The organism is Pseudomonas germanica, from assembly GCF_019614655.1.
GTDB classification, from domain to species: domain Bacteria; phylum Pseudomonadota; class Gammaproteobacteria; order Pseudomonadales; family Pseudomonadaceae; genus Aquipseudomonas; species Aquipseudomonas neuropathica.
The window spans coordinates 2,667,384-2,781,925 of the sequence record NZ_CP071586.1 but is presented as its reverse complement, the minus strand read 5'-3'; the positions used below and the strand labels follow the sequence as shown (position 1 = coordinate 2,781,925).

At 59.9% G+C, this 114,542-nt stretch carries 104 protein-coding genes (2 of these 104 cut by a window edge); 56 read left to right on the top strand and 48 right to left on the bottom strand.

Annotated elements, in window-relative coordinates:
- Positions 1 to 547, bottom strand: the 5' portion of a protein-coding gene (locus J0G10_RS12410) for a class I SAM-dependent methyltransferase (protein ID WP_220558572.1). The gene continues 266 nt to the left of window position 1, outside the view; 547 of the gene's 813 nt are visible here — the first part of the coding sequence; the start codon lies at positions 545 to 547; its stop codon lies off the left edge, out of view.
- A gap of 33 nt (positions 548 to 580) precedes the next feature.
- Positions 581 to 853, bottom strand: a complete 273-nt coding sequence (locus tag J0G10_RS12405) for a DUF4242 domain-containing protein (protein WP_095047497.1) — start codon at positions 851 to 853, stop codon at positions 581 to 583.
- Positions 854 to 1,078: 225 nt separating this feature from the next.
- Here J0G10_RS12405 and J0G10_RS12400 point away from each other — a divergent pair, with 225 nt between their 5' ends.
- Positions 1,079 to 1,540 carry a GNAT family N-acetyltransferase gene (locus J0G10_RS12400; protein ID WP_220558571.1) on the top strand — a complete coding sequence of 154 codons (462 nt, stop codon included), beginning with the start codon at positions 1,079 to 1,081 and terminating at the stop codon, positions 1,538 to 1,540.
- 16 nt (positions 1,541 to 1,556) lie between these two features.
- Here J0G10_RS12400 and J0G10_RS12395 read toward each other — a convergent pair whose 3' ends face one another.
- From J0G10_RS12395 to J0G10_RS12385, 3 genes are read right to left on the bottom strand one after another with little or no spacing between them, the layout of a single operon-like run.
- Positions 1,557 to 2,768, bottom strand: a complete 1,212-nt coding sequence (locus J0G10_RS12395; RefSeq protein WP_220558570.1) for a cytochrome c biogenesis protein DipZ — start codon at positions 2,766 to 2,768, stop codon at positions 1,557 to 1,559.
- Between the two features lie 37 nt (positions 2,769 to 2,805).
- Positions 2,806 to 3,060 carry a hypothetical protein gene (locus tag J0G10_RS12390; RefSeq protein ID WP_095047500.1) on the bottom strand — a complete coding sequence of 85 codons (255 nt, stop codon included), beginning with the start codon at positions 3,058 to 3,060 and terminating at the stop codon, positions 2,806 to 2,808.
- Positions 3,061 to 3,106: 46 nt separating this feature from the next.
- Positions 3,107 to 3,370, bottom strand: coding sequence for a DUF2790 domain-containing protein (locus J0G10_RS12385; protein ID WP_095047501.1), 264 nt, complete (start codon positions 3,368 to 3,370; stop codon positions 3,107 to 3,109).
- Positions 3,371 to 3,666: 296 nt separating this feature from the next.
- Between J0G10_RS12385 and J0G10_RS12380 the strand changes: the two genes are divergently transcribed.
- The 4 genes from J0G10_RS12380 to J0G10_RS12365 all read left to right on the top strand — a co-directional run bounded on the left by J0G10_RS12380 (position 3,667) and on the right by J0G10_RS12365 (position 9,148).
- A complete protein-coding gene (locus tag J0G10_RS12380) occupies positions 3,667 to 4,407 on the top strand; it encodes a response regulator (RefSeq protein ID WP_007919579.1) in 741 nt (246 codons plus the stop codon).
- Positions 4,404 to 5,711 carry a sensor histidine kinase gene (locus J0G10_RS12375; RefSeq protein ID WP_095047502.1) on the top strand — a complete coding sequence of 436 codons (1,308 nt, stop codon included), beginning with the start codon at positions 4,404 to 4,406 and terminating at the stop codon, positions 5,709 to 5,711. The genes J0G10_RS12380 and J0G10_RS12375 overlap by 4 nt, the downstream gene beginning before the upstream one ends.
- Before the next feature lie 241 nt (positions 5,712 to 5,952).
- Positions 5,953 to 8,133, top strand: coding sequence for a hypothetical protein (locus J0G10_RS12370; protein WP_220558569.1), 2,181 nt, complete (start codon positions 5,953 to 5,955; stop codon positions 8,131 to 8,133).
- A complete protein-coding gene (locus tag J0G10_RS12365) occupies positions 8,120 to 9,148 on the top strand; it encodes an NAD(P)/FAD-dependent oxidoreductase (RefSeq protein WP_220558568.1) in 1,029 nt (342 codons plus the stop codon). The genes J0G10_RS12370 and J0G10_RS12365 overlap by 14 nt, the downstream gene beginning before the upstream one ends.
- Position 9,149: 1 nt before the next feature.
- Here the strand turns inward: J0G10_RS12365 and J0G10_RS12360 are convergent, their stop codons facing one another.
- Both J0G10_RS12360 and J0G10_RS12355 read right to left on the bottom strand, forming a co-directional pair.
- Positions 9,150 to 9,902, bottom strand: coding sequence for an HvfC family RiPP maturation protein (locus J0G10_RS12360; protein WP_220558567.1), 753 nt, complete (start codon positions 9,900 to 9,902; stop codon positions 9,150 to 9,152).
- Positions 9,895 to 10,734 (bottom strand): HvfB family MNIO-type RiPP peptide maturase, encoded by an 840-nt coding sequence (locus J0G10_RS12355; protein WP_095047506.1) that lies wholly within the window; start codon positions 10,732 to 10,734, stop codon positions 9,895 to 9,897. The genes J0G10_RS12360 and J0G10_RS12355 overlap by 8 nt, the downstream gene beginning before the upstream one ends.
- A 413-nt stretch (positions 10,735 to 11,147) precedes the next feature.
- On the opposite strand from J0G10_RS12355, the gene J0G10_RS12350 reads away from it, so the two are divergent.
- Both J0G10_RS12350 and J0G10_RS12345 read left to right on the top strand, forming a co-directional pair.
- Positions 11,148 to 12,194 (top strand): class I SAM-dependent methyltransferase, encoded by a 1,047-nt coding sequence (locus J0G10_RS12350; RefSeq protein ID WP_220558850.1) that lies wholly within the window; start codon positions 11,148 to 11,150, stop codon positions 12,192 to 12,194.
- A gap of 91 nt (positions 12,195 to 12,285) precedes the next feature.
- Positions 12,286 to 13,128, top strand: a complete 843-nt coding sequence (locus J0G10_RS12345; RefSeq protein ID WP_095124725.1) for an NAD-dependent protein deacetylase — start codon at positions 12,286 to 12,288, stop codon at positions 13,126 to 13,128.
- Between the two features lie 201 nt (positions 13,129 to 13,329).
- On the opposite strand, the gene J0G10_RS12340 is transcribed toward J0G10_RS12345, so the two are convergent.
- Complete coding sequence (locus tag J0G10_RS12340) at positions 13,330 to 14,217, bottom strand: LysR family transcriptional regulator (protein WP_095124726.1); 888 nt, start codon at positions 14,215 to 14,217, stop codon at positions 13,330 to 13,332.
- A 292-nt stretch (positions 14,218 to 14,509) separates the two neighbouring features.
- Between J0G10_RS12340 and J0G10_RS12335 the strand changes: the two genes are divergently transcribed.
- Genes J0G10_RS12335 through J0G10_RS12325 form a run of 3 tightly spaced genes read left to right on the top strand, consistent with a single transcriptional unit; the run spans position 14,510 to position 17,091 of the window.
- Positions 14,510 to 15,208 (top strand): CoA transferase subunit A, encoded by a 699-nt coding sequence (locus J0G10_RS12335; protein WP_016983257.1) that lies wholly within the window; start codon positions 14,510 to 14,512, stop codon positions 15,206 to 15,208.
- A gap of 24 nt (positions 15,209 to 15,232) precedes the next feature.
- Positions 15,233 to 15,898: a CoA transferase subunit B gene (locus tag J0G10_RS12330; RefSeq protein ID WP_093439005.1), complete on the top strand. Its 666-nt coding sequence runs from the start codon at positions 15,233 to 15,235 to the stop codon at positions 15,896 to 15,898.
- An 11-nt stretch (positions 15,899 to 15,909) separates the two neighbouring features.
- Entirely contained in the window at positions 15,910 to 17,091 is a 1,182-nt protein-coding gene (locus J0G10_RS12325) for an acetyl-CoA C-acetyltransferase (protein ID WP_095047509.1), read from the top strand.
- Between the two features lie 232 nt (positions 17,092 to 17,323).
- Here J0G10_RS12325 and cobF read toward each other — a convergent pair whose 3' ends face one another.
- Complete coding sequence (cobF, locus tag J0G10_RS12320) at positions 17,324 to 18,079, bottom strand: precorrin-6A synthase (deacetylating) (RefSeq protein ID WP_220558566.1); 756 nt, start codon at positions 18,077 to 18,079, stop codon at positions 17,324 to 17,326.
- Entirely contained in the window at positions 18,079 to 18,633 is a 555-nt protein-coding gene (locus J0G10_RS12315; RefSeq protein WP_220558565.1) for a histidine phosphatase family protein, read from the bottom strand. The genes cobF and J0G10_RS12315 overlap by 1 nt, the downstream gene beginning before the upstream one ends.
- Positions 18,634 to 18,962: 329 nt before the next feature.
- On the opposite strand from J0G10_RS12315, the gene J0G10_RS12310 reads away from it, so the two are divergent.
- The 8 genes from J0G10_RS12310 (at position 18,963) to J0G10_RS12275 (ending at position 27,227) form a co-directional block, all read left to right on the top strand.
- Positions 18,963 to 19,817 (top strand): MurR/RpiR family transcriptional regulator, encoded by an 855-nt coding sequence (locus tag J0G10_RS12310; RefSeq protein WP_093439023.1) that lies wholly within the window; start codon positions 18,963 to 18,965, stop codon positions 19,815 to 19,817.
- Positions 19,818 to 19,819: 2 nt separating this feature from the next.
- Positions 19,820 to 20,464, top strand: a complete 645-nt coding sequence (locus J0G10_RS12305) for a cysteine hydrolase family protein (protein ID WP_095047512.1) — start codon at positions 19,820 to 19,822, stop codon at positions 20,462 to 20,464.
- A complete protein-coding gene (locus J0G10_RS12300) occupies positions 20,461 to 21,792 on the top strand; it encodes a type I glutamate--ammonia ligase (protein ID WP_220558564.1) in 1,332 nt (443 codons plus the stop codon). Before J0G10_RS12305 ends, J0G10_RS12300 begins: the two co-directional genes overlap by 4 nt.
- Positions 21,776 to 22,528 (top strand): N-formylglutamate amidohydrolase, encoded by a 753-nt coding sequence (locus tag J0G10_RS12295; protein ID WP_220558563.1) that lies wholly within the window; start codon positions 21,776 to 21,778, stop codon positions 22,526 to 22,528. The genes J0G10_RS12300 and J0G10_RS12295 overlap by 17 nt, the downstream gene beginning before the upstream one ends.
- Before the next feature lie 81 nt (positions 22,529 to 22,609).
- Complete coding sequence (locus J0G10_RS12290; RefSeq protein WP_194934639.1) at positions 22,610 to 23,959, top strand: APC family permease; 1,350 nt, start codon at positions 22,610 to 22,612, stop codon at positions 23,957 to 23,959.
- 118 nt (positions 23,960 to 24,077) lie between these two features.
- Positions 24,078 to 25,094: an arginine N-succinyltransferase gene (locus J0G10_RS12285; protein WP_095047515.1), complete on the top strand. Its 1,017-nt coding sequence runs from the start codon at positions 24,078 to 24,080 to the stop codon at positions 25,092 to 25,094.
- Between the two features lie 61 nt (positions 25,095 to 25,155).
- On the top strand, positions 25,156 to 26,190 hold the full coding sequence (gene astA / locus J0G10_RS12280) for an arginine N-succinyltransferase (protein ID WP_095047516.1): 1,035 nt from the start codon (positions 25,156 to 25,158) through the stop codon (positions 26,188 to 26,190).
- 167 nt (positions 26,191 to 26,357) lie between these two features.
- Positions 26,358 to 27,227, top strand: coding sequence for an isocitrate lyase/PEP mutase family protein (locus J0G10_RS12275; protein ID WP_007919546.1), 870 nt, complete (start codon positions 26,358 to 26,360; stop codon positions 27,225 to 27,227).
- A 132-nt stretch (positions 27,228 to 27,359) separates the two neighbouring features.
- Here the strand turns inward: J0G10_RS12275 and J0G10_RS12270 are convergent, their stop codons facing one another.
- The 3 genes from J0G10_RS12270 to J0G10_RS12260 all read right to left on the bottom strand — a co-directional run bounded on the left by J0G10_RS12270 (position 27,360) and on the right by J0G10_RS12260 (position 30,749).
- Positions 27,360 to 27,662, bottom strand: coding sequence for a hypothetical protein (locus tag J0G10_RS12270; RefSeq protein WP_220558562.1), 303 nt, complete (start codon positions 27,660 to 27,662; stop codon positions 27,360 to 27,362).
- Between the two features lie 562 nt (positions 27,663 to 28,224).
- Positions 28,225 to 29,463 carry a M20/M25/M40 family metallo-hydrolase gene (locus J0G10_RS12265; protein ID WP_220558561.1) on the bottom strand — a complete coding sequence of 413 codons (1,239 nt, stop codon included), beginning with the start codon at positions 29,461 to 29,463 and terminating at the stop codon, positions 28,225 to 28,227.
- Positions 29,464 to 29,675: 212 nt separating this feature from the next.
- Positions 29,676 to 30,749, bottom strand: coding sequence for a diguanylate cyclase (locus tag J0G10_RS12260; RefSeq protein WP_095047520.1), 1,074 nt, complete (start codon positions 30,747 to 30,749; stop codon positions 29,676 to 29,678).
- Between the two features lie 177 nt (positions 30,750 to 30,926).
- Here J0G10_RS12260 and J0G10_RS12255 point away from each other — a divergent pair, with 177 nt between their 5' ends.
- The 14 genes from J0G10_RS12255 to J0G10_RS12195 all read left to right on the top strand — a co-directional run bounded on the left by J0G10_RS12255 (position 30,927) and on the right by J0G10_RS12195 (position 48,716).
- Complete coding sequence (locus J0G10_RS12255) at positions 30,927 to 32,381, top strand: flavin-containing monooxygenase (RefSeq protein ID WP_220558560.1); 1,455 nt, start codon at positions 30,927 to 30,929, stop codon at positions 32,379 to 32,381.
- Between the two features lie 21 nt (positions 32,382 to 32,402).
- The gene (locus tag J0G10_RS12250) at positions 32,403 to 33,329 is read left to right on the top strand and encodes an alpha/beta fold hydrolase (RefSeq protein WP_095047522.1); all 927 of its coding nucleotides are present in this window, start codon (positions 32,403 to 32,405) and stop codon (positions 33,327 to 33,329) included.
- Positions 33,330 to 33,465: 136 nt separating this feature from the next.
- A complete protein-coding gene (glcD, locus tag J0G10_RS12245) occupies positions 33,466 to 34,965 on the top strand; it encodes a glycolate oxidase subunit GlcD (protein WP_220558559.1) in 1,500 nt (499 codons plus the stop codon).
- On the top strand, positions 34,965 to 36,014 hold the full coding sequence (gene glcE / locus J0G10_RS12240; RefSeq protein WP_220558558.1) for a glycolate oxidase subunit GlcE: 1,050 nt from the start codon (positions 34,965 to 34,967) through the stop codon (positions 36,012 to 36,014). The genes glcD and glcE overlap by 1 nt, the downstream gene beginning before the upstream one ends.
- A gap of 2 nt (positions 36,015 to 36,016) precedes the next feature.
- Positions 36,017 to 37,237 (top strand): glycolate oxidase subunit GlcF, encoded by a 1,221-nt coding sequence (gene glcF / locus J0G10_RS12235; protein WP_220558557.1) that lies wholly within the window; start codon positions 36,017 to 36,019, stop codon positions 37,235 to 37,237.
- 88 nt (positions 37,238 to 37,325) lie between these two features.
- A complete protein-coding gene (hglS, locus tag J0G10_RS12230) occupies positions 37,326 to 38,705 on the top strand; it encodes a 2-oxoadipate dioxygenase/decarboxylase HglS (protein WP_220558556.1) in 1,380 nt (459 codons plus the stop codon).
- Positions 38,706 to 39,135: 430 nt separating this feature from the next.
- Positions 39,136 to 39,651 carry an Hcp family type VI secretion system effector gene (locus J0G10_RS12225; RefSeq protein WP_007919523.1) on the top strand — a complete coding sequence of 172 codons (516 nt, stop codon included), beginning with the start codon at positions 39,136 to 39,138 and terminating at the stop codon, positions 39,649 to 39,651.
- Positions 39,652 to 39,781: 130 nt separating this feature from the next.
- A complete protein-coding gene (locus J0G10_RS12220; RefSeq protein ID WP_342593398.1) occupies positions 39,782 to 41,860 on the top strand; it encodes a type VI secretion system Vgr family protein in 2,079 nt (692 codons plus the stop codon).
- On the top strand, positions 41,845 to 42,678 hold the full coding sequence (locus tag J0G10_RS12215) for a DUF4123 domain-containing protein (RefSeq protein ID WP_220558555.1): 834 nt from the start codon (positions 41,845 to 41,847) through the stop codon (positions 42,676 to 42,678). The genes J0G10_RS12220 and J0G10_RS12215 overlap by 16 nt, the downstream gene beginning before the upstream one ends.
- Position 42,679: 1 nt before the next feature.
- Entirely contained in the window at positions 42,680 to 45,688 is a 3,009-nt protein-coding gene (locus J0G10_RS12210) for a hypothetical protein (RefSeq protein ID WP_220558554.1), read from the top strand.
- Positions 45,681 to 46,649 carry a tetratricopeptide repeat protein gene (locus J0G10_RS12205; RefSeq protein WP_220558553.1) on the top strand — a complete coding sequence of 323 codons (969 nt, stop codon included), beginning with the start codon at positions 45,681 to 45,683 and terminating at the stop codon, positions 46,647 to 46,649. The genes J0G10_RS12210 and J0G10_RS12205 overlap by 8 nt, the downstream gene beginning before the upstream one ends.
- A gap of 9 nt (positions 46,650 to 46,658) precedes the next feature.
- A complete protein-coding gene (locus tag J0G10_RS30185) occupies positions 46,659 to 46,946 on the top strand; it encodes a hypothetical protein (RefSeq protein ID WP_342593397.1) in 288 nt (95 codons plus the stop codon).
- A 3-nt stretch (positions 46,947 to 46,949) separates the two neighbouring features.
- Entirely contained in the window at positions 46,950 to 47,636 is a 687-nt protein-coding gene (locus tag J0G10_RS12200; protein WP_342593396.1) for a tetratricopeptide repeat protein, read from the top strand.
- Between the two features lie 111 nt (positions 47,637 to 47,747).
- Entirely contained in the window at positions 47,748 to 48,716 is a 969-nt protein-coding gene (locus J0G10_RS12195) for a tetratricopeptide repeat protein (RefSeq protein WP_220558552.1), read from the top strand.
- 217 nt (positions 48,717 to 48,933) lie between these two features.
- Here the strand turns inward: J0G10_RS12195 and J0G10_RS12190 are convergent, their stop codons facing one another.
- Both J0G10_RS12190 and J0G10_RS12185 read right to left on the bottom strand, forming a co-directional pair.
- On the bottom strand, positions 48,934 to 49,926 hold the full coding sequence (locus J0G10_RS12190; RefSeq protein ID WP_038369560.1) for a formylglycine-generating enzyme family protein: 993 nt from the start codon (positions 49,924 to 49,926) through the stop codon (positions 48,934 to 48,936).
- 115 nt (positions 49,927 to 50,041) lie between these two features.
- The gene (locus J0G10_RS12185) at positions 50,042 to 50,854 is read right to left on the bottom strand and encodes a VanW family protein (RefSeq protein WP_220558551.1); all 813 of its coding nucleotides are present in this window, start codon (positions 50,852 to 50,854) and stop codon (positions 50,042 to 50,044) included.
- 224 nt (positions 50,855 to 51,078) lie between these two features.
- Here J0G10_RS12185 and J0G10_RS12180 point away from each other — a divergent pair, with 224 nt between their 5' ends.
- Positions 51,079 to 51,888, top strand: coding sequence for a glycosyltransferase family 2 protein (locus J0G10_RS12180; RefSeq protein ID WP_220558550.1), 810 nt, complete (start codon positions 51,079 to 51,081; stop codon positions 51,886 to 51,888).
- A gap of 339 nt (positions 51,889 to 52,227) precedes the next feature.
- On the opposite strand, the gene J0G10_RS12175 is transcribed toward J0G10_RS12180, so the two are convergent.
- The 7 genes from J0G10_RS12175 to J0G10_RS12145 form a co-directional block, all read right to left on the bottom strand.
- Positions 52,228 to 52,812, bottom strand: a complete 585-nt coding sequence (locus J0G10_RS12175; protein WP_095047534.1) for a hypothetical protein — start codon at positions 52,810 to 52,812, stop codon at positions 52,228 to 52,230.
- An 85-nt stretch (positions 52,813 to 52,897) separates the two neighbouring features.
- Positions 52,898 to 53,080: a hypothetical protein gene (locus J0G10_RS12170; RefSeq protein ID WP_180700107.1), complete on the bottom strand. Its 183-nt coding sequence runs from the start codon at positions 53,078 to 53,080 to the stop codon at positions 52,898 to 52,900.
- A 10-nt stretch (positions 53,081 to 53,090) separates the two neighbouring features.
- On the bottom strand, positions 53,091 to 53,333 hold the full coding sequence (locus tag J0G10_RS12165; RefSeq protein WP_095047535.1) for a hypothetical protein: 243 nt from the start codon (positions 53,331 to 53,333) through the stop codon (positions 53,091 to 53,093).
- Between the two features lie 167 nt (positions 53,334 to 53,500).
- Entirely contained in the window at positions 53,501 to 54,568 is a 1,068-nt protein-coding gene (locus tag J0G10_RS12160; protein WP_220558549.1) for a lipocalin-like domain-containing protein, read from the bottom strand.
- Positions 54,558 to 57,029, bottom strand: coding sequence for an ABC transporter permease (locus tag J0G10_RS12155; RefSeq protein ID WP_095047537.1), 2,472 nt, complete (start codon positions 57,027 to 57,029; stop codon positions 54,558 to 54,560). Before J0G10_RS12155 ends, J0G10_RS12160 begins: the two co-directional genes overlap by 11 nt.
- Positions 57,026 to 57,679, bottom strand: a complete 654-nt coding sequence (locus tag J0G10_RS12150; protein ID WP_095047538.1) for an ABC transporter ATP-binding protein — start codon at positions 57,677 to 57,679, stop codon at positions 57,026 to 57,028. The genes J0G10_RS12155 and J0G10_RS12150 overlap by 4 nt, the downstream gene beginning before the upstream one ends.
- 199 nt (positions 57,680 to 57,878) lie before the next feature.
- Positions 57,879 to 59,576, bottom strand: a complete 1,698-nt coding sequence (locus J0G10_RS12145) for a sulfatase-like hydrolase/transferase (RefSeq protein WP_095124746.1) — start codon at positions 59,574 to 59,576, stop codon at positions 57,879 to 57,881.
- A gap of 387 nt (positions 59,577 to 59,963) precedes the next feature.
- Between J0G10_RS12145 and J0G10_RS12140 the strand changes: the two genes are divergently transcribed.
- The 16 genes from J0G10_RS12140 to J0G10_RS12065 all read left to right on the top strand — a co-directional run bounded on the left by J0G10_RS12140 (position 59,964) and on the right by J0G10_RS12065 (position 77,835).
- On the top strand, positions 59,964 to 61,316 hold the full coding sequence (locus tag J0G10_RS12140) for a UDP-glucose dehydrogenase family protein (RefSeq protein ID WP_095124747.1): 1,353 nt from the start codon (positions 59,964 to 59,966) through the stop codon (positions 61,314 to 61,316).
- Positions 61,313 to 62,350, top strand: a complete 1,038-nt coding sequence (locus J0G10_RS12135; RefSeq protein WP_095047541.1) for an NAD-dependent epimerase — start codon at positions 61,313 to 61,315, stop codon at positions 62,348 to 62,350. The genes J0G10_RS12140 and J0G10_RS12135 overlap by 4 nt, the downstream gene beginning before the upstream one ends.
- A gap of 18 nt (positions 62,351 to 62,368) precedes the next feature.
- Positions 62,369 to 63,115, top strand: coding sequence for a sugar transferase (locus J0G10_RS12130; RefSeq protein ID WP_095124748.1), 747 nt, complete (start codon positions 62,369 to 62,371; stop codon positions 63,113 to 63,115).
- Complete coding sequence (locus J0G10_RS12125) at positions 63,115 to 63,762, top strand: CpsD/CapB family tyrosine-protein kinase (RefSeq protein ID WP_220558548.1); 648 nt, start codon at positions 63,115 to 63,117, stop codon at positions 63,760 to 63,762. Before J0G10_RS12130 ends, J0G10_RS12125 begins: the two co-directional genes overlap by 1 nt.
- A gap of 21 nt (positions 63,763 to 63,783) precedes the next feature.
- Positions 63,784 to 64,806: a polysaccharide biosynthesis/export family protein gene (locus J0G10_RS12120; RefSeq protein WP_220558547.1), complete on the top strand. Its 1,023-nt coding sequence runs from the start codon at positions 63,784 to 63,786 to the stop codon at positions 64,804 to 64,806.
- A gap of 16 nt (positions 64,807 to 64,822) precedes the next feature.
- Positions 64,823 to 66,412: a GumC family protein gene (locus tag J0G10_RS12115; protein WP_095047543.1), complete on the top strand. Its 1,590-nt coding sequence runs from the start codon at positions 64,823 to 64,825 to the stop codon at positions 66,410 to 66,412.
- Positions 66,409 to 67,500 carry a glycosyltransferase family 4 protein gene (locus J0G10_RS12110; RefSeq protein WP_220558546.1) on the top strand — a complete coding sequence of 364 codons (1,092 nt, stop codon included), beginning with the start codon at positions 66,409 to 66,411 and terminating at the stop codon, positions 67,498 to 67,500. The genes J0G10_RS12115 and J0G10_RS12110 overlap by 4 nt, the downstream gene beginning before the upstream one ends.
- On the top strand, positions 67,497 to 68,864 hold the full coding sequence (locus tag J0G10_RS12105) for an O-antigen ligase family protein (protein WP_095047545.1): 1,368 nt from the start codon (positions 67,497 to 67,499) through the stop codon (positions 68,862 to 68,864). Before J0G10_RS12110 ends, J0G10_RS12105 begins: the two co-directional genes overlap by 4 nt.
- On the top strand, positions 68,861 to 69,829 hold the full coding sequence (locus tag J0G10_RS12100) for a glycosyltransferase (RefSeq protein WP_095047546.1): 969 nt from the start codon (positions 68,861 to 68,863) through the stop codon (positions 69,827 to 69,829). Before J0G10_RS12105 ends, J0G10_RS12100 begins: the two co-directional genes overlap by 4 nt.
- Positions 69,822 to 70,958 carry a glycosyltransferase gene (locus tag J0G10_RS12095; protein ID WP_095047547.1) on the top strand — a complete coding sequence of 379 codons (1,137 nt, stop codon included), beginning with the start codon at positions 69,822 to 69,824 and terminating at the stop codon, positions 70,956 to 70,958. Before J0G10_RS12100 ends, J0G10_RS12095 begins: the two co-directional genes overlap by 8 nt.
- A gap of 13 nt (positions 70,959 to 70,971) precedes the next feature.
- A complete protein-coding gene (locus tag J0G10_RS12090; RefSeq protein WP_095047548.1) occupies positions 70,972 to 71,973 on the top strand; it encodes a polysaccharide deacetylase family protein in 1,002 nt (333 codons plus the stop codon).
- Positions 71,970 to 73,277 carry a lipopolysaccharide biosynthesis protein gene (locus J0G10_RS12085; RefSeq protein WP_095047549.1) on the top strand — a complete coding sequence of 436 codons (1,308 nt, stop codon included), beginning with the start codon at positions 71,970 to 71,972 and terminating at the stop codon, positions 73,275 to 73,277. Before J0G10_RS12090 ends, J0G10_RS12085 begins: the two co-directional genes overlap by 4 nt.
- A complete protein-coding gene (locus J0G10_RS12080; RefSeq protein WP_220558545.1) occupies positions 73,274 to 75,193 on the top strand; it encodes a hypothetical protein in 1,920 nt (639 codons plus the stop codon). Before J0G10_RS12085 ends, J0G10_RS12080 begins: the two co-directional genes overlap by 4 nt.
- Before the next feature lie 68 nt (positions 75,194 to 75,261).
- Positions 75,262 to 75,951: a GNAT family N-acetyltransferase gene (locus tag J0G10_RS12075; protein WP_095124755.1), complete on the top strand. Its 690-nt coding sequence runs from the start codon at positions 75,262 to 75,264 to the stop codon at positions 75,949 to 75,951.
- A gap of 4 nt (positions 75,952 to 75,955) precedes the next feature.
- A complete protein-coding gene (locus J0G10_RS12070) occupies positions 75,956 to 77,146 on the top strand; it encodes a GNAT family N-acetyltransferase (RefSeq protein WP_220558544.1) in 1,191 nt (396 codons plus the stop codon).
- Complete coding sequence (locus J0G10_RS12065; protein ID WP_220558543.1) at positions 77,143 to 77,835, top strand: GNAT family N-acetyltransferase; 693 nt, start codon at positions 77,143 to 77,145, stop codon at positions 77,833 to 77,835. Before J0G10_RS12070 ends, J0G10_RS12065 begins: the two co-directional genes overlap by 4 nt.
- 125 nt (positions 77,836 to 77,960) lie before the next feature.
- On the opposite strand, the gene J0G10_RS12060 is transcribed toward J0G10_RS12065, so the two are convergent.
- Positions 77,961 to 78,758: a class I SAM-dependent methyltransferase gene (locus J0G10_RS12060; RefSeq protein ID WP_095124758.1), complete on the bottom strand. Its 798-nt coding sequence runs from the start codon at positions 78,756 to 78,758 to the stop codon at positions 77,961 to 77,963.
- Positions 78,759 to 78,933: 175 nt separating this feature from the next.
- Here J0G10_RS12060 and J0G10_RS12055 point away from each other — a divergent pair, with 175 nt between their 5' ends.
- The gene (locus tag J0G10_RS12055; protein WP_220558542.1) at positions 78,934 to 79,281 is read left to right on the top strand and encodes a hypothetical protein; all 348 of its coding nucleotides are present in this window, start codon (positions 78,934 to 78,936) and stop codon (positions 79,279 to 79,281) included.
- Between the two features lie 145 nt (positions 79,282 to 79,426).
- Here J0G10_RS12055 and J0G10_RS12050 read toward each other — a convergent pair whose 3' ends face one another.
- The 5 genes from J0G10_RS12050 to J0G10_RS12030 form a co-directional block, all read right to left on the bottom strand.
- Entirely contained in the window at positions 79,427 to 80,869 is a 1,443-nt protein-coding gene (locus J0G10_RS12050; protein ID WP_220558541.1) for a sigma-54-dependent transcriptional regulator, read from the bottom strand.
- Positions 80,838 to 82,328: a sensor histidine kinase gene (locus J0G10_RS12045; protein ID WP_220558540.1), complete on the bottom strand. Its 1,491-nt coding sequence runs from the start codon at positions 82,326 to 82,328 to the stop codon at positions 80,838 to 80,840. The genes J0G10_RS12050 and J0G10_RS12045 overlap by 32 nt, the downstream gene beginning before the upstream one ends.
- A gap of 94 nt (positions 82,329 to 82,422) precedes the next feature.
- Entirely contained in the window at positions 82,423 to 83,526 is a 1,104-nt protein-coding gene (locus tag J0G10_RS12040) for an SCO family protein (RefSeq protein WP_220558539.1), read from the bottom strand.
- Positions 83,523 to 86,330 carry a multicopper oxidase domain-containing protein gene (locus J0G10_RS12035; RefSeq protein WP_220558538.1) on the bottom strand — a complete coding sequence of 936 codons (2,808 nt, stop codon included), beginning with the start codon at positions 86,328 to 86,330 and terminating at the stop codon, positions 83,523 to 83,525. The genes J0G10_RS12040 and J0G10_RS12035 overlap by 4 nt, the downstream gene beginning before the upstream one ends.
- A gap of 166 nt (positions 86,331 to 86,496) precedes the next feature.
- A complete protein-coding gene (locus J0G10_RS12030; RefSeq protein ID WP_220558537.1) occupies positions 86,497 to 87,945 on the bottom strand; it encodes a sensor histidine kinase in 1,449 nt (482 codons plus the stop codon).
- A gap of 549 nt (positions 87,946 to 88,494) precedes the next feature.
- Between J0G10_RS12030 and J0G10_RS12025 the strand changes: the two genes are divergently transcribed.
- From J0G10_RS12025 to J0G10_RS12000, 6 genes are all read left to right on the top strand, one after another.
- On the top strand, positions 88,495 to 89,841 hold the full coding sequence (locus J0G10_RS12025) for a hypothetical protein (RefSeq protein ID WP_095124765.1): 1,347 nt from the start codon (positions 88,495 to 88,497) through the stop codon (positions 89,839 to 89,841).
- Between the two features lie 35 nt (positions 89,842 to 89,876).
- Positions 89,877 to 92,105 (top strand): Ig-like domain-containing protein, encoded by a 2,229-nt coding sequence (locus tag J0G10_RS12020; RefSeq protein WP_220558536.1) that lies wholly within the window; start codon positions 89,877 to 89,879, stop codon positions 92,103 to 92,105.
- A gap of 72 nt (positions 92,106 to 92,177) precedes the next feature.
- Complete coding sequence (locus J0G10_RS12015) at positions 92,178 to 92,642, top strand: curlin (RefSeq protein WP_110721043.1); 465 nt, start codon at positions 92,178 to 92,180, stop codon at positions 92,640 to 92,642.
- Between the two features lie 27 nt (positions 92,643 to 92,669).
- Complete coding sequence (locus tag J0G10_RS12010; RefSeq protein ID WP_220558535.1) at positions 92,670 to 94,121, top strand: curlin; 1,452 nt, start codon at positions 92,670 to 92,672, stop codon at positions 94,119 to 94,121.
- Positions 94,122 to 94,396: 275 nt separating this feature from the next.
- The gene (gene relB / locus J0G10_RS12005) at positions 94,397 to 94,603 is read left to right on the top strand and encodes a type II toxin-antitoxin system RelB family antitoxin (protein ID WP_034152589.1); all 207 of its coding nucleotides are present in this window, start codon (positions 94,397 to 94,399) and stop codon (positions 94,601 to 94,603) included.
- Positions 94,593 to 94,877, top strand: coding sequence for a type II toxin-antitoxin system RelE/ParE family toxin (locus J0G10_RS12000; protein ID WP_016983362.1), 285 nt, complete (start codon positions 94,593 to 94,595; stop codon positions 94,875 to 94,877). The genes relB and J0G10_RS12000 overlap by 11 nt, the downstream gene beginning before the upstream one ends.
- 173 nt (positions 94,878 to 95,050) lie before the next feature.
- On the opposite strand, the gene J0G10_RS11995 is transcribed toward J0G10_RS12000, so the two are convergent.
- The 20 genes from J0G10_RS11995 to mnxG all read right to left on the bottom strand — a co-directional run.
- Positions 95,051 to 95,422: a DUF6124 family protein gene (locus J0G10_RS11995; protein ID WP_150707381.1), complete on the bottom strand. Its 372-nt coding sequence runs from the start codon at positions 95,420 to 95,422 to the stop codon at positions 95,051 to 95,053.
- A 1,064-nt stretch (positions 95,423 to 96,486) separates the two neighbouring features.
- Complete coding sequence (locus J0G10_RS11990) at positions 96,487 to 97,347, bottom strand: CsgG/HfaB family protein (RefSeq protein WP_220558534.1); 861 nt, start codon at positions 97,345 to 97,347, stop codon at positions 96,487 to 96,489.
- A gap of 29 nt (positions 97,348 to 97,376) precedes the next feature.
- On the bottom strand, positions 97,377 to 97,808 hold the full coding sequence (locus J0G10_RS11985; protein ID WP_095124771.1) for a curli assembly protein CsgF: 432 nt from the start codon (positions 97,806 to 97,808) through the stop codon (positions 97,377 to 97,379).
- Positions 97,805 to 98,197, bottom strand: coding sequence for a curli production assembly/transport protein CsgE (gene csgE, locus J0G10_RS11980; RefSeq protein ID WP_095124772.1), 393 nt, complete (start codon positions 98,195 to 98,197; stop codon positions 97,805 to 97,807). The genes J0G10_RS11985 and csgE overlap by 4 nt, the downstream gene beginning before the upstream one ends.
- Positions 98,194 to 98,733 carry a type II secretion system protein gene (locus J0G10_RS11975; protein ID WP_095124773.1) on the bottom strand — a complete coding sequence of 180 codons (540 nt, stop codon included), beginning with the start codon at positions 98,731 to 98,733 and terminating at the stop codon, positions 98,194 to 98,196. Before J0G10_RS11975 ends, csgE begins: the two co-directional genes overlap by 4 nt.
- Positions 98,708 to 99,082, bottom strand: a complete 375-nt coding sequence (locus tag J0G10_RS11970) for a type II secretion system protein (protein WP_095124774.1) — start codon at positions 99,080 to 99,082, stop codon at positions 98,708 to 98,710. The genes J0G10_RS11975 and J0G10_RS11970 overlap by 26 nt, the downstream gene beginning before the upstream one ends.
- Positions 99,083 to 99,087: 5 nt before the next feature.
- Positions 99,088 to 99,561: a type II secretion system protein gene (locus J0G10_RS11965; RefSeq protein WP_102902833.1), complete on the bottom strand. Its 474-nt coding sequence runs from the start codon at positions 99,559 to 99,561 to the stop codon at positions 99,088 to 99,090.
- Between the two features lie 2 nt (positions 99,562 to 99,563).
- Positions 99,564 to 101,411, bottom strand: a complete 1,848-nt coding sequence (locus J0G10_RS11960; protein ID WP_220558533.1) for a secretin N-terminal domain-containing protein — start codon at positions 101,409 to 101,411, stop codon at positions 99,564 to 99,566.
- Positions 101,408 to 101,920, bottom strand: a complete 513-nt coding sequence (locus J0G10_RS11955; RefSeq protein WP_186613481.1) for a hypothetical protein — start codon at positions 101,918 to 101,920, stop codon at positions 101,408 to 101,410. Before J0G10_RS11955 ends, J0G10_RS11960 begins: the two co-directional genes overlap by 4 nt.
- Positions 101,920 to 102,468, bottom strand: coding sequence for a GspMb/PilO family protein (locus tag J0G10_RS11950; RefSeq protein ID WP_220558532.1), 549 nt, complete (start codon positions 102,466 to 102,468; stop codon positions 101,920 to 101,922). The genes J0G10_RS11955 and J0G10_RS11950 overlap by 1 nt, the downstream gene beginning before the upstream one ends.
- Entirely contained in the window at positions 102,455 to 103,000 is a 546-nt protein-coding gene (locus tag J0G10_RS11945) for a PilN domain-containing protein (protein WP_038364874.1), read from the bottom strand. The genes J0G10_RS11950 and J0G10_RS11945 overlap by 14 nt, the downstream gene beginning before the upstream one ends.
- Position 103,001: 1 nt before the next feature.
- Positions 103,002 to 103,805, bottom strand: coding sequence for a hypothetical protein (locus J0G10_RS11940; protein ID WP_220558531.1), 804 nt, complete (start codon positions 103,803 to 103,805; stop codon positions 103,002 to 103,004).
- Positions 103,786 to 105,492, bottom strand: a complete 1,707-nt coding sequence (locus J0G10_RS11935) for a GspE/PulE family protein (RefSeq protein ID WP_220558530.1) — start codon at positions 105,490 to 105,492, stop codon at positions 103,786 to 103,788. The genes J0G10_RS11940 and J0G10_RS11935 overlap by 20 nt, the downstream gene beginning before the upstream one ends.
- Before the next feature lie 81 nt (positions 105,493 to 105,573).
- Positions 105,574 to 106,104: a response regulator gene (locus J0G10_RS11930; protein ID WP_220558529.1), complete on the bottom strand. Its 531-nt coding sequence runs from the start codon at positions 106,102 to 106,104 to the stop codon at positions 105,574 to 105,576.
- Between the two features lie 219 nt (positions 106,105 to 106,323).
- Complete coding sequence (locus J0G10_RS11925) at positions 106,324 to 107,085, bottom strand: peptidylprolyl isomerase (protein ID WP_220558528.1); 762 nt, start codon at positions 107,083 to 107,085, stop codon at positions 106,324 to 106,326.
- Between the two features lie 15 nt (positions 107,086 to 107,100).
- Positions 107,101 to 108,651, bottom strand: a complete 1,551-nt coding sequence (locus J0G10_RS11920) for an ABC transporter substrate-binding protein (protein WP_220558527.1) — start codon at positions 108,649 to 108,651, stop codon at positions 107,101 to 107,103.
- Positions 108,652 to 108,660: 9 nt separating this feature from the next.
- Positions 108,661 to 109,281 (bottom strand): SCO family protein, encoded by a 621-nt coding sequence (locus tag J0G10_RS11915; protein ID WP_095120161.1) that lies wholly within the window; start codon positions 109,279 to 109,281, stop codon positions 108,661 to 108,663.
- Positions 109,278 to 109,928, bottom strand: a complete 651-nt coding sequence (locus J0G10_RS11910; RefSeq protein WP_095124784.1) for an SCO family protein — start codon at positions 109,926 to 109,928, stop codon at positions 109,278 to 109,280. Before J0G10_RS11910 ends, J0G10_RS11915 begins: the two co-directional genes overlap by 4 nt.
- 14 nt (positions 109,929 to 109,942) lie before the next feature.
- Complete coding sequence (locus J0G10_RS11905) at positions 109,943 to 111,865, bottom strand: YncE family protein (protein WP_220558526.1); 1,923 nt, start codon at positions 111,863 to 111,865, stop codon at positions 109,943 to 109,945.
- 640 nt (positions 111,866 to 112,505) lie between these two features.
- A protein-coding gene (gene mnxG / locus J0G10_RS11900) for a manganese-oxidizing multicopper oxidase MnxG (protein ID WP_220558525.1) crosses the window boundary here: on the bottom strand, positions 112,506 to 114,542 show its 3' end. It continues 3,798 nt past the right edge of the window; only the last 2,037 of its 5,835 coding nucleotides appear in the window; the start codon falls outside the window, past its right edge; the stop codon is at positions 112,506 to 112,508.

Here is a 114,542-nt window from a genome sequence, read left to right as displayed (position 1 = left end):
GCCAGGCATCGGAGCCCCAATTCGAGGGCGGCTGGGCGCCGGCAGGCGGCGGCAGATGACGGCTGAGCGTCTTGAACATCTGCCCAACAAAACCTTCCGGCGTCCAGTTGGCCAGACCTATCCGCCCACCACGGCGACAAACCCGCCCCAGCTCGGCCGCAGCCGTGTCCTGATCCGGCGCGAACATCACACCAAAGGTCGACAGCACCGCGTCGTAACTCTCATCGGCGAACGGCAGTGCCTCAGCATCGGCAACCTGAAACGTCACGTCCAGATGCTCTGCTCGGGCCCGATCCTGGCCGCGCTCCAACAAAGCCGCAACGTAGTCGGTCGAGGTGACCTGGCAGCCACGGCGCGCCGCCGCCAGCGTCGCATTACCGTTGCCGGCAGCGACATCCAGCACCTCTTCATCGCAACGCAGGTCAGAGGCTTCGGCAAGGTTTTCGCCGACGATTTGTAACGTCGTACCAATCACGGCGTAGTCGCCACTGGCCCAGGCGACTTTCTGGCGTTCTTTCAAGGCAGTCAGATCAATCGGGGTACTCATAAGAGTGAACTCCGCTGCGGGTGGGGTCGGTGATCATTCGGCCGTCGTCGGATCGATGACCGTCATCACTCGCGCCACACTGTTGGCAGGAAATCCTCCAAGCCTGGCGTGTTCGCGTACCTGCTCTTCGTCAGGCGCGATGTACACGCAATAGATCTTGTCAGCGGTGACATAACTCTGCAGCCACTGCACTTGCGGACCGAGTTCGCGCAAGACATCACAGGACGTTTTCGACACAGCTTTGAGTTCTGCTTCCGACAGCTTCCCGGCCCCTGGAATCTCGCGTTCAATCACGAATTTCGGCATGGCAACCTCGCGCTCTTGTTATGGGGCAAGGCCGGCAGTGACCCTGCTCAAGCACTATCGCGCCGAGACCGCTCGGCGTCCCTGCCAATCGTCTGGCAACCCCGTAAAACCGGGGGTTTGCCGATGAGCGGTGGAAATCTGTAAAGCGTCTGGAACACCTTGAAGATTGCCAACGTTCGAGGATTGGTTTCTGATGCCCGCTCGCTTCTGGAACGGACTCTACCGATGTCACTGAAACTCGATTGGCTCGTGAATCACATGCACCACAGCGACCGTTATGCTCAATGGATCCACCAGCAATTCCCCTACGAATACATCGACCAACCGTTGGCTAAATGGCAGCGTGAATTTGCCGAGGGCCAAGGCAATGGCGACTGGTCTTGCCTGATCGCCATGGACGGTGAACATCTGGTCGGCGGCGCGGCGCTAGCACGCGATGACCTCGCCTTGCGCCCCAATCTCGGACCTTGGCTGGCCTGCGTGTTCGTCAGTCCTGAAGCGCGCGGGCAAGGGCTGGCGGAGCGCTTGGTTGAAGGGATTTGTCAGGAAGCGAAAGAGTGCGGGTTTGCGCGTTTGTATCTGCATACGCAGACCAAGCAGGACTACTACGCCAAACGCGGCTGGCAAGTCCTGGAGCGTTTTCGCGCCTGGGGCAATGAACAATGGCTCATGGTCCGCGACCTCTGAGCCAGTGGTTTGCTGATCACGCCGCAGGCGCCTTAGCCTCCTCCAGCAAATGCTGGATCATCTGCTCCTGCGCCTCGTAGCGACCTTCGCCGAAGTGGCTGTAACGCACCTGCCCCTTGGCGTCGATCAGGTAATGCGCCGGCCAGTACTGGTTGTCGAAGTTGCGCCAGATCGCGTAGTTGTTGTCGATGGCCACCGGGTAGGTGATGCCGAGCTTTTTCACCTGATCCTTGACGTTCTCGATGATCCGCTCGTAGCCGTATTCCGGGGTGTGCACGCCGATCACCACGAGGCCGTCCTTCTCGTACTTCTTCGCCCAGTCCTTGACGTACGGCAGGGTGTGCTGGCAGTTGATGCAGTCGTAGGTCCAAAAGTCCACAAGCACCACTTTGCCGCGCAGGGCGTCTGCGTTCAGTTCTGGTGAATTCAACCATTGCACGGCGCCAGCGAGTGACGGCATCGCGCCTTTGCCCTCCTCCATCGGCGAGTCCGCGCGGACTTTGCTGACAAAGTAGTCGACCACTTTCGGCACGTTTTCCAACACGCGTTTTTCGACACTGGCGACGCCTTCGGAGGAGGTGTTGGCCAACAAGGTTTTATCGAAGCCGGTGGCAATCACCGCTGTCGTCGCCAGTACCGCAACCCCGGCACCACGACGCAACCAACCGGTGAACGGGATCGACGGTTTCAAACGGTTGACCAACCCGCGCCCGGTGAAGATCAACGTGCCCAGCGACAATGCACTGCCGGCGCCGTAGGCCAGCAGCAACAGGCTGGTCTGCGCGTTGGCGCCTTGCAGCATGGCACCGGTGAGAATCACCCCGAGAATCGGTCCCGCGCACGGTGCCCAAAGCAGTCCAGTGGCCACGCCGAGCATGACCGAACCCATCGGCCCGGCCTTTTTCCGGGTGTCCGGGTCCAGACGATTGCCGAGCATCACGAAGGGGCGTGTCAGCCAGCCGCCGATGCGCGCCGAGATCAGCGACAGGGCGAACACGCTCATCACGATCAGCGCGACGTAACGGCCACTGTTGCTGGCCTGGATCACCCATTCGCTGCTGACCACGGCGAGGCTGGAGATCAGCGCGAAAGTCAGGGCCATGCCGCCGAGGGTCAACAGTATCGAAGCGCGACTGCGTTGGGCGCCGGCAAACAGAAACGGCACCACCGGCAGGATGCAGGGGCTGAGCACGGTCAGCAGACCACCGAGAAATGCGATGAGGTACATAGTGAGTCACCCTTGATCAATGATTGTGGCGAGCCGTTCAGACGCTCTGGCTTTCCAGCCATTGGCTCTGCGGCGTACGGCTGGCGCCGTTCTCGGCGAACATCTGCCCTTGTGGCGTGCGGCTGGAGCCGTCCGCTGCAATCAGGCCGTCGCTGCCCTGCTGGGCCCCCGGCGTCAGTTGGAAGCAGGTGCTGCTGTGGCAGCTATGCTGTTCAACCGCAGCGTTGGCATGGGCGGCGACGCCGGCCAGGGAGAAAGCGATGGCGGTGAAAAAGCGCGCGACGTTGTTCATGGTGTTGTTCCTTCTATAAAGAGTTGGCTTGGTTGCCGTTGATGACTCAGTTGTCGTTGTTGCAGCCGTCGGCAAATTTGCTGTAATCGAGTACGCGGGTTTTGCCTGCAGAATCGAGGTAGGTCATGCGCGCCTCGACGATGCCGCAGGACACCGAGTTGTCCTGTTTCAGCGAGATCACTTTCTGGATATCCAGGTGGGTGCCGTAGGTGTAGGTTTGCGCGGTAACAGCGGCTTCGGCCCGGGCCGAGAGCGTGCAGATGTTCAGCGCGGCAAACAGGCAGGCGGCGATTACGGAGTTGTTGTTCATGGCGTTTCCTCAAGGCTTCAATGGGGTTTGAGCCGAGGCGATCTGTGTGGGCCTCGATGGAGCCTATTTGAGGCTCGCGAGGTATCGCCTCTGTGTCAGGAACTGGCGCGTTTCAATCGCTGTGTATCCTTGCCATCGGGGGATACACAGCGATACAAACCCCTGAAAAAATCGCGTTTTTGCGTCCCCGTGTATCCGTAGTCACGGCAGATACACTGCAATACAAAGGCAGGCAGGCGGGCCACCGCAGGCTCGATACACTGCACGGCAGTCCCTTTTGATAGAGGTTTGCACCGATGGATCATGTCGATCACATTCTCATCGTCGACGACGACCGCGAGATCCGTGAACTGGTGGGCAACTACCTGAAGAAAAACGGCCTGCGCACCACGGTGGTCGCCGATGGCCGGCAGATGCGCAGCTTTCTCGAGGCCAACACCGTCGACCTGATCGTGCTCGACATCATGATGCCCGGCGACGATGGCCTGCAGCTGTGCCGCGAATTGCGGGTGGGCAAACACAAGGCCACGCCAGTATTGATGCTGACCGCGCGCAACGATGAAACCGACCGCATCATCGGCCTCGAAATGGGCGCCGACGACTACCTGACCAAACCATTCGCCGCCCGCGAATTGCTCGCGCGGATCAACGCCGTGCTGCGCCGCACGCGCATGCTGCCGCCGAATCTGGTGGTCACCGAGGCCGGTCGGTTGCTGGCCTTCGGTCGTTGGCAACTGGACACCTCGGCCCGTCACCTGCTCGACAAGGACGGCACCATGGTCGCCCTCAGCGGCGCCGAATATCGATTGCTGCGGGTGTTTCTCGATCACCCACAACGGGTGCTCAGCCGCGACCAACTGCTCAATCTGACCCAGGGTCGTGATGCCGATCTGTTTGACCGCTCGATCGACTTGCTGGTTAGCCGTTTGCGTCAGCGCCTGCTGGATGATGCGCGCGAGCCGGCCTACATAAAGACCGTGCGCAGCGAAGGTTACGTGTTCTCACTGCCGGTCGAGATTCTCGGGGCCCCGGCATGAGCGTCAATCTGCACTGGCCGCGCACCCTCGCCTCGCGCCTGTCGCTGATTTTCCTGATCGGCCTGTTGCTCGCTCAGGCGCTGTCGTTCGGTGCGCAGTATTACGAGCGTTACCAAAGCGCCAAGAACACCATGCTCGGCAATCTGGAAACCGACGTCTCGACCTCGATTGCGATCCTTGATCGCTTGCCTGCCGAAGAGCGCCCTGCCTGGCTCGAGCGTCTGGCGCGAAAAAATTATGGCTACCTGTTGAGCGAAGGCGAACCGGGCACACCGATCGAGGCCAGTGATGTGCCGGTGGCGGTCACCTCGATCACCGAAGCCATTGGTGAACGCTATCCGCTGACCTTCACCGATATTCCCGGGCCGAAGAAACACTTTCAGGGTCATCTGCGCCTGAGCGACGGCAGCCCGGTGACCATCGACGTGCGCCCCGCCATGGTCCCGTTGTCACCCTGGTTGCCGGTAGTACTGCTCGGCCAATTGGCGCTGATGCTCGTCTGCACCTGGCTGGCGGTGCGCATTGCGGTTCGCCCCCTGACCCGGCTGGCTAACGCGGTGGAAACACTCGACCCCAACGCCCACCCGATCAACCTCGACGAAAGCGGCCCGAACGAAGTGGTCTACGCAGCACGGGCGTTCAACACGATGCAGGCGCGCATTGCCGCTTATCTCAAGGAACGCATGCAACTGCTGGCGGCGATTTCCCATGACCTGCAAACCCCGATCACGCGGATGAAACTGCGCGCCGAACTCATGGACGATTGCACCGAGAAAGACAAACTGTGGAATGACCTCAGCGAGATGGAACACCTGGTGCGCGAAGGCGTGGCGTATGCGCGCAGCATCCATGGTTCGACCGAAGAAAGCCGCCGCACCAACATGGATTCCTTCCTCGAAAGCCTGGTGTTCGACTATCAGGACATGGGCAAGCAGGTGCAACTGGTCGGCAAGAGTGCGGCGGTCATCGACACCCGTCCTCATGCGTTGCGCCGGGTGCTGGTGAACCTGACCGACAACGCACTGAAATTCGCCGGCGCCGCCGAAGTCTGGGTCGAAGCCAACAAAGGCAACCTGGCGATCACCGTCATGGACCGCGGCCCGGGCATCGCCGACGCCGAACTGGCGCAGGTGCTGCAACCGTTCTACCGCGTGGAAAACTCGCGCAATCGCGATACCGGCGGCACCGGGCTGGGACTGGCGATCGCCCAGCAACTGGCCATGGCGCTCGGTGGTTCGCTGACGTTGAGCAATCGCGAGGGTGGCGGGCTGTGCGCTGAACTGAAGCTGCCGCTGCATCCATAAACGCTTTAACGGCGCCTGTTTAAACGCTACGCACCAATACCGGTCGGTAGCCTGCACACCGCCGCGCCAATGCCTACAACTTCATCAGAATCCACTGACTGTGCGCCTTGGCTGATGCGCTTATGGTTGTGTTGCCCGTTTCGCACTGTTCACCATTGGTCGCCACTGTCAGATCTGACAGTAGCAAGTCAGCGCCGGGCTACGGTTCCATGACAATTGGCCCAACCTGTCGAGGCGCAACATGACTCTGCTCGAATCCGTTACCCACGTGTGTACGCGCCTGGCGCCTGGCGGCTGGCATTCACTGATGCTCGCCCACGGCCTGGACTTGCTGGCTGAACCGCTGGCGGCGGAACTGCACAAGCCCCTGAAAATCGACCGGTCAATACCCGGATTTACTGATTTCGCAACGACCGGCAGGCGGGCGATCGAGGCAGGCGCACCGGCGCACAGCCTGCTGTATCACGCGCTGGCCTCGCCAAACGTGCTCAGCGATAAAAACGGCCAGACATTACAGCTGTTCCCCACTGCCGCCGAGATCGAGACCGTGCTCGACTATGTCTACAGCGTCAGTCCGCCCACGCTCGACAGCCTGCGCCACAAAGCCCGGGGCGCGCCGTTGGCGGTGGTCGCGTTTGCCAGTGAATATCGCTGCGCCGCCGACACCGTGCATGGCCGGCATGCCGACCTGTGCTTCTCGCGTACCGGTATCGCCCGCGTCGGCACCGCCCCCCCGTGCTATGACGCAACGCTGCGCAGTTTCCTGCCCTTCGTCGACGATGATCCGCACGGCATCCGGGTGATGCCAGTGCGCTACAGCGCCTACATTGCCGTGCAACTCAAGGGCGATGCCGAGCGCTTCGGGCCGATGGATTTTCAGATGGACCTCGACCCCGGACTGGATTTCTGGGTGCCCGTGCACAAGCTGTTCAATGGTTCGCAGTGCCTGGAGGGTCTGAACCTGACGGTGACGCTGGGCAACCACCAGATCAACGAAAAACTGCGGCATGTCCATTTGCGCCACAGCGGCACCGGTTGGCAGGAACCGCAGATCAGCCAGCCACCCTTCGTCGTCACGGAAAATCTTGCGCATTGGGCCTCGACTGTAGATCTCGGCCCCGGTCTGCTGGTGCCTGAAGCCAGAGCCCGGCTGGTGGCGCCCGTCGAATATCAGGGGCAGCCCTTGTCCTTTATGCTGCCGGCCAATACCGGCGGCATGGTGCACGGACGTCATCGGGTCGAAGCGGATGGCAGCATCGAAGACCTGAACGAGCATGAAGGTGTCGAGGCGTTGGTGCGTCAGGGCGGTTATCGCGCCTTGCATTATCAGGACGGCACTGCCGATGGCTGGGTGTTGCCACGCTGCCCGATGCTGGAAAACCATTTGCCGGCCATCGCGGCCTATTCGCTGATCGGCCCCCCGGACTTCTATCCGTTATGCAGTCAACGCAAGCTGTTGCACTGGGTCAGCGACGAACCAGCGTTACCAAGTGCCGGTCTCTGGCACGCCCGACTTGAAGCGCTCTCCAACGTACGCTACTGCGCCAACCTCGATCTGCAGGATCAACTGTTCTCCCCGACTGACCGAGGGGTGAGCGCCATCGTTGCCCTCGCCGATCAAACCGACACGGTGCAATCCACTGCCCCGCTACCACCGTCATCGCGGCCGACCTCACTGCCCGACGGCGCCGCCGGGGTGTTCGGGCCTGGCTGGGAGGTCGGCTGGGTTCGCCAGCGCACGGCAGACGACGAGTGGATCAACGTCCTCGCCGGCTATCAGATGGCCAGCCCGTTTCCCGAGGATGCGAAGATCTGCGCAGCGCTAGGTTCTTTCTGGCCCGGCGTGGCACCGGATTCGGCACGGGTATTTGAGCCGCGCTCGACGCTGCACAGCATCATTCCCCTGACCGATGAAGAAATCGGCATGGGCGGCCTGGCCTGGGATAATCAGCGCGGCCCTCAACTCATCACTCAAGACGATCGGCTGATCGTCCAGTACCACGCGTACGCCCATGCCGATTACACACAGGTGGCCCTCGATGGCCAGTTCTCCCTGAGCACGACCGGCCACACGGCGCAAACCGTGTATCAGCAGCGCGTGCGCTCGATGTATCGCGTGTACCGTGCGCTCGGCGCCGCCAGCGATAAACCCATGCGCAATGCCTGGCCACTGTTGTCGTTCGTTGACGTGCAGCGGCCGAACGCGGAACTGGACAGCGCGCAGGCGCAAGCAGGGCAGCTCCTCGACGGCTGGGTGCAGCGCTTTTTGCTGTACAAGCGCGGCGCCGTGCAGATCCCTGCAAGTGATTTCAGGTTGCGCCACGTCGAAGTCGAAGAGCTGGTGATCTTGCTGCTCAGCGCCGATGCAATCCTGATCAAACGCGACACCCTGCCATGGCGGGTCGCCCATGAAACATTTTGATGTTGTGGTCGTCGGCGCCGGCCCTGCGGGCTGCGCAACGGCAATCAGTTGCGCCCGTCACGGGCTGCGCGTGGCCTTGATCGAACGGCAGGCGTTCCCCCGGTTTCGCCCCGGCGAAAGCCTGCATCCGGGCATCGAACCGCTGCTACGACAACTGGGGGTCGCCGAGCAGCTATGTGGCCGCGCGGCACGGCGCTTTGACGGCCACTGGGTGCACTGGAACGGTGTGCCGCGCTTCAATGCCTTTGGCGCCGATGATCGCGGCGCCTGGCTGGGCTTTCATTTGGAGCGGGCGCAACTGGACGCGACGTTACTGGCGCAAGCGGCGACGTTGGGGGTGGAGATCAGTCAGCCCTGCCGGGCACGGCGAGTGCTGACTCAGGCCAGTCGGGTGATCGGCGTGGAGACCGACAGCGCACGCCTTTACGCGACCTGCCTGATCGATGCCAGTGGCGCTTGCGACTGGCTCGCTCGCCAACTCGGTCTGCCGGTTCGCCACTGTTCACCGCCGCTGGTGGCGCGTTACGGCTATTTGCAAGGTCACAGCGCAACCTATGCAACAACCGCGCACTTGCTGGCCGATCCTGACGGATGGACCTGGATCGCCCAGGTTGAGCCGCAGTTGCTGCACTGGACGCACCTGACGTTCGAGAACAACAGGCGCTCGACGAGGCTTCCCGAGGCCCTGCAAGCTTTGCCAGCCGTAGGGCGGATACGCGGCGCCGATGTAACCTGGCGCATCATCCCGGCCGTCACCGGTGCTGGCTATTTTCTGGTGGGCGATGCCGCCAACCGGCTCGACCCGGCGTCCTCCCACGGCGTGCTCAAAGCGTTGATGAGCGGTATGCAAGCCGCGCAAGCCGTAGCGGATTGTTTGCTCCAACCGGCCTTGCAAACAGCGGCGCAGGCGCAATATCGCCAATGGCTGAACGCAGGATTTGCACGCGATGTGGCGCACCTGCGCGACTTCTATCGTCTGCATCCCTGCCCGCCGTCGTGGCTGCCTGCGGCATGACTTACAGGACGCTGGCGAGCACGCCCTCTTGGTGAAACTGCCGCAACAACGCCGATCCGCTGTCCATGAACGTTTCGGTGTCGGCCACCCCTGCTTCTACTGCCAGATCTTGCAATTGCTGGCGGCCATCAAGGTCAGGAAACGCTTCAATGCGCTGTAACAGGCGCCAGGCCAGCGGGCTCAGCTCGGAAAACTGCACATTCCAGTCTGCCGTGCGCCGCACCAGCAACAGCGTCGGATGCGCCGGCGGTGTGGCGGGCTGATGGTTCGGATCAAGTGCATGCACCGGCCACACATACGCCAATGGCCAGGCCAGTGCCGAGATCTGCAGCGGACGCTCCAGCAACAGCGCCGGATCGCTTGGCGGCAGCGCCTGAGCATCGGACTGCTGCAAGATCATCTCGACCCATTCGTAATGCGCCAGCTCCAGCAGAAACGCCGGCCACTCGCCATCGCGCAACACCTGCGGTGGCGACGCGAGATAGTCGAGAAACGTTTCGGCAATCTCTCCAAACTTTGGGGTCTGCGCCCGCCACTCGCGCAAAAAGCCTCGTACGAGCAGGCCCCAGCGTTGTTCCCCGATGATCCGGATCAACACCGGAAACGTGCCGCTCAACAATTGCGAAACGTTGTTGAACACCAGATCGCGATAAACGTTGACCCGCGCCACGTTCATGTCGGCCGGTGGCGATTGATGTTCAGGATCGCGCAAATACCGGGTCAGCGCCTGTTGTTGCAGTATCAGGTTATCCATGAGGGCGACCTCCGGCTTGCAGTTGGCGAATGGTATGCAACTCAGCGACCAGTTCGGAAAATGCCGGGAAATTGAAATCCCGCTCAAGCAGCGTTGGCTGCGCGCCAAACCGCCTATAAGCCTCCGCCAGCAGAGACCACACGACCGGTTTGACTGAGGCACCATGGGTGTCGATTTTCAGCGTATCGGACTCATCGAAATGCCCCGCCACATGCATCCCGACCACCCGGTCCGGCTCGATACCGGCGAGGAAGGTTTGCGGATCGAAGCCGTGGTTGATCGCGTTGACATAGACATTGTTGACGTCCAGCAGCAGGTCGCAATCGGCCTCGCGCAGTACGGCATTGGTGAAGCTCACCTCGTCCATGTCCTGGCGCGGGGCGGCATAGTAGGAGACGTTTTCCACGGCCAGGCGCCGGCCGAGAATGTCCTGAGCCTGACTGATCCGCGCGGCAACGTGCTGCACCGCTTCTTCGGTGAACGGCAACGGCAGCAAGTCATACAGATGCCCGTCATCGCTGCAGTAACTCAGGTGCTCGCTGTACAGCGGCACGTTGTAATGGTCGAGAAACACCCGGACCTCCTGCAAGAATCCGACATCCAGCGGCGCCGACCCGCCCAGCGACAGCGACAAGCCGTGACAGGACAACGGATAGCGCTCGGCCAGTTCACGTAACGCCGCACCGTGCGCGCCGCCTACTCCGATCCAGTTTTCCGGGGCGACTTCGAGAAAGTCGAAGGCGCCGCCACGGGCAGCCTGCAGGTCTTTCAGCAGACCACGGCGCAGGCCGAGGCCAACACTGGGTGGCATTGATGAGGGCGGCGTATGCATGGGATGTACCTCAGCAGTGGGTTTGCCACATTTGAGCCGCCGGATGTATTGCGGTTGTGTGCAGATGACCGGGCATTTGCAGCCCTGTGTGTCCCACCATCACGGCGATACACAGTGATACAGATTCTCTGCCGATCAATATTGTGGGAGCGAGCCTGCTCGCGAAAGCGTCAGCACTGCCAATACCAGAATTGCCTGAAATGCCGCCTTCGCGAGCAGGCTCGCTCCCACAGGTTTTCGTTGCTCACAAATACAGCGCCGCTCCCGGACCGGGGCTAGACTCCTTTATTACCCAGTCGAGGGGGACGCAGGACGTCAGCCGTGCCCTGCCCAACTCCGTGACCACCGCCCGGTGGCGCACGCCTCGACCCTCGACGCCGCCGGACCGTGATCCTGTTTCAGGAGCACACATGATGGATGAGGCGAAGCTCAACGAATTCATGGGCAAACTGGTCAACGACATGGGCGGCGCGGCGATGCTGGCCAATGTCATCGTCGGCGAAGAGCTCGGGCTGTACCGGGCAATGGCCGACAGTCAGACGATCAGTGCCGATGCCCTCGCCGCCAAAACTACCTGCAACCCGCGTCTGGTTCGTGAATGGCTCAGCGCCCACGTGGCGTCCGGCTACATGGAACACCACGACGGCCAGTTCCGTTTACCCGAAGAGCAAGCGCTGGCCCTGGCCGTCGAAGACTCGCCGGTCTACGTCGCTGGCGGCCTCGGGGTGGTGGCGTCGTTTTTTCACGACAAGGACAAGCTGGTCAAAGCCATGCGCGGCAACGGCGCTTTGTCCTGGGGCGATCACCACCCGTGTATGTTCACCGGTACCGAGCGGTTCTTCCGGCCCGGCTACAAAGGTCACCTGATTGCCGAATGGCTGCCGGCACTGGACGGCGTGGTGGCCAAGCTTGAGCAAGGCGCGAACGTCGCCGATATCGGCTGCGGTCACGGCGCCTCGACCGTGATCATGGCCCAGGCGTTTCCCAACTCGCGTTTCGTCGGCTATGACTATCACGCGCCCTCGATCACCGTCGCCACCCAGCGCGCCGAGGAAGGTGGCGTCAGCAGCCGGGCGAAGTTCTTTCAGGGTTCGGCGAAAAGCTACCCCGGCGACGACTACGACCTGATCTGCTATTTCGACTGCCTGCACGACATGGGCGATCCGGTCGGTGCCGCCCGTCACGCCTATAACTCGCTGAAAGACGATGGCACGGTGTTGCTGGTCGAGCCGTTCGCCAACGACACACTGGACGACAACATCACCCCGGTTGGACGGCTGTTCTACGCAGCCTCGACGTTTATCTGCACCCCCAACTCGCTGTCGCAGGAAGTCGGCCTGGGCCTGGGGGCGCAGGCCGGGGAAGTGCGTCTGCGCAAAGTATTCGCCGAGGCCGGTTTCAAGCAGTTCCGCCGGGCCACGCAAACGCCGTTCAACCTGATTCTGGAGGCACGTAAATAATCCGCTTTTAAAACTGTGGCGTGGGAGCTTGCGCCCTCGCCACCAAGGTTGGTGCTAACCTGCGCGCACTGCCCACTTCGGAGCGCTGACCATGCTCGACAACCCGACCCGCGAACACCTCGATACGCTGCAAGAGGTGATGGCTGATGGCGATTTCCTCGTGCTGACCGGAGCCGGCATCAGCACGCCGTCGGGCATTCCGGATTACCGCGACAGCGACGGTGTGCGCCGTGGCCGGCAGCCGATGATGTACCAGGAGTTCCTCGCCGCCCCCGAGTCGCGCCGCCGCTACTGGGCGCGGGCCATGCTGGGTTGGCCGAGGGTGCGTCAGGCGCAGCCAAATGCCGCGCACCAAGCGTTGGCCGGATTGCAGCGCCATGGGCTGATCCACGCCTTGATCACCCAGAACGTCGATACCCTGCACGATCAAGCCGGCAGTCACGATGTGATCGAACTGCACGGCAGCCTGCATCGCGTCCTCTGCCTGGACTGCGGCCAGCGCAGTGAGCGCGATTCGATTCAACAATTAATGGAAATGCACAACCCGTATCTGGCCGGGGTCGATGCAGTCCAGGCGCCGGATGGCGACACCCTGCTCGACCCGGCCTTCGAAGCGCGCTTTCAGGTGCCGCGCTGCCCGCATTGCGCTGGCGAGCGGATGAAACCGGACGTGGTGTTTTTCGGCGAGAACGTCGCGCAGCCCACGGCGGCAAGGGCGATGGCGGCGGCAGAGAATGCAGCGGGGATGTTGGTGGTGGGGTCTTCGTTGATGGCGTACTCGGCGTTTCGCCTGTGCCGGGTGATTGCCGATCGTGGCAAGCCGTTGATTGCGATCAATCTGGGCAAGACCCGCGCGGATGATTTGCTGGATTTGAAGATTGAAGCGTCGTGTGAACAGCTTTTGCCGTTGTTGGTTGAAGTGCTGGATCGGTGAGTTGCTGCACTTTGTGCTCGACTCCGGACCCAAGCCCCTCACCCTAGCCCTCTCCCAAGGGAGAGGGAACTGACCGAGTTGTCAGGACTTAATACTGCGACCTGAAAATTTCGAGCCGAACCCATCTTTTGAAATGCCCCCGATCAGCTCCCTTCCCCCTCGCCCCCTCTGGGGGAGAGGGTTGGGGTGAGGGGGTAGATCTCACAGTCGCCCCAGATCTTCAGCCTTGAGAATATCGAACAACGCCTGCGCCGCCGCCGACAGTTCATTGCCCGGCTCAGTCAGCACGCCGATAGCCCGCTCCACCGAGTCATCCAGGGTCAGGCAGTGGGCGCCGAGTTCCTGCATCTGCTCGGCGCACAACGCCGGCACAGCACTGACGCCCAGACCACTGGCGACCATCCGCCCGACCGTGGCCAGTTGATGGCTTTCAAATTCCACCGGCAACTTCATGCCTCGCGCCTGCAGGTGCTCTTCGAGCATCACTCGCACCGTCGAAGGCCGCTGCAAGGTGATGAACGGCTCCTGCAATAACGTCTGCCAATCGATCTCGCCGCGCTGCGCCAGTGGCGAATCCTTCGACACCACCGCGACGAAGCGATCCACGTACAACGGCGTAAACGTCATCGAAGTGTTTTGCATCGGCTCGAACGCCACGCCCAGTTCCACCTGACGGTCACGGACCATTTCCAGCACTTGCTCATTGATCACGTCATTGACCGTGACGTTGACGTTCGGGTAGCGCGCACGAAACGTCTTGAGGATCGGCGGCAGCAGGTTGCCGGCAAACGACGGCATCGCCGCCAGCGTCACCCGCCCGCGCTGCAAGCTGAAGCGTTGGCGCATTTCGTCTTCGGCGTTATCCCAGTCGGCGATCAGCCGCCGCGCCAGCGGCAGCAAGGATTCACCTTCCGCAGTCAGCGCGACATTGCGTGTGTTACGGCTGAACAGGCGACCGCCCAGGCCCTCTTCCAGCGCTTTGATGGTCAGGCTCAAGGCTGATTGCGACAGGTGCAGACGCTCGCAGGCCACGGCGAAGCTCAGGCTCTGTGCCACAGCGAGGAAGGCGCGGATCTGTTTGATGGTCATACTCGCTTCGCTCCAGTTGTAAGCTACAAGCGTTAAGCGGCGAGCCATGATGATCGTTCCCACGCTCCTGCGTGGGAACGCAGCCCGTGACGCTCCGCGTCACTGGACGCGGAGCGTCCCTAGAGGCATTACCACGCGGAGCGTGGGAACGATCAAAGCAGCACGCCATAACGCGATTATTGAGTTTTATCTATTAATAAACCTTAAAAATCAACTTAACAAATATATCCTCCAGCGAGACACTCCAACCATTCGGCTAGCCAGCCGCCCGCAAATAATAAAAGAGGTGCATATGGCAGGTTTCGACAAGCGCGTGAGTTCCTACGAGGAAGCCCTGGCCGGGCTTGAGGACGGCATGACCGTTATCGCCGGCGGCTTCGGTCTGTGCGGCATTCCGGAAAACCTGATCGCCGAGATCAAACGCAAAGGCACCCGCGACCTCACCGTCGTTTCCAACAACTGCGGCGTCGACGGTTTTGGCCTCGGTGTGCTGCTCACCGATCGTCAGATCAGCAAAGTCATCGCCTCCTACGTCGGCGAAAACAAGCTGTTCGAAGAACAACTGCTCAAAGGCGACATCGAAGTCATCCTGACCCCGCAAGGCACCCTCGCCGAGAAGATGCGCGCAGGCGGCGCCGGCATTCCGGCCTTCTTCACCGCCACCGGCGTCGGCACCCCGGTCGCCGAAGGCAAGGAAGTACGCGAATTCAAAGGTCGTAAGTACCTGATGGAAGAATCCATCACTGGCGACTTCGCCATTGTCAAAGGCTGGAAAGCCGACCATTTCGGTAACGTCATCTACCGTCACACCGCGCAGAACTTCAACCCGCTGGCGGCTACCGCCGGCAAGATCACCGTGGTTGAAGTCGAAGAAATCGTCGAACCCGGCGAACTCGACCCCTCGCAGATCCACACCCCGGGCATCTACGTCGATCGGGTCATTTGCGGCACGTTCGAAAAACGCATCGAACAGCGCACCATCCGCAAATAATTCAGGCTGACGGAGAATAAAACCATGGCACTTACCCGCGAACAAATGGCTCAGCGCGTCGCCCGCGAAATGCAGGACGGCTTTTATGTGAACCTCGGCATCGGCATTCCGACCCTGGTCGCCAACTACATTCCCGAAGGCATGGAAGTCATGCTGCAATCGGAAAACGGCCTGCTCGGCATGGGTCCGTTCCCGACCGAAGACACTATCGATGCCGACATGATCAACGCCGGCAAACAAACGGTGACTGCGCGTATCGGCGCGTCGATCTTCAACTCCGCCGAATCGTTCGCGATGATCCGTGGCGGTCATGTCGACCTGACCGTGCTCGGCGCGTTCGAAGTGGACGTCGAAGGCAACATCGCCTCGTGGATGATCCCCGGCAAACTGGTCAAGGGCATGGGCGGTGCGATGGATCTGGTGGCCGGCGCCGACAATATCATCGTGATCATGACCCACGCCTCCAAGGATGGTGAGTCGAAACTGCTATCCAAGTGCAGCCTGCCGCTGACCGGCGCCGGTTGCATCAAGCGCGTGCTGACCGACCTCGCCTACCTGGAAATCGAAAATGGCGCTTTTGTCCTCAAGGAACGCGCACCTGGCGTCAGCGTCGAGGAAATCGTCGCCAAAACCGCTGGTAAACTGATCGTCCCGGATCACGTACCGGAAATGCAGTTCGCTGCCCAGTGAGGAATTCGAAAATGCAAGACGTCGTAATTGTTGCCGCCACGCGCACCGCGATCGGCAGTTTCCAGGGCTCCCTGGCCAGCGTGTCCGCGGTTGATCTGGGCGCGGCGGTGATCCGCCAGTTGCTCGAACAAACCGGTCTGGACGGTGCGCAGGTCGATGAAGTGATCATGGGCCAGGTGCTGACCGCCGGCGCCGGCCAGAACCCGGCGCGTCAGGCCGCGATCAAGGCCGGCTTGCCCCATGCCGTGCCAGCAATGACCCTGAACAAGGTTTGCGGTTCGGGCCTCAAAGCCCTGCATCTGGGTGCGCAAGCGATCCGTTGCGGCGACGCTGACGTGATCATCGCCGGCGGCCAGGAAAACATGAGCCTGTCCAACTACGTCATGCCGGGCGCACGCACCGGTCTGCGTATGGGCCACGCGCAAATCGTCGACACCATGATCAGCGATGGCCTGTGGGATGCGTTCAACGATTACCACATGGGCATCACCGCCGAGAACCTCGTCGACAAATACGAGATCAGCCGCGAACAGCAAGATGCTTTCGCCGCCGCTTCTCAGCAGAAAGCCGCCGCCGCGATTGAGGCCGGTCGTTTTGTCGATGAGATCACGCCGATCCTGATCCCGCAGCGCAAAGGCGATCCGGTTGCCTTCAAGGTTGATGAACAGCCGCGTGGCGACACCACTGCCGAATCCCTGGCGAAACTGCGCCCGGCATTTAAAAAGGACGGCAGCGTCACGGCCGGCAACGCTTCGTCGCTGAATGACGGCGCCGCTGCGGTCATCCTGATGAGCGCCGAGAAAGCCAAAGCCCTCGGTCTGCCGGTTCTGGCGAAAATCGCTGCCTACGCCAACGCAGGTGTTGATCCTGCAATCATGGGCATCGGCCCGGTTTCGGCCACCCGCCGCTGCCTCGACAAGGCCGGCTGGAACATCGGCCAGCTCGATCTCATTGAGGCCAACGAAGCCTTCGCTGCGCAATCGCTGGCGGTGGCCAAGGATCTGCAATGGGATCTGGACAAGGTCAACGTCAACGGCGGCGCCATCGCGTTGGGCCATCCGATCGGTGCATCGGGTTGCCGCGTGCTGGTGACCCTGCTGCATGAAATGATCAAGCGTGATGCGAAAAAGGGTCTGGCGACCCTGTGCATCGGTGGCGGTCAGGGTGTGGCGCTGGCGCTGGAACGCGCATAACCAGAGTTCAACAGTGAATGGCGGATCCACGACATCCGCCGCTTGCTGGCAACAAAAACCCGGTGCGACTTGCGTTGCACCGGGTGTTTTTTTGCCTGTTGGAAATGTGCGTTGAGTGTTCCGGCGCCTTCGCGAGCAGGCTCGCTCCCACAGGGAATGCATTTCAGAATGTGGGAGCGACGGTGCGACGATTCGACCTGCTCGCGAAGAGGCCCGCCCGGCCAGCGAAAATCTAAGGCTTGCGCAACAAATACGTATCCATGATCCACCCATGCTCGGCCCGCGCCGCCTTGCGCACCCGCTCGATCTCATCCGCAACATCCGCCAGCCTGCCGCTGATCAAAATCTCGTCCGGTGTGCCCAAGTAGGCGCCCCAGTAAATCTCGGTATCCTGATCGGCCACCCGGTGATACGAATCTTCAGCATCGAGCATCACCACCAGACTGTCCGCATCACTCACCAGCCCTGCCGCCAAACGCCGCCCGGTGGTGATTTCGATGGAACGACCGATGGTGTTCAACGGCACCTTGTGCTGCGCCGCCAACGCCTGAACGCTGGTGATCCCGGGGATCACCTCAAACTCGAAGGCACACGCGCCCGAGGCCAGAATCGTCTGGAGGATACGCACGGTGCTGTCGTACAGCGCCGGGTCACCCCACACCAGGAACCCGCCACACTGACCGTCAGACAATTGGTCATTGATCAGCCGCTCAAAGGTCTGCTGCTTGGCGCGGTTCAGCTCATCGACACTGGCGGCGTAGTCGACATCGCCGCGTTCGCGCTCCGGACTGTGGGCCTCGACGAAGCGGTAGTCAGGATTGTCGATATAGCGCTCACAAATCTCGCGACGCAGGTCGATCAGCTTGTCCTTGCTCTGGCCTTTGTCCATCAGAAAGAACACGTCGACCCGATTCAACGCCTTCACCGCCTGCATCGTGATGTAGTCGGGATTGCCGGCACCGATGCCGATCACCAGCAGTTGTTTCATCACAAAGCTCCTTTAAGACACAGGCGCCAGCGCCCGGTGAAGCGCAGTTCGAGCAGCGACAACGGTTCGACATCGATGTCATGCAACGCCGAACCGCGCAGCACGTGGATCAGCGCGGCGCGGATGACAAACGGATGCGTCACCGCCACGACATGTCCCGACGTGCCTTGCAGGTTAGCTAGCCAAATCGCCACGCGCTGGCATAACTGCGCCACTGACTCACCGTCATGCGGAGTGGCGTGGGGATCTTCCAGCCAGGCGTGCAGCGCGGCGTCTTCCGAGGCTTGCAGGGCTTTGATCGACTGGCCATGCCAGCGTCCCCAGTCACAATCGCGCAGCGCCTCATCAATCTGCGCATCCGAGCCAAACCATGCCGCTGTCTGGCGCGTGCGCAACTCCGGCGCGCAAATCAAGCGTCGCGCGGCGTCGAAACGCTCGGCCAATTCGCCCGGTGTCAGCGGGCTATTTTCAACAGGTTCATTCGTAGGAAAACACGCCAATTTCTGTGCGACGGTTCGCGCATGGCAAATCAATGTCAAACGAGTGGTCTGCACAGGGATCGCTCCGGTGGGCCTTCATGAAAATCAGCGGCGCAAAGCCGTTGTGTCGGCAATTGTGCCGTAAACCGAGGGTTGCAGGGTTGTTGGATCGCCCCGGCATGTGCGGACAAAAGCAAAAATACGGCAATCTCTGACACTAACGTGGGCGATGGACTACAAGCCCTGTCGAAGTCCGTGTGGCCCTTGTTACACAGGCGTCTCGCCCCATTTTGGGGCCTTTTCAACACGCGGAAAAATTCACTAGACATGTAACGTCAGTTACATAAATACTGTTTTAACGGATTATGAAGCGAATTCAACACCCTCATCCAGCAGGAGCCCGGATGCCCCCTCTCAGAGACCTGATCACCGATCCCGGCCTGGATCTTACGCCGTCGGAGCGCAAAGTCGTTCGCGCCTTGCTTGATCAGTACCCACGCAACGGTCTGGGGCCGATGGCGCGTCTGGCCGAACATGCCGGCGTCAGCGATCCGACCATCGTGCGGCTGGTGAAAAAACTCGGTTTCGGTGGTTACGCCGAATTCCAGGATGCCCTGCTCAGTGACATGGATCACCGCCTGCGCTCGCCGCGCACGCTGTTGCAACCGCGCGCCCATCAACACAGGGACGACGCCTGGAGCCACTATCTGGGCGACAGCCATCGCCTGCTGGTCGAAACCCAATCGCTGACCCAACCCGAAGACGTGCGCATTCTCACCGACTGGCTGCTCGATGCCCGGCATCAGGTGTATTGCTTCGGCGGGCGCTTCAGCAGCCTGATGGCCACCTACCTGCTCAATCACCTGCGCCTGCTGCGCCCCGGTTGCTTCGCTCTGGAAGACAACGCGCAACTGCCTGATCGCTTGTTTGATCTGCAACGCCAGGATGTGGTGTTGCTGTTCGACTATCGCCGCTACCAGACCCAGGCCTTGCGAGTCGCCAGCGCGGCAAAAAACAACAACGCGCGCGTGGTGTTGTTCACCGACATCTATGCCTCGCCGCTGCGCGAACTGGCCGACCTGATCATCAGCGCGCCGGTGGAATCGGCTTCGCCGTTCGACACCATGGTGCCAGCGCTGGCTCAGGTCGAAGCACTGATCGCCTGCCTGACCTTGCGCACCGAAAACCTCGCCGATCGCCTGGAAGGCATCGATGCCCTGCGCAATGACTTCAACACCCACCTGCTGGAGGATAAATAAGGATGTTCAGCCTTCCCCACCGCTCGCCGCGAGACTTGCCGTTTGTCACCGATCACACCGCACTGTTGCTGGTGGACATGCAGCGTGCCTGGCTCGAACCGCAGTTCGACGCGCACCTCAACGGGCCTGACGCCGAGTATTTCCTGACCCGTGCACACATGCAGGTGGTGCCCAACCAACGTCGTTTGCTCAGTGCCTTTCGCGAGGCGCGGCAGAACGTGCTGCACACCATTATCGAAAGCCTTACGGCTGATGGCCGTGACCGCTCGCTCGACCACAAACTCTCGGACATGCACCTGCCCAAAGGCAGCGTGCAGGCGCGGATCATTGAAGACCTGAGCCCGGTGGAAAACGAAATCGTCCTGCCAAAGACCTCGTCCGGAGTGTTCAACTCGACCAACATCGATTACGTGCTGCGCAACCTGCAAACCCGTCACTTGATCATCGCTGGCATCGTCACCGATCAGTGCGTCGACATGGCCGTGCGCGACGCCGCCGATCGTGGCTATCTGGTCACCCTGGTGGAAGATGCCTGCGCCACCTACAGCGCCGAACGCCATCACGCCTGCCTGAATGCGATCAAGGGTTACTGCTGGATCACCGACACCGACACCGTGCTCGCCCGCCTGCAGGAGATGCAGCCATGAGCACGCGCCTGACGCCGCTGCCGATGACCACGCTGGTCACCACAGACCTGATCGGCATCACCCGCGGCCGCTCGTTTCCCACTGATGAGCTGGAGCATTATCAAGCCGCCGGCTGCGGCTGGGTACCGGCCAACAGCGCATTGACGCCGCAGGACATCATTGCTTCGACCAATCCGTGGGGCGCCTATGGCGATCTGCGGTTGATTCCCGATCTGAGCAGCCGCGTCACCGTTGGCAACGGCCCGGACGCTAACGCGCCGGCGCTGGATTTTATCCACGGCGATATTCGCGAAACCGATGGCCGCCCGTGGGGCGCCTGCCCGCGCACGTTGTTGCGCGATGAAATCGAACGTTATCGCGATGAACTGGGCTTGCAGGTCAACGCCGCGTTCGAACATGAATTCAACCTACACGCCGGTTTTGCCGAGCATCTGGCGTTCTCCCTCGAAGCCCAGCGCCAAGGTGCCGAGTTCGGTGGCTGGCTGCTCAGCGCCCTGCGCGCCGGCGGTGTCGAGCCGGAAATGTTTCTGCCGGAATACGGCAAGCATCAATACGAAATCACCTGCCGCCCGACGCTCGGCGTAGCGGCGGCTGATCGTGCCGTCAACGTGCGCGAGATCACCCGCGAGATCGCCCGGCAAATGGACCTCGACCTGAGCTTCGCGCCGAAAACTGCGGCGGATGCGGTGTGCAACGGCGTGCATCTACACGTCAGCCTGCTCGATCTGGCCGGCCAGCCAATGCTCTATGACCCCGGTACCAGCAACGGTCTGTCGAGTCTTGGCCAGCATTGGGCGGCGGGGATCCTGCATTACTTGCCGGCCCTCTGTGCCTTCACCGCGCCGACGCCGGTGTCGTACGAGCGCTTGCAGCCGCATCACTGGAGCGCCTCTTACGCTTGTCTGGGTCAACAGAACCGCGAGGCGGCGCTGCGCATCTGCCCGACCGTGAGCCTCGGCGGCAAATCCGTGGCCCAGCAGTTCAACCTTGAGTTCCGCGCCATGGACGCCACCGCCTCGCCGCATCTGGCCATGGCCGCGCTGCTGATCGCCGGACGTCTGGGCATCGAACAGCGTCTGGCGCTGAACGCCATCACTAACGAAATTCCCGATTCACTCAATGACGAGCAACGCAAGGCCCGGGGCATCATCGCCCTGCCCGCCTCGCTGGCCCAGGCGCTGGATTGCCTGCGCAACAGTGGCACCTTCACTGCATGGCTGCCCAAGCCGCTGCTCGACACTTACTACGCCCTGAAAACCGAGGAACTGGCGCTGACGGAACAGCTCTCGCCCGCTGACTTGTGTGAGCACTATGCACGCCTGTACTGAATCCGCCGAGCTGGGGTTGTACACCCGACCGGCCTACAACCTGAGCCGCGCCGACTCGACGCACCCTGTGATTCTGGTGTGCGAACACGCCAACCGCTACATCCCCGAGGCCCTGAACAATCTGGGCCTGGACGAGGCTGCCGCCGCTGAACACATCGCCTGGGACATTGGTGCGCTGCAACTCGCCGAACAGTTATCAGAAAGGCTCGGCGCAACCCTGTTGAGCGCCAATTACTCACGCCTGCTGATCGATCTGAACCGGCCCCGCCACGCCCCGGACAGTATTCCGGCGCAGAGCGAAATCTATCAGGTGCCGGGTAACCGCGAGCTGGACGAAGCCACCCGCGAGTACCGCCGCCGAACCTTGTTCAAACCGTTTCACGCACGTTTGCAAACGTTGATCGACGAACGTGTTGCCCAAGGTCAAGCGGTGCGTGTAGTGGGTATTCACAGCTTCACCCCGGTGTATTACGGCCAGCCACGACACCTGGAGGCCGGCGTGCTGTTCGGTCAGGCCAAGGCCTACGCGCAACGCCTGCTCGACGGTCTCGGCGAGCATCCGCTGAAAGTGGCCGGCAATCAGCCCTACAAGATCGATCCGCTGGGTGACATGACCGTGCCGGTGCACGGCGATGCCCGTGGCCTCGACTCGGTGCTGATCGAGGTGCGCAACGATTTGCTGCGCAGCCCCGAAGCCGTATCGCGCTGGGCCGGATACCTCGCGCCGTTGCTGTAATGAATGAAAGACTGCTGACGCTGTAAACGATGGATCGATAACAACTAAAACGACCGACTGGCTGACAAGGAGTTGCGCTTCATGGAAATTGAAGAATTCGGCTACAAGCAAGAGTTGAAACGTAGCCTGACGCTGACCGATCTGGTGGTATACGGGATGATCTTCATGATCCCCATCGCCCCGTTCGGTGTGTATGGCTACGTCAACGCCGAGGCACCGGGGATGGTGCCGTTGGCGTACATTATTGGCATGGTGGCGATGCTGTTCACCGCGCTGAGTTACGGCAGCATGGCCAAGGCTTTTCCGATTGCCGGTTCGGTCTATTCCTACGCGCAACGCGGCCTCAATCAGCACGTCGGCTTCATCGCCGGTTGGCTGATGCTGCTCGATTACCTGCTGATCCCGCCGCTGCTTTACGTTTACGCGGCGATGGCCCTCAACCACTTGTACCCGGACATCCCGAAAGTCGGCTTTATTCTGGCGTTCCTGGTCAGCGCGACCTTCGTCAACCTGCGCGGCATCACCTTCACGGCACGGATGAACATCATCTTCCTGCTCGCGCAACTGGTGGTGCTGGGGATTTTCCTGTTCTACGCCTGGAATGCCCTGCACAACGGTGGCGGTAACGGCGAACTAACTCTGGCGCCGCTGTATCACCCGCAAACCTTCAACTTCGCCCTGCTGATGCAAGCGGTGTCGATTGCGGTGCTGTCGTTCCTTGGCTTCGATGCGATCTCGACACTCGCTGAAGAAATCAAAGGCGATCCGGGCAAGAGCGTCGGCAAAGCCGCGCTGATCACCCTGGTGGTCATGGGCGTGATTTTCGTTGCGCAAACCTGGATTGCCACCGATCTGGCGGCCGGCATGGGTTTCAAATCCGCCGACACCGCGTTCTATGAAATCGCCGAAATCGCCGCCGGCAGTTGGCTGGCGACCCTGACCGCTGTCGCGACGGCATTGGCTTGGGGCGTGGCCGTGGCGATCACTTCGCAAGCCGCAGTCTCGCGTCTGCTGTTCGGCATGGCCCGCGACGGCAAGCTGCCGAAAGTGCTGGCCAAGGTGCATCCGAAACACAACACGCCGTACCTGAGCATTTATCTGGTGGCGGTGCTGTCGCTGGTGATCTGCTACCTGTTCATCAACTCGGTCGACACCCTGACCTCGCTGGTCAACTTCGGCGCGCTCAGCGGCTTCATGCTGCTGCACCTGACAGTGATCAACTACTACTGGCGTCGGCAGAAGTCCGGCCAAGTGGTGCGTCACCTGATCTGCCCGGTCATCGGCTTCATCATCGTCGCGGCCATCATGTACAACATGGGCGTCGATGCGCAGAAGCTCGGCCTGATCTGGATTGCCCTGGGCCTGGTGTATCTGTTCTTCCTGAATAAACTCGGCGCCAGTACCGCGCTGCCTGACCCGAGCAACGGCTGACAAGAAAAAGAGCGGCGTCTGACAACAAATCAGGCGACCGCCGATTTATCGCGTGGACACCGACAGTGATAGTCAGGTTTGGCGACATCGCCGAACCTTTTGATACAGGAGTACATCCATGCTGGTCTTACGCCCAGTCGAACAGACTGACCTGCCCCAGCTACAACAATTGGCCCGCGACAGTCTGGTGGGCGTAACTTCCCTGCCGGACGACAGCGAACGCCTGCGCGAGAAAATCGCCGGCTCCTGCGCCTCGTTTGACAGCGAAGCGGCATCCCAAGGCCCGGAGAACTACTTCTTCGTGCTGGAAGACCTGGACCGCCAACGGCTGGTCGGCTGCTCGGAGATTCTCGCGACGGCGGGCTTCGACGAGCCGTTCTACAGCCTGCGCAACCGCCATTTCACCAGTGCATCCCGCGAGCTGAACATTGAACATGGCGTGCCGGCGCTGTCGCTGTGCCATGACCTCAGCGGCCACACATTGCTGCGTGGTTTTCACATCAATGCCGAACTGGTGCGTACGCCGTTCTCCGAATTGTTGTCCCGTGCGCGCCTGTTGTTCATCGCCGCTCACACGCGGCGCTTTGCCGAAGCGGTGATTACTGAACTGGTCGGCTACAGCGACGAGCAAGGTCATTCGCCGTTCTGGGATGCGCTGGGCAAACACTTCTTCGACCTGCCCTACGCGGAAGCTGAACGCCTGTGCGGGCTGCAGAGCCGCACGTTTCTCGCCGAACTGATGCCGCAATACCCGATTTACGTGCCGATGCTGCCGCAAGCGGCGCAGGACTGTATCGGTCGTATTCACCCGGACGGTCAGGAAGCGTTCGACATCCTTGAGCGTGAGGGTTTCGAAACCAACAGCTACATCGACCTGTTCGACGCCGGCCCGACCCTGTATGCGCGCACCAGCAACATTCGTTCGATCGCCCGCAGCCAGACGGCAACAGTTCAGCAAAAACCCCAAATCGATGCCCGCGGTCGTTATCTGCTGAGCAACGACGCGCTGCACGGCTTCCGGTCGATCATGGCCGAACTCGATTACCAGACCGATCAACCGCTGTCCCTCACCCCTGCAATGTGTGCGGCGCTGAACGTGACCGATGGCAGCCCGATCCGGCTGATTGCCCTGTGAAACCCGTGCGGTTGCGCAGACAACGACAGTGCCCGAACAGGCGCGCAGAAGGAGTTACAGCATGATTGTCCGCCCGGTCAAAGTCAGCGACCTACCAGCCTTGATGGCGCTGGTGCAACAGGCCGGCCCGGGGTTCACCACCCTGCCGGCCAACGAAGATCGCCTGTCCCACCGGGTCCGTTGGGCGCAACGGGCGTTCGCCGAACAAGTGGAACGAGCCGACGCAGACTATCTGTTTGTGCTCGAAGACGACGACATGCGCGTGGTCGGCGTCAGCGCTCTGGCCGGGGCGGTCGGCCTGCGTGAGCCGTGGTACAACTATCGGGTCGGATTGACGGTGAGTTCGGCGCCGGATCTGGGCATTCAACGGCAGATCCCGACACTGTTTCTCAACAACGAACTCACCGGCCAATCTGAGCTGTGCTCGCTGTTTCTCGGCCATGACCAGCGCCACGGCAGCAATGGCCGCTTGTTGTCACTGGGGCGATTGCTGTTCGTTGCCGAGTTCCCGCACTTGTTCGGCGAGAAGATGATTGCCGAACTGCGCGGCAGTGCCGATGAACACGGTTGTTCGCCGTTCTGGGACAGCCTGGGTCGGCATTTCTTTCAAATGGACTTCAGCCATGCCGACCACTTGTCCGGGCTGGGCAACAAATCGTTCATCGCCGAACTGATGCCGCGCCAGCCGCTGTACACCTGCCTGCTCACCGAACAGGCCCAGGCAGCGATCGGCCAGGCACACCCGAATACCGAACCGGCGCTGAAGATCCTCCAGGCCGAAGGGTTTACCCACAAAGGCTACATCGACATCTTCGACGGCGGCCCGGTGATCGAAGCGCCGGTGCGCAATATCCGCACCGTGCGCGAGAGCGTCGAGCTGGCCCTGAGCCTCGGCAGCCCGGACGAACAGGCGCCACTGTGGCTGATTCACAACCGGCGTCTGGAGAACTGCCGCATCACCGTCGCTCGCGCCCGCCGGGTCGGCAGCAGCCTGGTGATCGACCGCCTCACCGCCAAGCGCCTGCAACTGCAACCGGGCAACTCGGTACGCGCGGTGATGCTGCCCAATCAACAGCAACAGGCGGTGGCGGCCTGACGGTCACCACCGCAAAAAGGTAAATCCTTTCAGCAAAAGGGTCAGCGACAACCTGTCCCTTGCAAATTCGTCATGATCCTTGACCCATTCGCGTGATAGCCTTTTCATTCTTCGGCGTTGACACCTTTGTTCAAGCCTTTCCATTCCTTTGTATTGGTGGAACTCGTATGACCCGGCTTTCCCATCAAGATTTGCGCCGTAACTTCCGTCAACTGCTGGCCTCCGACACCTGCTACCACACCGCGTCGGTGTTCGATCCGATGTCCGCGCGCATCGCTGCTGACCTGGGTTTTGAAGTGGGCATCCTCGGTGGTTCCGTGGCCTCGTTGCAGGTGCTCGGTGCCCCGGACTTTGCCCTGATCACCCTCAGCGAGTTCGCCGAACAGGCCACCCGCATCGGCCGCGTCGCCCAATTACCGGTGATCGCCGACGCCGACCACGGCTACGGCAACGCCCTCAACGTGATGCGCACCATCGTCGAACTGGAACGCGCCGGCGTCGCCGCCCTGACCATCGAAGACACCTTGCTGCCGGCACAATTCGGCCGAAAATCCACCGACCTGATCACCGTTGCCGAAGGCGTCGGCAAGATCCGCGCGGCGCTGGAAGCCCGGGTTGATACGGAAATGGCGATCATCGCCCGTACCAACGCCGGTATTTTGCCGAACCAGGAAATCATCAGCCGCACTCGCCAGTACCAGGCTGCCGGGGCTGACGGCATCTGCATGGTCGGCATTCAGGATTTCGATCAGCTTGAGCAAATCGCCGAACACCTGACCGTACCGCTGATGCTGGTCACCTACGGCAACCCGGCGCTGCGCGACGACAAACGTCTGGCCGAACTCGGTGTACGCGTGACCATTGATGGCCATGGTGCTTACTTTGCGGCGATCAAAGCGACGTATGACAGCTTGCGTGAACAGCGGCAGATCTTTACCCAGGCCTCCGACCTGAGCGCGACCGAGTTGACGCACACCTATACCCAACCGGAGGAATACATTCTTTGGGCCAAGGAATACATGAGCGTCAAGGAGTGATGGGTTGACCGGGCTGACGCCATCGCTGGCAAGCCAGGCTCCCACAGGTTATGCGGTTCGACATCAATTGATGGTTCAGCACCAAACCCTGTGGGAGCTGGCTTGCCAGCGATGAGGCCTGCCGCTACACCGCTAAACCGGCGTCTTGTAAGCCTCTTCCCGCTGCACCGCCCGCGCCTGAATCACATTCAGAATCGCACAGCCCTCGCGCATCAACAGATGCACCGCGCTGGTCACCCGCGTCAGATCACAATCGGAAATGCCTTTGAGGTTGAGGCTGGCAAAGGTGTCGGCCAGATCGCGCACGACCACAAACCGGTGCATCGCACAGGAGGCCATGTCGCTGAGTTCCGAGTGGGTGTTGAGGAAAAGCACCGGGGATTCGGCGTCGTAGGTGTCGATGGGGAGGAAGCGGGGCATTACTTGATCACACATTGGTATAACTCCTGTATTGAGAGAGCTACCACCAGTCGCGGCCAAACGAGGAAGGTGGCAGCCGTACGCGGGTTGGCCGACCGGATACAGGAACCGGCACACCCGAAGGTGTCCCACGCACAGCCGCCATAACACAACATCACAGACAAGCATCGACTGAATATGTTGGGCAGACTGTACGTCTCTGTATCGACCGGCCAAGGTCGTTCGCGGTGTTTTTCCGCGAGCCCGAACTATAGGGGTCGATACCGAAATGCGGCAACAGGGTACGTTGTAGGAAACGTCTTGGAAAGTTGTACGCCGTCCGCGACTTCCACTTTTCCCACAAAAGCCCCTCACCCTAGCCCTCTCCCGGAGGGAGAGGGAACCGATTGGGGGATGCTCGGGATCTACGCCGACTTGTGATACCGCGCTGAATCCGATTTTGAATTCAAAATCGATCTTTCAGGTCGCTGTATTGACCAAAAACAACACGGTCAGTCCCCTCTCCCTCTGGGAGAGGGTTAGGGTGAGGGCAAATGCACCTGACACCCCACCCGCATCAGTCACAGCACAGGCCCACTCACCGTGGCTTGGCCAACTCCATAATCATCCGCGACAACAGATAAATCCGCGGCGCCACGCTCGCCACTTCGGCGTACTCCTCCGGCGTGTGAATATTGCCGCCGACAATCCCGAAACCATCCAGCGTCGGCGTGCCGACCCCGGCCGACAAACTCGCATCCGCCGCGCCACCACTCCCCTCCTCGGTCAGCTTGCGGCCAATCTCGCCATAAATCCCCTGGGCCATGACCATCAGGCGATCCGACTCAGGCGTTTGCGGCATCGGGGGCAAGCCGCGCTGCAACGAAGTCTTGACCTCAGTCTCGGGAATCAATTTGTCCTGCGACACCCGTGCCAGATCCTTCTCGATCCGGTCAAACTCCTCCGGCACCGCCGCGCGCACGTCGGCCTTGGCCGTGGCTTGATCGGGAATCACGTTGGTGCGGTCGCCGGCCTTGAGCACGGTGAAGTTGATGGTGGTCTTCTTCGCTTCATCGCCGAGTTTGCCCAGTTGCAGAATCTGGTGCGCCGCTTCCATCGCGGCGTTGCGCCCCAGTTCCGGGGCGACGCCGGCGTGTGCGGCTTTACCCTTGACCTCGACCAGCGCCGTCGCGCTGCCCTTGCGCCACACCACCAGGCCATCAGCCGGGCGTCCCGGCTCAAGGTTGAGGGTCACGTCGTGCTGTTTGGCGGTTTTCTTGATCAGATCGGTGGCGACGTCCGAACCGGTTTCTTCGCTGGCGTCGAGCAGGAAGGTGATTTGTGCGTAGTCCTTGAAGTCGAGGTTTTTCAGGACTTTCAGCGCATAGATACCGGCGACGATGCCGCCCTTGTCATCCATCACCCCTGGCCCGTAAGCGCGGCCGTCCTTGATGTGGAACGGCCGCTCGGCCGCCGACCCCTCCTTGAACACCGTGTCCATGTGCGCCATCAACAGGATTTTCGCCTTGCCGGTGCCTTTCAGCGTCGCCAGTACATGGTTGGATTTTTCCGGTGTGTTCGGCACCAGTTCGATGGTGGCGCCGAGTTTTTTCAGCTCATCGATGGCGATGTCGCTGACTTGCTTGAGGCCCGGTTCATAGCCGGAACCGGAGTCGATATTGACCAGCCGTTCCAGCAATTTCAGCGCTTCTGGCTGGTATTGCTCGGCATCAGCGAGCACTTGTTTGTGCGGTTCGGCAAAGGCGTGGGCAGCGGAGAAAGTGAGAGACAGGCCGAGGCTAGCGGCCAGCAGGGAGCGAGAAAATGAGCACGTCATGAAGCGATCCTTGTTTCGCGTCGGGGGGATTTAACCGTACCCGACATCGGCGCGAGGCTCTACACCGAATGCGACATCTCCCTGACCACCACCGAACACGTGTAGGAGCTGCCGAAGGCTGCGATCTTTTGATCTTGCTTTTGATTTAGAAAGACCAAAGTCAAAAGATCGCAGCCTTCGGCAGCTCCTACAGGGGATGTGGGGTATAGCGGTCAAACCGAATCCAGTAACGTCTGCCGGGACTTGTCATCGCAATTGCAGATCACCCGGTTACGCCCGCTGGCCTTGGCCTCGTACAACGCCTGATCGGCATCATTGAGCCAGCGTGTTGCGTCGGCATGCGCCGGATCGTACGCCGCCAGGCCGATGCTCAAGCTGACCTTCAACGCCGGATTCTGCTCATAACCCAGAATCGCGAAGCGCTCACGCAACGCTTCCATCGCCTGCGCGGCGTTGAACAGCGGCAGATCCGGCAAAATCACGCAGAACTCATCACCGCCGTAACGCCCGGCAACGTCAGTCGCCCGCAGGTTTTGTTTAAGTAACTTGCTCAACTGGCGCAACACGATGTCGCCCGCGACATGGCCGTAGGTGTCGTTGATCGCCTTGAAGTGATCGATGTCGATCAGCGCAATCGCCGCACCCTGCTTCTGCCGCTTGCAGCGCTGAAAAGCGATCTCCAGTTGATCCTTCCAGGCGCCATGATTGAGCAACCCGGTCAGGCTGTCGGTGCGGCTCAAGGCGAGCAATTCGCGTTTATGCAAGCCAAGCGTGTAGGCCTGACGAAAGCAGATCCAGCCCAGCGCCAAGGGGTATAGCAGCAGAAGCGGGAAACAGGCATACATTTGTGCAGGTGTGGTTTGCGGAATGAATGCCGGAGCAAACACCACCAGCCCGACGCCGACCCCGAGCAACTGCGCCGCTGAGCCTGCCAATAGAAAGCGTGAACCGCCGATAGCGACGTTGTTCATCGCCATCATCGAAATGGTCGTGGCAGTGGGCAGCGGATTGAAATGCATGGCGGCAAGCCAAAAGCCGCCGAAAAAGGCGTCGATCAACAGATTGCGGTGTTCAGCGTGGTAAGGAACCCGGGCGCGGCGCGCCCATTGAAACGCCAGATGCGGCCAGACCAAGCCATTGAAGAACATCAACGCCCAGACCCAGAGCGGCGGATCGAGCGAATACATCGCCACGCTCACGCACACAAGCCCCAGAATCAACCCGAGGATGCGCGATGTATAAAGCCTCCTGGCCAATGAAAGTCCCTTTCCTCCGGTATTTCCCATAAGGACCTCGATCACGCACACCGCAGGACGGATGTGCTGGAAGTCTAACAGGGCGACGTTAAATAGCCATCACCGGCCAGCGGGCTGAATAGCGCGACATCAGGGCCGCGCACAGTGCAAATATTTGGCTATACATGAAAGGAGCAAAATGGAAAAAAAACTATAAGAAGGAGACCCATGCACACCTATCACGTGTTGATCATCGGCAGCGGTTTTGGCGGTCAATGTGCTGCGGTCAACCTGCTCAAGGCCGGGATCGACGATTTTCGCCTGCTGGAGCGACGGGACTTCTTTGGCGGCACCTGGTGCCAGAACACCTACCCCGGCGCGGCGGTGGACGTGCCGTCGCCGCTGTATTCGCTGTCGTTCGCGCCGTACCGCTGGTCGCAGATGTTCGCCGGACAGGCCGAACTGCAGCGCTACACCGAACATGTCATCGAGGAATTCGGTTTGCGCGAACGCGTTGAGCTGGAGGCCAATGTCGAGCGCGTCGAATGGGACGACACGGAAAAACGCTGGGCTGTGCACACCGCCAGCAAAGGCACCTTTTATGCGCAGTTCCTGATCAATGCCACCGGACCATTGAGCCAACCGGTCATCCCACACTTTCCCGGCCAGGATCGCTTTCAAGGCAAGACGTTTCATACGAACAACTGGGATCACAGCTACGACTACCGCGCTAAACGCGTGGCCATCGTCGGCAGCGGCGCGAGTGCGGTGCAAGTGATTCCGACCATTGCGCCGCAGGTCGAGCAATTGCACGTGTTTCAGCGCACGCCACACTGGGTGCTGCCCCGCGCCGATCGTCAGTTCGGACCGCTGCAACGCTGGCTGCTTGGCCGCAAACCCGCCTACAAACTGTTGCGCTGGCTGATTTACTGGCAATTCGAAACCCGCGTCATCGCGTTCAAATACTCGAAAGCGGCGATTGACATGGTCCAGCAGCACGCCCTGCGTTTTCTCAAACGCCAAGTGCCGGACCCGGTGCTGCGAGAAAAACTCACCCCGGACTTCACCATTGGCTGCAAACGGGTGCTGGTGTCCAGCACCTATTACCCGGCGCTGAACCGTTCCAACGTCGCCTTGCATACGCGCGAGCAAGGCATTGCGTCCATCGACGAAACCGGGATCAACACCGAGGACGGCCAGCACATCGATGTTGATCTGATTATCTGGTCGACCGGGTACGACGCCACCGACGGGGTGATTTCCTACCCGGTCAGCGGAAAAAACGCCGTGCAACTCAGAGATGTCTGGGCGCAATACCCGCGCGCCTATCTGGGCACCAGTCTGCCGGACTTTCCCAACCTGTTTATCGTCACCGGCCCCAACACCGGCATCGGCCACACCTCGGCGCTGTTCATCATCGAGTCGCAGATGAACTACATCCTCGACTGCATCCGCACCGTGCAGGCGAAGGGTCTGCGCAGCATCGAAGTGCGCCCCGAAGCGGAACGTACCTACACTGAGATGATTCATCGGGAAATGGAGCGCACGGTCTGGAAGTCCGGTGGCTGCCACAGTTGGTATCAAAGCAAGAGCGGTCATGTGATCGCGATGTTTCCCGGCTTCAGTTTCAGCTACCACCGCTTGACCCGAGCGCTGAAACCGGCCGACCACATTCTGTCCTGAACACGTAAAAGGAAGACGTCGATGCTTTTGCTGTTTGTCGCCCTCGCGGTTTTCGTGGCCTGGAGCTGGTTGAGTTATCCGGCGGTTGGTCATTGGCTGTACGACCTGAACATGGCCATCGAGGCCAAGTTGTACAAATTGCACAAGATCGAAGTGCCGATCGCCGAGATGACCGTCTCGACTTGGCAGGGCGGGCCGTATGAAGCGGCCAGCGCGATTCTGATGCTGCATGGCTACAGCGCCGACAAGAACCTGTGGCTGCGCTTTTCCCGGCACTTCGTGCGCCAGTATCGGGTGATCATCCCGGACCTCGCCGGCCATGGTGAAACCGGCTTCAAGGCGGGCGGCGGCTACGACATTCCGTTGCAGGCCAAGCGCATGATCCAGTTGCTCGACGTTTGCGGCGTGGAGAAAGTCCACGTAATCGGCAACTCGATGGGCGGCTACATCGCCGCGTGGCTGGCGGCGACTTATCCCGACCGCATCGCGTCGGTGGCATTGATCGACCCGGCGGGCGTCACCGCGCCTGAGGCCAGCGACATGGAGCGGCATCTGGCGCGCGGGCATAACCCGTTTCTGATCAATTCGCGGGAAGAGTTCCAGCAGTTCTACGCGATGACCATGGCCACGCCACCATGGGTACCCAAATTGGTGCTGGACGCCATCGCCCAGCGCTACGAACAACAACGCGATGAACTGGAAGAGATCTTCCGCGATTTTCGCGCCAGCCCGCCGATGGAGCCGAAACTGGCCGACATCAAGTGCCCGGCGCTGTTGCTCTGGGGGCGCAAGGATCGGCTGATCGACGTCAGCAGCGTGCCGGTGTGGAGCAAGGGCATCGCCAATTTGCGTGTGGATGTCTGGGATCACGTCGGGCACATGCCGATGGTTGAACAGCCGGGGAATACTGCGCGCCTGTATCGCGAGTTTCTGGGAAGCCAAAGATGACAATTCACTCTTCCCCTGATCGTTCCCACGCTCTGCGTGGTAATGCCTCAAGGGACGCTCCGCGTCCAGTGACGCGGAGCGTCACGGGCTGCATTCCCACGCAGAGCGTGGGAACGATCAAGTGTAAGGGCTTGAGATGAACATTCTTTATGACGAACGCCTCGACGGCCCGTTGCCGCAGGTGAACAAGGCCGAATTCCTCAAGTCATTGCAGCAAACGCTGCCAGATCTCGACATTTTGTGGCGCGAGGAAGAACTCAAACCCTACGAATGCGACGGTCTCTCCGCCTACCGCACCACGCCGATGCTGGTCGCCCTGCCCCGACGAATTGAGCAAGTGCAAACCCTGCTCAAACTCTGCCATGAGAAAAACGTCCCGGTGGTTGCCCGTGGTGCCGGCACCGGGTTGTCCGGCGGCGCCTTGCCGCTGGAACAGGGCCTGCTGCTGGTGATGGCGCGCTTCAATAATATCCTGCACATCGACCCGGCCGCGCGCACCGCGCGGGTTCAACCGGGGGTGCGCAATCTGGCGATCTCCCAGGCAGCGGCGCCTTTCGGCCTGTATTACGCGCCAGATCCATCCTCGCAGATCGCCTGTTCGATCGGCGGCAACGTCGCCGAAAATGCCGGCGGCGTGCATTGTCTCAAGTACGGTTTGACCGTGCACAACCTGCTGAAAATCGAAGTGCTGACCATCGAAGGCGAACGCCTGACCCTGGGTTCGGACGCCCTCGATTCAGCGGGTTTCGATTTGCTCGCGCTCTTCACCGGCTCCGAAGGTTTGCTGGGGATCATCACCGAAGTCACGGTCAAACTGCTGCCCAAACCCCAGGTCGCGAAAGTCCTGCTGGCCAGTTTCGATTCCGTAGAAAAGGCCGGCCGTGCGGTCGCTGAAATCATCGCGGCGGGGATTATTCCCGGCGGCCTGGAGATGATGGACAACCTCGCCATTCGCGCCGCCGAAGATTTCATCCACGCCGGTTATCCGGTCGACGCCGAGGCGATTCTGCTGTGCGAACTCGATGGTGTCGAAGCCGATGTCCACGATGATTGCCAACGGGTGCGCGAGGTCATGACCGCGGCCGGCGCCACCGAAGTGCGTCAGGCCCGCGACGAAGCCGAGCGCGTGCGTTTCTGGGCCGGGCGCAAAAATGCCTTTCCGGCCATCGGTCGTTTGTCACCGGACTATTACTGCATGGACGGCACCATCCCGCGCCGCGAATTGCCCGGGGTTTTGCAAGGCATCGCCCGCCTCAGCGAAGAATACGGATTGCGCGTGGCCAACGTATTCCATGCCGGCGACGGCAACATGCACCCGCTGATTCTGTTCGACGCCAATCAACCCGGCGAGCTGCACCGCGCCGAAGCCTTGGGCGGCAAGATCCTCGAACTGTGCGTGCAGGTCGGCGGCAGCATCACCGGCGAACACGGCGTCGGCCGCGAGAAAATCAACCAGATGTGCGCGCAGTTCAACAGTGACGAACTGAACCTGTTTCATGCAGTAAAAGCCGCGTTCGACCCACAAGGCCTGCTGAATCCCGGCAAGAACATTCCGACCCTGCACCGCTGCGCCGAATTCGGCGCCATGCATATTCACGCCGGGCAATTGCCGTTCCCCGAACTGGAGCGTTTCTGATGGCCGACGTCGATGCCGCCGACGCCCTGCTCGATCAGGTCAACGAGGCCCGGGCCAATGCCACGCCGCTGAAAATTCAGGGTGGCAACAGCAAAGCGTTCCTCGGCCGCGAGGTCGCCGGTGAAGTGCTCGATACCCGCGCCCATTGCGGCATCGTCCGTTACGAGCCGACCGAACTGGTGGTTACGGCGCGCGCCGGCACGCCGTTGTCCGAGCTGCTGGCGGCGCTGGACGCTGCCGGGCAAATGCTGCCGTGCGAACCGCCAGCGTTCGGCGAGGGCGCCACCGTCGGCGGCATGATCGCCACGGGTTTATCCGGGCCTCGGCGGCCGTGGTCGGGCTCGGTGCGCGATTTCGTCCTCGGCACGCGGGTCATCACCGGCCTCGGTCAGCACCTGCGCTTCGGCGGCGAAGTGATGAAGAACGTCGCCGGTTATGACCTGTCGCGGTTGATGGCCGGCAGTTACGGCTGCCTCGGCGTGCTCACCGAAGTGTCGCTGAAAGTCCTGCCGAAACCGCGCCAGTGCCTAAGCATTCGCCTCGACATTGAATGCGCGCGGGCACTGGCCAAGCTTGCCGAATGGGGTCAGCAACCGTTGCCGATCAGCGCCGCGTGCCACGATGGCCAGAGCCTGTATCTGCGTCTTGAGGGCGGCGAAGGCTCGGTGACGGCGGCGCATCAACGCCTCGGTGGTGAGCCGTTGGATTCAGGGTTCTGGCGGGATCTGAATGAGCAGCGTCTTGCGTTTTTCAACGAAGGTTTGCCGCTGTGGCGCTTGTCGTTGCCGAATAATCTCGGGCCCCTGGATCTGCCCGGCGAGCAACTGATCGACTGGGCCGGTGCACAACGCTGGCTGAAATCCGACGTCGAGCACATGCATATTCTCGCTCAGGAACTCGGCGGCCATGCCACCTGCTTTACCCACGGTGCCAACTCTTCGCCGTTCCAGCCGCTGGCCTGGACACTGCTGCGCTATCACCGACAACTGAAGGCGCAACTCGACCCGCAAGGGCTGTTCAACCCCGGGCGCATGTACGCGGAGTTCTAGCCATGCAAACCACCCTCAGCGAACAGTCACTGCAACTGCCCCGTGCCGCCGAAGCGGAAAAAATCCTCCGCACCTGCGTGCATTGTGGCTTTTGCAACGCGACCTGTCCGACCTATCAGTTGCTCGGTGATGAACTCGATGGCCCGCGCGGGCGCATCTACCTGATCAAACAAGTGCTCGAAGGCGCACCTGCGACGGCGCAGACGCAACTGCACCTGGACCGCTGCCTGTCGTGCCGCAACTGCGAAACCACCTGCCCGTCCGGCGTCGACTATCACAACCTGCTCGACATTGGCCGCGCGGTGGTCGATCACGCGGTGCCGCGTCCGGCGGCGCAGCGCCTGTTACGTGAGGGCTTGCGCGCATTGGCGCCTAATCCGGGATTGTTCAAAGGCTTGTTGCGGGTGGGCACGACGTTTCGGCCGCTGTTGCCGCGCTTGCTTGAAAGCAAATTGCCGCAGCACTTGCCGGTTAACGGCTCGCGCCCTGCCCCTCGGCATGCCCGGCGGGTGTTGTTGCTTGAAGGCTGCGTACAACCGGGGTTGTCGCCAAATACCAATGACGCCACGGCGCGGGTGCTGGATCGTTTGGGCATCAGTGTCACCCCGGTGGCCGAGGCCGGGTGTTGCGGCGCGCTGGACTATCACCTCGACGCGCAAGCCAAAGGCCTCGATCGCGCCCGGCAGAATATCGATGCCTGGTGGCCACACCTGCAAAACGGTGCCGAAGCGATTGTGCAGACCGCCAGCGGTTGCGGCGCATTCATCAAGGATTACGGGCATTTGCTGGCAGACGATCCGGTGTATGCGGCCAAGGCCCGGGAAATCAGCGAGCGGACGCTGGATCTGGTGCAGATACTTGATCGGGAACCGCTGGAAAAAGTCTGCGCAGCGAACGAGCGACGGATTGCCGTGCATTGCCCGTGCACTTTGCAGCACGCGTTGAAACTGGGCGGCGCGGTGGAAGCTGTGCTGACACGCCTGGGTTTCAATCTTTCCGCCGTGCCCGACGGCCATTTGTGCTGCGGCTCGGCAGGTACGTATTCGCTGACACAACCAGTGCTGGCCCGGCAACTGCGCGACAACCGCCTCAACGCGCTGGAGAGCGGCCGGCCTGAGCTGATCGTCACCTCCAACGTCGGCTGTCAAAGCCATCTGGCCAGCGCCGGGCGCACGCGGGTGATGCACTGGATCGAACTGGTGGATCAGTCGTTGGCAGAATGAAGTTCGTAGGATTCTTCGTTTGCCCGCGTGCGAGAAGGCTGCGATCTTTTCCCTCATCCATTCCGTGACCGTGGCAGGAATTTTTTTCATGACCGTGCAGCCGTTCGTCAGCCCCGACCTGATCCGCCAACGCTTCTCCAAAGCGATGTCCGACATGTACCGCGAAGAAGTGCCGCTGTACGGCGCGCTGATGCAATTGGTCGAGCAAACCAACCGCGAGGTGCTTGCACGTCAGCCGGACATCGCCTGCCAGCTCGACAGCACCGGCGAAATCCAACGGCTGGACATGGAGCGCCATGGCGCCATTCGTGTCGGCACCGCGACGGAGCTGGCCACCCTCGCCCGCCTGTTTGCAGTGATGGGCATGCAACCGGTGGGTTATTACGACCTGACCCCAGCGGGCGTGCCGGTGCATTCCACAGCGTTTCGCGCCGTGCATGAAGAGGCGCTGCAAGTCAGCCCGTTTCGGGTGTTTACGTCGTTGTTGCGCCTGGAGTTGATTGAGGATGCGCAACTGCGTGCCTTTGCCGAATCAGTGCTGGCCAAGCGTTCGATCTTTACCTCGGAGGCGTTGCGCCTGATCGCGCAAGCTGAAAACGCGGGCGGACTGAATGAAAGCGAGGCCGAGGCATTCGTCCTGCAGGCACTGGAAACCTTTCGCTGGCATCACAGCGCTACGGTTACCGCTGCGCAATATCAATCTTTGAGCGCCCAACACCGTTTGATCGCCGACGTAGTGGCGTTCAAAGGCCCACACATCAATCACCTGACGCCACGCACGCTGGACATCGACAGCGTCCAGGAACAAATGCCGGCCCATGGCATCACCCCCAAAGCCGTGATCGAAGGCCCACCGCGCCGGCAGTGCCCGATCCTGCTGCGCCAAACCAGTTTCAAGGCACTGGACGAGCCGATCGCCTTCACCGATCAGAACCAAACCCGTGGCAGCCACAGCGCGCGTTTCGGCGAGATCGAACAGCGCGGCGCGGCACTCACGCCCAAAGGTCGGGCGCTGTATGACCGCTTGCTGAATGCCGCGCGCGATGAACTCGGTGACTTCCCCAACGAAGGCAATGCCGCACGCTACAACGCGCTGATGGCTCAGCACTTTGGCGAATTTCCTGACAGTGTCGAGGGCATGCGTGAACAAGAGCTGGCGTACTTTCGCTATTTCGCCACGGAAAAAGGGCAGGCTGCTGGAGGGCTTGGGCAGTCGTCTCTGGAGGACTTGTTGCGCGGTGGTTATGTGAAAGCGGAACCGTTGGTGTACGAAGACTTCCTGCCGGTGAGTGCGGCGGGGATTTTTCAGTCGAACCTTGGCGACGCGGCACAGGCGCATTATGGCGAGCATTCCAATCGGCAGGCCTTCGAGCAGGCGCTGGGGCGCGCGACTATTGATGAGTTGGGGTTGTATGCCGCGACGCAGCAGCGTTCGATCGATAATTGTCTGTCCACACTTTCCCGGTAACGGCCGAAAAGATCGCAGCCTTCGGCAGCTCCTACAGGAAAAATACATTCCAAATGTAGGAGCTGCCGAAGGCTGCGATCTTTTGATCTAAAAGTTTTAAGCAGCCGCCTCGACCAAATGATGGCACCTGGCCATTATGCGCAAGAAGTTGCGCACTTGTTTTGCAAAAAAGCCTGATAAAACCGCTGAGAGCCACGTCGCACAAGGTCTGCAGCCAAGTGCGCAAGAAGTTGCGCAGTACTGCGCAACTTCTTGCGCACTTTTGCCTTGAGCGAGCGCTTTATTTCGCACAAGCGCCTGAAAAATCAGACAAACACCCCGGCCCGCATGGCCGCCACAATTGTTGGCACGCTCCTTGATAACAGTCAGGCACCCACCGGGCGATTTCGCCTCCCGGGCACCTTAAATTATTCCGCAAGGAGAGCACCCCATGGCAACACCAGCGTACATGTCGGTTACCGGCGAAAAACAAGGCCTGATCACTGCAGGCGCTTTCACCGCTGACTCCGTAGGCAACACCTACCAGGAAGGCCACGAAGACCAGGTTATGGTTCAGGCTTTCAGCCACGACGTGATCATCCCGCGTGACCCACAATCCGGTCAGCCAACCGGTCAGCGCGTTCACAAGCCAGTTGTGATCACCAAGGTCTACGACAAGGCTTCGCCTCTGTTGCAAGCCGCTCTGACCTCCGGCGAGCGCATGAGCGAAATCGTTATCCAGTGGTTCCGTACTTCTGCTCAAGGCACCCAAGAGCACTACTACACCACCAAACTGGAAGACGCGATCATCGTCGCCATCAATAACAAAATGCACAACTGCCAGGATCCAGGCAATTCGCACTTCACCCACCTGGAAGAAGTGCAGTTCACCTACCGCAAAATCACCTGGACCCACGAAGTATCCGGTACTTCGGGTTCCGATGACTGGCGTGCTCCAGTCGTTTAATTACGGCTGATCGTTACAAGCATCGGCCAGCTCTGCTGGTCGATGTTGTTTTCGCCCTCCAGAATTTCGCGTAAGTTGAGCCGCTTTGCGGTCGTCGACGTACGCCGCTGTACAGCACGAGGAACAAGGGATGTTCGCGCCGGCCAATGAAACCCACTTTGCCCTGACCATCGAAGGTCTTTCTGCTGACTTTCAGGTATTCACCCTGCAAGGTCGCGAAGCCATCAGCCAGCCTTTTGTGTTCGAGGTGGAGCTGGTCAGTGAGCAGCCGTCGCTGGACCTCGAAACCCTGCTGCACAAACCGGCCTTCCTGCAATTGTCGCCCGACGGCAGCGGCATCCATGGCCAGATCTACCGCGCCGCGCAAGGCGATTCGGGCAAACGCCTGACCCGTTATTCGGTGACCCTGCGTCCGCAACTGTCCTACCTGGCGCACCGCATCAACCAGCGCATCTTCCAGAACCTCACGGTGCCGAAAATCATCGGCCAGGTCCTCGAAGAGCACGGCATTCAAAGCAACGCTTACGAATTCAAGACCGGTTCGATCTATCCCGAGCGCGTCTACTGCGTGCAATACGATGAATCGGACCTGCATTTCATCCAGCGCCTGTGCGAGGAAGAAGGTATCCACTACCACTTCGAGCACACGGCAACGGCGCACAAACTGGTGTTCGGCGATGACCAGACGGTGTTCCCGAAACTCAAGCCTGTGGCCTATCAGCAAGACTCCGGCATGGTCGCCAGCGACCCGGTGATCAAGCGTTTCGACCTGCGCCTGGAAACCCGCACCAGCCGCACCACCCGCCGCGATTACGATTTCGAAAAACCTCGCATCACCCTCGAAAGCGAAAACCGCGGCGACGCCCTGCCCGACCTCGAAGACTACGATTACCCAGGTCGTTTCATCGACCGCGAGCGCGGCAAACACCTGGCCAAACGCGCCCTCGAACGCCATCGCAGCGATTTCAAACTGGCTGAAGGCAAGAGCGATCAGCCATTGCTGGTCAGCGGCCACTTCCTCGCCCTCACCGCGCACCCGAAAGCCAAATGGAATGACCTCTGGCTGCTCACCGAAGTCCACCACGAAGGCAAGCAACCGCAAGTCCTCGAAGAGTCGGTAACCAGCGACACCACCGCACTGAAAGACGATTTCCACCAGGGCTACCGCAACCGCTTTCAGGCCACCCCATGGGACGTGCCCAACCGCCCGCCCCTGCGCCACCCGAAACCACGCATCCTCGGCAGCCAGAGCGCCGTGGTCACCGGCCCGAAAGGCGAAGAGATCCATTGCGACGAATACGGCCGCGTCAAAGTCCAGTTCCACTGGGACCGCGAAGGCGAAGCCGACGACAAAACCAGCTGCTGGCTGCGCGTCTCCAGCGCCTGGGCCGGCGCGCAATACGGCGGCATCGCCATCCCACGCATCGGCATGGAAGTGCTGGTCACCTTCCTTGAAGGCGACCCCGATCAACCGCTGATCAGCGGCTGCCTGTACCACAAGGAAAACACCGTCCCGTATGAACTGCCGGCGAACAAGACTCGCAGCACTTTCAAGACCCTCAGCTCCATGGGCGGTGGCGGCTACAACGAACTGCGCATCGAAGACAAAAAAGGTCAGGAACAGATCTACCTGCACGCCCAGCGCGACTGGGACGAAAACATCGAGCACGACCAGAAAATCCGCGTCGGCAACGAACGCCACGACACCGTCGAAAAGAACAGCTACAGCGAATTCAAAGCCGAAGAACACCACACCGTCTACGCCGACCGCAAAGTCGAAACCCGCGCCAACGACCACCTCACCGTCGGCGTGAACCAACACATCAAGATCGGCACCGGCCAGTTCATCGACGCCGGCCAGGAAATCCATCTCAGCAGCGGCATGAAAGTGGTGATGGAAGCCGGTAGTGAGCTGACCCTGATCGGCGGCGGCAGCTTCATCAAGATTGATGCTGGTGGCGTGACCATGAGTGGGCCGGTGATCAATATGAACTCCGGCGGAAGTCCGGGGAGCGGCACCGGTGCGGCGCCGTTGTTGCCGGGCGTCGTGAAACAGGCTGACGCTGACAAGGCTGGCAAGGTGTTAGTCCCGCCAATGACCAATCCGTTTGTACGAAAAAGCGTTCAAGGCCTACCCCTTGTTCCGATCTGTGGAAAGCAAGCCAATGGCGCTTGCTCGCGAGAGGTTTGCCCATGTCTGAATGGCTGAGTCATTTCCTTGAACAACCCGTGGCCACGACGCCATCGGGCAGCAGTGGAAACCGCACCCTGTATGGCATCATCGACAGCGTTCGCCAGCCTCGGGCTCTGGAAAAGCTTTACCAACAGTCCGGGTTGAATGGTGTTGAAAAGCTGTTTCAGGACACGCCGTTCGCCGAAATGAATGATGTCAGTCCGATCTGGCTGCAACTGACACCGGGAAGTCCTGCCGCCGCCCAAGCCATTGAGCTATGCCGCGACAACCGCGCCGGTATTCTGCTCACCTCACGTGAGAAACCGGAGACCGCACTCTTGCATGCTCGTCGCCTCCTGCGCATGAACGACCCGTCTCATGGTGACTCGCTGGCGCGCTACTACGACCCGGCATTCTGGAGCGCGTTGGCGCTGACGGTACCCGCCCGAGCTCTGTTCGGCCCTTGGGCCAGCGTCTACACCCCGCCCGCCCACAGCGACGATCAACAATGGCGTGTTTGGGAACAAACAGAAAAAGTTGATGCCTCTAATGGCGAACAAAAATATCCGCTGCACCTAAAGAGCAACACGCTGATAGCGTTCGATGAGATCCGCTGGTGGTACTGGATTCGGCTGCGGAACGCCGAGTCCGCAGCGGGCTTATCGGATTCGCAATTGTCTGACGTGGCCGATAATTTGCAACTGCTGGTGGATCACGGCATTGAAGAAGGACGTCATCTTGAGCACCTGCTGCCGAATCTGAACCAAGGTCCGTTGCAGGCCCGCACCGATGTCATGAACGTGCTGAGCAGCGACATGCCGGCATTCGAGAAAGTACAACGACTGGAAGTCTGAGATGACAGGTACGTCCGAACAAACACCCGCGCCAGAACAACCACCTGTTGTCATTCCGGCCGATCCACCAAAAAAGACTGCCGACGCGGAAACGTTCTGCAAAGACAAGAAGCCGGGCTGCAGCAGCAGCTATGACGACATCATCTACGTCACCGGTCAGCGCCGTTTCTGGCTGTTGCCCAAGCGCACGTCCGAGAAACTCAAGGAAAGCGTCAGCCTGCTCAAACAGAAAACCGTCGACGCTGATAAAGCCACGCGCATGAGCAACATCGCCGACGCGGGTTTGATGGACTATTTCCTCACCCCTGGCCCGGAAGCCTTTCTCGAAGGCGAGCAACATAGCAGTTACCTGGCGTCGAAGTCGGCAATCCCCGAAGACACTGCCAAAAAGGCGCAGTGCCGCAAGGATTGGGAAACGGCAAAAGCAAAGGGTGATAGCGACGCCACGATGCACGCCGAGCGCGAGATGTTCCACGCTGGACAACGCATCGAGAAAAACCAGAAAAACATGGAAACCCTCGAAAAAGTTTCCGACGAAAAAGCAAAAACGTTGGGGTACAAACGAGAAAACGGCGTCTTCTATACCCCTCGCGCGTTAAAGGCCTGTGAAGCCATCGATACGTACATTAAAGAGCGCGACAAGGCGAAAGCCCACGGCTACAAAATGTTCGATCCAGGCACCAAGAAGATCGCCTCGGCTTGGGAACATCTGAAAGAATATAAGGCCCTTCACAAAAAGCTGATTGAAACCGGCGAGATCGACGAAAAGAAACTCAAGGGTGTGCAAATCAACATCCTGGCGTTGAAAGACCTGATGTCCAAGTACATCAATGCCATCGTCGAGCTTGCCGAGTGCGGGATTGCAGTTCCCGAGTTTGCGCTGAGTCCCGATGACCAATACGCCGGTACCGAGGATTTTCAGGCATTCATCGAGCTGACCACCAAACGCGATGAGCTTGAGAAAAAGATCGAAGACCGTTACTCCCAATGGGTCTCGGCCACTGGTGGAAAATCTGCGCCACCCGGCGTGCTCTTCGTCAGCTTGCAGAAACAGTGGTACGACCTGAATGACGAGGCAGAGCGAATTCAGAACACCGCCGAAGCACGCGTTCGAGCACTGAAGCCGCCCCGTCTGTTTCTCTGGGACGCGGAAAGCTACAAGCCAAAACCCCTCGAACGACTGGCCAAAACAAACATTCCACTACGTGAGCTCAGCAGCGCCTCTTCGACGACGATCCTGAACCACATCAGCTTGAAACATCTTGCGCAGGTCAGCGGCAACGCATTCGAGGGTCAACTCAAAGAACTCGCGACCAGTTTGCCAAAGTCGATTGCCAAAGAATCCGACGACGACCGGATATTCAGTGATTGGCTGGAACAGGAAGGCGCGCTGCAGTTCGATGAAAAGGGACCATGGTTCGATGAACATGGACTTTTCGTGCCTGAAAAATTCTTCACCGCACTGGAAGCCAAAGGCTACAGAGTCGAAAGCATCAAAGCCGAAGCCAAACGCAAAAGCTGGGGCGAAAACCTCAAAGCCATGGTTTTCGAAGATAAGCAGTTGCGCAACCTCATGCTGTTCGACAACAGCCCACAGGCCCAACTGGTTCGATGCTTGCTCCCGGAAAGTGCCAACCTGCTGTCCGAAGTTAAAATGGAAGGCCCCACTCTGAAAAGTGGTTCCCCTCAGATTGCCAACGTAGAAGTAGCACTGGATGTAACTGCGTGGCGCGGGGAAGTCAGCTTACTCAAAGTCGAATTCCCGAAACGGGCAAAAGCCGATCCTTGGGTCGCGAAATACAAGGCCCAGGACGGCAGCGTGCGCAGCGTCAACTTCGGCAAACTGTCTCTGGATCTGGAAGCCAAGGCCTGGGGATTCGCTGGCGCAAGCCTCATGCTGTCACGCGACCTGACCCTGGACCAGAAAACCGGCTACACCAGCCTGGTCGGTGTGGACATTGCCGAGAAATCCGGCGACCTGGCGAAGTTCGAAGTGTTTGCCGGCGCTCAAGCGGGGTGCAAAGTCACCGGCAAACTGTTCTGGTGCCCTCCCCCAAGCGTCCTCCCACCTGCTCCCGTGCCCAATCGCATTTCAGCCAACCAGTGGCGCCCTATGGCCAAACTGGAAGTTGAAGTGGCCGTGGCCATCGGCGCCGGCTACACCGGCGACATGCAACTGCGGATGCAAAACGGCCTACTGCTGTTATCGATCAAGGGCGCGCTGGTTTGGGGCGCAGGCGTCAAAGGGTATTTGACCTTTGAAGTCGGCTACGACAGCATCGTGGCCTTGACGGAACTGGTGCGACAGGAAATGGCCGCGAACCAATACAAGGATCTTGAGTGGGTCGATGGCGAAGCCTTGGACTACCTGCAAAAACTGAGCTTCCTCGGCGCCACTGGTATCGATGTGGCGTTTGCCTATGTGCGTGGGTATGCGATTGTTAAAGGGTTATTTGATGCGCTGACTGAGGGTGGGCGTGGGGGCTTGATTGCTTACTCAATCGTCACCGACAAAAAACAGAAAGAGATGCAGGAATGGGTGTGTAACTTGCAGCCACAGGCACTTGGACCATTGCTATTGACCCTTAGCTCATCTCCTGAACCTTTTTCAATAGAAGAAGACCAGGACAATAAAAGCGTGAAGGAAGACGAGGCATATCAACTACAGCAGAGAGCGATCGAACGGTGTTTAGGGTGGATATCATCCAACCCTAACGCTACTTTACAGTTCGAAGAGGCAATTATACGTATGAATCGGGATGGATTGCGACCACCGCAAGCCGGGCTTACATATTGTAAAAACAAATTCAAACTCGATTCATTTATGGCTGAACGAGTTAAAGCTCTGGACAAGGCCAGTAACGACACAAGAACAATTTATCGCGAGCATGTAGCTAGATTAGGCGCACGACTAAATGGACACTGTGAGTACAACACCATTTATAAGGGCCCGGCTTTCGCTCCAATCCAAGATACAAAAGCAAGCTATAAGGGACCGAACATTGATTAAAATCGCATTATGCCTATTTCTATCCGTCCTTTTTTCCTGCTCAGCTTCCGCGCAATTAACACAGGAACAGCAGTCAAAAAAAGAGAGAGGTCTAATTTTGTACCAGCAAAGCGACTGGTACGACTCTCAACCTTTACTAGAAAGTGCTGCCATTGCTGGTGACGAGACAGCCCAATATTACTTGGCAGAGGCGATTCGTCTGAGCAACCGATACACAACTAATGAAGCAAGAAAATGGTATGAAGCAGCTGCGCAACAGGGCAACCTTTACGCAATGCTAAGACTAAGCAGTAAGAGTGATATCTGCAATGAAATGAAAAGCTGCGGTGGCAAGAGTGCAGACGAATGGCGAGAACAAGTAATACAATTAGCTCAGGAAAGAGCTAAAAACAACGACACTGAAGCAATGACCGTTTTATTCATCACCAAACAAGGATTCAGTTGGTTAGAAATGGCAGCTGAGGCAGGTGATCCTCTAGCGCAGAATACACTCGCAGGAATCTACGAAGATGGGGACGGATGGTTCATCGTTCCGGGTAGCCGCGAAAAAACCATTCAAAAGTGGTACAAAGCGTCAGCTGAAGGTGGATATCCCAAAGCAATGTATTTTTATGCCAGCTATTTATTCGAACATGGAGGTAAGAAAGAAGAAGTTGCTTATTGGTTAAAAAAATCGGCCGAAGGCGGGTACGTCAGCGCGGTCGGCAATTACGCCCTCAGCGTAGCCCATATACCAAACGATCTAGACTACCCAAAAAACTTGATTGAGGCTTATGGACTAGCCTATCTGATGTCTAAATTCGAGGGTGGCGGGACAGCAGCCGAAGACGGAGAAAGAATGCTCCCAAAAATCACTGAAAAAATGACCAAGGAAGAAATCAAGCAAGGTCTTTTATTTGCGGAAGAATGGAAGAAAACGCACCCACCGCTTTCTTATTTCGTCCCTGTTTACGGCTATTGAGAACTCAACGTGGCATTAATTATTAAATTAGTGACAAGCTTTCTTCTCTTAATGCTTGCACCAAATGTTTATGCCACCCAATTGACAGAGAATCAAGCTACGGCCAAAGATCGCGGCATCGCGCTTTACCATCAAAGCGCTTGGACTTCTTCACAGTCTTTTTTGCAAACCGCCGCCGAAACGGGTGATCGAGACGCTCAATACTACTTAGGCGAGGCCATCCGCCTAAGTAATCGCTACATGACAGAGGAAGCCGTGAAATGGTATGAGGCCGCAGCCGAACAAGGACATATCTAGGCCATGCTGCGTCTCAGTAACAAAGAAGACCTCTGCACTATTATCGAAACCTGCAAGCAAAAAATTGGTCAGGACTGGCGGGCGCAGGCCTTAAAAACTGCACATGAGCGCGCGAAGAGAGGCGACACCGAAGCAATGACTGCGCTCTTCACAGTTCAACAAGGTTTGGAGTGGTTAGAAAAGGCTGCAGAGTCGGGTGATAACTTTGCCCAGCAACTTCTAGCAAGTGCCTATCAAAATGGACAGGGTTCGTTCCTGATCCCAGGCAGTCGAGAGAAAGCAGTCAAGAATTGGTTTAAGGCGTCTGCGGAAGGGGGCTATCCTCCCGGAATGTACCTTTATGCTAACTACCTATATGAGCACAATGGAAAAAAGGAAGAGATAGGACATTGGCTTAAAAAAACAGCTGAAGCAGGACATATCGATGCACTTGGAAGCTATGCCCTCAATATTGCCCACCTTCCGAACAGCTACGACTTTCCGCTCGATTTAGTCAAAGCCTATGGCTTTACCTATTTGATAACACAGCTTCAAGGAGGGGGAGCAGCACCAAGGGAAGCGAAGATCAGCCTCCCTGAGATTGCAGAAAAAATGAAACCTGAAGAAATCGAAATGGGGATTTCATTCGCAAAGGAATGGGAAAAAACACACCCCCCACTTTCCTACTTTGATCCAATTTACGGATATTAAGCCAATTCATTCCCAGGGCCACCGCCAAACGCTATAAGTGCAACTAGCCCTTGGGCATTTGTAGAACCAACAATTGCATAACAAGAAATTAAAATTTTATAGATCCCACCAATGATCAAAAATATTATTTTATTTTTATTGTTCTCGTTAGCACTGTCTAACCCAGCTTACGCCGGAATGACAGCAGCGCAAAAAGAGGCCGGAGAAACGGGAATTATTCTTTTCAAACAGAGTGACTGGTACGACTCCCAGCCCTTTCTGAACATTGCCGCAGAGGCAGGGGATCGTGACGCACAATATTATTTGGGCGAAGCTATTAGACTCAGTCAGCGCTATATCACTCCAGACGCAAAAAAATGGTATGAGGCCTCAGCTGAGCAAGGTTTCTTATATGCAATGCTTCGCTTAAGCAATAAAAATGACTTGTGCGGAAGTATGGGTACCTGCACAGATAAAAATGGAGTGGACTGGCGAGAGCGTTCACTAACAACGGCTCTAGAACGAGCAAAAAAAGGCGACACAGAAGCGATGACCGTCCTGTATACGGCTGGTCAGGGCCTGCCATGGCTTAAGAAAGCGGCCGAAGCAGGTGACAGTTACGCACAACAAATGCTGGCTAGCGCTTACAAAAGCGGTGCCGGGTGGTTTTTGATTCCAGGTAGTCGAGAAAAAGCGATTATCAAATGGTTTAAAGCGTCATCGGAAGGTGGTAACCCGAGAGGTATGTTCCTCTATGCGAATTACTTATACGACCATAATGGTAGTAAAGAAGAGATCGCATACTGGGTGAAAAAATCAGCGGAGCACAGCCATATAGATGCAGTTGGCACCTACGCATACAAAATTTCAGATCCATCCAATGAACTTGGTTACCCAGAAAATCTGATTGAAGCATACGGCTTGACGCTTTTACTTTCAAAACTGGAGGCAGGAACAGCACCAGAAGATGCAAAGCGACTGCTCCCGGATCTGGCTAAAAAGATGAATCCTGTAGAAATAACAGCAGGGATTGAATTTTCGAAAAAGTGGAAAAAAACTCACCCTCCTTTATCTTATTTCGATCCAATATACGGGTACTAGACGATCAAACATCCTTAATATATCAACCGTCGATCAACTGCAATCAGGGTAGAACACGGTTTCTTTTTTCTAGATGAAATTTGCCCCGGAATGCCTTTCACCTTTACGCACTCTAAACATGGTCTGTCCCTGAGATCCCCCTGAGAAATCCCAGCATCAACTTTGAGGGTCTAGCTTAAAAAGGCACCTAGAGTAGTGCCTTTTCACATTGAAAACCTCAGAGCAGCTTGTCCGACTGAATCGCACATCGGAAACTTGTACCTGGATAGTAAGCATCCTCGTTTGGATTTTCCGGCCAGCGCCGTACAACCGGCGCTGCTGACAATGGGGCTTCGGGGTAATTTGAACCACGTTTTACTTTCTGCTTACCATTTTTTGGACCTTCAGGATTTTCTACCGGCGAATTCTGATAGTACTCATCGTCGTACCAATCATTTACCCAATCGGTTGCATTGCCTGAAAGGTTATATATGCCCAACGGATTAGGAAAAAATCTATCAACAAAGAATGTTTCCCCCTCCCCTTCCATTGGAAAATTTTTACCGAAATCCAAGCTCCCACTGCTAGTTGGAAACAATATATGCTGCCCGCGATTTCTCGCCGCGAATTCCCACTGTGCCTCCGATGGAAGATCTACACCATAGCCGCTGATGCCTGCTATCCACTGACAATAATCCTTAGCTTCCTGCCATGTTTTTGTAGGCGCAGGAAGCCTAGGAGAATACATACTCTTTAAATTTTCTCTATCACGAAGTTTAGCATCAAACACTTCTATACCTTGCGACATAAAGAAAACATCAAAATCACGCACGGTCGTCTGAAATTTTGAAAGATAATAAGAGCTCAACTTAACCGTATGTACAAAATCGTCATCTGCATTGCGGCTAATATTACAAAGCTGGTCCGTTTTTTGCCCACATGGCCAGGTACAAACATTTTCTTCGTCGTACTCACAAGCCCAACCAAAATCCCCCATATCAAACTGGCCACCTTCAACAAAAACCATATTGTCGATTGACTGCACTACCGTATTCAGCACTTTGTCACGAAGTTCGCTGGAAAGGTCAGGGTATTTCGTTTTGATTGTCGTCGCGATCGAGGCCACCTTTTCAGGGGACATACTTTGACTGCTGGGTAAAGAACCCGATTCTGCACCGCATCCGGTGAAAAGCATCGTGCTTGCCAGGGCTAACGCATACGGACGTATCACTAAAAATTCCTTATAAAGTGCCCGAAAGGCAACGGCTAACCCGAATAAAAATCCGCGAAAATCTGAAGAGCAACACTTACGTCATCAAAGCTGAAACCCCGCATTCACAATGCATCTATTCAACCAGTTCCCCCGCCACCTCATACTTCACCACGACCCGATTCCGATAAAGCCTCTCCCGCTCCACCAATGCCCCCACCTGCCCTTTTTCCCTGACCTCTCGCCAAATCTCGTTCTCGCGAAACACCCTGCTGCCTTCCCGCACAAACCGGTGTGCCTCCTGGAACACGTGATAGCGATATTCCCTCACCCGATCACACAGCAACTCCCCTTCGAGTTGTGTCTCGCCGACGTTCAACTTCAGCTGAAAGCTCCGATCCGTCGGGTTGTGCAGCACCAGATCAACGTAGTTGTAGAAGATCGCCGCCCCGGATCCAAACGGCAGCACCCGCCCCTCATCCGGAAACGGGTCGAAGCTGTGGTTGGAGCGTTCGACCACTACCAACGGCGAATGAATGGCCATCCAGTGAATCAGGTTGCTCAGTTGGCAAATGCCACCGCCTACCCCGCGTCGTGCCTCGCCGAAGGACAGTTCCATGCCTTCAACGTAGCCGCGCTTCACAGTCGGGCGGCCGACGAGGCGGCAGAAGGAGAAGTGTTCGCCGGGGGCGATGATGACGCCGTCGATGGCGGCGACGGCGAGTTTGAGGTTGATGACTTTGTTGTGTTGCAGGGCGAGGTCGGAGTCGCCGAGTTTGCGGATGAGTTTCGAGGTGTGTTTGAGGTAGCGAAATGGCAGGCGCTTGGCCATGGCGACGTGGCGTGCGTAGCGTTTGCTGGAACAGTGCCAGGCAATCTGGCGGAACAGTCTTTTTTGCCACACGCGCAGCCAGTACAAGGCCGGGTGGTAGAGGGAAAGTGGTTTCATCCGTGACACAACGGCGTGCGCCGTTTCTTCCTTGAACCGTGAGAGGGGCGCGCATTTTATCCGGTAATGACCGGCAGCACCCCATGCATTTCATAAGACCAACCGCCTCTCTTCGGCATACATCTACCGTCACATCCGCAAATTAAGGTTCGACTAAGGTTGCCTCGCTACGATCGCGGCAACGAAACCCTGTTGTCCTTGAATCGCAGATGAGTCCTTCCGACATGAAAGCGTTTGATTTACCAGCCCAGCCAGCGTCGAATTTCAGCCTTGTCTTGGTAAATTACAAAACCCCGGACATCACCCGAATGTGCCTCGAGCTTTTGCGTGAGCATGTCCAGGAACAACGCATTCCGGTGTGGGTGGTGGACAACGATTCGGCGGATGCCAGTCTGGATTACTTGCGCACGCTCGACTGGATCAACTTGATCGAACGGCCTTCGCCGGGCAAGGAAGTCGGCCATATTGCGCATGGCAAGGCCCTGGATCTGGCGCTGGAAAAAGTCGACACCGATTATCTGTTTCTGTTGCACACCGACACCTTTGTCTACGACAAAGAAGTGTTTGCCATGATGATGCGCGAGTGCACGAAAACCCCGGACATGGCTGCAGTCGGTTGTGTCGAACAACTCAATCGCGGGATTGTGCGTGACACCTGGCGTTTAACTTCGCGTTTCTGCAAGCACTATGTTCGTAAAGCAAAAGTGCGTCTTGGCCTGCGCTCGAAAATGCCAAGACCCTACAAAGAAACTCATCTGAAGAGTTTCTGCACATTGTGGAACGCACGTTTGATGAAGTCCCAGGGCTTGCACTTCTGCATGGATGAGCAGGTGCCCGGTTATGCGCTGCAAGATCGCATGAGCAGCTTGGGCTATGGCATCAAGTTTCTGTCGCCGCGCAAGATTTTCAGCTATCTGGATCACATCCAGTCAGGAACTGTCGCGGCAGCGGGTACTTACGGGGCAAATCACCGTAGGACAAAAATGTATCAGGCCACACTGAAGCGCTTTCAAGGGCACCAAGGCAATGCCTGAGGTGCAGGTTTCAACTTGATTCATGGCAAACAAAAAGGGCGACTTCAAAGTCGCCCTTTTTGTTTGTGAGAATTGTATACAACTTCTCCGAAGAGGTGTTCGCCCAGTGTAATGGCCTGGCAATCCATGCACCGGTAAAGAGCCCTGACACTGGGCGAACGGGAGGGATTTTAATGGAAGTTGGCAGATATGTCCTCATGCTTAAACATGAAATTTATGTACCAGAAAGTTAAAAACTGTGTACCACCGATATTTACCGGGAAACTTCCTACAGATTTTTTATATGATTGTTCTCATACTTAAAGCTGTACAAGAACAATCATTCTGTAGAGCTAATACTCAACTTTCGTGTTGACTAGTCACTTTCAAGATATCGGTGTAAGTGACAATAACGCTCTGCCCTTCTTTCAGATCTTTCAGCTTGGCTTGAATTTCAGGCTGTTTCACGTCGAGGACTTTCGATTGACCTTGCGGGTTTTGCAGGGTCACCTGATTTGTCTTCAAATCAATTTTGGTGATTTTCAACTGCACCTGAACCTGACGATACGCCTCGCCACCGGGGTTATCGCTGCCCGGAGCCTTACGCAACTCACCGGTACGTTCGGTAGTGCCAGGCAGACCTTTATCCACATCGGTGTCGAGGTAAGCGGCGACAGAACGCTGTACCTGGATGTTGACCTGATCGCCCACCTTCAGATTGGCGAGGTTTTTCGCCTTGTCACTGAGCTGAACGTGAACCGGCTTGCCTTCGGCCCCTTCGAGCACAACCTGATGGTTGGCGGCATCGACGGAGATCACTTTGGTGGTGACCTGATCGGCTTCAACAGTGGCAGACAGCGGAATATCGGCAGCCAGAGCGCCGAAGCTGGTGGCGGACAGTACGGTTGCGAGGGTGATGGCCTTGGCCAGTGCGTCGAGCTTCATAATCAATACTTTCCCTGTGATGAATGGCAGCGCCCGGCGTTGAAGCGGCTTCGACGCCGGGCGTGCCACTGAGCATAGACGCTGTTCAGGGCTTGGCGGGTGTTTGTTGTTTTGCGGTGTCCTGCGCGGTGGATTCGCCGCTGGGCGTGCCTTTGCCAGTGTTTTCACGCTGTTTCGGGTCGGTGGGGCGCAGGGCGTCGTTGTCGCGTTCGGTTTCGCCGGGTGGACGGGGTTCGTCGGGGTGTTGGTCTTGGGTGATGGGTTTCATTGGGTTGTCCTCAAGCTTCGGGGTCGTCGAGTTCACGGGTGACGTTGATCGCGGGTGAATCCTTGTGCAGGTCGTCGGCTTTGGCGCGCAGGATCTGCCATTGCTCAAGGTCGATGGCGCCTTGGCCGAGCAGGTCGTCGGCGACGCGTTGCAAGTCAAAATAGTGCGCGTCGGGGGATTGCTGCCAGTAGGTCTGGTCGTCGAAAAGGCGCTGCCAGGTGGTCATGTCTGGGGGGTGCAGGTCGTCGCTCATGGCAAATCCTCGACAGGTTTTTCTGTAGAGGACAACACACCAACCCAAGTTCAAACCGATCCTTTGTAGGAGCTGCCGAAGGCTGCGATCTGTTGAGGTTGCTTTTAAAACCAACATCAAAAGATCGCAGCCTTCGGCAGCTCCTACAGGGATTCGTGGGTACCTTTTCAGTACCCGGTCATTTCCAGATAGCCCTGGCCGGGATGGCTGCCGCTGATGTGCACCGGGCCTTCCCAGTACGGGATGCGCAGGTTCATCCAGGCGTTGGGGTTGAGCGCGTCGAGGCTGATGTCGAGGTGCTTGTCGGGGATGCTGATCGACCATTTCACCGGCATCGCCCGGCCGGCAACTTTAGAGGTTTCTTGCGGAGTGAGCTGAATCTGCGAACTGCGCAGGGTTTGCGTCTGGCCATCGGCGGCTATCCACGTGCCGGTGAGATAAGGCGCGCCGTCCTTCTGGCGCATGCGGTACAGCATCACGTGTTCGCCGCTGTCCAGGTGCAGGGAAAACCAGTCCCAACCGGTTTGATTGGCGGTCAGCGGCTGGCTGCTCCATTCGCGATCAAGCCATGCCGGGCCACTGACGGTGTACGTCTGGCCGTCGATCTGCAACGTACCACTGGCCTGGAAAAACGGCTGACTGTAGTAATACGACGCCTGACCTTCTTCGGATTTCTGGCTGAAACCCTTGTCGCCCTGCAACACCAACGGGCGACTTGAGGTGAGGTGCAGTTGATAGGCGAAATCCTTGTCGCGAGCGCTGAGTTGCAGGTCGCTCAGGGGATCCTGCGCCTGACTGGCGAACCGCCAATCATCGATCCACGCCTCGAACGGCGCCAGTTGCACACCCGCCTGCCCCACCCCGCCTCGGGCGTAACGTTCGGCGGCGTGATGTACCGTGCTCGAAGTCACCGCCGCATGCCCCAGCCAGATCGTCTGATCAGCCCACCCGGCCTGCTCCGCCACTGGTTTCAATGCACTGCGAAACAGCGTCCACTGCACGCCGAATTCGTTACCCTGCTGATCCTTGAGATTGGCGGTGACGTACCACCACTCGATGCGAAAACCCGCATGGGCAGCGTGATCTGCCGGAAAACTGAACACCCGCCCCGGCACCACCGGCGTAAACGCCATCGCCTGATTGCCCATCCCGGCGAAGCCCTTCTGCTCCGGTGCCGATTGATCGCAACCGCCGAGCAGCAACAAAATCATCAGCACAACGAAGTTAATCCTCATGGGCAAACGTCCTCAACAGGTCCGCCGGTTGCGTGCGGTACAGCGAGTACAGTGGCCACGCCGAGGCCAGTAACGTCGCCAGCAACGCCAGCCCCATCAATTGCAGCAATTGCAGCGGAAACACCCGCAACGGCAACCGCCAGCCAAACGCCTGAACGTTAATCACCGCATCCAGGCACCATGCCAGCGCGATCCCCAACGGCAACGCTAACACCAGCGTCAGCACCGCCAACAGCCAGGTCTGACCAAGATTGAGCAGCATCAATTGCCGCCGCGTTACGCCCAACGCCCACAGCGGTGCGAGTTGACCTAGGCGACTCTGGCTTTGCGTCAGCAGGCTGATGAACAGCGCCACACCCGCCACCGCCAGGGTCAAACTGTTCAACGCCGCCGTCGCCGCAAAGGTCCGTTCGAAGACCTGCACCGACCAGCCCTTGAGCCGCGCCTGATCAACGATGCGACTGTCATCGAGTTGAAAACGCGTCTGCAATGCTGCTAAAAGTCCCGGGATATTCTGCGGGTCAATACGCAAATTGAAGCGGTTCGGCGTCAGTTGCGGCCAGCCGCGCAGCAGGTGGTGGATGCTGACCAGCAAATGCCCCTTGGGATTGCCGTAGTCGGCGTAGATGCCAACGATGCGCGGCGACCAAGTGCCGTTGGGTGTCGGAATCGCCACGTGTTCACCCACGTGTAGTTTCAGGCGCCGGGCGATTTGCTCACTGAGCATCACCGCATCATCCGTGGCCAGATGCGCCCACGGGTCGCTGCCACTGACATCGAGCAACGGCCAGTGCTGGCGGTAATACGCGTGATCGATGATGCCGAACACTTCCGCCGGCCAGCCCTGCAACGTCACCGCGACCTGCCAGTTGGGCAGAATCGCCGCAATGTTCGGCTGCTGTTTTAGCCAGCTGTACATTTCCCGCGACTGTGCCGGATTGCTCGGGTTGATATACAGCTCGGCGCTCAGGCGTTGTTCGAGCCAGTCATCGAAGGTCTGGCGAAAACCGGCGGTCATGCTGCCGGCACCGATGTTGGCGGCGAGTGCCAAAAGCAGCGCCATCAGCGCCAGGCTCAGTGCCGGCAGTTGCTGACGGCAATCGGCAAGAAACCACTGCCCCAGCACCGAGCGACTGCGCCCGAGCAACTGATTCAACAGCGCGCTGAGCAACACTGGCAAAGCCAACGCTGCGCCGATCAGCAACCCGGCCATCAGGACAAAACCGCTGGCCAGACTGTCGCCCCAGATCAATGCCACCAAGGCCAGCAAACCGAGCACTGCCGCCAGCCAGCCTTGTCGACGCAGCCAACGTGCATATTGCTGATGCCAGGCTTGCGGATCCGCTACGGCCAACAACGGCAAACGGGCGGCGCGCAGCAGACTGTTGGACCCGGCGAGCAAGGCGCCGAGCAGGCTCAAACCGATGCCGCTGAACCACCACCACGGACTGAGGCGCAACTGCCCCGCCACTTCCGCGCCGTACAAACCGCGCAGGCTGGCGGCGACATCCGGCAGCAAGACACTCGCCAGCCAATAGCCGCTGATCACACCGAACAATCCGCCGATCAGCGCCAGCACACCCAGTTCGACGATCAGGCACACGATCAACATCCGCGCGCTGACCCCGCAGGCGCGCAACGTACGCAGCAGACCGCGTCGTTGCTCAAGAGCCAGGCCAATCGCAGCGTGGACGATGAACAAGCCCACCACGAATGACAAAAACCCTAACGCATCGAGATTCAGGTGAAAACTCTCGGTCAACCGCGCCAGATTGTTTTCCTCGCCGCTGCTTTTGATTTGCAACAGACCTTTGAAGGAGGCCGGCAACTCGGCGTGAAAATCCTTGGGCAGCAACAGGCGCGACAATTGTCCGGGTTGTTCAAGCAGGGTTTGCGCGACGCCGATGTCCACCAGCAATACGCCGGGCGCCATGTCCTTTTGCGCGAGCAGCGGCGGCAATCGCAGACCATTAGCCGTTTGCGGCGTGTCGCCTTCACGCAGATCCAGCGCCTGCAAGGTTTCCGGTGAAATCCACGTACTGCCCGGTGGCGTGAAAAACTCGACAACACGCTCAATCGGCAACGCCTGCCCGGCCACCGCCGAATCGGCCGGCAACGACACCGGTTCGATACCCATCAATTGCAGCCGCTGATTCTCAATGCCCTTGAGCAGCAACCGCCCCTGCAACAGCGGCGATACCGGCCAGCCCGCTCGGCGCAGATCAACGAACCATTGCTGCGCAAAAGTCGCCCCGTTCGGCGTACTGAGACTGGCCTGCGGTTCGCCACCGATCAATTGGCTGGCCCGCGCGTAACTGTCGCGCGCCTGACTGTTCAGCGCCTCCACGCCGGTGAGCAGACTGGTCGCCAGCCACAAGCCGGTCAGCACGCTGAAAAACTGCACTGGATGACGCCGCCAATGGCTGAGCAGCGCACGCAGGGTTTGTCGGAAAACGATCACGTCAGCCGCCCGCTGGACAACACCACTCGCTGCGCCAATCGGGCCGCGACTCGCGGGCTGTGGGTGACCATCAACAAAGTGGTTGGCGTGTCATCGAGCAATTCCAGCAACAACCGCAATACTTCGTCGCTGGTGGCTTCGTCGAGGCTGCCGGTGGGCTCATCGGCCAACAGCAATTTCGGCTGCGAGGCCAGCGCCCGGCCCAACGCGACCCGCTGCTGCTGACCACCGGAAAGTTGCTCGGGATAACGCTTAAGCAAATCGCCCAAGCCCAGACGCTGCACCAGATGCGCCTGCCAACGCGGCTCGTGGCGCCCGGCCAGGCGTGCCTGAAACGCCAGGTTGTCCTCGACGCGCAAACTGCCGATCAAGTTGAACTGCTGGAACACCAAGCCGATTTCGCTACGCCGCCAGTTCGCCAGTTGCGCTTCGTTCATCGCCTCAAGACGATGCTCGCCGCTGCGAATGCTGCCGCTGTCGACTTTGTCGAGGCCGGCCACCAGGTGCAGCAAGGTGCTTTTGCCACTGCCGGATTCGCCCATCAGTGCCAGGCTGCTGCCGGATTCCAGCGTCAGGTCGACGCCTTGCAGCACCGGCAATGGGCCTTGCGGGGTGAGATAGCTTTTGAAGACGTTTTCAACACGAAGCATGCCGCCACCTGATCGGTCAGTGTGGGGCAAGGATAGCGGATGGCGATGACAGACTTGAATCTTGCAGTGAACTCAATGGCCTCATCGCTGGCAAGCCAGCTCCCACAGGGAATGACGTTGCTCACAAGTATTGAATTCACCCTAAAACACTGTGGGAGCTGGCTTGCCAGCGATGGGGCCAGTCCTGCCAGCACAAAGTCTACTGACCAGCCGCCACACTCGTCGGCGCCTGCGACGGCGTGACAATGCTGCCCAGATCAATGTGCTTCCACTCAGGCTTGGCCCCCAACCGCGCATTGAAGCGGTAGTTGAAGGTGAACTCATCCGCCGTCGCGACACTCAGTGGCTTGCCATAAACAGCCTCGATCCCCGCCAGGTCATAGCCCATCAACTGCAACAGCGTCGGGAAAATGTTGTAGTGGCTGGAACGATCCTTGTTCGCCGCCAGTTGTGCCGACCAGTCCAGCGTCTTTAGAGCACTGCCTTGAATCACCACCAGCGGCACCAACCCTTCCTCCTCCACCGGATCACCACCGCAATGGGTGTTCAACCCCGGATTACCGCGCTCGTGCAGATCCTGGCCATGATCAGAGGTGTAGATCAGCAGCGCATTGTTCAGATTGCCTTGGGCGAACACCCGCGCGAAAAACTCGCCGACGTTCCACAACAGGGTGTTCTTGTAGGCATTGCGATACAGCACCCAGTCATCCGGCTGGCCATTGAAGCCGTTGCGCTCGCCGGTATCGGCCACTTCGGTGAACTGCCCGCGCGGCAAGGTCGGGCGGTAAGCCATGAACGCATCCGGGTATTTGTCGTGCACCGGAAAATGCGCGCCGACCTTGTTGATCACCACCAGCTCCGGCTTGTCGTCGTTGAGCAGTTCGATCAGCTTCGCCGCTGCTGCCATGTCGCGGTCGCGCACGCTGGTCTGGTCGAATTGCACGAACTGATCGATGTCCTTCTTCTCGGTATCGGTCATCAGGTTCTGCAGATTGCCGGCGGTGCGCTGGGCGTCGATGTACACGGTGCGCAGCCCAGCCTTCTTGGCGTACTGCCAGATCGACGGCAACGTGGTGTTGATGCGCATGTAGTCGGCGCGGGTGCCGCCGTAACGCAGGGTCACGTTAGTGTCGGCGCTGCAATTGGCGATGGACGCGGCGAAGCCGTAATTGAAGATGTCGACGCCGGCGTGCGCCTGCTTGAGGTTACTGTGCACGCCGAACGGCGCGTTGATGTCCAGGTAATTGCCGGAGATGCTTTCGTCGATGATCAGCACGATATCGTGGCCGACCGCTTGCGAGTTGCGCGCCAGCGTCACCGGTTCACGCGGGCCGACGGTGTTGTGCAGCGCTTCGTAGGCAAACAGGTTGAGGTAGGCCAGCGGCGTGTACATGATCGGCAAACCCCGGGCGCCCTCACCCGCACGCAAAAACAGCACAGCACTGAGCAGCAGCACACCACACAGCGGCGCCGCCACACGCAAGGCGTTGGGAATCGCCAGGCTATGGCGGGGTTTCAGACCGATGGCGAACAGCAACAGCAAACCGCTAAGCACGCCACGCAGGATCGCGTCCCGGTACTGGTACGCCGCTTCCTGGATGAAACCGCCGGAGTAAACCAATGAAACGAAACCGCTGTAGGTCAGGTAATCCGCCGTGACCCGGGTATAGACATCGAAAAACACTGCCGAGACAAACATTGCCAATGCGAAAACGTGGCGAATGAGAGCCTGTTTTATATACGCCGTTAGATATAACGCTAAAGTCAGCGCCAAAAACATCGCGCCAAAAAGAAGTACAGAAAAACTGAGGCCGATAGCATTTAACCGATCAATGTAATATTCGGAATAAATCAGTAAATAAACAATTAAGAACATTTCTTTGGCATATCTGAACATGGCGATACCGATCGGGCAAAACGGCAGGGAGTCAAAGGTTTGTCAGTCAGAACCTGACACTAGCACCCGGCCATCAAAGCGCAAGAATTGACTGTTTTCAGTAGAAAGCGTCAAAAAAACGGTGACTCAAATCTGACACAGCTCAAACGCTACAAGCCTTTAAATTAAAGGCTTAAGACCGTTTATCGCTTATTTAAAATCTGAACAAATCTGCACAAAAGCAACAAATTCAATCGCAGCAATGACTTGATGGCCAATCGCCAAAAAATGCTCAAGTGTTATACAGATGCAACATGTCATTTTGCTGACACGCTTTTCAAACGCTGCGCTATACCCCTTTAACAATCTCATTCCGTAGTTAACTTTTGGTGTTATTGAGGTGCGCAGATGGACGTGAGCGTATTTGGCACTGGCTATGTCGGACTTATACAAGCCGCCGCACTTGCAGATGTCGGTCATCGCGTTTTATGCGTGGACATTGACCCAAACAAAATTAAACAACTGCAACAAGCAGTGCCGCCCATTAGTGAGCCAGGGTTGTCCAGCACGCTTGAGGAAAACATCAAGGCCGGCCGCCTGTTGTTCAGTACCCAGGCCAGTGACGCGGTCGAGCATGCCGAGCTGATTTTCATCGCCGTAGGCACCCCCGCCGATGAGGACGGCTCTGCCGATCTCAGCCACGTGCTCAACGTCGCCCGCCAAATCGCCTCGCACATGGAGGCCGATCGCACGCTGATCATCAAATCCACGGTGCCGGTCGGCACCGCCGATCAGGTGCTGGCCACCGCCAACAGCGAATTGCTGCGTCGCGGCAAGACTGATCTGCAAGTGCGGGTGGTGTCCAACCCGGAATTCCTCAAGGAAGGCAGCGCCCTCGCCGACTGCATGCGCCCGGACCGGATCATCGTCGGCACCCGCGATGACGCGGCCCGCGAGCAAATGAGCGAGCTGTACGCGCCGTTCTGCCGCAACCACGAAAAACTGATGTTCATGGACAACCGCAGCGCCGAGCTGACCAAGTACGCCGCCAACGCCATGCTCGCCACGCGCATCAGTTTCATGAACGAGCTGGCCAACCTCACCGAACTGCTCGGTGCCGACATCGAAGCAGTGCGCAAAGGCATAGGCTCGGATCCACGCATCGGTTACCACTTCATCTATCCGGGCTGCGGCTTCGGTGGCTCGTGCTTTCCCAAAGACCTGCGCGCGCTGCTGCACACCGCCGAACACAACGGCATGCCGCTGAAACTGCTGCGCAGCGTCACCGACGTCAACGACCTGCAGCGGCACATCCTCTTCAGCAAACTGAAAGCGCAATTCCCGCAAGGCCTGGCCGGTAAGTCCATCGCGATCTGGGGCTTGGCGTTCAAACCCAACACCGATGACATGCGCGAAGCCCCGAGCCGCTATCTGATGGATGCGCTGTGGGCCGAGGGAGCCAGCGTGCAGGCCTACGACCCGGAAGCGATGTCCGAATGCCGGCGCCTCTACGGCTACCGCAACGATCTGCACCTGTGCGCCACCCGCGACGACACCCTGGAAGACGCCGACGCACTGGTGATCTGCACCGAGTGGAAAAACTTCCGCGTGGTCGATTTCGAGTTGCTCGCCGAAAAGCTCCGTTCGAGGGTGATCATCGACGGCCGCAACCTGTACAACCCGGAACAAGTCGCCGCCGCTGGTTTGCATTACAGCGGCATCGGCCTGCGCCACATTGCGCCTGAAGGACTACGGCCATGAAGGTGCTGGTCACCGGTGCGGCCGGTTTCATTGGTGCCCATTGCGTGCTGCGGCTGCTGCGCGACGGGCATTCAGTGGTCGGTCTGGACAACTTCAACGCCTACTACAACCCGCAATTCAAGCACGACCGCGTGCAGTGGGTGCGCGAGCAGGCCGGCGATTTCCAGCTCGCTACGGTTGACCTGGCCGATGCCTCGGCCATCGCAGCGCTGTTTGTCCGCGAACGTCCACAAGTGGTGATTCACCTCGCCGCGCAAGCCGGGGTGCGTTACTCGCTGGACAATCCCAAGGCGTATCTGGACAGCAACCTCAACGGTTTCCTCAATATTCTCGAGAGCTGCCGGCATCACCCGGTCGAACACCTGATCTACGCGTCATCGAGCTCGGTGTACGGCGCCAATCAGCACACGCCCTACTCCGTGAAAGACGGCGTCAATCACCCGCTGTCGCTGTACGCCGCAACCAAGAAAGCCAACGAGCTGATGGCGCACAGTTACAGCCACCTGTTCGGCATTCCCTGCACCGGCCTGCGCTTTTTCACCGTGTACGGGCCATGGGGTCGGCCGGACATGTCGCCGATCCAGTTCGCCCGGGCGATCAGCGAAGGCACACCGCTGAAGCTGTTCAACTACGGCGAGCACCAGCGCGACTTCACCTACATCGACGACATCATCGAGAGCATCACCCGCCTTATCGATCAGCCACCGCAGGTCAACCCGCAGTGGGATCGCGAGCAGCCCGACCCGGCCAGCAGCATGGCGCCATGGCGCCTGTTCAACATCGGCGGACAGCACCCGGTCGAGCTGAAAACCTACCTGGCGCTGCTGGAAAAACACCTTGGCCAGAAAGCCATTGTCGAGCTGCTGCCACTGCAACCGGGTGACGTACTCAACACCTGCGCCGAGGCCAGCGATCTGGCCCAGGCCACCGGATTTCAGCCCCGGATAGAGCTGGATGAGGGACTCGGACGCTTTATCGCCTGGTTCCGCGACTACTACCCCACTGCCTATCGCCCACGCGCCGTTCGCGGCTGAATTCATGTGGAGGACTCCATGACTGGACATGAGAAAGGTGTACCGATCCTAGAAATGCGCCGCGACAAGCGCGTGGATCCCGAGCACCGAATGCGTCTCGACGCGGCGATTCATCGCCAGGGTCGCGGCTGGTTCACGGGCCGCGACGGAGGTCGGCCATGGCAACTGTCACGCACCAATCGCGTGGTCGCCTGCCTCGGTGCGCTAGTCATTCTGGTACTGATTTCACCACTGTTGCTGGGCCTGGCACTGGCCATCAAATACTCCAGCAAAGGCCCGGTGATGTTCGTACAAAAGCGCACCGGCTACCGCGGTCGCAAATTCGGCATGTACAAATTCCGCACCATGGTCGCCAACGCCGAAGAATTGAAAGAGTCGTTGCGTCACCTCAACAAGCACGGTGCCGACGCCATCGATTTCAAAATCGACCACGATCCGCGCATCACCCGCATCGGCGGTTTTCTGCGGCGCACCAGCCTCGATGAACTGCCGAACCTGATCAACGTGGTGACCGGTGACATGCGCCTGGTCGGCCCGCGTCCGACCTCGTTCAACGCCTATCGCTACAAAGACAATCACCTCGCCCGTCTGGCGATCTATCCGGGCATGACCGGCCTGTGGCAGATCTCCGGACGCAGCAATATCGACTTCGACCAGCGCGTTGAGTTGGACCTCAGCTACATCGCCGAGCAGAGCCTTCTGCTTGATCTGAAGATTCTGTTGAAAACCCCCTTCAAAGTATTCAGCGGCCACGGAGCAAGCTAATGGACGGTTCAACCAACAAAAGCCTGAACATCGCCAACCCCAGCGAATCGAACCTGACCTCGACCGTGCTGGATCTCGATCTGCGGATCCTGTTCCTGACCGCTGCCAACCCGGGCGCTGGCACCACCACAAGCGCGATGGCGCTGGCCAGCCAACTGGCGCAAATGAGCAGCGGCCAAGTGCTGCTGGTCGATGCCAGTCAGTCGGCGAGCAACCTCACCCAGCAGTTGAACCTGAGCAAGGAGCGCGGCCTGCGCGACTTGCTGTTCAACCCCGACAAACCGCCGCTGTTGCAGGACTGCGTGGTGCAGGTCTCGAGCCTGCCGTTCCACGTGCTGCCCAACGGCCGGCCGATCCGCACCCTGGAACACCTGACCGCAGAGCGCCTGAGCCCGTTGCTTGATCAATTGGGCAGCCAGTACCGCTTTGTGGTGATCGATGGCGACGCGGTGTACTCCGACGCCGACACGCTGGTCATCAGCACGCAAGTCGATGGCGTGGTGCTTGTCGTACGCGCCGAAGACACCCGCTGGGAAGTCGCGCAAGCCGCCGTGCAACGCCTGACTCAGGCCGGGGCAAAAGTGGTCGGTAGCGTGTTCAACCGGCGCAAGTACTACATGCCCAAATGGCTTTACAAAAACCTGTAAGCGAACGCAAAGGATGACGCCATGAACGCCAAAATGCTTGTCCTGCTGTTGCTGCCGCTTGCAGGCTGCTCCAGCAATTCCGACACCCGCAACATGCCGGTGAATATCCTCACCGCCACACCGGGCAATGCGCAGGCCACCGACATGCCCAGAGTCGAGCAGACCTTGCGCCCCAAAGATGTGCTGGACGTGATCTTCCACATCAGCACCAGCGGCTCGGACGCTTACCGCGTGCAGTCAGGTGACCAGATCGGCCTGAACTTCACCGCTGCCAGTCAGCTCAACGGCACGCAACTGGTGCTGCCTGACGGCACCATCGAACTGCCGGGCGCCAACACCTCGGTGAAAATCGCCGGGTTGACCAGCGACGAGGCGCGGCAGGAAATCCAGCGCGCCTATCAACGCAAACAGTTGTTCCAGCCCAACCGCAATCAGCTCTCGGTGCAGATTCTGAGCCCGCTGAGCAATGAGCAAAACCTTAAAAGCGCGCTGAACCACCCGGCCACCGGCATGAGCCGTGAAATCACCGTGGGTACCGATGGCTATGCGAGTTTTCCGGAAATCGGCGCTGTGCCGCTGCAAGGCATGACCGTCAATCAACTGGAAACCTTCCTCAACAGCAAGTACGCGCAACTGCCAGGACGGATGACTGTGGATGTGCTGCTCAAATCCACCGCCGGCAACGAGATCTACGTGCTCGGCGAAGTCGCTCAACCGGGCTCGTACCCGATCCGCCGGCCGGTGTCGGTACTTGAGGCGCTGACCCTGGCACGCGGTACCAACGTCAAGGCGCGTCTCGATTCGGTGGTGATCATGCGGCGCAACGGCAATCAGGTGCAGGCCATGAATTACGACGTCGAGAAAGCACTGTCGGGCGATGCGCCACAGATCGCCTACCTGCAACCGGACGACATGCTCTACGTACCGAAAACCAAACTGGCCAGCGCCGGCGAACTCGCCCGCCAACTGGCCGATGTGGTGCTGTTCCAGGGCGTGGGGTTCAGCTTCGGCTACCGCGTCGACAACAAAGGCAGTGACAACTGACTCTCAGGTGAACGACATGAACCCAAAAGAAAATTACCTGCACGAGTTCTTCAGGATTTTCTTCGCCAACAAGCAACTGGTGAAGCGCATCTTCCTGATCTTTGCAGTGATCGCGCTGTTGCTGCCGCTGTTGCTCAAACAGAGCTTCGATATCACCGCGCAGGTGATCGTGCAGTCGAAAAAGCTGTCTCAGGGCGATGCGACCACCTCGCTGACCCAGGACAGCGCCACCTTCATTCCGCCATCGCTGGCGGACATGGAGACCGAAAGCAATATCCTCCGTTCGCCGGCGCTGATTCGTCAGACCATCAGCGAACTGCGCGATCAGGGTCAGTACAACCCGCCGCCGGGGATGCTCAGCAAACTGGCCGAACCGTTCAAGCGTTACGTCAGCACGCCGCTGCGCGAATACGTGATCAATCCGCTGCGTGATGCATTGGGTATGGAAACCGATCCGGTGCGCGACACGGCACTGGATGGCTTGACCCAGGAAGCCATTGACAATCTGAAGATCGAAACCCTGCCGGGTTCCAATGTCATCTCGATCGTCTACAGCTTTCCTGACCCCGCCCAAGGCACGACGTTCGTTGCCACGCTGTTGCGAAACTATCTGGTCGATCGTCAGGCGTTGCAATCGATCGAGCTGCCGCACTCGTTCTACGAGACCAAGAAGCATCAGTATCAGGTCCGCCTCGATGGTCTGGAAGGCGAGCGGCTGAGCCTGCTGGAAAGCGTCGGTTCGTCCGATCCGAAAGAGGAAATCACCTTTCGCCTCAACGCGATCAACACCGAAGAGCAGGCACTTAACCTGTATCGCGATCGCTTGCTGCAAAGCCAGCGCTGGCTCGATTACCTGAAAACCAGCCTGGCCACCGCCAACACCAACAAACTCAATGACTACACCTTTCCGTTCACCTTCACGACGACGGTGGACAACATCGCGTTCGAAGATCGCGAGATCCGGCAGATGGGCGAGGCGCTGACCACTCAGGTCAGCCGCTATATGAACGACCTGGCGATATTTCAGCCCAGCAGCGAACCGATGTTGCTGGCCCGCGAGCAGATTGCCCGCACACGCCAGCAGTTCCTCAAAGTGGTCAACAACCGCATCCAGGAGCGCACGATCGACCTGTCGGTGGTCAGCCAGGTCATCGAGCAGAAAACCGCGCGCATTGCCGAGTTCAAGAATCGCATCCATCAATTGCAGCAAACCCAAAGCAAGCTGCGCCAGATGGACACCGAGATCGGCGCATTGCACGCAGCGTTTTCAACTTATGCGCAACGCTTTGCCGAAAGCAGCACGACGCGCGCGCTGGACAACGACTTGTCCAACGCCCGTGTCTTGAGCCCGCCGTATGAACCGACCGAGGCGGCGTTTCCCAAACCGATGTTGATCATTCCGTTTGGTCTGCTCACCGGTCTGCTGCTGGCCATTGCCTTCGTCTATGTACGTGAGTTCTTCGATCACCGCTTCAAGCATCCGGCGCAAATCAGTCATGAACTGGGCCTGCCGGTGCTGTTGGTGCTCAACGAAGAAACGTCGCAGCCGGGCAATCCGCACAAGAACTGGACCGTGCCGAGCCTGGTTCACTGGGTGCGCAATTGAACGCGGCGTCCACCCCGTGCGTCGCCCTGCCGATCATTCATTTGCTCAGCAGCGGCGGCTTCTACGGAGCCGAGCGGATGTTGCTGGATCATTGCCTGGCGACGCCGGGACAGCATCAAGTGCTGTTCCTCGACGCGCCACCAGAGCTGATCGAGCGTTTTCGCCAGGCCGGGGTGGACGCTCGCGGCTGTGCCGGGCTCGGCGGACTGCTGCGGCTCTTGCATCAGCGCCGGGGTGACAAGCCATTGCTCAACACGCACAACTTCAAAGGGCTGCTGTTCGGCTGGGTCGGCGCCACTGTGTTGCGCCTGCCGCTGGTGATCACTCAGCACGGTTTCACCCCGCGCAGTCGCAAGCAGAAGCTCTACACCTGGCTAAGCCTGCATCTGTGCCGCACTGCCTCGGTGAGGCGGGTGGTCTGCGTCGCGCAAAGCATCGCTGTGCTGCACCGTCGGGCTGGCGTTCGTGCCGAGAAGTTGCAGGTGATTCCCAACGGTTTGCCAGCGGCGCCAGCGATGCCGCCGGCGCTGGAACGACAACGCTGGCTGGTCGGTTACGTCGGTCGGTTGAGCAGCGAGAAAGGCCCCGATCTGTTTCTCGATGCGCTGATTGCTTTGTGTCACCAGCATCCGCAACTGGACGCCGTGATGCTCGGTGACGGTCCGGAACATGAGGCCTTGCAGGCGCGTATCGACGCTGCCGGTTTGCAACAGCGGATTCGCTTGCCGGGCTATCAGACGGCAATGCAAGGCTGGTGGCAGCAACTCGATGCGCTGGTGATCAGCTCGCGCACCGAGGGTACGCCGATGATTCTGCTCGAAGCGATGCAGGCCGGTGTGCCGGTGGTGGCGTTCGCGGTCGGTGGCATTCCCGATGTCTTGCAGGACCGCCACAACGGCCTGCTCGCCGCACCGACCGATACCGCCGCCCTCACCCGTCAGCTCGACACGTTGCTGGCCGAACCGAAGCTGGCCGCACAACTACGCGACAACGCCAGACGCACACAACAGGAGCGCTACGACCTCAAGGCTTTGGCTGAACGCTGGTCGCAGCTGTACATCCACACGGCACGGGAGGCACGCGCATGATTTTCCCGCTCTCGATCGTCAGCCTGCTGGCACTGGTCTGCATGGCTTTGCTGGTCAGTCCTTATCCGTATCTGGCGCCGGGGGCAGTGCTGGGGCTGCTGGGTTTCACGGTGCTGTACCGCAAACCGTCGTGGGGCCTGCTGGGCATTGCCGCGCTGGTGCCGTTTGAAGGATTCTTCAAGGACAGCGCGTTTTCCGGGAGCAAATTCCTCGGTGCTTCGCTGGCGCTGATCCTGGCGTTGCAACTGGTATTGCACCAGATTCCATCGCAGCGCCTGCGCAGCAATCTGTGGCGCTACCTGATCGGTTTCATGGCGCTGTACCTGCTGAGCCTGCTCGCCACCGACAACATGGGCATGTCACAGAGTCATCTGCGTGAACTGAGCGTGGGCCTGATTCTGTTCGTGATCACCTTGTTGATCGGCCGCGAGCTGAACCTCGATCTGTTCGCCCGGCTGGTCACGCTCAGCGTCAGCGCCACCTGCGCGATGGCGATGTTTTCCAGCCGATTCCAGGACAAGGGCCGCGCCGCCGGCCTGCTCGATGACCCGAATGCCTTTGCTCTGCTCATCGCCTTCGCCGTGCCGCTGGGCCTACTGCTGGTGATTCGCGGCCCGAACCTGCTACACCGCTTGTTCTGGGCGGGCTGCTGCCTTTTGCTGCTCGGCGGCATGACCAAAACGGAGTCGCGCTCAGGCCTGGTGGTACTGGCCTTGAGTCTGGCGATCGGGGTCTGGCATTACCGCCAGCACCTCAACCGTATCCGTCCGCGGCATTTCGGATTCGCCATGCTCGGCGCCGCCATCGTGCTGCCATTGGCGATATATGCGATGCCTGCCGGTTACCTGGCGCGCATCCAGTCGCTGAGTATCTTGAGCGCCGGGGCCAAGGCTCAGGATGAATCCCTCGGCCGTCGCGCCTCGTACATTGTCGTCGGCAGCCAGATCATCCGCGAGCATCCGCTGCTCGGCTCGGGCCCCGGGACCTTCCCGTTGCACTATGCGACCACCGGTTATGCCAAGGCATTCTCGGCCAACCGCAAGATCGGCGACCTGTATCGCAGGGCGCATAACACTTACCTGGAGATTTTCAGCGAATTGGGGATTCCCGCCGGCCTGCTGTTTGTCGGCATGCTCGTGCAGGGTTTCTACAACCTGATCCGCGCACGACGCGAATGGCTGCAACGGCGCGAATGGCAGCACGCCGACCTGATGACCCATCTGGGAATGAGTTTTCTGTCGTTGACATTGTTTCTGATGTTTCTCAGCGCGCCGAACCTCAAATACCTGTGGATCATGCTTGCGCTGACCTGGGTGCTGCGCCTGAAAGCCGAGCAAGCGCCGCTGACGGAGGCCAGAGCATGAGCCGAATCAGCATTGTCATTCCGATGTACAACGAGGCACGGCACATCGGCCGCACCCTCCTGGCCGCTCGCAAAGCCGCGAACGCCGCCGACATCGACTGTGAACTGATCGTCGTCGACAACGGTTCCACTGATGACGGGCCACAGATCGCCCGCGCATTCGGTGCACAGGTGCTGGTGCTGCCCGGCCTGCTGATCGGCGCCTTGCGCAATCGTGGCGCAACGGTTGCCAACGGTGAATGGCTGGCGTTCATTGATGCCGATATCGAAATGCCCGAAGACTGGCTGAAGCAGATGTTCGCCCTGGCTGCGGATGCCCAGGGCGACGTCTTCGGCCTGGACCTGCACACCCCTGCCGCCGCGCCATGGTATGCCGCCGCGTGGCAGCGTCGCTCTTTGCGTCCGTCGAGCCACGCTGCTCGCACCGTGCAATGGCTGCCCAGTGCGAACCTGCTGATGCGCAGGCAGTGGTTCGAAAACGTCGGCGGTTTCAACGAAGCCCTGCGCACCGGTGAGGACAAGGAATACACCCTGCGTCTGGGTAGGCACGGTGCTCGCTTGCTGTCGGTCAATACCAGCGTCGCCCTGCATTGGGGCTATGAAATGACGTGGCGCGAATGGATCGGCAAGGAGCTGTGGCGTCAGGGCAGCCACCTGCAATTACTGCGCGCCCACGGCATGAGCCTGCGTCTGCTGCGTTTTCCGTTGCTGTCATTGCTGGTGTGGTTGCTCGATGCGCTGGCGATTCTGGCGTTGTTGACTGGCTACACGCAGCCAGCACTGATGCTGTTGTTGCTGGGCCTGCTGCCGAGTCTGTTGCTCAGCGTGCGGCAAAGCATTCGCCACCATAACGTCAACCTGACCTTGCAACTCTGGGGTCTGCACTGGGTGCGCCTGCACCTGGCCAGCGCGGCATTGATTCTCGGTCTGTGTCATTGGAACGCCAGGAGGCCCGCCCGTGGCTGAATTCATTTTTTGCCTGTGCCTTGTGCTGCCTGCGTACGCCTACATCGGCTATCCGCTGCTGCTGACCTTGCTGGCGCCGCTGTTCCCGGCCTGGCGGCACGCGCCGGCACCGCCGCTGAACGTCAGCATCGTCATCGCCGCGCACAACGAGGCGCGGCACATCGAGCACAAGTTGCGCACGCTGCTGGCCCAGGATTATCAGCCCGCCACGCTGCAGATCATTCTCGCCAGCGACGGTTCCAGCGATGACACCGTGGCCTGCGCGCACAAAGTGATCGATCCGCGCATCACCGTCCTCGACCTGCCGCGCCAGGGCAAAGCCGCCACACTGAATGCCGGCGTCGCCGTGAGCAGCGGCGACATTCTGGTGTTCACCGACGCCGACAACCAATGGTCGCGCGACACCCTCGGCCATTTGCTCGCGCCGTTGAGCGATCCGCAGGTCGGTGCCTGCGCCGGGCACATGGTGATCCCGGTCACCGGTGGCGGCCTGAGTATTGGCGACAGCCTCTATCGGCACTACGAAGGCTGGTTGCGCCGGGTCGAGAATCGCACCGGCTGCATGGTCTCCGCCGACGGCGCCCTGCTCGCCTTGCGCCGCGAGCTGTTCCAGAACGTACCGGCCGAGGTCAACGACGACTTCTTCATCAGTACCTGCGCGCCGGTCGCGCACAAACGCATCGTTTACGTACCCCAGGCGCAAGTGATCGACCAGGGCGTCGACGAAGCGGGCAAGCAATGGCGCCGCCGCCAGCGCGTTACCGTCGGTGGCCTGCAAAGCCTGGCGCAACGCAGCGCCCTGCTGAACCCGTTCAAGTACGGTCTTTATTCCATTGCCTTGATCAGCCACAAACTGATCCGCCGTCTCGCGCCGATTCTCTTGCTGCCGCTGCTGCTGAGCAATTTCTGGCTGTGGAACGAGCACGGTTTCTATCGCCTGAGCCTGGTTGCGCAATTGCTCGGTTACGCGGTGGCCATCGCCGGCCTGCTGGATTCGCAACACCGTTTGCCGAAGCCGTTCCGCCTCGCGGCGTTCCTGCTGGTGACGCTGGCCGGCATGAGCGTCGGTCTGTGGCAGTTCCTGCGCGGGCAACGTTACGCACAGTGGAATCCTGACCAGAATCGTTGAGAGGACTCATGCCATGGCGATCAAACAACTGCTAAAACGCACCAGCGGCTGGCTTTATCTCAACTCGTCAGTGGGCCGCAACCAGTTGCACGGTGCCGGGGTCATTCTGATGCTGCACCGGGTACTGGCCAACGACCGGGCCGCCAACCTGCCGCACCGCAATGAACTGTGCGTCGGGCCCAAGGCCTTCGAGTATTTACTGCTGTGGCTGCGTCGGCATTTCGATTGCGTGCCGCTGATGGAAATCCTCCAGCCCAATTCGCTGCGCAGCGAGCGCCCACGGGTGGCGCTGACCTTTGATGACGGCTGGCGCGACAACGCCGTCAACGCCTTCCCGCTGCTGCAGAAACATCAGGTACCGGCGAGCATTTTCCTCTCCACCGATTTCATCGGCAGCCGTCAGCGTTTCTGGTGGGAAAGCCTTGGCGAAACCCTGTGGGGCAGCCACGGTGAAAAAGCGCGGATGCACTTGATCGAGTGCCTGCAGTTCATGCATCACCCATTGCCGGTAATGCTCGATGACATCGATATCGACCGCCGCAGCCTGGCGCTGCTGCATTTCCTCCAAGGGTTGAAGACGCTTGACCCGCAGGAACTGGAAAAACTCACCGATGAGTGCCCAGCCGAATCACAGCCGCAAGCGCTGGACTGGCATCAAGTGCGCGCGCTGGAGGCTTCCGGTCTGGTGCGCTTTGGCCCGCACGGTGCCAGCCACGCCATCCTCACCGGCCTTGATGATCAGCGCCTGAACGAAGAAATCAGGCGCAGCCGTGATGCCTTGTACAACGGCTGCAACCGCCCACTGCCGGTGTATTGCTACCCCAACGGCGACAACGATGAACGCGTGCGCGAGCAGATCGCCAATCACGACTATCCGTTCGCCCTCGGCACCGGCACCGGCATTTATCGCGGCGAAGGCGACCCGCTGAACCTGCCGCGCTTCGGCGTCAGTCAGCGCATCGCGTGCAATCCGGCGTTGTTGTCGTGGCGCATTTATCGCGGGGCACGGCCATGAGTCGCAGTAGCTACCTCAAGCATCTGGCGCTGAGCATGGGCACCAAACTGGCAATGATTGCCTTGCGCCTGCTGCGCAATGTGTTGCTGGCGCGGATTCTCGGCCCGAGTGAACGCGGTTTGTTCGCCCTGCTCAGCACCCTGCCGGATCTGATCAGCGCGGCGACCAGCGGCGGCTTGAATTCGGCAGTCGGTTATCAAGCGGCCAATCAGCGGCCGATGGGCTTGTTGCTCACTCAGGTGTTGGTGTTCGGCTGTCTTCTGGCCGGGCTGCTGACCTTGCTGGTGGTCGCGCTGGCCCGTGAGTTCGGCAGCGAACTCGATGTGACGATGCAGCTCGGTCTGCTGGCGTGGCTGTTGCTGCTGGCGGTGCCGTTGACCGTACTTAAAAGCGGTTTGCTGACCTTGCACAACGCATCGGGCGGCGTGGTTGCATTCAATGTTCTGCGGCTGATCGAATCCCTGGCACCGCTGCTGTTGTTTGTTGCGCTGTTCTGGATGTGGAAGGAGGCAGCACTCGAAGCCGCGCTGATCAGTTGGCTGGCCGGCATCAGCCTGGTGGTGCTGGTCGGCTGGATGTGGCTCAAACGCGCACAACCGCTGCAACTGCAATGGGACCGTGCGAGCCAGAACGAGCTGCTGCGATTCAGTGCGCGCAGCCATCCGGACCTGCTGTTTCAACAGATCATTCTGCGCTCCGATTACTTGTTTATCGGCGCCCTGCTGGGCAGCACCGCGCTCGGCCACTACGCCATGGCCAGCGCCGCCGCCGAATTGCTGCTGATCGTTCCGGAAGCGGTCACCACACCGCTGATGAAGCGACTGCTGCAACAGGACAAAGGCATGGACAAGGTCACGCCGCTGGCGCTGCGCCTGACCGCCACGGTGATGCTCGGCGCCTGCCTGACCATGGCAGTGATCGGCGAATGGTTGATCGTCACGCTGTTCGGCGCGGCGTATCAACCGGCGTATCCGGCGCTGCTCGCGTTGCTGCCCGGCCTGCTGGGCCTGTGCTATGCGAGCATTCTGCGCCTGGATCTGATTGGCAAGGATCGCCCCGGCACGGTGTCGTTGCTGATGGGCATCGGCGCGCTGCTCAACCTTGCGCTTAATCTGCTGTTGATTCCTGCCTTCGGCATTGTCGGTGCAGCGGCGGCTTCATCAATCGCCTATCTGGCGGTGACGGTGGCGATGCTGGTGCTTTATTGCCGCTTGAGCAACGTGCCGTTCTGGCAAACCTTGATCATCCTGCCCAGCGACATCACCCCGATGTGGTTGATGCTGCAACGTCGGAAGACCGCATGAAACGCCTGGCCCTGCTGTTCGGACTCGGCCTGACGCTGAACGGTTTCGCGGCGCCGATGCAGTGGGGTGACCTGCGAGACGGCAGTTTGTACCTGCAAACCGATCGACCGGACTCCGTCACCGTGCGCTGGGTTCCGGCGTGGCAGGCCGAGGCCAATGAAGAGCATATTTATCTGCTCGACGGTCAGGGCAAGCTGCAGGGCGAACGACTGATCAAAGCCAGCGAAACTCGCGGTTCGCAGAGCTGGCCGTTGCTGCCCGGGGCTGCCAGTTATCGCCTGGAAATTCCCGGCTACAGCTTCCGCAGTTATCGCGTCGAGCATGACGATAAAACAGTGGCGCTGTTCAGTCCGGCCAAGGTGCATTTCAGTGTCGAGACCGGCAATGGCGATGAGCTGTTTTTCAAAGTAGCACCGGGGGAACACGCGGTGCTGAACGGCAAATATCATGGCGGGGTCAACGCGCTGCAAGCCCAGCGTATGGACGATGGCCAACAACTGTCGTTGGCCCTCAAACCTTACCGCGCCTATTGGCAATTCGATCAAGTGGCCTTGCCGGTCAGCGACCAACCCCAGGTCTGGCGCTTGCGCCTGCAGGGCAGCGGCAAAGCGGCATTCTGGCTCGATGGCACGGCCAATCTGTTTGCGCAAAATCCGCAGCAGCTTCAACCCTTGCGTGAAGAGCCGGGCCAGGTACGCCTGACCCTGCACGATAAGGTCCTCGGTCGCACCCCGGATCTAGGCATTGCCCTGCCCAATCTCATGCCGCCCGCAGCCAGTTATGCCGCACTGGATGCCTTGAAAACGAGTGCAGCGAGTTATTACAGCTATGTTGACGTTACTGCGAAAAATGCCCGTTTCGAAGACCCGGTTCGTCAGCTCTATCAGACTCGCTTCGGCATCCGCCAGGACATCACCCTGCTCGCTGGCACCGGGCGTCGGGCCGATCTGCGTGCCGACGTGCAGAGCAACAACGGCCTTGAGGCCTGGCTCGCCGGCACTCGTGCGCTGGGTGGTCAAGGTACACATTACATCGGCTTCGCCGACGAACCGAACCTGAACTATTCGAGCTACGAAGATTATCGAGCGATTTTTGTCAGCATGGCCCGCCAGGTGCGCAGCGATCCGGCGAATGCCAAGGCCGGCGTGCGCATCGCCATGCCCGCCAGCTCACGTTTTATCAACGGGCCGTTCACCCGCAACGCAGCGGACAAGCGCGGCATCGATTGGGCGCGGCGTCTACTCAGTGAATCCGCCGATCAAGTCGATGCATTGGCCTGGCATGAATGGATGGTTCGCGACTTGCTGGCGACCCGGGTCTACCGCGACAGCGTGCGTCGCGCAGCAGAGGTGGTGGGGCTGGACGCTAAAGGTCAGCCACGCAAAGCGTTGCTGCTGGATCAGACCAATCTGTCCAGTGGCTCAGCCCTGAGCCCCTACGATCAGGAAACCCATTACACCGCGCTGTGGTGGGCGTCGGTGGTCATCAACGCCTCTCAGGACGGCCTGCTGAGCATGCTCAACTGGTTTCAGGCCGCCGACGAACCACCCTACGGCAAAGGCATGGTGCGCATCCATGACGATGGTCGCTTCGAGTTGAAACCGGTGGGCCTTGCCCAGCAATTCATCGCCCGGCATTGGCTGCCGCAAGTCCTGCAACTGGATAACGACGCTTTTGAGGTGGATGTTCTGGGGATGGCCGGCGACAAGCAGCGCGCACTGCTCGGGGTGAACAAAGGCACGCGCCTGCAACAGGTTGATCTGAGCGGCGCCCGGTGCCCGCTGAACCAAAGCGCCCTGCGTTTCTTCGGCGCTGACAATCGCAGCCACGACGCACCGTTTGTCTGTGAAAACGGGCGCGTGCGTTTTGAATTGCCGGGTCAAACCCTGTTTACCCTGAACTGGAGCGCTTCATGAACTGCCCTTCGATGTTCTGTCCCGCGAGCCTCTTGCTGTGCGTGGGATCCTCAACAGGAGAAGAGACCATGGATGTTTTGCGAAGACTCAGCGGACATATCCGTCGTAAAGGCCTGCGAGCGACCTTGGCGAAGATCCGCAGAATGTACATTTTTGCCCATCAGGAACTGCTGTGGATGGAGCGCGATCTGGTCAGCCCCGTGCCGCCGCACAGCCTCAAACCCTACCCGCCACTGCGCATGCTGAAGATCACCGCAAACAACGTCAGCGCCTTTGCCCGCCACTTCGGCAACCGCGTCGGCGTCATGGCCGAACTGGCCAGTGACGGTCACACCGGGCATATGCATGTCGACGACAAAGGCGATGCCGTGGCGTTTATCTGGGGCACGCCGCGCGACTATTTCGATCGGCATTACTACCGTTGCCGGTTCCCGGTTAAACCCGGCGAGTTTTTCGAGTTCGGCGGCGAACTGACCCGTGCCTACTGGGGCACCGAATTGTCGGTAGATCTGCAACTGCGTCTGTGGAAAGCCATGGCCGCCCAAGGCTGCCGCAAAGTGGTCGATGTCTGTGACTCGAGCAATGTCCCGGCGCTCAAGCTGCACCTGCGCATGGGCTATACCGAACAACAGCGGATCATGAATATCTACACGCTGTTCGGCCGCTGGCGCTTCTATCGCGAAACCCGCTACAGCGGCTCGCGTCTGGCGGCGCTGGGTAAAACTTCCCGTCCACCTGTCACAGCAACGGCGGCCTGAACCCATGGTGATGCGATTCGAATGGCGCACGTCCCTGTGCGCTGCCGACTTCCCGGCGACGGCCTACGAAGCACTGCGCCTGCGCGTGGCCGACCACACGCCGTTCAACAACCTTGGCTGGTTGTGCGCAACAGAGCAGGCCTTGGGCGAGGATCAGCACCTGCATATTCTGCTCGGCTGGGAAGCCGAGCAATTGCTGCTGTGCCTGCCACTGGTGGCCAGCCGCGAACGCTTCGCTGGCGTACCGTTTCGCGTTCTGCATCACTTGGGTTATCCAATGGCCGATCGCCTGGCCCTGCTGTCGTTGCTCGGCCGCGAAGACATGCACAAGGCGCTGGTGCTGATCCGTAAGCATTTGCCCCATGCGCTGCTGCAACTCAACGAACTGTCGGAACCTGCCGGTGAAGAAAGTGCGCTCACCGAATGGATGGCGCGCAGTTCCACGGCTGAACGACGCCTGAGTTGCCGGGTGCCGGTGCATCTGATCAGCGACGCCGATCATCAGGAGATCTCCGGCGACCCGCGCTACAAGTTGCGTCGGGCGCGCAAACGGATTGCCGCATGCGGGGCACAAGTGCGGCGAATCACCCCCGATGCGCTGTCGATGCCTACGATTTTGGAAGCGCTGCAGGAAGTCGAGTCGGTCAGTTGGAAAGGTGACGAGGGTGTCGGGATTTTCGCCACCGAACGCAGTCGTCAGTGGATGCAAAGCGCTTTCACCGCCCTCGCCGCTCAAGGGCTGGTGCGGGTCGTGACGCTGGAGCTGGACGGCCGCTGCATCAGCTATCGCCTCGGCCTGCTCGAACAGGGCCGCCTCTACGATTACAACCTGGCGTTTTTGCCGCAGTACGCCGACCTCGGTAGCGGCCGGGTATTGCTGGAGGAATGGATTCGTTGGGGGCTGGATGAGCACTGGCGCTGGATCGATGCGTCGCGGGTCAGCCTGGAAAACTCCAGCCATCAACTGCACGAACGCATGACCGGGCAACTGGAACACTGGCGCTGGAGTTTCTACTCATGGCGCCCGAGCGGTCTGCTGCTGGGCCTGGGGTTACGCCTTTGGCACCACGTCAAACCGGCCCTGCAAAAATGGCGCGCACCGCGTGCCGGCAACTCGACGGCGGCGAACACATCCGAAATTCAACCGGCAACACCATCCAACACACCTGGGCTATCGCCTCGGAGGGCATCATGAGCGTCATCGAAAATCTGCTTCTGCGCATCAAACAAAAAGGCCTGCGCCGCACCCTTGGCGCGCTGTGGAAACGTTACGTGTTCGCTCACCGTGAACTGCTGTGGATGGAGCGCGACCTGGTCACGCCGATTGCCCCGAACAAACTGCGCCCCTGTGAAGGCTTGCGCAGAGTCGACATCACCGAGGACAACGCCAAGGCGTTCGGCAAGTACTTTGGTGACCGCGTGGAGACCATGGCCGAATTGGCCGCTGAAGGGCATACGGGGCATATGCACTTGGACCAGGACGGTCACACCGTCGGGTTTGTCTGGGCCAGCACTCGCGACTATTACGACCGCCACTTCTACCGCTGCACGTTCCCGGTCAAGCCCGGTGAATACTTTCAGTTCGGTGCCGAAATTACCCGGCACTATTTCGGCAGTAGCTTGACCGTCGATGCACAAACCGCACTATGGCAAGTCATGGCTGCCCGAGGCTTTAAAAAAGTCGTGGATATCTGCGACAACGCCAATGTACAGGCCCTGAAGATGCATATTCGCCTGGGCTATCAGGAGCAAGGGCATATCACGCATGTTTACGACCTGTTCGGGCACTGGCGTTTCTTCCGCGAATCAAACTACAGCGATTCAAGACTGGAGGCGCTGCGCAAGCCGGAAAGACCGGTAGTGACGGCGGCGGCGCAGGCTTGATTCAATCTTAGGATCTGTAGCGGTGGCGAGGCCGCCTTCGCTAGCAGGCTCACTCCTACAGGGGTATGCATTTCAAATGTAGGAGCGAGCCTGCTCGCGATGAGGCCGGCAGCCGCACCGATCAATCAGGCCTTGGTGGCGACGAGGGTAAAGCACATCGGCATCTGCGCCTCTCGATTCAGATACTGGTCATACACCTCTTCCCGATTCGAATGCGGGTATTCCTTGAAGTGCGCAATATTCAGCCCTGCTCCGATGGCACCGCTGAAAATCGCCCCCAGCGTATGCACAAACCAATACGACTTTGCCGACTGCTGCTCGACTTTGCCGACATAGACAATCGGTTCTTCCTGCACAAACGGCTCGGCGCGGAAGTACGAACTGGCGAGGCGATACGGATCCTCTGCGTCGGGATCGACCATCTCCAGAAACGGATGGGTTTCGTAGATCACCAGTTTGCCACCCGGTTTCAGGGTCGAGGCGACGTGGCGGAAGAACTCGCCAATGTCCGGCATCCAGTTGAGAACGCCGATGGTGATCAGCGCGACGTCGAAGCGATTCAGCAATGACGCTGGCAAATGATGGATATCGCTTTCGATGAACTCGGCGTTGTGCGGTGAACGCTTGTTCAGCTCACGCGCCTGATCGAGAAACGCCGCCGACTGATCGACACCGACCACGCTTCTGGCACCGAGCGCAAACAGGGAGAGACTCTCACGGCCGTTGTTGCAGCCCAGTTGAATGACATCTTTACCGTCGACTTCCAGCAACCCGCTCAAGGTCTCATCAAGACAAGAGAAATCCGCCTGCGCAACCTCGCCGAGCAAGGCCTGCCAATCAGGCGAATCCTGATGATGGCGGGCGGAATCGTTCCACGCCTGTCGATTGCTTTCGATGGCGGTTTTATTGTTGGGCACTTCCATGGCGCACTCCGGACGATGCTCGTGATTGAGCGGATCCGAGTCTAGATCAGCCCGGCAATTGCGGTTGTTGCAAACTTGTAAGCCAATTCCTTGGGATCCGATGTGGATCGAGCGTTGGGGGCGTGGGCAGCTATAGTTAATAGCCTTGGGGAAAACCGCACTCGCAGGTGCCGCCATGCAAATGCTCGATCGGCTGCTATTGACCGGCTGTCTGCTCGCCGCCACACAGGCGCAAGCGCTGGACAGCAATTTCAATTATTACGGGCCCAACCAGCCCTTCGCTCACCCTGCTCCGTATTCACTGAGTTCCACACCGCCCAAGCCTTACGACGATACGGCGCCGCAGGATTTCGTGGTCATTCCGGATGACCACGTGTTCTACGATTCACAACTGCCGACGGTGGCGGATGCGACGGTGCGGGTGTTTATCCGCACGTACGATGCCGAGCGCGGGATTTATGTGAATGACGAGGTGCTGGATCCGGGTTGTGTGCTGGAGTGTTTGAGTCGGCAGCAGCATTGATCCGGGTTGCTCACAACATCTGCGGCACCACCGATCCCGTGTAGGAGTGAGCCTGCTCGCGATAGCGGTGTGTCAGTAATAAAAAGGTCGACTGACACACCGCTATCGCGAGCAGGCTCACTCCTACAGGGGATTTGCGGTGGGGCTACCACTGCCGTTTATCCGGCCGGGCGAGGCCGAGTTTTTCGATGCGGTAACGCAGCATGTCGCGGCTCAGGCCCAGCAGGCGCGCGGATTTGGTGACGTTCCAGTCGGTCTTGTCGAGCATCTTGCGCACCATGTCGCGTTCGACTTCCGGCAGGTTCATCGACTCCATATTGCTCGCCGGACGCGGTTCGTAGGGCGACACAGGTTCGTGGTGTTGATGCTGATGCTGCGGCGGCAGCTCGTCACACAGGCTCATGCACACGTTCAATTGATGCGCGGCAATCGTGTCGCTCGGCGCCAGCAACACCGTTTGCTCAAGCATGTTGCGCAACTCGCGCACATTGCCCGGCCAGGTGTAACTGAGCAGCAATTCTTCGGCCTGCTGGCTGAAATGCAGATTCGGCTTGCCATAGCGTTTGCCGTGACTGGCGAGGAAGTGCCGCGCCAGCAGCAAGATATCTTCACCCCGCGCATACAGGCGCGGCACCTTGATCGAAATGATCCGCAAGCGGAAAAACAGATCGCGACGGAATTTCCCCTGCTGCACCATCTGCTCCAGGTTGCAGTTGGTCGCGCTGATCACCCGCAGATTGACCTTACGCTCCTTCACCGAGCCGACGCGGCGAATGGTGCGATCCTCCAGCAACTTCAAAATCTTCGCCTGCAACAGCAGGTCCATCTCGCCAATCTCATCGAGAAACAGCGTGCCGCCATCCGCCGCTTCCACTAACCCGACCCGGCGATCCTTGGCGTCGGTGAACGCACCCTTCTCATGGCCGAACAACTCCGACTCGACCAGATTCGACGGGATCGACGCACAGTTGAATTCAATAAACGGACCTTTGCTGCGCGGGCCGTCGAAGTGCAGCGCCCGCGCCACCAATTCCTTGCCGGTACCGGTCTCACCCTCCACCAAAACCGGGGGCAGATCGGTGTTAGCCATGCGCCGCTCGGCATCGAGCAACTGGCCGATGGTGTTCTTCAAATACTGCATCGGCGCCGAGTCGCCAATCAGCGCCTGCACCCCAGACTTCTGCGCCTCGCGCTCCTGATAGAACGACAGCGTGCGCTCCATCCGTTCGGTGGCCAGGGCCTTGTCGAGCAGCAGTTTGAGCTCCGTCAGCGCGACCGGTTTGGTTACGTAATGAAAGGCGCCCTCCTTCATTGCCACCACGGCATCTTCGACGTTGCCGTAGCCGGTCATCATGATCACTTTCAGATCCGGCGCGCTGATGCGCAGCTTCTGGATCAGGTCGTGGCCGCTCATGCCCGGCAGCGAGTTGTCGGTCAGTACGATGTCGGGCATGAAGGTTTCCAGTTGCCCCAGCGCGTCTTCGGCCGAATGGCAGACCGTCACCTCGAAGTCCTTGCGCTCCAGGTAGGTCTGAATATTCTCGGCCAGCAGTTCGTCATCCTCGACCAGCAGAATGCTGTGTTCCATATTCCCCTCCCGATGCCACTTTGAAGTTGAGACTGACGCGGGTTCCCTCCTGCTCTTTGCTGGTCAAAACGACCGAGCCCTGAAAACGCTCCATGATTCTTTTGACCAACGCCAGGCCAACCCCGAGGCCGCCCTGCTTGGTGGTAAAAAACGGTTTGAACACCAACAGTTGCTGCTGCGCGCTCATGCCCTTACCGGTGTCGCTCAGGGTCATGCGCACGCTGTCCGGCTGCGGCGATTCGAACTCGACGCTGAGCACACCGCCCTTGGGCATGGCTTCCAGGGCGTTGGCAAACAGGCTATTGAGTATTTGCGTCAGCAGCACCTTTTGACTGACGACCGGCGCGCAATTCTGCGCAGTGAAGCGCACTTCGACGTTGCAGCGTTTGATCAATGCTTCGAAGGCGCCAACGGTGTCTTCGACCGCCATCACCAGGTCCACCGCCTCGCCGTCGTCATTCATCGGTCGCAGCGACACCAGCAGTTCGCGCACCCAGCGTGACATCCGATCAACCTGACTGATGATGTCGCCAATATTGCGTTGCGCGCCGGGGCTGGCAATTTCCTGGGCCAGTTCAGCGCTGGAACGAATGGTCGCCAGTGGATTGCGCAGGCTGTGCGCGACCGCCGATGACATCTCGCCGAGGGCGACAAAGGTTTCGTTGCTGATCAACTGTTGCTGCTGGCTCTGCAGCAATTTCGCCGCGCGGCGGACGATCCAGAACAAGGCTAGAAAAATCGCCGCACCGCCGAAGCAAGTCGCCGCCCAGATCGAGGCGAATCCACGATCGATGCGGTCGACCAGATCCGCCGGCTCCTTGTAGACCTCAACCATGGCGACGACTTTGCTTTTGTCAGCATTGAACATCGGGATGTAGTTCTCGATGAACAGGTATTTCGGTTCGCGCAGCATTTGTTGCTCGGGTTTCTCATCGTCGATCTTGTGGTAGCTGGAGGACACCGGCACTTTCATCTCGAATGATTCGTCGAGTTCATCGTCATCCTTGATGTGCACACCGATAAGCTCAGCGTTGGTCGACCAGATCACCGTGCGATCCAAGGCGTACACCGTGGCCAGGAGAATGTCCGGCAGGTGTTCGACATGGTCAAGAAATTCGATACGCGCAGAAGCCTGTAACACAGGGTCGACATCTGGGAAGTTGCCGTCCTGGCGCGGGTCGAGCATTTCGCCCATCGTCCGGTTCGGATTGATTTTGGCGTGGCGCATTTCCGCCGCGCCAATGGCCTCAACGAATTGCGCGGTCAGCAGCGCATCGCGCTCGACACTTTCGGTGACCACGAAGCGTGTGGAGATATAACCCAGCCCCAACGCCACGGCGGCGATGATGAAAAAACTCGCGAGCGAGAACCAGCGCAGCAAATTGAACTGCTCGCGCCAGCCCTTGCATGCGACCGATGCGTTCGGTGCAGAGGTTTTTTGTGCTTCCAGTCGCTGCATGGGAGTGGCCCTGGAGTTTTATATCGCGCTGCTTACAGCCATCAGTGTAGGTGGCTCTGACCGCGACACACGGTTCAATGATGCTATTTCGCCGCTACCGCATCTGACTCACCGTCGCGGCTGAATCGCCCGGTTTTACTGGCGTCAAAGCACCGTCGGTCATGGCCGCAGTGGACGGTTGCTGACGCTCTGTTTCATCGCTGAGAAAGTCGATGATCGACTGCGCGGACGGCTCGTCGAGGCGCAGGTTGGGCATCGGAATTCGCTCGAATTGTTCATACAGTTGCAACGCGATCGGATCTTTTTCCGCGAGCAAGCGATCCGGTTCGCGGATCCAGCGATTCAACCACTCGGGATCGCGGCGGCGGGTTACGCCAATCAAGTCCGGGCCGATGCTGCGCATGCCGATGCCCTGCCCATCCATAGGGCCGAGGCTGTGGCACGAGGCGCAGCGGGTGCGGAACAGTTCTTCGCCATTGCTGGGCGGGCGAATGTCCGGGGCATTGGCGTAGCTTTCTTCGATGCTCGGCTGTTTCCAGTTCTGCAGGGTGTTGGCCAGTTGATCGGCGAGGATCCACGGGTTTTCGAACGGCGAGGCCTTCATCCAACGCCCGGTGCTCTGGTTACCGACGATCAGGCTGAGGTTGTGATCCTTGCTGCGACCGTTGTCGACGCCTTCGATGAACAGCCCGAGCTTCTTGCGCAGGTCGGTGACGTCTTCGAATTCGCCGGTGAGAAACCTCCAGCCGGGGCCGACCTTGAAGCGTTGCGAATAAGCCTTGAGCACTTCGGGCGTGTCGCTGAGCGGGTCGATGCTGATCGAGTAAAAGAAAATGTCCTGGCCGACCCGATCACCGAGCAGTTTCTGCACCTGACGCAGGCGTGCAGTTTCCAGTGGGCAAGAGTCGCTGCACGAGGTGAAGATGAAGTTGATCACCACCACTTTGTCTTTGATCAGGTCATCGAAGAAATGCATCTGCCGACCGTCCTGATCGGTCAGCAGGGTGTTGGGGAAATAGTCGCCACCCCACGGGGTGGCGGATTCACTGGCCGCTGGCGGTTCGCCGACGCTAGCCTGGTGTGCCAGCAGCACACGGCTGCCGAGCACGCAGGCCACCAGCAGCAGCACCAGATGCATGCCCAGCGCCCGGGAGCGCGGGGTATGCAGCGGTTGGCTGTCACCGTGGCGACGGTTCATGGCTTGACCACCACTTGTGGGCCAACACCGTCACCGTTGCGGAAGGTAGGCAGCGCGGCGGAGTTGACGTAGCGCACACCGTCCCAGCTCGGCAGAGGGGTTGGCATCAGTTGCAGTTGCCCGGGCTTCTCCAGATCCCAACGCAGCAGCATCGAGTTGTCCTCATGCTGGGTGTTGTGACAGTGCTCCATGTAGGTCCCGGCAAACTCGCGGAAGTTGATCGCCATCTCGACGCTGTCCAGCCCATCGTTTTCCGAACCGATGCGATAGACGTCCTTGCGCGCCCATTTTTCCCACTCTGGCGGGGCCTTGCCGCCGCGACTGAGGATGATCCCCTCCTCGAAGTGCACATGCACCGGATGGCTCCAGCCCTTGCCGCCAGCCTTGATGTTCCACACTTCCAGGGTGCCGAAGCCAGTAACACCGGCGTCGGTCGGGCCGCTGGACAACTGGGTAGAGGCGTTCAGCCGACGCGGGTCCATGTGGAAGCCGAACCCGCCGTCAGTCTTGACCGTCCACGGCGCCTCATCGGTGCCGTCGGAGCGGCCGAAGGTGAAAGTGCGGTGGCGGGCCTTGGCCAGCACGGCTTTATCGGCCGCGTTGTCGCGGTGGATCTTCAGCGGGATCATCACCAGCCCTTCAGCCTTGCCCGGTTTCGCCGGTTCGTAGGCTGCCGGGTTCATCGCCAGATCCTGGCCGGTGTAAGCCTTGACGTTGAGCTGCAAGACCTTGCCCACCGCCGGATCGCCCTTGTCCCATTGCGGGCCCTTGCTGGTCTGCTTGATCACCGCCAGGTATTTCTCCGACAGGATGTCGCCCAATGGAATGACATCTTTGGGTCCCTTGCCGTCGTCGTGGGCCTGCAGGTTGACGAAAAACAGCTTGTCCCCCGGTTTGATGCCGTTTTTCGAGAAGTTGACGATGATGTCGAAGCGCTCGGCGATGCCTTGGGTCGGCAGGATCGCGTTGTGGTTTTGTTTATCGCCATCGGCGTCGAGATCCATGCTGCCGTCGAACGGTACGCTGTGCTCCATGATGTTGCCGTCGTTGGCGATCATGTGGAACGGCACACGGCTGTACGACACACCGGAGTTTTTCGGCCCTTGGAACTCGCCGCTGGTGCCTTTGATTTCCCGCACCAGCGCCAGTTTGAAGTAGCGCGACACCGAGCCGTTGAGAATGCGGAAGCGATAGCTGCGTGCGCGCACGTCGAGGGTCGGTTTCCACTGCCAGTTGACCAGTAACTGGTCACCGAGGAAGCCATCGGTGTTGAACGGGTTGAACCACAACTGCCCTTCCTGATCCCACGCCTTGTCGGCAAACACCAGGTTGACGTCGTAGTCACGGTTGCCCCATGGCAAGGCGCTGCCGCTGGGCAGCCGCAGGTTGACGCCGTCATTCACTGACTCGTTGCCGCGATCTAGGGCGCTGTAGTAGTTCATCATCGCCGCGTTGCCCTTGTAGACGTTCTGCGCGGTGAAATCGAGCATGTGATCGTGGAACCAGTGAGTGCTCATGGTCTCGCGCCAGTCCCCACGGATTTTGATCGTGCCGTGGTCGCAGGTTTTCTTCGCGGGGGCCAGGTCGTTGACCCACAAGGTTTCACCCGGTGCGCAAGGGAACGCCGCACGTGGGTCTTCAGCCTTGGTGTTGATGCTGTCGTAACCGGCGAGCTGGATCGGCCAGCGATAGTCATAGAACTGCCCCGGGAAGAAGAACGCGTTGGCATAGCCATCGCTTTCCGCCGGCGCGTGACCGTTGTGCTCGTGGGTACTGATCGTATGCAGACCGAAGCCTCGGTTGGCCGACGGGTCGATCGGCAAGCCGTTGTAGTGACGCATCATCACCGGTTGGCCGTAGCGCACCATCAACAGTTTTGGCGGCAAGGTGCCGTCGAAGGTCCACACCGAGTTGTGGTTTTGCGCCGGCATGGCCGGGTGGAAACGCGGGTCGACACCTTTGGCGGTGCCATCGGTCAGCGGTACGCCGGCGACGTTGTGATACAGGCCGCCGGGGCCGAATTCACCGACGGCGTAATGGTGCATTTGCACGCTGTCACGCAGGCCACCATTGAGACGTGCACCGGTCTGCGCGGTTTTGTAGGCGACTTGCGGGTAGAACTCGTTCCAGCGCTGATGCGCCCAGCCTTTTCCGGGTGGCCGACCTTCGGCGGACGAGCCGATGTGCCGGTTGAGGTACACCTCGATCTGCGCCTGCCACGGGTTGCGGTCGACCACGTTGGCGAACTGGCTGGGGAACGGCGTTAGCCCCGGTTGGCGCAGGAACGCATCAAGCGCAGTGCCGGGTGGCGCGCTGCGGGCGACGTTGTTCGGGTCCTGAGCCGGTGCCGGGCCGATCGCCGCTGGTGGAAACGGCAGCGGCGCGGCCGGGGTGGTTGGGTCGAGTTTTTCCGGGCCGAACTCTTCGAACAAGGTCAACTGCTGGGTGAACGGTTGCGCGCCATAGAGCGGGCTCGGCTTGCCGTTGGTGGGGTAGTTGAAACTGGTCTGCACCGTCGGCGGCAGAATGTTTTCCGTGCGGGTCGAGTCGCGGCTGCCTTTGACGCCGTCGGGCAAGTCGAAGGAATCTTCGTTGGCCTCGGGCAGGGTCAGGATGTTATTGAGCGCGCCGGCGCGGTCGGCCGGTTCGTCGTAGTACGCCGAGGGATCGGAGACTTCTGGCTGTCGCTCGTCATCGATGGGGCTGGCGCGGACGCCGGCCATGCTGCCGAGGGTCAACATCAGAAAGACGCTCAAGGGCGTCAGCAAAAAGGTGTTGCTTGGGTCACGCGTTGTTCTGTCCATCACCAGCCGCCTCATCAAGGAAGGGGTGATGGTGTTTTGCAACTAGTGCGCCAAGAAATTATTTCCAGTTGTTACAGGGAGTTGAGGATGCTGTGAGTTTCCCCACTCCCCGGTGACCGGGGCTTGACACCCACTGATGGGGGAAGTTCAGATAAATTTTGCCGATTTACGGCACTAGCTGAAACGCCAGACGAACGGTGGTGCCCTCGCCTTCGCGGCTGTCGAGAGTCACGCCGCCACCGAAGCGCTCCATGATGCGCTTGACCAGCACCAGACCGACCCCGAGACCGCCAGACTTGGTGGTGAAAAACGGCCGGAACGCCATGGTCCGTTGCTCTTCGTTCATGCCTTTACCGGTGTCGCTGAGCACCACGCACACGCCACGGTCTTCGCTCGGTTCCAGGCTGACGGTCAGCGTGCCGCCCTTGTCCATCGCCTCCAGCGCATTGGCCAGCAGGCTGTTGAGGATCTGTGTCAGTTGCACCGGTTGGCTCAGCACCATCGGCGTGTGTTGCGGATGAAACACCACCTGCACGCCGGCTCTGACGATCTGCTGTTCAAACGCGACGAGGCTTTCGTGCAACGCCGCCACCAGGTTCACCGGTTCCGGGTCATCGTTGAGCGGTCGCAGCGATTGCAGCAGCTCGCGCACCCATTTCGACATGCGATCGACCTGGCCGATGATGTCGTTGATGTTCTTCTCGGCCGGGCCGGCATCGAACTCCAGCGCCAGTTCGGCGCTGGAACGAATCGTCGCCAACGGATTGCGCAAACTGTGCGCCACCGCCGAGGACATCTCACCCAGCGCGACAAAGGTTTCGTTGGCGATCAGTTGTTTTTGCTGGGCCGCGAGCAGAATCGCCGCGCGCCGCACGATCCAGTACAGGCCCAGATAAATCAGCCCGCCACCCAGTGCGGTGGCCAGCCAGATCAGAACCAATCCGCGCTCCATGCGTGCGATCAGATCCTTGGGCTCCTTGTAGATTTCGACCATTGCTGTGACGTTCTTGCCCTCGGCGTCAAACAGCGGAATATAGTTCTCGATGAAGATGTAGTCCGGCGGCGTGATGAACTTCTGCTCTTCCCGGGCTTTGTCGACGTCGTGGTAGCTGGCCGACACCGGAATCTTTTCGTTGAAGGCGCGATCGAGGTCTTCGTCGGCATGAATGTTGGTGCCAATGAGCGCGGGATTGGTTGACCAGATCACCTGGCGGTCCGGCGCGTAAATGTTGGCGAGAATCACGTCTGGCAGGTGTTCGATGTGATCGAGAAACTCGCCCCGAGCATCGGCCCGGGCTTGCGGACTGACGTCGGGAAAGTTCGTGTCCTGACGCGGGTCGAGCAATTCACCCATCGTGCGGATATTGGGAATGGAAACGTGACGTACCTCGGCCGAGGCGATGGCCTGTATGAACTGGGCGGTGAGCAACGCATCGCGCTGCACGCTTTCATCAATGACAAAACGCGTCGACACCGCGCCAAGCGCGATGGCCACGGTACCAATCACCGCCATGCTGATCAGCGAAAACCAGCGCAGCAGGTTGAACGACTGCTTGCGCGAGCCCAAGCGCAGATTGCCCTCCTCGACCGGAAGCGATTTCGACTGCATGTTCATGGCGGCGACTTCTCTATACGTCCCTATAGGGTTATAGCCCACGGGTGGGGGTTTGCCCGGTTGCGGGGATATCGCCCCGATAAGGCCGCCCAAACCTCCACAAATCCCTGTGGGAGCGAGCCTGCTCGCGAAGGCGGCAGGTCAGTCGACATTTTCGTCACAGGAAGTCCGCTTTCGCGAGCAGGCTCGCTCCCACAGTGGCCTGGTTCGCTCACCGGTTTTGTGTTCACCGAAGAAACTTGTGGGAGCGAGCTTGCTCGCGAAGGCGGTGGGTCAGTCGACATTTTCGTCACAGGACATCCGCATTCGCGAGCAGGCTCGCTCCCACAGGTTCTTCATCTGACAGACGTTCAATGTCATCCCCACCGTCCCCGATTCTGGGGAATGACGCCCTTTCCCCGCTGGCCAAAAACCCCAACCTCACACCTGCAAACCCCTCTAATCCGGCCCTCTGCCGCCCATTCACCGCACCTTGGCATGGAAGGTGTACAGGCCCTGTGCAACTGACCCATCCCCAAGGGGCAGGTACTTTGATAGAGGGATTAACTCATGCACCCTTTACTGTCCAAAACCGCGACTGTCCTGGTCGTGAGCGCATTGGCCCAGGGCATCGCCCAGGCTGCTTTGTTTGCTGTTGATCCGGGTCCGTACACACCGGCCAACGGCGGTTTCGCCAGTTGGTATCAGGACTCCCACGGTCGCACCCTGGATCTGTGCCTGTCCAAAGCGCTCAGCTCCCGAGTACCCAGCGCCCCCGGCGCGCCGTCGTACATGTGCTCGCTGCTGCCGACCCCCGGCGTGTTCGATGACGCGCAACCGATTGTCTTCCCGACAAACTTTCCCGATGAAGCGTTCTGGTTCACCGGCGAAACTGCCCTCGTCGACGCCGCACGGGGGATTGATCTGGGCTACGTCAGCGCCATCGAAGCCGCATTCGCCGCTGAAGAGCCGGTCGAGGGCGATCAAGTCAGCTTCGCCCGGATCCGCATTCGCGTCGACGTGCCCACCGCCGGCACCTATGTCATCACCCACCCGTATGGCGTCGATGTGTTCAACATCGACACCCCCGGGCGGCGCGCAATCAACATGACTCGCGACATTGGTATCGGCACGCCGAAAACCTATGACGGCGCGCTCAAGGGTGACATCGGACCGTTCCTGCGCAGCGTCAACGGTCCCTACACCGAGACCAATCCGCTGACCGGTGCCGCCGAACAATTCGTCGGCGACCCGAACCTCAACGAGGCAGTCACCGGCAGCCCGTTCAACACTAACTACGTACGCATCGAAGGCCCTAACGGCCTCGATCTGCGGACGAACGTGTTCGCCGTCTCCGGCAAGTTGTCGACGGTGGTCCGGCCTACGCCAATGATTACCCAGCGCAGCACCTACTCGCGCAAAGCGGGAACCAGCGCGCCGGTCGCCCAACAAGACGTGTTCGTTCTCGCGCCGCCAGCGCCGGGCACTGTCGCCGTGACCAGCAGCACCCCGGTGCTGAACATGACCGAAGCCAACAGCACCGGCAGCTGGTACGCGCAGTCCTCGGTCAACCCGACCTTGCCAACCACTTTGCAAGTGACCGCCGACAACCACCTGGCCATCGCCAGCAGCACGCCGACCACCCTGCCCATGACCCTCACCGATCTGGTGGTGATCCAGAGCGCGCAATACAGCCTCAGCTCCGGACAACTGACCGTGGTCGCCTCGACCAGTGACGAAACCTCGCCGCCGGTACTCACCGCCACCTCCGGCAGCGGCGCCGCCATCGGTGCGCTGGGCGGCGACGGCGCAGTGAAAACCCTGGCCACCGGGATCTCGCCGATACCACCGGCCAAGGTTCGGGTGACGTCGTCCAACGGCGGCAGCGATACCGAAGAAGTGGTCATCGTGCAATGAACGCTCACATGCCCAGATCCGCATCAGGAGGCATCATGAACAAGTGGCCACGCTTTGCGCTCAACGCGCTCGGGCTCGCTCTCTCGCTGACCGGCAGTGCCTATGCGCAACTCGCCGCCGTCGACCCCGGCCCCTACACCTTCGCCACCGGGAAATTCCCGATGTGGTATCAGGACAACAATCTGCTGTCGATGGAACTGTGCCAGTCGCGTGCTGCCAGTTCGCGCGTTGCCGCGACCACGCCGCCGGCCTACATGTGCATTCTGCTGGCCGAGCCGGGTATCTACGACGACGCCCAGCCGATGATCTTCCCGGACAACTGGCCGCCGGAAGCCTTCTGGTTCCTGGCCGAAACCACGATTGCCGACAACGCTGCCGGTTATGGCGTGGACGCTTATGTCGCCGGGATCGAAGCGGCATTCGCCTCGGAAAATCCGGCCGATGGAGATCAGCAAAGCTTTGCGCGGATTCGCATCCGGGTGAACGTACCCGTTGCCGGCACCTATACCATCACGCACCCGTATGGCGTCGAGACGGTCAATGTCACCGCGCCCGGACGCCGCGCGATCAACATCACCCGCGACATCGGCATCGGCGCACCGGGCAATTTCACCGGTGCCGTCAATGGCGCCATCGGACCGTTCCTGCGCAGCGTCAACGGCCCGTACACCGAAGTGAACCCGGACACCGGCGCCACGGAAACTTTCGTCGGTGACCCGAACCTCAACGAAGCGGTGACCGGCAGTCCGTTCAACACCAACTTCCTGCGCATCACCGGGCCGGCCGGGACGATCCAGTCGAACGTGTTCAGCCTGTCCGGCAAAGTGCTCGACAACCGTCAGCAGACCCAAGTGGAAATCGATCGCGCCACTTATCGCCGCACAGCCGCTGGCGTGCGTGCCGAAGTGTTTGCCAAGGCCAGTAACAGCTCGACCCTGTGCTTCCGTGAAACCGTGGCGCTGCTGCCCGGCCCACCGCCAACGCCGTGCCAGACCAGTCTGTTGGGTGACAACAATGGTCTGTTCTTCGGCCACCGCTTGGGCACTGGCGCGGTACCTCCGGTAGTCGTCGTGACCGCCACCAACCCCGCCGGCACCACGCGTCCGACGGCCGTGTCGGCCAAGCTCACCGACGTGGTGAAAGTGCAGACCGCGCGCTACAACTGGGCCAACCATAGCTTGCTGATCGAGGCCACCTCAAGCGATGAAGTGGCGATCCCCGACATGGTTGCCCAGGGCTACGGACGTCTGTCGAAAACCGGCACCCTGCAGCGCATCACCGTCGCCGACCTGACTCAGCCACCCGCTACCGTGACGGTGAAATCTGCCGCTGGCGGTGGTGACACCGAAGCGGTCGTCGTGGTCGGCAGCGCGCCAGACACAGGTGAAAACCAGGCGCCAATCACCAACGCCGACAGCGGCAGCACCAGCTTCGGCGTGCCGATCACCCTCAGTCTGTTGACCAACGACAGCGATCCTGATGGTGACAATCCGCTGGGCATCACCGCGTTGACTCAACCGGCCGCCGGCCAAGGCACCGTCGCGCTCAACGGCACCACTTCAGTGGTCTACACCCCGCCAGCGGTGGTCAACGCGCCACTGACCACCACCTTCACCTACAAAGCGCAGGACGCCAAAGGCCTGGCGTCGGCCAACCCGGCAACCGTGACAATTACCGTCGCGCCAAACCAGGCACCGACTGCCGTCGCCGACAGCGTCGCCACTCTGGGCGTAGCGATCCCGATCAACGTGCTGGCCAACGACACCGATCCGGAAGGCAACGTGCCGCTGGCCGTCAACAGCCTGACCCAACCGGCCGCCGGACGCGGCACGGTTAGCAGCAACGGCACGGTGATCACCTACACCCCACCGGCCACCGTGACCACGGCGTTCACCACGACCTTCACCTACATCGCCCGGGACGCCTTCGGTGCCCTGTCGACGCCGGCCACAGTCACGGTGCAAGTGTCGCCACGGCCAGCGGCAGAAACGTTCGCCGTTACCGCGTCTACGGTGCAGGCACGCTCCGGCGGGCGCTTCAACTGGGACTTCACCGGCACCTCGTCAGTGACCACCGGCAACACCATCACCGTGCAGGTCACCACCCCTTCCGGCCTGGTCACCCTCGGCACCACCACCGTACCGGTCACCGGTCGCTGGCGGCTGACGCTGAACAACACGACGGTGGTGCCATCGGCCAACCCGACCGCGACGATCCGCTCGTCCCAGGGCACCGTGCGCACGGTCTCGGTGACCACGCTGTAAGCCAACACCCCAGCCACTTTCGGGTGGCTGGGGCCGACTTCAAATCGGTTAACGCCTGACAGGATGTGAGCCATGAACACGCCGACCGCCGCCCTGCTTTGCCTGCTCCTGCTGTGCAGCAGTGCAGGCGTGCGTGCCGACGACCTGATGGAAAACGACGACCTGGCCCCGACCAGCAGCGACCTCGGCGAACTGCCCCCACCGGTGGGTCAGCAAGCCCTGATCGACCAGCTCGGCCAGGCCAACGTCGCCCTGCTGCAACAGAACGGTCAGTCGCTGCTCGGGCAGATCGTGCAATCGGGCAGTAATCAGGAGGCGTACATCCTGCAACAGGGCAGCGACCTGATGGCGCTGATCAACCAGAACGGTTCCGGCAATGCCGCCTCAATCACGCAAAACGGCAGCCACAACCGCGCGCAGATTTCGCAAAACGGCAACAACAACGACGCCAGCATCGAGCAGGCCGGCGCGGGGCTGCAAAGCGCCGTGACCCAGTCGGGCAACGGCATGAGCGTTTCGGTCAAGCAATATCGCTAAGCACTGCCAATCATCGGAGAGTTCATCATGTTCAAACTGACGCCCCTCACCGCCGCCATCCTGGTCATAATCAGTGCCCAGGCGATGGCCGACGACAGCCTGTCCAACCAAAGCCAGGTCGGTACCGCCAACATCGCCGACGTGAAACAGACCCAAGCCCCGTTCAGCACCGCCACCCAGACCCAATTGGGCCAGGGCAACGACGCCGCCGCCGTGCAAGACCACGCCACCAGCGTGATCACCCAGGACGCGGTCGGCGACTACAACGCCGCTTACGCCGAACAGCTTTACGAAGACAACGCCACGATCACCCAGCAACAAGTCGGCGCCTTCAACACCGCCCACGCCAGCCAGTCGCTGGGCTTCGGCTCACCGAACAGCGCGCTGCAACAGCAGCAAGGCACCGGCAACTTCTCGTTTATCTATCAGGACTCGCAAAACGGCAGCGAAGGCAAAACCTTCCAGTTCGGCGACAGCAACGAAGCCAACATCGAGCAACTTTATGAAGGCAGCGGCAACAGTTCAGTGATTACCCAATACGGCACAGCCAACTACGGCACCGCCGAACAAGTGCTGCACAACGGCGGCCAGATCGGCATCAACCAGGCCGGCGAAGGCAACTACGCCTACGGCGACCAGCGCAATGGCACTGGCGGCAACATCAGCATCAACCAGTTCGGCAACCTCAACGGCACCGAAATCTGGCAGGACGCGCAACTGGCCAGTCAGGCGACCGTCAACCAATACGGTGACAGCAACGAAACCGTGGTCGACCAAAGCTTCGGCGAAAACAACACCGCCGCCGTCACCCAGGTCGGCAACAGCAACGCGATCTACGCCGACCAGTTCGAATCGGTCAACTCGACACTGGCGCTGTATCAGGTCGGTAATGGCAACGTGCACTTCACCTACCAGAACGGCGACAGCCACGTGCTCAACGCTACCTCGGTGGGCAATGACAACAAGGTCTACGCCAGCAACTGGAAAGGCCCACAATCCGGCGGCCAGTTCGGCAGCGGCCAACGCGCGACCGTTACTCAGGCGGGCAATGGCAACATCGCCAGTTTCACTCAGGATGGCGTCGGGCAGGTCATGACCACGCATCAGACCGGGACTGGCAACAAGACCACGGTCAGTCAGGCCGAGTCGTATAACGAGCTGTATTTTGATCAGAATGGTAGCGACAACATTCTGATTTCGGATCAACGCGGCACGGGCAACCTGGTGCAGGGTTCTTCGAATGGCACCGGCAACAGTGCTGAGTTCGATCAATCCGGGACTGGCAACCAGGCGTATACCGCGCAGTTGTATGGCAGCGACAACATGATCACCGTGAAACAGGCGGACACGATGAACGTGGCGTATGTGACCCAGGGCGGCACGGGGAACATTGCCAATGTCGATCAGAGTGGGGTGACGCAGACCGCGAATATTCAGCAGTTTGGGTCGGCTAACCAGGCGACGGTGTTGCAGCAGTAGGGTTGGGTGTTGATGAGCCGCGATTCTCTGGTGAAGGGGGTCGCGGTTTTTTTTGCGCTGACGTTTGAGTTGCGTCCTACGGAAAACGGAACGTTTTTAGAAATTCGGGGAGTTTTCTGACAAGTTCTGGCGGTTGGCCGTCGGAAGTGCAGGCTCTAGGATTTGCCGGGACAACTTGATCCTCATGGAGCTTGGCCTACATGCAATTCATCCAGACAGCGACGACAGCGATACCGTTAACGAATAGACTTCGAGGCACCAAACCCGGAGGTTCTATGATCGACCCGTCCTTGATCGACCCACTGTGCCCGGTTGTTTCGGATCTTGATCCCGAGGAACAGGCTGCAAGTTATGACCGTTGGTTTCGGGCCGAAGTACAGGCCTCTCTCGATGATCCGCGCCCGAGTATTCCCCATGAGCAAGTGATGGAGGAAATCAACGCCTTGATGGAATCAATGCGCAAAAGCGCTGATGCAGATTAAGTGGCGACCCAAGGCTCGGGTCGAACTCTCGAAAATCCTGAAGTACATTGGCGAGCGAAATTTTGTAGCGGCGACTGCACTTCACAAGTCCGTCGTAAAAACTACATCTGCGCTTTGTTGGCATCCACACCTGTATCGCAAAGGCCGCTCTCCCGGCACTCGAGAGATTGTGGTAAGCCCGAACTATCTAGTCGTTTATCAAGTGGCGGACCAAATTGAGATTGTGAGCATCTTGCATGCGCGTCAGGAGTACCCTCGACGCGACCCCGGTTAAGATCGCTTCCTCGTCTCAACACAAGAAACCGTGCTTCCCGTGGAGGTGCGGTTTTCTTGATCGTTCCCACGCTCTGCGTGGGAATACCTCTCGGGACGCTCCGCGTTCCAACTCGCGAATTTGACGCAGAGCGTCAAGGGCTGCATTCGCACGCAGAGCGTGGGAACGATCAATCAGCCATCCTTCAGCTCGACGTGATCGAGGGCTTGATTCACCGCCAGTTCGCCCAGCATGACGACTTGTGCGATGCCCAGTGCTGTCTTGCGATGTGAGGTTTCCAGCGAGGCGGCGAAGTTGATGAGCATTTCGCTGGCCGAGCCTAGGGTTTCGCTGGCGTTGGCGAGCAGGGATTCGGTGTTGTACCTGGGGTTGGCGAGGTACATGGGTTCCGGCTCGTTGGCGCTGGACATGATGTGGGCGGTGGGGTTGAGGTAGAAATCGAGGGCGCGATCGGCGGCTTCGTGGAGTTTTTTGCTGTCGACTGAGGCGTAGGGGGATGTGGTGTTGGTGTCTGATTCTGGGGGGTTGGGTGTTGGTTTTTTCATGGTAATTCTCTCTCATTGATAGTTGCAGCTGGCCCATTCGACTTCCAGGAAAAATGGGTGGCAGCTGTACGCAGGCTGGAAATCCGGGAGAGAGCAACCCGGCAGACACGAATGTCTCCCGCGCACAACCGCCATAACAGAGTGCACACAATGAAAGTGCGCAAGCATACGTTATGAAAGGCGTATCTGCTCTCTCGTGTCTTCGGGTTTCCATGCCCGGTCGCTGAATTGGCAGCGACGAACACAGGCTAGAGACCGGACGTCCGACGGACAACCTGAAAACCTTGTGGGAAGGTTCTGCAAAATCGAAACAACCTTTAAACATTCCGAATTGAAATACGCATGTGTAGGAGCTGCCGCAGGCTGCGATCTTTGATCTTGATCTTGATATTCATCTTAAAAAATCAAAGTCAAAAGATCGCAGCCTTCGGCAGCTCATGCAGTGAATGTGTGCAACCGGCGGGAATTGGTCGGCTCGTAGATCGCCATCGCTGGCAAGCCAGCTCCCACAAGGATTTGGGTACATCCGCAATGGCAACTGCGTCTGAGAGATAGCTATCGCGAGCAGGCTCACTCCTACAATTGAATCGCGCTCTGTCAGCAAGAGATTGGTCGGCTGTAAGGCCGCCTTCGCGAGCAAGCTCAGCGCCTACGAAGATCAAAAGCCGAGCACGCTGTGCTCCACACCACTCAATAGGCCGAGTGTCAGCTCGCCTGCTCTTGATCTTGATCCACGGGCGACGTCGGAAGGCTGAGTGGAGGGATTGATCCGGGCGTGGGAGCGCAGCGACCGTTTGGCGCAGCCAAACACAGCGAGAGGAGGTGCAGCGAAGCAAACCGTAGGCGCTGCGCCCGGATCGATCCCGCAGCGAAGGAACCCCGAGCTTTAGCGAGCGGGCCGCACGCAGGAGCAAGCCTTTTCGGTTACCTTTTCGGCGTTTGGAAAAGGTGACCCGCCGTCAGGGCGGAACCCTAAGCAGCCGTTACCGCAGCAACGGATATGTACCCGGTCAACCAGAACTCACCGCCCAACCAGAACCTGGTCGGCCCGAAGGCCGCCACGTTCACTCGGCATCCGGATCAACCTTGTTCTGAGTCAAATACCGATTCAAAACATCATCCTGCCCAGGCACAGAAGCGTCCCCCGCCACCTGCCACAACCGCCGCTCAATCCCCTGCGCCACCATATGCCCCACCGCCGCCTCAATCGCCGACAACACACAAAGCTGCGCCGGCTCATTTGTCGTATACCCAACCTCAGCCTCAAGCAACTTCTTGAACTCGATAAACTTGAAAATCCCCGCACTGCGCGCCACCGAATAAATCGTCTTGCTGGTCATCACATTCGCCAACACCTGCCCGCTACGCACATCCACCGCGCGCAAATTCACGGTCACCTGATCCACCCGATACTCACGCTGCAAATCAATCCCCAGATACCGCGCCCCTTCCCCACCGCTACGCACATTGGTGTCATAAGCGATGATCCCGCCCTCGAGCATCATGTTCGCCGCCTGCAACGGCGGCAGCTCGCCCTGAATATTCACCGGCGTATTCGGCTTCTTCTGCGACGCGCGAATGATCTTGCGTTCAGTCAACAGGTTCTGCAGCCCTTCCCGTTCCAGCACGACAAACCAGCCACTGGCCTGCATCGCGTCCATCAACATCGACGCCGCGCCCTGGGTCACGCTGGTGGAAAACGAACTCGCCGGCGTCGGCTTGTACTGCCCGGTCTGATCACGGAAGCCGTACACCACCGCCATCAACCGGCCCTTGGGTCGCGGCATCTTCAGCAAGTCGTAATAAGTCGAAGCCCTGGGAGTCAGGGTCGGGGTTTCGGTGTCCTGCTCGGCCGACATCGGCTCACGCAGACTGCACCCTTGTAATGTCGCCAACAGCAGCCCTAGCGCGATTAATTTTTTCATGTCCGTCACTCCCCGGAACCGTCAGCCCGTCATGGGTTGAGGCCGTTCACCTGAATTTCCGAAACCTCACCGGTCGCTCGATCGGTCACTTCAATGCTCAGTGCCCCGGAGTCGTCGATGACGTTGACGATAAAAGAGTCGGTGGACAGGCTCCCCGTGTTGCCGGTGGAGATGTTGTCCAGCAACTGCCCTAGCAGCCGCGATTGCAATTGACTGGTGAAACGCTCCAGCGCCGAGGTGCCGGCCACGGTCGAACGGCTCTTGAGATCAGGGTCGTCGTAATCGTTTTGCGCCTGCGCGTTGTTGAGCAGCCAGGTGCCGTTGAGCGGGTTGCCGCCGAACGACGGGTTGACCGGCGTGTAGACCAGTTCAGTGGCCTGGACAGCGGCAGCGCTGGCGAGCCCGATCAACAACCCCGAGATCCAGAATCCGCTGCGCCGTGAGAACGTTGTGCTGTTCATAGTTCGTCCTTCTCAAGGTCGGTGGTGTCCTGCAACAGAGCCTCCAGCTTGCGCTGGACAACCTGGCGTCGAACCCAGTCGGCGGCCGCGTAGGCCTCGTCCTTCAGTTCCACGGTGTTCGGCGGCAGGAAGCGCCGATAAACCAGGCGTTGCTGATATTCCACGGTCACCAGGCTGCCCCAGCGCGCGTCGGGCCGCTCGCGCACCACCAGGTTGAAATCCATCGGGCTGGTGTCGCGCAGGCGTTCACTGAACGAGTAGTAAAAGTCGTGGCCGATGTGCGAGATCGTGTCATCGACGATGAAACCCATCATTTCGTCTTCTTCACTGGCGCTGGCGCAGCACGCCACAGCGGTGAGGATCAGCGCGCACCACCATTGGCGAATCATGGCTGCAACGCCTGCGGCAGATTCGATTGGCCTTTGGCCGGGCCATTAGTGCCCTCAAGAAAGGCTTTTTCAGCGACGAACTGCCAATCCGAATAACGCTGCATGCCATCGAAATCCGACCACTGCGTCGGGAACCCGGATTGCTTCAACGGCAGCTCGGTCGATGGGCTGTTGAGGCCGGTGATACGGCCATCAAACCCGCGTTGCAGCGCCCATTCACCCTGCCCAATCGGATCAGGATAGAGCTGACGCAGGTGATGCTTCGCCTCGGGAAAACGCTGATCGTCGAGCAGATCGACTAACTCTTTCGGGTACTGCGCCAACCCCGGCGAACTGCGGTAGTAGCTGCGCAGCGCCTGGGCGTATTGGGTGCCGACCCAGAGCAACTGGCGTTCACGGTCGCGGCGCGACGCGGTCGACCACAACTCGCCGGCACTGGCCAGGCCCATGCCCATCACTACGATGAGGAACAGCACGCCGAGGTAGGTGAAGCCACCCTGCTGCGCACGGTTACCACTCGGAATACTGGCTGCCATCACGCGCCCTCCCGGTAGCACCGCTTTTGATATCGGCCACACCACCGGCAACGCCGTCCGGTGGCGCGATCAGCACCCACTGGTCTTTGCGTTCGGTGATCGGATCGAGTGGCGCGTTGCGCAGGTAACGTTGTTCGATCAGTTGCTCGATGGAATCCGGATAGCGGCCGGTGTCGCCGTAGTAGTGATCCAGCGCCTCGCGCATCGCCGACAGGCTCTGGCGCAGGGTGGTTTCCTTCGACGCTTCGAGGCTGTTGAAGTAGCGCGGCAGCGCGATGGTCATCAGCGTGGCGATGATCGCCATCACTACCATCAGCTCCAGCAAGGTAAAACCTTTTTCCCGGCGCATGAGGTTCACCACTCGCGGTAGGCGATGCCGTTGAGGCCCTTGCCCCGGGCGTGGGAGTAGACGTCGAACACGTCCTCGCCATCGCGCGGGTTCTGAGCCGAACTGTTGTAGGCGCGCACGCCCCAACCCCCTTCGTCGTCACGTTTGGCCGGCACCAGCGGATCGCGCGGGATGCGGCGTAAAAAGTAGAACTTGGCGCCTTTGGCACTGCGCACATCGCGCACGCCTTCGACCAGTACTTGCAGATTCGGCGGATAGCCGCTGCTGTTCAGCGATTTCTCGATATAGCCAGCATCGAACGCGCGTTTATAGGCGTCGATGCCATCGCGAATCTGGTACAGCGCGTTGCGCAATTCCTGCTCCTTGCCACGCCGCACCAAAGTCTCGGTCAGCGGCGCCGCCATGCTCGCCAACAGGCCGATCAGGGCCAGCGTCACCACGACTTCGATCAGGGTGAAACCGCGTTGGGAGGCGTTCATGATCAAGGCTTCTCGACGGTGACACGGGTGGTGGCCACGGCCGACTCACCGACGGCACGCGGCTGCGCGGCCGGCGACGGCATCACGTAACTCTGCGAACGATCCGGGGCCTGAATGTGCATGCTGGTTTCGGTGCCGGTGGAGAATTCCATGTCCGACGGGCTCTGGTACGGCAGGTTGCGCACGATCCGTGGGGTGATCGACAGCACCAGTTCCGATTTGCCGACGGTGTCCTTGTTGCTGCCGAACAGCCGGCCAATGCCAGGGATGTCACCGAGGCCCGGGATCTTGTTGCCGGTCGCGCCGTGGTCGTTGCGCATCAGGCCGGCGAGGATCTGCGTTTCGCCGTCATGCAGGCGCAGTGAGGTTTGTGCGTTGCGGGTGTCGACCTGCACCGGGATCGTGCCCTGACGGGTCGGTTCCAGCGGTGTCGCGTTACTCACTTCGAGAGCGATCTTGATCGCCACTTCGTTGTTCAGATGCACGGTTGGTTGCACTTCGAGCTTCAGACCGACGTCGAGGTAAGTGACGCTTTCAGTGATCACCGGGCCTTGCGTCGACGGCACCGAAGTCGCGCTGATGATCGGCACACGCTGACCGATGTGGATACGCGCCTGCTCACGGTTGCTGACACGAATCACCGGGCTGGCGAGGGTGTTGATGTCGTTGTCCTGGGCGTTGATCTTGGCTTGCGGCGACGGCGAGATCGAAATCCGGCTGGAGTTGATGCCTTTCAGTTGATCAAGCAGGGTCACCGCCGAACCGTCGCTGTTGACCACGCCGAAGGTGTTCGGCCATTGCAGGCCAAGGTCGAGGATGCGCTGGGTGGCGACTTCCATCACTTCCACTTCAAGCACCACTTCCGGGTTGGACTGGTCTTGCGACTGCAGCAGTTTCTCGGCCATGCGCACAGCGTCTTCGGTGTCGCGCATGGTCAGGGTGTTGAGGCGTTCGTCGACGAACACGTCGCGGGTCTTGAGCATGGTTTTGACCATGTTCAGCGCGGTGTTGGCGTCGATGCTGGTCAGGTAGAAGGTGCGCATCACCAGTTCCTGGTAATCCTTCACTTTCTGTGGAGAATCCGGGTAGATCAGCAAGGTGTTTTCGTTCACCACTTTCTGGTGCAACTGGTTCTGTTGCAGCAGCAGGGTCACGGCGTCTTCGATTCTCACGTCACGCACGAAGATCGTCGCTTTCATGTCCGGGCGCAGGTCTTTGTCGAAGATGAAATTGAGCCCGGCGACCTGCGACAGCACTTCGAAAATGGTCTTGAGGTTGGCGTCGCGAAATTCCAGAGTCACCGGGCGGTCAAGCTTGGTGCGCAGTTGCGGATAGGCAATCACGTTGCGGCTCTGCACCAGACGAATGTTGCCTTGCAGCGCCAGCGCGCCTTCGTTGTTCGGGTCGAGTTCGAGGATCTGTTTGACCTGCCGATCAGCGCCGTAGATGTCGCCGCGACGCAGGTCGCCACGGGCCAGTTCCAGTTTTTCGTCCATGCTGCGCAGGTAATCCATCTGCTTCAGGGCATCCTGAGCGCGGCGGTTGTTCGGTTCGATGGTCAGCACGCGGTTGTAGGCCACCCGCGCCGAAGCGAAGTCGCGACGCGAGCGGTCGGTATCACCGGTCGTCAGCAGCGCCGTAATCGCCTTGGCCCGACCGCTGTTGAGCAGCAGATGCAGTTCCGTGTCCCGTGGATTTTCACGCAGACCCTCCTCGACACGGGCCAGCCCCGCCTCGTACTGACCCTGTTCAATCAGGTCGGCGGCTTCCTTGTTGGCCACTTGTGCAGAACTGCACGCGGCCAGCCCGGCACACAGGCCCAGGCTCATCAGCAAACGGGAACGTTTCATTGCGTACTCCCCACAGACAGGGTCTGCGACAAATGCAAGGGCAGGTAGACCAGACTCAGTTCCAGATCGGAAATGCCGGTGATCTTCCAGGTGTCGTCGATCACATCCCCGTTGCGCACGACGTAGATCTTTTCGCCGTTCTGCAAAAACACTTGCAGGTCGCTGCGGTCATGCAGCCTGCCGACGAACTGAAACGGCACCGGTGGCAGGCTCGGGGCTTGCACCACAGTTGCTGGATTGATGGCCATTTCGGTTACCGTGGCCAGAATTGGCGCGGCCTTCCAGGATTTGGCCGCGAACAGGTCGCCGGCCGGGCTCAAGTCCTTGATCGACGCATCCTTGACCTTGGCGGTGCTGGCCGGCAGCGCGCCCCGGGTTTTCCCCGGCGTGGCGACGGCGACTTCGTTGGAATCGGCGTCTTCGCTTGGCGAGAAATATTCCGGCAACCACGCCAGCGCGGCCGCTACGCCGAAGAACGCCAACCAACCTGTCACGCGTTTGGTATTCATCACGACCTCGACAGGTAAAGGGTCATACGGATCCGGCCATTGAGGTCGGTGTCGCCAATCTTCTTGCGCTGCAACTCGAGGTCTTCCACCACCACCGCCGGCAACTGACCAAGCAAGGCATGCAGAAAGCGGCGCAGTTGCGGGTAGCTGCCGCGCACTGGCAACAGGATCTGATAACGCGCCAGATGGGTTTTCGGATCGACGCCGAGTGCATATTCGCCGCGTGCCAGAGTGATGTGTTCTTGCGCTGCGAGGGCGTAAATGCGGTCGATGGCGACGGTGGCTTGCGGCTGCGCCGGCAGTTTGTTGCGGAAATCGTCGAGCTGACGTTGTGGCACTACGGGCGGCGCGATGCTGCCGTCTTCAACCTTGGCCAGGTATGCGGTGGCTTCCTGAGTCTGTTGGCTGAGGTGCTGCAACGATTGCCAGCCCGGCAGCAAACCGCCGAGTGCCCAAGTCACGGTGACCAGCAGCAGCGCCAGCCCGGCCAGGCCCGGAACGCCGAGGCCTTGCAGGTATTCGTGGACGATCAGTCTAGGGATTCGCATCGCCAATCTCCCAAGTCGCCGACAGGTTGAATTGCACCGGTTGTTCCGGCGATTTGACGACGATTTCGTGGCTCAGCAGCGACACGTCGGACAGCTCGTCGCTGGCTTCCAGACGTTTGTGGAAGTCGAGCATCGCTTGCAGATCTCGCGCTTCGGCGCTGATGCGGACCTGGCCTTTGCGCGCATCCGGGGTCAGGGTCAGCAGCGCGACGTCATCGCGCGGCATCGCTTCGAGCATGGCGAACAGGCGTTCCCACGGCCGGCGCAGTTGCTGCGAGACCTTGCGCATCTCGGCGAGGTTTGCCGCTTGCTCGCGGGTTTCCGCCGGGCTCAGGGTGGATTTGGCAGCGCTGTCGCCGGTGAGCTGACGCTGGGTGGTTTGCAGGTGGCCTTGTTGCTGTTCGGTGTGCGCGTCGAGGTGCTGTTGCACGCCGAAGCACAGTAGCGCCAGCAGCACACCGCCGCCGAGCAGGCTCCAACCCAACGGGCCGGAACGTGGGCGCGGTTGAAAATCGAGATTGAGCGCACGCATGTCAGGCCACCGCCCGGGACATGACGTACAAGCCGTCACGCACGTTCATCGAGTCGTCTTCAAGGGTGCGCAGTTGCACACCCGCCACGTCCGGATGCGCATCGAGGCGCGCCGGGGCATGCAGATAAACGTTGAAGGCGCGTTCGCTGGTCGAGGCTTGCAGCTGGCGTTCGCGACCGATCAGGGCATTCAACGCGGCATCGCTGTCGCTGCCGCCCACCGAACGCACGCCGGCCCAGCGCCCTTCCCTCGCCAGCAACAACACACTGCGTTGCGGCTCGGCGACGACGAACAAGAAGTCGCCGGCATCAAGGCTTTTATCGAAGCGGTTGAACGCCGCCATCAGGTACGGCTGCACCGAGCGCAGACGCAACCCACGAGCGCTGACCAGCGTGCGCAAGCGTTTCAGCAAGTCCTGCGGCAAGGCACTGGCGATGCGGTCGTAACCGGCCGGCTCAGCAGACAGCACCAGACTCCACGGCTGGGTCGGCGCGCCAAACAGGTCTTCAAAACACAGTTGGGCAAAGCCGCGCAGTTCCTCAGGGCTGCTGATCTGCGCGCTCCACGGCACCAGGCAGAAACGGCTGAAGTGCCCGGAGATGACCACGCTCAATTCGGCACCAGCGCGGGCGTGTTCACCGAGCAGGCGATCGAGGGTGTCCAGCGCCACCGCGTAGCTCTGGAAGCCTTCGTCGATGTACCCGACGCTGCCCAGCCACAGGGTGTCGCTGCCGCGCCGCTGACCGAGGCCAACACCGCTGGCGCCCAGCACGGCGACAAAACGCTCACGAGATAAATGTGACACGATTGATCTCCTCCAGCGTGGTGCGACCTTGTTCCACCAGCTCCAGCGCCGATTCGCGCAGCAGGCGCAAACCACGGGCACAGGCCAGGGCTTTGATTTGTTTGATCGGTTGGCGCTCGACGATCATCTGGCGCAGCTCGTCGTCGAGGTGCAGCAACTCGGCAATCGCCGTGCGCCCGCGATAACCGCTGCCCCGGCAGTGCCCGCAGCCCTTGCCGTGGACGAAGTGGTAATGGTCGACTTTCTGTGGATCGAGGCCCGAGGCGCGCAGTTCTTCATCGCTTGGATTGACCGGCGCGCTGCAACTGGCGCACACCAGCCGAATCAGGCGCTGGGCGAGAATCGCGTTGAGCGCCGAGACCAGGCTGTAGGGGTCGATTTCCATTTGCGTGAAACGGCCAATCACGTCGAAAACGTTGTTGGCGTGGATGGTGGTGAACACCAGGTGGCCGGTGAGCGCCGATTGCACGGCGATCTGCGCGGTGTCCGGGTCACGGATTTCGCCGACCATGATCTTGTCGGGATCGTGGCGCAGGATCGAGCGCAAACCCCGGGCGAAGGTCAGACCTTTTTTCTCGTTGACCGGGATTTGCAGCACGCCCGGCAATTGATATTCAACCGGGTCTTCGATGGTGATGATCTTGTCCACGCCATGGTTGATCTCGGTGATCATCGCGTACAGCGTGGTGGTCTTGCCGCTGCCGGTCGGGCCGGTCACCAGGACCATGCCGTAGGGTTCGGCGGCGAGGCGACGCAACTGGCGCAGGGTTTCGTCTTCAAAGCCCAGCGCCTGCAATTGCACGCCGCAGACCTTGTCGGCCAGATCCTGTTTGTCGAGCACCCGCAGCACCGCGTCTTCGCCAAAGATGCTCGGCATGATCGATACGCGAAAGTCGATCTGGCGGCCACTGATGCCGATCTTGAAGCGCCCGTCCTGCGGCACGCGTTTCTCGCCGATGTCCAGCTCGGCCATGACCTTGACCCGCGAGATCACCTGCTCGGCGAACTCGTTGCCCTGGACTTTGCTGATGTTGTTGAGCACACCGTCGATGCGGTACTTGATCACCAGACCGTTGCCGGTGGTGCCGAGGTGGATGTCGCTGGCGTGCATTTTCAGCGCGTCGTAGAGGGTCGAGTTGACCAGTTTCACCACGCTGCTGGCGTCTTCGCTGATGCTGGTCAGCGACAGGCTTTGCAGGGTGTCGATTTCGTGGTGGGTATCGCCTTGGGCGTTCAGCGATTCGACGGCGTGGAAGCTTTCTTCGTGACGGGCCAGATAGGCTTTGAGGTCATCGGCGTGCACCAGATGCAGCGGCGCGCCGTGCAGGCAGTCATCGATCCAGGCCAGCCGCGCCGGGTCGAAGGGGTCGGCAAACACGCCGATGACTTCGTCGTTGTGGCGCAGCAGGATGAATTCACGTTTGAGGCATTGTGCGAGGGTGACCCGGTCAAATACCGGCGTCGCTTGAAACAGGCTGTCGGTGTCGAGCACCGGGTAATGCAGGGTGGCGCCGAGGGTGTGAATGAACGGCATCGGCGCCAGTTCACAGAGTACGCCAAGGGCTTCAAGCACGCGTTCGCCGGAGGTGGCGGCCCGCGCCCGGGCCTGGGCAAGCTGTTCACTGGAAAAGCGTTCCGGCGCGCTCGGCGCCAGCAGAGGTTCGACGACAACGGACAGACGTTCCATGGCTTGCTCTCCAACCGGGGCTTGGTGCCCTGTCGGCGCGGCAAACCTTGGCGGCAAGTGCCGGAACGTCTGATCGCGCCATTACTCCCCGGTGAGCATTTGATCGTCGTCCGGCGCCATGGATTGCGACTGCCGTCGCCGATCCGCCAACACCCAACTGCCATCGTACAACTGCAACGGGAAGCTCTCGGTCCTGCTCTGGCGTCGTTCGACGAAGCCCTCGGAAGGGCTCGCACCGGGTTTCGCTTCGCGCTTGATGCCCAGAAGGTCGCAGACAGCTCGGGCCAGTTCCGCCAATGGAAACGGTTTGAACAGGATGTGGCTGACTTGCAGTTGCCGCGCCCGCTCACAGACTTCAGCGGTAGGGTGACCTGTTATCAGCACAAAATTACACGTCCTGTTCTGGCGGACCGCGTCGAGCACCTCAAAGCCTTCCATATCGGGCAAGCGGTAATCGAACACCAGCACGTCGGGGGCAAAGCTTTCGGCCAGGCCGATCGCCGTCGCTCCGTCGTGTGCAATCCGGACGTCCAGCCCCTGCGCCGACAGATAATCCTGAAGGTTTTGTGCAAGCAGCTGTTCGTCTTCGACAACCAGTACTTTGTTAACCAAGGTCGACTCCTTGAAACAGCAGGTCCGATGACCCCGCCCTGAGAGTGCGCCTTACACGTGGTAACGCACACTTCATGCCAGGCTGAGTGCCGGTAATTTTACGTCTTCATGTCCTTGAATTTAATGACAATGCCCGCTCGTCCCGGTACCCCGTTCCCCAGAAACGGGGAAGCACCTGAATGGGCATCGAAGCCATTCCCCACTATTGGGGGGGAACCTTCAGTCGTCGTCAATTCGTTCGATCCTGTTCTGCACCCGTAATTGCGCGAGCACTTGGCGACGAGCCTGGGTCTGTTGCTGTCGGGCGAGCTGTGCCCTGACTGTGTCCAGCCCCTGCAAATCTGGGACATTGGCGGCCTCCAAGTGGTTCGGCAAATAAATCACATGCCAGCCGAACGGTGAACGCACCGGGTCGCTGGCAAAACTCGCCCCTCCGGCAATCGAGGCGCGCATTTGCAACAAGCGTAGACGCGCTTCGGTGACTGTGGCTGCATCCGCTTGCGCGGGCACGCGGATCAACAGGTGGCGCGGTTGCAAGGTATTGGCGCGGATCAACTCGGCGAACATCTGCTGCGCCGCCAGTTCGCGGCGGGTGTACTCGGTGAAGGACGCCTCATCGAAACCGGCGTCCTGCAAGCGGCGGACGAATTTATCCGTGCCGCCGATAGCACTGCGGGTCTGCTCGACTTGCTGAAGTACCACTTGATCGTCGATCTGCAGCCCGCGTTTTTGCGCTTCCTGCCACAGCAGTTCTTTGTCGATCAGCGCTTGCAGTGCTGCCTGGCGCAGCTGTTTATAGGCTTTGGGATTACGAATGCTCGCCACGGCGCGACCCTGATCTTCCAGGTATTCGGCGAAGAAGCGCTCAAAGCGAAACCCGGAAATCTCCTCGCCGTTGACTCGCGCCACGGCCAGCTCGTTATTGGCCCAGGCCATCGGCATCCAACAGGTCAGCAGCATTATCAGCGTTGTGAGCTTCATGATCGGGCCCTCCATTCAGGGGCTGGCAACAATCGATTTATAGGGTGCGACCAGATAAAAGCGCTGATCGGGCAAATCCACGGTGACCACATGAGCGCCGCTCAAGCCCAGGCGTCGGCCGGGGCCAAAGCTGAGGCGCGGGGTCAGACCGGTGTCGAAGTCGTGCAGTCCTTCCAGCGCCGTCACCAGTTTTTCGCGGCTGGCGTCGCGGCCGGCCTGTTTCATGCCTTCGCTGAGCAGCAACATCGAAGCGTAGGCGCCGACTTGCAGCACCGCATGCTGGGCGCCGAGGCCCTGGCCTTCGCGCAGCAGCGTCAGGGCCATGCGCCCGGTCTGGGTCCAGTCGCTGGGCACGAACGGATAGGCAAGAAACACCCGCCGAGTAAAGCCGTCTGGGACTTGCAGCAGATCGCCGGCCACCTGGCTGGAGGCGGCAAACAGGTAAGGCACTTGCCCGGCGCTCTGCAGCCGCGTCGCCAGACGACTGAAACCGCCGCCATTGCCCAGATAGAACACCGAGCGCGAACCCAGCGGTAGCGCATCCGCCGTCGGGTCGTAGGCTTGCAGATGGACTTTCTGCCAGCCGTGATCCTGTAAGTATTGAGCGAGGGTGGTTGCCGCTTGCGCTTGTAAAGGGTCATCGGGATAGGCAATCAGGGTCGGCCCTTGCAGCACGCGCAGGCTGGCCGTGGCGTAGTCGGCCAGCGCGATCAATTGCTCGCGCAAGCCCGGCAGCGGCTCGAAAATCTGCGGACTGGCCTGCACCGCCCCAAGCAACGACAAGGCGCCGATCAGCGGCACGCCGGCCTGTTCCAGGCGCGGCCCCAGTTCACTGTCGAGGGCCGGTGCCAGCGGCGCGATCAGGGCGAACACCTGTTCCTGCTCGATCAACTGTCGCAGGGCTTGTTCGGCACTGGCGCGATCCGGGCCGGGGTCGATCACTGTCAACCGCAACTGCCGACCATGAATGCCACCGGCCTGGTTGATCCGCGCGACGCTGCCATTGAGCACCGCTGCCACTGTCGCGCCCTCCTCGGCCAACGGGCCTTGGCTGGGCAGCAAGGTGCCCAGGTGCAAGGTCTCGGCATCGAGGCCGGGGTCACGCTCATCGGCGAGGCGTTTGAGATAGGCGGTAAGGTTGCGCTGATCCTTCATCGACAGCAGAAAGCGCGGCATGCTCGGGTCGAGACGATTGTGGCCGGGGTCGCGACCCTGCTCGATGGCAATGGCCAGAGTGCTTTCGCTGTAGGCCGGATAGCTGCGCCCGTTGACCTGTTGCTGGCCATACGTGCTGGTCAGCCGCGCCCAGTTCAGCGGCGGCGGACGCACCCCGCCTTCGGGTCGCCCGAGGCCATCGGCGCCGTGGCAATTTGCGCACGGCAGGCTGGTTGCCGGCAGCAACATATCCGCCGCGCCAACCCGCGCCATGATCGCTTCGCCGCTAGCTGACAGGCCTTGGCGGTACAGGCGCTTGCCTGCCGCTTCCTCCGCAGTCAGCGGTGCAGCGCTCGCGCCAAGGCTGACGCCAGCGAGCAGGATCAGGGCGAGTACACCGCTCAGGTTCATGGCGCGAACTCAGCGGCCGGCCACGGGCATTGTCAGCAACTGCAAGCGCTGGGCAATGGCGGCGGCCGGGGCGTCGGGACGGATCTTGCTCCAGCGTTTATTGGCGACATCGCCGACGATCAACTGCGTGGAATGCTGCTCGGGCGTCGGCACGATCTGGCCGATGCGGCTCAATACCAGGTCCATCTGCGCTTTGTCGCCAGTAAGAAAAAGCCAATGAGGGTCATCGGAACCCTGCTTCAAGGTGTAAGCCTTGAGCACCGCCGGCGTGTCGCGCAGCGGGTCACTGGTAAGGGAAATGAAGGTGATGTCCTGTGCCTTGTCACCGAGCAGCTCGCGGACTTCTTTGAGCTTTTGGGTGATCAGCGGACAGGCGTCGTTGCAACTGGTGAAGATCACGTTGAGCAGCACTATGCGGTTTTGCAGCGCATCGCTGTAGAAGCGCAGGGTCTCGCCGTTCTGATCCTGCAACGGCGTGTCGGTGAACCAGGTTTTCGCGTCGTGGGTGCCTTTGGCCGGCGCGGCAGCGACAGCGGCTGGCGGCTCGGAGACGTGGCCTTCGTGGGCGAACGCGACGTTACCAAGAATCCAGAAACACACGGTCAGGGAGATCCAGTCGAGCGTTCTCATGGCTGCTGCTCCATGGCGATGGCGGTGTGTTTGGCGTGGGTGCGCAGGCCGCTGAGCTTTTCCACTTCCTTGGCCAGCAGCGCCGGATCAGTGAAGCCGTAGTAGCGCATCCAGTGGCGGCTGTCGCCGTCGCCGACGAGGATCAGCGGTTGATGACTCTTCAGGTCACCGCTGAAACTGCCGAGGCCCTTGAGGGTTTCATTGATCGACTGTGGCGAACCGGTCAGCCAACTCCAGCCCGGCCCGCGCTGGAAGGTACGCGCATAATCCTGCAGACGTTTCGGGTCGTCGCGCTGTGGGTCGATGCTGATTGAGACCAACTGCACTTCTTCGCCGACCCGCGCGCCGAGCTGCTTCTGCACCTTGCCCATGATCGACGAGACCACCGGGCACACCGTGGTGCAACTGGTGTAGATAAAGCTCATAACAACGATTTTGCCCTGCACCAAGTCTTGTTCGAGGCGCACGGTTTTACCGTTCTGGTCGAGCAGCGGCACGTTGGCGAATTTCACTTGGGCGTGTTCCTGAGTGCTGCTGGCCGGGGCCTTGTGTCCGGCGTGTTCGTCGGCCGAATGAGCGTTGGCGTGTTGAACGCCAAGGCTCAACAGGCACAGGGTCAGCATGCCAGTGGATGCAAATCGGTTCATGTCGAAACTCCTCTTCAACGGGCCTGGCCGGGGGCTACCCGAACACTGGCAAAGGTCTTGTCATCGAAACCGGCGCCCAACGAGGCCGCACGCACATGCAGATACCAGGCGCCACTGCGGTCGAGGGTGATCGGCGCTTCGTACACGCCGTCGGCGACTTCCAGCGCCGCCACTTCGCGGGGGTGCGAGGTGGGCGCGAGGTAGTAGCGCAGTTGCACGTCTTTGACGCCGCTGCGTTGGCTTTTGTCTTTGCCTTGCACAATGCGGAAACGCACAACGTACGGGTCGTTGAGTGCCACGGCAGTCTTGTCGAGGAGGAACTCGACTTTCGGTTGGCCGAGGTGTTTTTGCGGTTTGCCGTCAGGATCAATCTGCGCGGTAAAGCAGTGAATGATGTTCGGCTGGTTGAGCAGGAACGCCACATCGAAGCGCCCCGCCGCCGGCAGTTTCACCCGCGCGCTGTAGAGGCCCGGCGAGACCTCGCGCAGGCTGCGGTCGATAACCAGGGCGGCGCGGGCGATCTGGCCACGGTTGGGGTAACCGGACATCGGCGCGTTCATGCCTTCGGCGTAGAAATAGGTGGTGTTGTCGACCGGGTTGACCACGAACACCGCGTTGTCATCGCGCGACACTGCCAGGCTTGAGGCCAGCGGCAAATCCCCGGCCAGGCGCGGCGCTTGCGGGCCGGCCTCGAAGCCCTGGCTGATCGGCTGGCGACCTTCGCCGAGGGAGGACAGGTTGATCATGGTGACTTTCGGTGAAGCGAGTCCGCGGATGTAGGCGTAGGCCTGGGTGAACACCACTTGGTAGGGTTCGGCGCTGACATCCAGATCATGGATGGCGGTGTTGGTGGCGGCGTCGATGATGCTGGCGCGGTTTTCCACGGTGTTGAGCACTACACCGAAGCGGCCGTCGGCGCTGAAGCCCATCGGGCCGAGGCCTTGCTGCAGTTTGATCACCCGGCGGATGGCGTGGGTGCTGGCGTCGATCACGGTGACGGTGCCGTCCTTGCCATCGGCCACATACACCGCGCCGGACAGGGCTGAATAGGCGACTGACAACGGATGGGCGCCGGTTTTGATCTGCTGGACGATGTTCAGGCTGGCGATCTCGATCACGCTGACGGTGCCGTCGTCGCGGTTACTGACGAAGGCAAAACGGCTGTCCTTGCTGAAGCTGATTTCGTGGTGGCCGCGACCGGTCTGCAAATGCTTGAGGGGTTTGAGGCTTTGGCTGTCGATCACCGTTACGCCGGAGTCTTCGGCTTTGCTGGCGTTGTTGCCGACCCACAGCAGGCGTTCGTCCGGTTGCAGCGCCACGCGCACCGGTTGGCTGCCGGCTTTGACCGAATCGAGAACCTTGAATTGTTCGCTGTCGATAACGGCCACTTCACCCGCCGTTGGCATCGAGACGAACACGCGTTTGTTGTCTTTTGGGGTGACCCAATCCATCGGTGGTTGCTTGAGTTCGATCCGCGCCAGGGTGCTGGTGATGCCGCCCACTGACACCGACGGATCGACCACGGCGATGCTCGCGTCGCGGTTCATCACCAGCAGGAAATAGCTGTTGAGGTCGAGCAACGGCCGCGCGCCGATGTTGGACTTGAGAAACACGCCGACCCGGGCTTTGCAGCTCTGGTCGCGGCCCTGGGCTTTATCGGCGGCGAGGGTTTGCGGATCGACCCAGGCGCCCGGCGCCACGCCGGACAGCGGCTGGCCGGAAGCGCTGTCAGTGACGTGGAACTGCACATCGGCGAATTCGCCTTCACGCAGTTTGCCGTCGGCGGCCAGAGGCTTGAGGTTGAAGTCCACCGCCACGCCGTCGCGGTTCAGCGTCTGCTCGCCAGCGGTTTGCGCCAGCGCAATCTCACTCAGCGTCAACAACGCCCCGGCCGTAACCAGGGTGCAAATACCGATGATGTTGATGATCCTGTTCATACCACCCTCCCCTGTAACATTCACTTCCAACTACTGCCGCCCTCACTGCCTACCCTCACCCCTCTGTAGGAGTGAGCCTGCTCGCGATGGCGTCATCCGCCTCACCATCCGAAACCGAGTTGTCCCGATCGCGAGCAGGCTCACTCCTACATGGGATTTGCATTCATCCCACCCTCTTCATTGCCTACCACGCCCCCTGTGGGAGCTGGCTTGCCAGCGATGGCGTCCGTCCTGTCACATCAATGGCGCCTGTGCCGCCGTCATCGCTGGCAAGCCAGCTCCCACAGGTTTTGTATCCATCCCGTCAATCTCACTGGCACCCCTGGCCCCTTGTGGGAGCTGGCTTGCCAGCGATGGCGTCCTTCCTGTCACATCAATTGCGCCTGCGCCGCCGTCATCGCTGGAGAGCCAGCTCCCACAGGTTTTGCATTCATGCCGCAATCTCATTGCCACACCTGGCCCTTTGTGGGAGCTGGCTTGCCAGCGATGGCGTCCTTCCTGTCACATCAATTGCGCCTGCGCCGCCGTCATCGCTGGCAAGCCAGCTCCCACAGGTTTTTTATCCAGCCCGTCAAACTCACTGGCACCCCAGCTCCCACAAGGATTTGCATCCACAGGGATATTGTCGTTGCACCTATTTCTACTGCCCCTGCGGCGCCGGCTCCGGTTCGTTGGTCACGCGCAGCAAGCCCCATAACCCGGAGGTGTTGCCGTAGGCGGCGTAGTCGCGGAACAGGTAATCCCCCGGGATCGCATTACTGCCGCCAGCGCTGGGGATCATGAAACTGAAGTGCGCGGCCGGCAGGATGCTTTCGTGGGCGCCGATGTACATCGACATCGGGTTGTAGCCGAAGCGCACCGAGCCCACGCCCGGCGAGCCCATCGGATAACCACCAACATCACTCTTCTCGGCCTGGAACGGGTTCACCGACCAGACGTGCCCGTCGAGCTGGAACGTGGTGCCGCGACTGCCACCGCTTGGCATCAAAATGTGCGTACGCAACGGCTGCCCCGGTTTGGCATACAACACCGGCGTCTGCGGATCACCGCCGACCAGCGCATTGCTGTAGGCCATGTGGGCGTTAACCATGTCGCCATAACCCGCGCCGTCGGCATGCCCGAACGGCGCATCCGGGGCGAGGCCGAAGCGATACCACAGCGGCTCGGTCTTGTAGTTGATCGCCATGCTCGAGTTGTCCTGCGGATCGGTCGGCACGCCGAAGCCTTCGGCGGCAATCCCTTCCACCGGCCGACCATTGGCCCAACGGGTGTTCAACGCCTTGTGCCAGACCATCGCAAAATCGCGGTAGCTGGTCTGCCCAGGCGCGGTGACCGTGGCGTTGACCTTGCGCGCATCGTCAACCCAGGTCGCGCCGATCGGCAGGATGCTCATCGCCCCGCCAAGACCTTTTTGCGGCTGCTTGATCACGTCCGCCGGAGTGATATTCAAGCCGCCGAACTCCACCGCCGTGGCGTTGATGTTGTCGACGCTGCGCCCCAGTTGAGTCACCGGTTTGCCTTCACGCTCCAGGTGCCCGGCGTAGTACTGATAAGTACGGGTCGGATACGCGCCACTGTTGCCGACGCGCGGTGGCACGGTCTGGATCGGGTTGGCGCCGACGTTGGCGCCGTCGGATTTGGTGATGTCGTACGCCAGCAACTGCGCGTGCAGACCAACGTGACTGGACGGCCGCATCAGGTTATTGCTGAAGGTCGTCGAGCCCAGACCGCTGTTGCGATCACGCTTGACCATGCCCTGCATCACGGCAGTCTGGGTCAGGTCAGGCATCACGCTCGGCAGACGGTTTTCCAGAGTGATGTTGATGCAGTCACCTGCCGCTGCACGCAGCACCAATGGTTCGACCGGGATGCCGGGTTTGAGCTTGCCGCTGAGCGGATCGAGATCGGATTTGCGCACATAGAGGATCGCGGTCGGGTCATGCAACGGCCCGCTCTGCCCGCCGATGGTGATGGTTTCGCCATCCTCCGGATCGGTCACCGTGACCTGCGGAATGCTCACCGTGCGCGAGTTCAGCACCAAGGTACCGCCCGCCGGATTCAGCGGCCCGCCGACATGCTGGCCGAGGCCTTCGGGATCGCCGATGGTCAGGCCCAGCGTATTGCCGAGGATGTCGTTGGCCAGCGCCGCGACCACTTCATAGTTGCGCTGCACAGTTGGCCGGGTGCCAATGCCGTTAGGGTTGGCGCCATAGCGCGGGCAACTGCCCTCGAACGCTACAGTGTTGCGCATGCCCGCCGGACTCGGGTTGTTCGGGATGGCGAACAGGTCGGCGCGTTTGGCGGTGTAGTTGCGCATCACGCCCCAGATACCGCTCCAGTAGCCTTCGATCGAGGCGTCCATCGAGTACAGATAATCACCCGTGGTCGCCGCCGAACTGGACAGCATCGACACTGGCGCAATGAAGCCCATCTGCTCGGAGATGCCGATCATTTGCGACGCGCGCCAGCCAGAGTTGGAGCTGTTGCCGAAACCGGAACCGCTCTGCAGCCATTTCACACCGTGCAGGGTGACGTTGTGCTCTTCTTCATGGCCGCCGGCATGCACCCGCAGCCGCACGTTGTCGCCGGTGTAAGTACGCAGCATCGGCGTGAACGGATCGCCCGGTTCAGCGCCGCCCTTGTTGATGTGCGGCGGAAACAGCGTGGTGCCGCCGGT

Excerpts from the sequence above, each read along its gene's own strand:
- J0G10_RS12405 (WP_095047497.1), bottom strand. The coding sequence starts at position 853 with ATGCCGAAATTCGTGATTGAACGCGAGATTCCAGGGGCCGGGAAGCTG.
- J0G10_RS12400 (WP_220558571.1), top strand. The coding sequence starts at position 1,079 with ATGTCACTGAAACTCGATTGGCTCGTGAATCACATGCACCACAGCGAC.
- J0G10_RS12395 (WP_220558570.1), bottom strand. The coding sequence starts at position 2,768 with ATGTACCTCATCGCATTTCTCGGTGGTCTGCTGACCGTGCTCAGCCCC.
- J0G10_RS12390 (WP_095047500.1), bottom strand. The coding sequence starts at position 3,060 with ATGAACAACGTCGCGCGCTTTTTCACCGCCATCGCTTTCTCCCTGGCC.
- J0G10_RS12385 (WP_095047501.1), bottom strand. The coding sequence starts at position 3,370 with ATGAACAACAACTCCGTAATCGCCGCCTGCCTGTTTGCCGCGCTGAAC.
- J0G10_RS12380 (WP_007919579.1), top strand. The coding sequence starts at position 3,667 with ATGGATCATGTCGATCACATTCTCATCGTCGACGACGACCGCGAGATC.
- J0G10_RS12375 (WP_095047502.1), top strand. The coding sequence starts at position 4,404 with ATGAGCGTCAATCTGCACTGGCCGCGCACCCTCGCCTCGCGCCTGTCG.
- J0G10_RS12370 (WP_220558569.1), top strand. The coding sequence starts at position 5,953 with ATGACTCTGCTCGAATCCGTTACCCACGTGTGTACGCGCCTGGCGCCT.
- J0G10_RS12365 (WP_220558568.1), top strand. The coding sequence starts at position 8,120 with ATGAAACATTTTGATGTTGTGGTCGTCGGCGCCGGCCCTGCGGGCTGC.
- J0G10_RS12360 (WP_220558567.1), bottom strand. The coding sequence starts at position 9,902 with ATGGATAACCTGATACTGCAACAACAGGCGCTGACCCGGTATTTGCGC.
- J0G10_RS12355 (WP_095047506.1), bottom strand. The coding sequence starts at position 10,734 with ATGCATACGCCGCCCTCATCAATGCCACCCAGTGTTGGCCTCGGCCTG.
- J0G10_RS12350 (WP_220558850.1), top strand. The coding sequence starts at position 11,148 with ATGGATGAGGCGAAGCTCAACGAATTCATGGGCAAACTGGTCAACGAC.
- J0G10_RS12345 (WP_095124725.1), top strand. The coding sequence starts at position 12,286 with ATGCTCGACAACCCGACCCGCGAACACCTCGATACGCTGCAAGAGGTG.
- J0G10_RS12340 (WP_095124726.1), bottom strand. The coding sequence starts at position 14,217 with ATGACCATCAAACAGATCCGCGCCTTCCTCGCTGTGGCACAGAGCCTG.
- J0G10_RS12335 (WP_016983257.1), top strand. The coding sequence starts at position 14,510 with ATGGCAGGTTTCGACAAGCGCGTGAGTTCCTACGAGGAAGCCCTGGCC.
- J0G10_RS12330 (WP_093439005.1), top strand. The coding sequence starts at position 15,233 with ATGGCACTTACCCGCGAACAAATGGCTCAGCGCGTCGCCCGCGAAATG.
- J0G10_RS12325 (WP_095047509.1), top strand. The coding sequence starts at position 15,910 with ATGCAAGACGTCGTAATTGTTGCCGCCACGCGCACCGCGATCGGCAGT.
- cobF (WP_220558566.1), bottom strand. The coding sequence starts at position 18,079 with ATGAAACAACTGCTGGTGATCGGCATCGGTGCCGGCAATCCCGACTAC.
- J0G10_RS12310 (WP_093439023.1), top strand. The coding sequence starts at position 18,963 with ATGCCCCCTCTCAGAGACCTGATCACCGATCCCGGCCTGGATCTTACG.
- J0G10_RS12305 (WP_095047512.1), top strand. The coding sequence starts at position 19,820 with ATGTTCAGCCTTCCCCACCGCTCGCCGCGAGACTTGCCGTTTGTCACC.
- J0G10_RS12300 (WP_220558564.1), top strand. The coding sequence starts at position 20,461 with ATGAGCACGCGCCTGACGCCGCTGCCGATGACCACGCTGGTCACCACA.
- J0G10_RS12295 (WP_220558563.1), top strand. The coding sequence starts at position 21,776 with ATGCACGCCTGTACTGAATCCGCCGAGCTGGGGTTGTACACCCGACCG.
- J0G10_RS12290 (WP_194934639.1), top strand. The coding sequence starts at position 22,610 with ATGGAAATTGAAGAATTCGGCTACAAGCAAGAGTTGAAACGTAGCCTG.
- J0G10_RS12285 (WP_095047515.1), top strand. The coding sequence starts at position 24,078 with ATGCTGGTCTTACGCCCAGTCGAACAGACTGACCTGCCCCAGCTACAA.
- astA (WP_095047516.1), top strand. The coding sequence starts at position 25,156 with ATGATTGTCCGCCCGGTCAAAGTCAGCGACCTACCAGCCTTGATGGCG.
- J0G10_RS12275 (WP_007919546.1), top strand. The coding sequence starts at position 26,358 with ATGACCCGGCTTTCCCATCAAGATTTGCGCCGTAACTTCCGTCAACTG.
- J0G10_RS12270 (WP_220558562.1), bottom strand. The coding sequence starts at position 27,662 with ATGTGTGATCAAGTAATGCCCCGCTTCCTCCCCATCGACACCTACGAC.
- J0G10_RS12265 (WP_220558561.1), bottom strand. The coding sequence starts at position 29,463 with ATGACGTGCTCATTTTCTCGCTCCCTGCTGGCCGCTAGCCTCGGCCTG.
- J0G10_RS12260 (WP_095047520.1), bottom strand. The coding sequence starts at position 30,749 with ATGGGAAATACCGGAGGAAAGGGACTTTCATTGGCCAGGAGGCTTTAT.
- J0G10_RS12255 (WP_220558560.1), top strand. The coding sequence starts at position 30,927 with ATGCACACCTATCACGTGTTGATCATCGGCAGCGGTTTTGGCGGTCAA.
- J0G10_RS12250 (WP_095047522.1), top strand. The coding sequence starts at position 32,403 with ATGCTTTTGCTGTTTGTCGCCCTCGCGGTTTTCGTGGCCTGGAGCTGG.
- glcD (WP_220558559.1), top strand. The coding sequence starts at position 33,466 with ATGAACATTCTTTATGACGAACGCCTCGACGGCCCGTTGCCGCAGGTG.
- glcE (WP_220558558.1), top strand. The coding sequence starts at position 34,965 with ATGGCCGACGTCGATGCCGCCGACGCCCTGCTCGATCAGGTCAACGAG.
- glcF (WP_220558557.1), top strand. The coding sequence starts at position 36,017 with ATGCAAACCACCCTCAGCGAACAGTCACTGCAACTGCCCCGTGCCGCC.
- hglS (WP_220558556.1), top strand. The coding sequence starts at position 37,326 with ATGACCGTGCAGCCGTTCGTCAGCCCCGACCTGATCCGCCAACGCTTC.
- J0G10_RS12225 (WP_007919523.1), top strand. The coding sequence starts at position 39,136 with ATGGCAACACCAGCGTACATGTCGGTTACCGGCGAAAAACAAGGCCTG.
- J0G10_RS12220 (WP_342593398.1), top strand. The coding sequence starts at position 39,782 with ATGTTCGCGCCGGCCAATGAAACCCACTTTGCCCTGACCATCGAAGGT.
- J0G10_RS12215 (WP_220558555.1), top strand. The coding sequence starts at position 41,845 with ATGTCTGAATGGCTGAGTCATTTCCTTGAACAACCCGTGGCCACGACG.
- J0G10_RS12210 (WP_220558554.1), top strand. The coding sequence starts at position 42,680 with ATGACAGGTACGTCCGAACAAACACCCGCGCCAGAACAACCACCTGTT.
- J0G10_RS12200 (WP_342593396.1), top strand. The coding sequence starts at position 46,950 with ATGCTGCGTCTCAGTAACAAAGAAGACCTCTGCACTATTATCGAAACC.
- J0G10_RS12195 (WP_220558552.1), top strand. The coding sequence starts at position 47,748 with ATGATCAAAAATATTATTTTATTTTTATTGTTCTCGTTAGCACTGTCT.
- J0G10_RS12185 (WP_220558551.1), bottom strand. The coding sequence starts at position 50,854 with ATGAAACCACTTTCCCTCTACCACCCGGCCTTGTACTGGCTGCGCGTG.
- J0G10_RS12180 (WP_220558550.1), top strand. The coding sequence starts at position 51,079 with ATGAAAGCGTTTGATTTACCAGCCCAGCCAGCGTCGAATTTCAGCCTT.
- J0G10_RS12175 (WP_095047534.1), bottom strand. The coding sequence starts at position 52,812 with ATGAAGCTCGACGCACTGGCCAAGGCCATCACCCTCGCAACCGTACTG.
- J0G10_RS12170 (WP_180700107.1), bottom strand. The coding sequence starts at position 53,080 with ATGAAACCCATCACCCAAGACCAACACCCCGACGAACCCCGTCCACCC.
- J0G10_RS12165 (WP_095047535.1), bottom strand. The coding sequence starts at position 53,333 with ATGAGCGACGACCTGCACCCCCCAGACATGACCACCTGGCAGCGCCTT.
- J0G10_RS12160 (WP_220558549.1), bottom strand. The coding sequence starts at position 54,568 with ATGAGGATTAACTTCGTTGTGCTGATGATTTTGTTGCTGCTCGGCGGT.
- J0G10_RS12150 (WP_095047538.1), bottom strand. The coding sequence starts at position 57,679 with ATGCTTCGTGTTGAAAACGTCTTCAAAAGCTATCTCACCCCGCAAGGC.
- J0G10_RS12145 (WP_095124746.1), bottom strand. The coding sequence starts at position 59,576 with ATGTTCAGATATGCCAAAGAAATGTTCTTAATTGTTTATTTACTGATT.
- J0G10_RS12140 (WP_095124747.1), top strand. The coding sequence starts at position 59,964 with ATGGACGTGAGCGTATTTGGCACTGGCTATGTCGGACTTATACAAGCC.
- J0G10_RS12135 (WP_095047541.1), top strand. The coding sequence starts at position 61,313 with ATGAAGGTGCTGGTCACCGGTGCGGCCGGTTTCATTGGTGCCCATTGC.
- J0G10_RS12130 (WP_095124748.1), top strand. The coding sequence starts at position 62,369 with ATGACTGGACATGAGAAAGGTGTACCGATCCTAGAAATGCGCCGCGAC.
- J0G10_RS12125 (WP_220558548.1), top strand. The coding sequence starts at position 63,115 with ATGGACGGTTCAACCAACAAAAGCCTGAACATCGCCAACCCCAGCGAA.
- J0G10_RS12120 (WP_220558547.1), top strand. The coding sequence starts at position 63,784 with ATGAACGCCAAAATGCTTGTCCTGCTGTTGCTGCCGCTTGCAGGCTGC.
- J0G10_RS12115 (WP_095047543.1), top strand. The coding sequence starts at position 64,823 with ATGAACCCAAAAGAAAATTACCTGCACGAGTTCTTCAGGATTTTCTTC.
- J0G10_RS12105 (WP_095047545.1), top strand. The coding sequence starts at position 67,497 with ATGATTTTCCCGCTCTCGATCGTCAGCCTGCTGGCACTGGTCTGCATG.
- J0G10_RS12100 (WP_095047546.1), top strand. The coding sequence starts at position 68,861 with ATGAGCCGAATCAGCATTGTCATTCCGATGTACAACGAGGCACGGCAC.
- J0G10_RS12090 (WP_095047548.1), top strand. The coding sequence starts at position 70,972 with ATGGCGATCAAACAACTGCTAAAACGCACCAGCGGCTGGCTTTATCTC.
- J0G10_RS12085 (WP_095047549.1), top strand. The coding sequence starts at position 71,970 with ATGAGTCGCAGTAGCTACCTCAAGCATCTGGCGCTGAGCATGGGCACC.
- J0G10_RS12080 (WP_220558545.1), top strand. The coding sequence starts at position 73,274 with ATGAAACGCCTGGCCCTGCTGTTCGGACTCGGCCTGACGCTGAACGGT.
- J0G10_RS12075 (WP_095124755.1), top strand. The coding sequence starts at position 75,262 with ATGGATGTTTTGCGAAGACTCAGCGGACATATCCGTCGTAAAGGCCTG.
- J0G10_RS12070 (WP_220558544.1), top strand. The coding sequence starts at position 75,956 with ATGGTGATGCGATTCGAATGGCGCACGTCCCTGTGCGCTGCCGACTTC.
- J0G10_RS12065 (WP_220558543.1), top strand. The coding sequence starts at position 77,143 with ATGAGCGTCATCGAAAATCTGCTTCTGCGCATCAAACAAAAAGGCCTG.
- J0G10_RS12060 (WP_095124758.1), bottom strand. The coding sequence starts at position 78,758 with ATGGAAGTGCCCAACAATAAAACCGCCATCGAAAGCAATCGACAGGCG.
- J0G10_RS12055 (WP_220558542.1), top strand. The coding sequence starts at position 78,934 with ATGCAAATGCTCGATCGGCTGCTATTGACCGGCTGTCTGCTCGCCGCC.
- J0G10_RS12050 (WP_220558541.1), bottom strand. The coding sequence starts at position 80,869 with ATGGAACACAGCATTCTGCTGGTCGAGGATGACGAACTGCTGGCCGAG.
- J0G10_RS12045 (WP_220558540.1), bottom strand. The coding sequence starts at position 82,328 with ATGCAGCGACTGGAAGCACAAAAAACCTCTGCACCGAACGCATCGGTC.
- J0G10_RS12040 (WP_220558539.1), bottom strand. The coding sequence starts at position 83,526 with ATGAACCGTCGCCACGGTGACAGCCAACCGCTGCATACCCCGCGCTCC.
- J0G10_RS12035 (WP_220558538.1), bottom strand. The coding sequence starts at position 86,330 with ATGGACAGAACAACGCGTGACCCAAGCAACACCTTTTTGCTGACGCCC.
- J0G10_RS12030 (WP_220558537.1), bottom strand. The coding sequence starts at position 87,945 with ATGAACATGCAGTCGAAATCGCTTCCGGTCGAGGAGGGCAATCTGCGC.
- J0G10_RS12025 (WP_095124765.1), top strand. The coding sequence starts at position 88,495 with ATGCACCCTTTACTGTCCAAAACCGCGACTGTCCTGGTCGTGAGCGCA.
- J0G10_RS12020 (WP_220558536.1), top strand. The coding sequence starts at position 89,877 with ATGAACAAGTGGCCACGCTTTGCGCTCAACGCGCTCGGGCTCGCTCTC.
- J0G10_RS12015 (WP_110721043.1), top strand. The coding sequence starts at position 92,178 with ATGAACACGCCGACCGCCGCCCTGCTTTGCCTGCTCCTGCTGTGCAGC.
- J0G10_RS12010 (WP_220558535.1), top strand. The coding sequence starts at position 92,670 with ATGTTCAAACTGACGCCCCTCACCGCCGCCATCCTGGTCATAATCAGT.
- relB (WP_034152589.1), top strand. The coding sequence starts at position 94,397 with ATGATCGACCCGTCCTTGATCGACCCACTGTGCCCGGTTGTTTCGGAT.
- J0G10_RS12000 (WP_016983362.1), top strand. The coding sequence starts at position 94,593 with ATGCAGATTAAGTGGCGACCCAAGGCTCGGGTCGAACTCTCGAAAATC.
- J0G10_RS11995 (WP_150707381.1), bottom strand. The coding sequence starts at position 95,422 with ATGAAAAAACCAACACCCAACCCCCCAGAATCAGACACCAACACCACA.
- J0G10_RS11990 (WP_220558534.1), bottom strand. The coding sequence starts at position 97,347 with ATGAAAAAATTAATCGCGCTAGGGCTGCTGTTGGCGACATTACAAGGG.
- J0G10_RS11985 (WP_095124771.1), bottom strand. The coding sequence starts at position 97,808 with ATGAACAGCACAACGTTCTCACGGCGCAGCGGATTCTGGATCTCGGGG.
- csgE (WP_095124772.1), bottom strand. The coding sequence starts at position 98,197 with ATGATTCGCCAATGGTGGTGCGCGCTGATCCTCACCGCTGTGGCGTGC.
- J0G10_RS11975 (WP_095124773.1), bottom strand. The coding sequence starts at position 98,733 with ATGGCAGCCAGTATTCCGAGTGGTAACCGTGCGCAGCAGGGTGGCTTC.
- J0G10_RS11970 (WP_095124774.1), bottom strand. The coding sequence starts at position 99,082 with ATGCGCCGGGAAAAAGGTTTTACCTTGCTGGAGCTGATGGTAGTGATG.
- J0G10_RS11965 (WP_102902833.1), bottom strand. The coding sequence starts at position 99,561 with ATGAACGCCTCCCAACGCGGTTTCACCCTGATCGAAGTCGTGGTGACG.
- J0G10_RS11960 (WP_220558533.1), bottom strand. The coding sequence starts at position 101,411 with ATGAAACGTTCCCGTTTGCTGATGAGCCTGGGCCTGTGTGCCGGGCTG.
- J0G10_RS11955 (WP_186613481.1), bottom strand. The coding sequence starts at position 101,920 with ATGAATACCAAACGCGTGACAGGTTGGTTGGCGTTCTTCGGCGTAGCG.
- J0G10_RS11950 (WP_220558532.1), bottom strand. The coding sequence starts at position 102,468 with ATGCGAATCCCTAGACTGATCGTCCACGAATACCTGCAAGGCCTCGGC.
- J0G10_RS11945 (WP_038364874.1), bottom strand. The coding sequence starts at position 103,000 with ATGCGTGCGCTCAATCTCGATTTTCAACCGCGCCCACGTTCCGGCCCG.
- J0G10_RS11935 (WP_220558530.1), bottom strand. The coding sequence starts at position 105,492 with ATGGAACGTCTGTCCGTTGTCGTCGAACCTCTGCTGGCGCCGAGCGCG.
- J0G10_RS11925 (WP_220558528.1), bottom strand. The coding sequence starts at position 107,085 with ATGAAGCTCACAACGCTGATAATGCTGCTGACCTGTTGGATGCCGATG.
- J0G10_RS11920 (WP_220558527.1), bottom strand. The coding sequence starts at position 108,651 with ATGAACCTGAGCGGTGTACTCGCCCTGATCCTGCTCGCTGGCGTCAGC.
- J0G10_RS11915 (WP_095120161.1), bottom strand. The coding sequence starts at position 109,281 with ATGAGAACGCTCGACTGGATCTCCCTGACCGTGTGTTTCTGGATTCTT.
- J0G10_RS11910 (WP_095124784.1), bottom strand. The coding sequence starts at position 109,928 with ATGAACCGATTTGCATCCACTGGCATGCTGACCCTGTGCCTGTTGAGC.
- J0G10_RS11905 (WP_220558526.1), bottom strand. The coding sequence starts at position 111,865 with ATGAACAGGATCATCAACATCATCGGTATTTGCACCCTGGTTACGGCC.